Here is a 114190-nt window from a genome sequence, read left to right as displayed (position 1 = left end):
TTTTCACAAATACTAAGTAGCGGGTGTGGCGGAACTGGCAGACGCACTAGACTTAGGATCTAGCGCCGCAAGGCGTGGGGGTTCGACTCCCTTCACCCGCACCATTTTTATTTTCATACTAGCGGAAGTAGTTCAGTGGTAGAACACCACCTTGCCAAGGTGGGGGTCGCGAGTTCGAACCTCGTCTTCCGCTCCATATACTTCTTAAGTGCCGGGGTGGCGGAACTGGCAGACGCACAGGACTTAAAATCCTGCGGTAGGTGACTACCGTACCGGTTCGATTCCGGTCCTCGGCACCATTTTTCATAAAAACTGAATTTTGCGCCCGTAGCTCAATTGGATAGAGTACTTGACTACGAATCAAGCGGTTAGAGGTTCGAGTCCTCTCGGGCGCGCCATTATTTTTAATCATCGGGAAGTAGCTCAGCTTGGTAGAGCACTTGGTTTGGGACCAAGGGGTCGCAGGTTCGAATCCTGTCTTCCCGACCAGTTTTTATTTTATCCCTTTTAAGGGGCCTTAGCTCAGCTGGGAGAGCGCCTGCCTTGCACGCAGGAGGTCAGCGGTTCGATCCCGCTAGGCTCCACCAACAATTTATAAAGATCCAGGCGGCCTAGCTCAGCTGGCTAGAGCGTACGGTTCATACCCGTGAGGTCGGGGGTTCGATCCCCTCGGCCGCCATCTTTAAGGACCTTTAGCTCAGTTGGTTAGAGCAGACGGCTCATAACCGTCCGGTCGCAGGTTCGAGTCCTGCAAGGTCCACCACTTAAATATTATTCGGAGGTATACCCAAGCCCGGCTGAAGGGATCGGTCTTGAAAACCGACAGGGGAGTCAAATCCCGCGGGGGTTCGAATCCCTCTACCTCCTCCATTTTCACTAAGTGTGTGGTACAAGAAACAAATAAACACTCTACATAATTAAATCGCGAATAGAAAGATTTCACTTTCTATAAAGTAACCGCGAGGGTGGAGCAACGCAGCTGTACGAAGACAGCAAGTAACATCGAAGCAGGCGAAGCCGATGCAGATGTCCACTAAGCCATAAGCGTAGAAGCAATAGTGTCTATAACATAATATTAGCGCGGGGTGGAGCAGTGGTAGCTCGTTGGGCTCATAACCCAAAGGTCGCAGGTTCAAATCCTGCCCCCGCAACCAAATGGTCCCGTGGTGTAGCGGTTAACATGTCTGCCTGTCACGCAGAAGATCGCGGGTTCGATTCCCGTCGGGACCGCCATTTTTATTAAAGTATTTAGAATTGGAATAAGCAAAGAAGGTCGCGGAAGCAAAATGAGTGAGTAAAGGAGCGTACTAACGTACGTGACTGAACGAACGAATGAAGCTGACGAAGAGATTCGAATCTTAGTACAATTCAATTGTGGCTCAGTAGCTCAGTCGGTAGAGCAAAGGACTGAAAATCCTTGTGTCGGCGGTTCGATTCCGTCCTGAGCCACCATTTTTATGCGGGTGTAGTTTAGTGGTAAAACCTCAGCCTTCCAAGCTGATGATGAGAGTTCGATTCTCTTCACCCGCTCCATTTTATTTGTGGGCCTATAGCTCAGCTGGTTAGAGCGCACGCCTGATAAGCGTGAGGTCGATGGTTCGAGTCCATTTAGGCCCACCATTCCGAAGTAGCTCAGTGGTAGAGCAATCGACTGTTAATCGATTGGTCGTAGGTTCGAGTCCTACCTTCGGAGCCAATCTGGGGAAGTACTCAAGTGGCTGAAGAGGCGCCCCTGCTAAGGGTGTAGGTCGGGCAACCGGCGCGAGGGTTCAAATCCCTCCTTCTCCGCCAGATTATTTCGGCCCCTTGGTCAAGCGGTTAAGACACCGCCCTTTCACGGCGGTAACACGGGTTCGAATCCCGTAGGGGTCATTTAAAAAGATGCGCTATCTTCGGGATAGCGTGTTTTTTTATGGGCAAATGTCGATTTATGGCGAATTATAAGAATTAATAATTTCCTAAGGTTAGTGAATGTGAATTCCACATATTTACTAGCATTTTTCTTTTTACATAGTATGTAGCAGACAGGATCTTTTGGACTACGAAGAAGAATGCATCCAATTTTGTATTCGGTTAACCAACCAATACGAGAGGTATCTTTATCAAGCACCTGCTTTGTTCATGAATTCCTATACTAATCACAAAAAATCGCAAGTGCTCAATTGTTGGCACTTGCGATTTTTACTGTTTTATAGCAAATAACTAATCAATAATCCTAGTCCTAATAAAAAACCGAATATCGTATTCGTTAATGCAGTATCTTTCATAGCTGGCGCCACTTTTAATGGGGCTTCGTGTGCTTTAAAGGTTTCTATCGCATGAATAGGTTTTTTCACGCCTAAGATCACTAGGAGTGCCCATGGCGTTAAGAATCCTAGAACTACTAAACCAATAATCCATATATAAGAAACACTGAACAATCCTAGAAGTACATTTACTGCACGTTTTCGACCGATTAATATGGCCATTGTTTTTCGACCACTTTCTTCATCACCTACAATATCACGAATATTATTCGATAACATAATAGCTGCTACAAGTAACATACTTGGTATAGATAGTAATAGTGCCATTGTTGTAATCTCACCTGTTTGAATAAAGAAAGCAATCAAAACAATCAGCATGCCCATGAATAGTCCAGAGAATAATTCACCAAAAGGCGTATAAGCAATTGGGAATGGACCGCCTGTGTACAAATAACCGATCGCCATGGCAATTGCTCCAACTACAGCTAATAACCAAGTAGTCTCCATACAAATATAGATACCTATTAGAATGGAAATGAAATAAAGTAGCAATGCTAATTGCATAACTGTTTTTGGTTTGACACCATTTCGAACAATGGCCCCGCCAATTCCTACAGATTTTTCATTATCAAGACCTCTTGCAAAGTCATAGTACTCATTAAACATATTTGTTGCCGCTTGGATGAGTAAACTTGCAAATAACATAGCGAAAAATAGAGGCCAATGTATATTTGTAACAGATATTGCAATCATAGTGCCTAAAAATACTGGTGCAAATGCTGCTGTTAGCGTGTGGGGACGTGTTAATTTCCACCAAACACGCCAGCCTGTATCGGCTTTTAAATCGTGTGACATAATGTTTCCGCTCCTTCTTGTGTTTTCACCTCTCTTATTGTACTTCATCCGTATAATTCTGTGTAGATTGTTTGCATATCGAGTGCTGAATCGGCTAGAAAGAGGTATGATAGAATGTAGGATATTGAATGAACTTTACTTTTTGTAAGGTTCTATATACGGAGGGAAACCGGATGAATCGTAAGTACTATACATCCACTGGTTATGGAGTCGAAGAACAATCTTTGACCGCGAACTTTTATACAGAAACAATTGAAGTTAATGGATTATCTTCTATCGCTTTTTTTGAAGCAGGGGAATCATTTAAAGGTCAACGTTTTTATTGGCAAAACCGGGAAAAGACATTTACCTTAGTTGGTCTAGGACATGCACATGTTATTCATAGTGTTTCTGAAGACACTCGCTTTGAAGATGTAGATAAACAGTGGAAAAGTCTTTGTTCTCGAATCGTGAATGAAGAACATGATTTACAACCTATATTATTTGGGGGATTTTCATTTGATCCTGCCAATAAATTACCTTCCGAGTGGGACATGTTCCCTTCGGCTTACTTTACCGTGCCTTCATTTCAACTGGTAATACGTGATGATCGAGTATTCATCAGCATTCATTTAGTGACGAACGAACTGAACTCACGAACTGAATTCGACAAGCTACGTGCTCAGAGAGATGATTTAATTCATGCAGCACAAGTGAAAGAACTTAAACCGTATGCGAAGCCTGTCTTAACAAACATGAATGAACGCTTCAAGGATTTATATCTAGATGCCGTATCACATGTAACGAAATTAATACATTCAGGTGAAGCACAAAAAGTCGTAATTGCACGATCTCTAGCCCTATCATTTGCTGAGGAAGTAAGTTCTCCTTCTGCCATGTATCATGTTTCAAAAGAACAACCAGAGAGTTATCTGTTTGGTCTTGAACTTGATGAAAACTTATTCTTTGGTGCTACTCCGGAACGTTTAGTAAAAGTGGAAAATCAAAAAGCCTTGTCTACTTGTTTAGCTGGTTCAGTAAGACGCGGACACACTGCTTCAGAAGATCAGCAACTTGGTAAAGACCTATTACTCGATGCGAAAAATCGAGAAGAACATCAATACGTGGTCAATATGATTACGAATGTATTTAATCAATATTGCGAAGATGTGAAAGTGCCGAAATATCCCAAGTTGATGAAAATTCGGGATATTCAACACTTGTATACACCTGTTGATGGGTTATTAAGAACTGGAAACGGGTTATTGCAACTTGTTAAAGACTTGCATCCAACGCCTGCTTTAGGCGGTGAACCACGTGGCGATGCAATGAAAATTATCCGGATGGTAGAGCAAATGAACCGTGGTTATTATGCTGCACCGATTGGCTGGATTGATGCCGAGGGCAATGGCGAATTTGCAGTGGCGATTCGTTCTGCATTATTGACTAAAGAAAATGCTTACCTGTATGCGGGAGGTGGAATTGTGGCAGATTCCGATCCGACATCAGAGTATGCAGAAACATTAGTGAAATTTAGACCAATGCTACGAACTCTTGGAGGCAATTTAGATGGATAACCGTACAAACTTAACCGAATATGTTCATACCATTGTTCAATCATGTCTTCAAGCAGGTGTTGTAGATGTAGTCATTAGTCCGGGATCTCGTTCTACACCGCTTGCTTATGCATTTAGTCAAACTACTGCGTTCAATAAATATATGCAAATTGATGAACGTTCTGCTGGATTTTTAGCATTAGGCATTGCGAAAGCAAAGCAAAAACCAGTCGCCCTTCTTTGTACATCTGGAACTGCTGCGGCAAATTACTTTCCTGCAATAGTGGAAGCATATTATGCACGCATCCCACTCATTGTCTTGACTGCAGATCGTCCGCACGAGTTGCGAGGAGTTGGTGCACCTCAAGCGATTGATCAAATTCAGTTATATGGCAATCATGTAAAGTGGAGTGTCGATTTTCCATTAGCTGATGGTCATATGGAAACTCTTCCTTATATTGAGCGGCATATGGGAAGAGCAATTGCTACTGCCAAGACTGCACCAATGGGGCCAGTACATATAAATGTGCCTTTTAGAGAACCTCTATTGCTCGACTTTGATTATGAAATAAAACCATCGACTTACCAGCATTCCATTGTAGGTACCATTATGGCGTCTCCTTCAAGCGTGAAACTAGTGGAAGACGCAATCGTGCAATCCTCAAAAGGTTTATTGATTGTTGGTGAGATATCAGGTGAATTTTCGAAAGATGATTTTTGGGCATTTGCAAAATCAATTCAGTGGCCAGTCATTGCTGACCCACTTTCACAGTTGAGATCAGACATTCCTGAAGATTGTCGCCACTTACTGATTGATCAGTACGATGCAGTATTGAAAAGTGACCACTTCAAAAAAGCTGTGCATCCAGATGTTGTCATTCGTTTTGGAACACAACCCGTATCAAAACCGCTATCACTTTACTTGAAAGCCATTCGACCAGACATCTATATTACAGTTGATGAAGACCCAGCATATCGAGACTCTTTAGGTACGGTGACGCAGCATATTCATTCCGCCCCACAAGTGTTTTGGAACGAAATAAAAAATAGCCAACAAAACGAAACATTAAGCATTTGGACCAATGCGAATGTAATTGCCACAAAGCATATTGAATCATATATCCATACACAACAAGATGAGGGTGCATATGCAGGTATGTTGTTTCAAAAATTAACAACCGGAAGTGACTTGATTGCCAGTAGCAGTATGCCTATTCGTGATGTCGATACTTTCTTTAATCAAACAACTAAAGATATTGGAATTTATGCAAACCGTGGAACGAATGGAATTGACGGTGTCGTTTCTACCGCTTTCGGAATTCAGCTAGCCCGTAAACGACCAGCTACTTTATTAATTGGTGATATCTCATTCCTACACGATGTAAACGGCTTATTGGTCTCTCGTTTTCATGAGACAGACCTAACGATCGTGGTAATGAATAATGATGGCGGAGGCATTTTTTCCTATTTACCTCAATCAACTGAAGAGAGGTATTTCGAAACATTATTTGGTACTCCGACTGGGTTAACATTTGAGTCAATTGCAAAGATGTATAATGCGGAATATTTTCATGTGGACTCAAAAGATTCTTTTAACAATGCTTTAGAAACTACAAAACAGACAGATCTTCGAATAATTGAAGTGAAAACGAATCGTCAAGAAAATGTATTAAGTCATCGTAGTTTATGGGACGCAATCATCGAGGAGTTGGATGGACAATGGAAAAGCTGACGACTAATGTTCGAAGGGTGAAAGTTAGTTATACCATTTTCAATCCAAATGCGTCAGAGACAGTTGTATTTTTACATGGTTTCACTGGGAGCATGAAAACATGGAATCCTATAATTGAACAGATTCCTGGAACGATTAGATGTATCGCTGTTGATTTATTGGGACATGGGGAAACCGATTCACCAATTGATCCTAGTCGCTATCAAATACAACAACAGCTTTTGGATCTACACGAATTGTTTACTTCACTTCAAATGACTAAATTTACGCTAATCGGTTATTCTATGGGAGGTCGAGTTGCATGTGCATACGCCCTCGAATATTCGGACACGGTGAATCAATTAATCTTAGAGAGTGCTTCTCCAGGATTAAAAACACGTAAAGAACGACAAGATCGTATTGTAGCAGATAATAAATTAGCGAAAAGAATCGAAATAGAAGGGGTGGAATCATTTATTGATTTTTGGCAAGACATCCCGCTATTTAAGTCTCAAAAAAAGTTAACCGAGTGTAAGAAACATTCAATCAGACATGAACGAATCCAACAATCGGCTAGAGGCTTGGCAAATAGTTTAAGGGGAGTCGGTACAGGTAAACAACCTTCATATTGGTCATCCCTTGACCAACTAACAATGCCTGTACTACTGATTACAGGAGAACTTGATCAAAAGTTTAATTTAATTGCACAGCAAATGAAAAACAGCATACCAAACGCAGAACATATACAAGTTTCAGCTGTTGGTCATGCAATACATGTGGAAAATCCTGTTCAGTTTGCTACAATAATAAAGAAGCAACTGAAAGACTTTATTTTAGGAGGAAGAGTATGACACGCCAATGGGTTACAGAACGTACATATGAAGATATTAAATATGAAACATATAACGGAATCGCTAAAATCACGATTAACCGTCCGGAAGTGCGAAATGCATTTCGTCCGAAAACAGTAAAAGAATTATTAGAGGCATTTACATATGCTCGTGACGATTCTAAGGTCGGAGTTATTGTATTAACTGGAGAAGGCGAGAAAGCTTTCTGTTCAGGTGGAGACCAATCTGTTCGTGGACATGGTGGGTACGTTGGAGAAGATGAAATTCCACGTTTAAATGTATTGGACTTACAACGTTTAATTCGTGTTATTCCGAAACCAGTTGTTGCTATGGTAGCGGGTTATGCAATCGGTGGTGGACATGTCTTACACGTCGTGTGTGACTTAACCATCGCTGCAGACAATGCCATTTTCGGTCAAACAGGTCCAAGAGTTGGATCATTTGACGCTGGCTATGGTTCAGGGTATTTAGCACGTATCATCGGCCATAAAAAAGCACGTGAAATTTGGTACTTATGCCGACAATATGATGCACAAGCTGCACTTGATATGGGCCTAGTTAATACCGTCGTTCCTTATGAGCAACTTGAAGACGAAACGGTTCAATGGTGTGAAGAAATGCTATCTATGTCTCCAACAGCTCTTCGTTTCTTAAAAGCTGCAATGAATGCGGATACAGATGGTTTAGCTGGACTTCAGCAAATGGCTGGTGACGCAACACTTCTTTACTACACAACAGATGAAGCAAAAGAAGGTCGCGATGCCTTTAAGGAAAAACGTAAACCTGACTTTGGTCAGTTCCCACGTTTCCCTTGATTCATACATTTTTCAAGCTGTCCTTATTATAGGACAGCTTTTTCTAAAGGTGGTTTTTACATGTATCCAAACTGGTTAGTGCAACGTGTCAAAATGACACCAAACCGAATCGCTGTAACTTTTGAAAATAAATCTTGGACCTTTCAACAACTGTTTGATGAGGTGATGGACACAGCAGGTTCTATGAAAACAGCAGGGATCAATACTGGTGATCGAATTGCCCTCCTTTCTCCTTCAAATCCACAATTAATTGTAGGAATCCATTCTTGCTGGCAACTAGGATGTGAAATCGTCCTATTAAATGAACGATTATCAATTGAAGAACTGGGTTATCAAATTCATGATTCACAACCAGATCTTGTATTGATTGATGAAAAATATCGAGAGAGAATTTCCAATCAAAAAGTGTTGTCATGGGATGAGCTCTTGTTGAAAAACCCTAGTACAGTTGACGTAGAAGAAGAGTGGCCTTTGAATAGGACCATGTCTATTATGTATACATCTGGAACGACAGGCCGTCCCAAAGGCGTTAGACAAACGCTAGAAAATCATACAACGAATGCAACGTCCTCCGCATTTAATATGGGCGTCCATCCAAATGATGTTTGGCTATGCACCATGCCGATTTTTCATATCAGTGGATTATCAATTGTCATACGCTCTGTTTTGTATGGAATGGAAGTCAAACTATATACCAAATTTGCTTTAGATCCAATTGTGGATGACTTGGTTAGTGGTAGAGTGACACGAATGTCGGTTGTATCGGTAACATTAGAACGCATTTTACGTGAATTAGAAAAACGTGATGTCAATGTCTCTCCTAAGTTCCAAACGATGCTCGCTGGTGGCGGACCTGTCCCGAGCAATTACTTGGAAAGAGCGATGGAAAGAAATATCCCAATCTTACAAACATATGGAATGACTGAAACATCTTCACAAACTGCCACATTGTCTCCAGAAGATGCAGTGAGAAAACTAGGGTCATCAGGTAAACCATTATTTTTGAGTTTTATTCGAATCGATGGAGCGAACAACCCAAATGAAGAAGGCGAAATTTGCATTCGTGGTGGGCTCGTAACCCCGGGCTATATCGGTCAATATGCAGAAACGCCTTCGCAACATAACGGATGGCTTTATACAGGGGATATCGGATATCTTGATGACGAAGGGTATTTATTTGTCGTTGACCGTCGTTCAGATTTAATTATATCTGGTGGTGAAAACATATATCCTGCAGAAATTGAGAATGCATTAGTCCAACACCCAATGATTCGTCAAGCGGGGGTGTGTGGTTTGGATGATGAACAATGGGGTCAAATTCCTGTTGCATTTGTAGTGGTGGACGAAGAACTCTCATTAGACTCACTGAAGGTTTTTTTACAATCCAAGTTGGCATCCTATAAAGTACCAAAAGCCCTATACATCGTAGATGAATTACCAAGAAATGCATCGAACAAATTATTGAGAAGAGAGTTGAGAGAGTGGTTAACATCCAAATCAAACGAATAACGTTACATCAAGTTCGTGTGCCACTCAAAAAACCATTTATCACTCATTTGCAACATGTTATGGAAAGAGAAAGCATTCTTATTGAAGTTTTGGACGCCGATGGAACAATCGGAGTAGGGGAATGTGTGGCTTTTTCTTCGCCGTGGTATACGGAAGAAACGGTCGGAACTGCGTGGGATGCACTAGAAAAATGGATTATTCCCTCAATACTAAACAAAACATTTCAGCATCCGGATGAATTTGATGAATGTGTCAATTCTATCAAACGCCATAATATGGCGAAATCTTGTGTAAATCATGCTTTGTGGGATGTATATGCTAAAAAAATGAATGTCCCCCTATGGAAAGTAATTGGGGGAAAATCAGCATCAATAGAAGCGGGGATCGTTGTTGCCGTATCCACGGAAAAAGCGATGGAGGCAGACATCGAGTCAGCAATATCGGCAGGGTACAAGCGGGTGAAACTAAAAATATCAGAATCATCCAATCCGCAACTACTAAAAAAAATCATTGCAAAGTATCCAAATACCCTATTTTTTGCCGATGCAAATGGGGATTTTACTGAAAAGACACTGCATGTATTGAAAAGCTTTGATGACAGTGGATTTACATTAATCGAGCAACCATTTTCAGAACAACAAAATAAAATTTCTGCATGCGCTCAAAAAGCCATGCAAACTCCTTTTGCATTAGATGAAAGTATTTCAAGTTTTCAGGACGTGGAAGAAATGATGGAATCGCAATCAGGAAAAATAGTGGTAATGAAGCAAGGAAGGGTAGGTGGTTTATCACAGGCTCTTCGAATTCATCGACGTTGTCTTGAAGGGGATATCCCTGTCTGGGTTGGTGGAATGATTGAGTTTGGGGTATCCAAAGCATTTAATTTGGCGTTTGCATCATTGGAAGGTGTTAAATTCCCTGGAGACTTTAGCTCATCCAGTCACTTTTGGGAACAAGACTTAACGATTCCAACAATTGATGTACAACAAGGAGTAATTTCCCTGCCTTCAATTCCGGGTGTTGGAGTTTCTTGGAATCATGATATAATCGAGCAATTTGTCGTGCGAAAAAAACAATTTAATGAATAAAAAACCCAGGGAATATCGCACATTCCTTGGGTTAACGTTTAATTTGATGATTGTAAGGCTTTTTGTAAAGTCTTTAAATTTTGTTCCATCAATGTGAAGTAGGTTTCTTTTTGATCAATGTCTTGTTTCGTTAATACACCTAGGTTATGCATGGTTAAAGCTTGTGCACCGATTTCGTTTTGGATAACTTTCGCTAAATTAGAAGAAACATTTTGTTCAAATAGTATGGTTGTTATGTTCTTTTCTTTTGCTAGTTTCACAATATCAGTCAATTCTCTTTGTGATGGCTCGTCTTGAGAGTTCAAGCCAGCAACTGCCACTTGTTCAAGTCCGTATGTTGATGCTAAATAACCGAAGGCATCATGAGACACAAAGAATGTTTTATTATCAGAGCTGTCTGCCATTTCTTTAAATGCTTGATCCAACTCGCCCAGTTCACTTACTAGTTCTTCATAGTTTTGAGAATACGTCCCTTCGTTTTTTGGGTCTTTTTCAATTAATGATTTTTTAATGGATAAAGCCAGTTGTTGACTAATTTGTGGTGATATCCAAAGGTGTGGGTCTATTTTTCCGTGACTATGCCCTTCATGACTTTCTTCTTCATTTTCATGCTCTTCTGTATGCTCGTTTTCATTGGCTTGATTACCTGCTTCCAAAGCTTCATCAGATACAGCATCTGCGGTCGCAATCATCGTTACATTTTCACTAGCCAAGGTCTTTTTGGCACTTTCGACAAATCCCTCAAGACCCAGACCAATGTAAAAGAACAAGTCAGCATCTGCTAGTTCCATCATATTTTGTTGTGTGGGGTCGAAAGTGTGTTCATTTGAACCAGCAGGATACACGGACTCGACTTTAACCAGTTTACCGCCGATGCGTTCTGTAAAATATGTAAGAGGGTATACGGTAGTAAATACAGTTAAGCCATTCTGATTTTTGGAGGGGGTGTTTGTAGTGCTCCCACAAGCTGTTAAAAAAATCACAAGTGAGCTAACTAGAGAAAGGATTAATAGTTTTTTCATAAGGAACTCCTTTATAAATAGTAATGATTACGATTTGAAATAAGAACTTTATTAGCATACAAGAAAGAAATATAAAATACAAGGAAAAAGACACAAAAAAAGACCCTATTATAAGTCTTTTTTAAAAATGTTGAAAGTAAAAAGTTTGAGACTACCTCGACCCACGGTTCAAAGTTTTTACTCTCCTAAATTGAGGACACTGAAAAAGTTACCCATTATAGAATGCACTACGAGCCTTCCCGAGTCTTTTCGAGGAAAGGCTCGTTCTTTTAGATTGAGATGACTTTTTCAGTATCCTACTCCTTTTGATTGGGATTTTTGTGGAATAAATTGGTTGGACACGGAGAAACGAAGTTCGAACGGGTAGAAAGTGTTAATGAATAGATAGAAAAAAAGAGGGTAGTCCAGAGTGACGAAATCACCCGAGCATCCCTCGTTTTTTAGAACATGGTGTAGTAGTAAAGCGTCCAAAGCACCTGGAACTCTATAAGGTGTCAGTGAAATTATATAAGCTCTTTAGGTCATGCTGCAGCGATCAACCATCCATAGCGACCTGATAACCTGGATTTGAAAGTAATCAGTATTAGTTCTCAAATACAATAAACGACCTGATGTCATTTAGCTTGGTTTTTCTTATCTTTTTCGGGCCACACTTCTGGAACTGGGTCGTATCCGCCTTCGTCAAAAGGATGGCAACGTAAGATTCGTCTTATCGCTAGATAAAGCCCTTTAAACGCTCCGTGTTTTTCCACTGCTTCCACTCCATAATGAGAGCAGGTAGGATAAAAGCGACAACTAGGTGGCTTCAATGGAGAAATGAACTTTTGATAAAAACGAAATATGCCGATGAATAGATACTTCACTTTAAGTCACTTGGATCTTTATGTTCTGTCGGTATAGGATCGATTGTATGTTCAATCGAATAAGCTTTTTTGGTAGATAGCATGAAAAGCAAAGTTATTCCAATCATAATTAAGATTGCTACAATTATAAAAAATATAAGCATTAAGAAACTCAACTCCATTCACTAGGTTTATTGTAGGCAATTTAGTGGTAAATTGAAAGTATGGGATACAAAATAATACTTAGGAGTGTGAATATTTTATGTCAGCAGCATTAAATAAAGAGTTAAACAAACAGGTGGCTACTTGGTCGGTTATGTATACAAAATTACACAATTTTCATTGGTATGTAAAAGGACCTCAATTTTTCACTTTGCATGCAAAATTTGAAGAACTTTATAATGAAGCAACGTTACATATGGATGAAATTGCTGAGCGCTTGTTAACTCTTGGGGGTAAACCAACCGCAACGTTAAAAGAACATCTCGAATTATCTGATGTAAAAGAAGCAACGGGAGATGAAACCGCCGATCAAATGGTTGCAACGATTGTAAAAGATTTCGATAAAATAATGAAATCTTTGAAAAAAGGAATGGATGAAGCAGCAAAAGACGAAGACGATATGACAGAAGATATACTTAATGCGGTATATCAATCCATTGAAAAACATCAATGGATGCTAAATGCTTTTTTAGGTGATACAAACAACTAACAATTGTAAGCAAATTCCTCCATGGAGTTTGCTTATTTATTTTCCCTCTTTAGATTACGCATGATTCTTTTTCAGCGTGACATGCTAGTGAAAAGGGAGGTTGAAAACATGGCGAAAGTATTTGTATCAGTAATGCATCACCGTTATTACCTTCATCCAGAGGAATCGCAATGGGAGTATGAAATTGACGCAGCACCGGAAGTCTTAACAGTAATCGATCGATTGTTTGAACAAAAAGAGACATTCGAATCAAAAGCTTTTTGGCGTGCACATGTGCCGTATGTTCCTTATCATTTAGATCCAGAAAATGATGGTGTTGATTTACAGCTGAAAAAATTATATGCGGTCATTCATGAATATGGAAATGATGAAGCGAAGCAACATATTGAGACCCTGCCTTTTTATCGTTGATTGATGAGCATGCCTTCGCTACACTTAGAAAAAGGAGTGTGGCAGGCATGTTTTCTTTTACTGATTTAAACGGAATAAAAGTTACATTATCTTTCGAAAAAAATGCCATTCTTATTCCTTCAAAACATATTTTAGTGTTAGCCAATAACGAAGATAAGTGGTTACTGACGAAACACCCTAAAAGGGGAGTTGAATTTCCTGGGGGTAAAGTTGAGGACTATGAGACGTTGGAAAAAGCAGCTCTAAGAGAAACCTATGAAGAAACTGGTGTTCGAATTTCGAATGTCGAGTGGTTAGCTGAATACATAGTGCACGATCTTAAGCCTTTTTGTAAAACGGTATTCCGTGCAAAAGTTGATGATATTGAGGAAGGATTTGAAAAACATGAAACGGAAGGACCAATATGGTTCACGCTACAGGAGTTCTTCCTATCAAAAGATTTAAGTTTTCATATGAAAGACGAAGGGATGAGAAAAATAATGGAGCGGGTGATTTCAGATGAAACCAGATGGCACAATCGAACAGAAACATCCTTATCCTAGTCCTAATCCTCATGTGCGATTAACTGAGATTACTTATTGGTCATGTGGCTATCGCATAAAGGGATTATTGGCTGAACCCCTAAGGCTTGGTAACCATGAGGGAATCCTTTATCTAAGAGGAGGAATTCAAAACATTGGCATGGTTCGACCAGCTCGTATTGCACAATTTGCATCACAAGGAATGGTCGTCTTTGCTCCATACTACCGTGGAAATCGGGGAGGAGAAGGAAGAGATGAATTTGCTGGAGAGGATCGTTTTGACGCTACCATCGGAATTGATGTCTTGAAACAATTCCTGAAATCCAATCGGATTCACGTCTTTTCTTTTTCACGTGGGGGAATCATGGCTTTATGGACAGCAATCCTTCGTAAAGATATTACGTCTGTTGTGACATGGTCTGGGATATCCGATACGATATTAACCTATTTAGAACGGGAAGACATGAGACGTATGATGAAACGGGTAATTGGAGGCACTCCAACTAACTCACCTAAATTATATGAAGATCGAACCGTGTTTACTCGAATTGAGGACATTCATGCTCCGGTGTTAATTATACATGGCGAAAAAGATCAAAACGTTGGATTTGAACATGCCAAATTGTTAGAAGCGGCATTGGTTGATCAGGGAAAAGAAGTAGAAACCTGGTTCTTTAAAGATCTCACACATTATTTTCCTACTCAAATAAATATCAAAGTTCTTCGTGATTTATGTCAATGGATGAAACATCAAGGAACTGCTATATGAAACATATTCGAATTCAACTGACCACTGCAAAAACAACAGCCAAAACAAAAGTGTTTGCTCCACTAGGTATGACCTATTGGACGAAACTATGGGATACCTATACGTTTGAGTTTGCTTCTGTTGAAATACAGTGTTGGAAAGAAGAGACACAATACATTAAAGAACTTACGCCTTTGGCAGCACATTTTACAGAACAGGGTCTTATCATGTCGTTTACGATAACATTGGATGACACCAATCGAGCATATTTAAGAGGGCAATCCTTTGATCCAGAGGGTGGATTAAAATGGTTCACGTTGTTCTTTTATAAGAATGATATTCAAATGTTGGAAATAGCGCAGTATGGGTCGGAAATTGTTTTATATGGAATTAATCCACTAGAAGCGAAAGAATTTCAAAAAATATTTCCCGATACTGCCCATGCAGAATACTTTAAAGAGCATCCGATGTAAGTCAAAAAAATGACCTGCACATAAAGTGCAAGTCATTTAAAATTATTTGATTATTGGACCGCCTTTAGACACGATGTCTTCAGTAACCGAACCGAATTTCTTGAAGTTTGTACGGAATTGATCCGCTAATTCTTTTGCTTTCTTATCGTATGCGTCTTTATCAGACCATGCATCACGAGGGTTTAAGACATTTGCAGGTACGCCAGCGATTTCCACTGGCATTTCCAAACCGAAAATAGAATTAGTTTCTGTTTCCACATGGTTTAGCTTGCCTTCAAGTGCTGCACGAACCATTGTACGTGTGTAAGAAAGTTTCATACGGCTACCGACACCGTACTCGCCACCAGTCCAGCCTGTGTTCACCAAGAACACCTGCGCGTTGTGCTCATCGATTTTCTTTCCTAACATTTCTGCATAAACAGTTGCAGGAAGGGGAAGGAATGGAGAACCAAAACAAGTTGAGAACGTCACTTGCGGTGTTGTAATCCCACGTTCTGTACCAGCTAGTTTTGATGTGAATCCGCTCAAGAAGTGGTACATCGCTTGTTCTTTCGTTAACTTACTAATTGGAGGTAATACCCCAAATGCATCAGCAGTTAAGAATATAATTGTTTTCGGATGTCCCCCAACAGATGGATCAACAATATTATCTATTGCTTGTAATGGATAAGCAGCACGTGTGTTTTCAGTTAATGAAATATCGTCATAGTTTGCTTCACGAGTGTCAAGGTCAACTACTACGTTTTCTAATACTGATCCGAAACGAATTGCATCATAGATTTGTGGTTCATTTTCACGTGTTAAGTTAATTGCCTTAGCATAACATCCACCTTCGATGTTAAAGACCCCGTTATCAGACCAGCCGTGCTCATCGTCACCGATAAGTTTACGATTTGCATCAGCAGATAATGTTGTTTTTCCAGTTCCTGATAAACCGAAGAATAAAGCTACATCTCCTTCTTCACCAACGTTAGCAGAACAGTGCATTGGTAAAATACCTTGTTCAGGAAGCAAGTAATTCATAATCGAGAAGATCGATTTTTTCATTTCTCCGGCATATTCAGTTCCACCGATTAAGATAATGCGTTGTTCCATCGACACAATGATGAACGTTTCTGAAGAAGTGCCATCTACAGCGGGATCTGCTTTAAAAGTTGGTGCAGATACGATTGTAAATTGTGCTTCGTGAGATACTAATTCTTCTGCAGATGGGCGAATGAACAATTGGTGAGCAAAAAGGACATGCCAAGCATATTCATTAATAACCTGAATTGAAAGGCGAGATTCAGGTTCTGCTCCAGCAAAGCCTTTGAATACAAACAACTCTTCTTTCGTTTTTAAATAAGTGATTACTTTCTTATATAAAGAATTAAAAATTTCAGATGAGATTGGTTGGTTAACTGAACCCCAATCAATTTTGTCTTTTGAGCCATCTTCTACAACCATGTACTTATCTTTAGGAGATCGTCCAGTATATTTCCCTGTCTCCGCTTTCACAGCTCCAGTCGATGTTAAGACAGCTTCTCCGCGTGATGTTGCTTTCTCCACTAATTGTGGTACTGAAAGTTGAACATGCACGTTTTGGCCATTTAACAAGTCGTTCAGCTCGTTCACAGTGTTCACTGAATTCATGTATATGTACCTACCTTTTTTGTATATTCCCATAAAACAGGGTTATTGGCTTGATTCGTGAATAGTATAACACATTGAGCTTAATAATCTACACTAATAGACTGATTATTTATTCTGTTTTTTTGATTATATTCGACAAAAAATAAAAACATTTGACATCCAGGGTTTAGTTTATTATGATGTAAAACTGAACGGATACTCTTATCCCGAGCTGGTGGAGGGGTCAGGCCCTATGAAACCCGGCAACCTGCCATTTCTGTGAAATGAAAAGGTGCCAAACCTGTAGCAAGGTGAAAATCCTTGGTTGATAAGAGTGAAAGGTGCTTATAAAATCATACCTTTCCTCATGTATAAACGTGAGAGAAGGGTCTTTTTTGTGACATCGTCCTTTATCCTCGTGTGAAGAAGCCCGAAAAGGCGGAAGGTTTTATTCAACCGAATAAGCTTGACATGGGAAATGAGTACCGTTTGAATTTTCCGAGAGAAATCTCGCAGGATATAGGAGGAAACATCATATGACAAATCGTCGTTTGTTTACATCAGAATCAGTAACAGAAGGGCATCCGGATAAAGTTTCAGACCAAATTTCAGATGCAATATTAGATGCAATTTTAGCACAAGATCCTAACGCACGTGTTGCTTGCGAAACTACAGTAACGACTGGTCTCGTATTAGTTGCTGGGGAAATCACAACATCTGCATATGTAGATATTCAAAAAGTCGTACGTGAAACTGTTCGAGAAATTGGTTATACACGTGCAAAATACGGTTTTGACTCAGAGACTTCTGCAGTATTAACTGCAATTGATGAGCAATCTGCTGACATCGCGATGGGTGTTGACAAAGCACTCGAAGCTCGTGAAGGATCAATGACAGATGATGACATCGAAGCAATCGGAGCAGGTGACCAAGGCTTAATGTTCGGTTTTGCTTGTAATGAAACACCGGAGTTAATGCCGCTTCCTATTAGTATGGCTCATAAGTTAGCTCGTCGTTTAGCATTTGTACGTAAAGAGGAAATTCTTTCATACTTACGTCCTGATGGTAAAACACAAGTTACTGTTGAATATGATGAAAATAATAAACCATTGCGTATTGACACGATTGTTATTTCAACTCAACATCACCCTGAAGTAACAATTGAGCAAATTCAACGCAACATTAAAGAACATGTCATTAATCCAATTGTTCCAGCAGAACTAATTGATGAAAACACAAAATACTTCATTAACCCTACTGGCCGTTTCGTTATTGGTGGACCACAAGGTGATGCTGGTTTGACTGGACGTAAAATCATTGTTGATACTTACGGTGGATATGCTCGTCATGGTGGCGGTGCGTTCTCTGGTAAAGATGCTACTAAAGTTGACCGTTCAGCTGCATATGCCGCACGCTATGTTGCCAAAAATATTGTAGCAGCAGAACTAGCCGACCGTTGTGAAGTACAACTTGCATATGCAATTGGTGTAGCACAACCAGTATCAATCTCAATCGACACATTTGGAACAGGTGTTGTCAGCGAGACGAAACTTGTTGAAATGGTTCGTGAGTTATTCGACCTTCGCCCAGCGGGAATCATCAAGATGCTTGATCTTCGTCGTCCTATTTACAAGCAAACAGCTGCTTACGGACACTTCGGTCGTACAGATATTGATGTACCATGGGAAAAAACAGACAAAGCTCCTATGATGAGAGAAAAAGCAGGATTGTAATAAAAACTGTTCCGGCTACTACTAGAAATGCGCCTACGCTGATTTTGCTTAGAGATATGGATGAGATCTAATTCAGTACAGTGTATACAAATAAACAGCGAGCCTTTCCTCGATTTTTTCGAAGGAAGGCTCGCTGTATTTGTAAGTAGGTGATGTCCCGATGATTTCCAATTAATTGCGGCAGAGCAAATATACGATAAAGAACCGAATAGCTTTAACCAGCTACCAATTTAGTAATCAGTCACTTGCATGTCTTTATAAATCTGCCCTTTTTCCACGTATTCGCGCACAATACGTGCCATATCTACTCGATCTTCGTCATCTAACTCCCGTACAACTTTTGCAGGGCTGCCTAAAGCAAGCATGCCTGGAGGAATCACTTTACCTGGAGGTACTAAGCTACCAGCACCAATAAACGCACCTTCTCCAATCTCAGCACCATCTAAAATTATGGATCCCATGCCAATCAATGCCCCCTTTCGAATGGTACAACTATGCAGAGTAACCTGATGCCCTATGGTTACTTCATCTTCTATCACCAAAGGGAAGGATGGACTTTGGTGGAGACAACATAAATCTTGAATGCTCACTTTGCTACCTATTCTTGTGGGATTAACGTCGCCTCGAATCACCGTATTAAACCATATTGAGGACTCTTTTCCGATTGTCACATCACCACTAATTGTGACATAATCAGCAATATAGACGGACGGATCTATTGAAGGAGTTTTGTCTTTAAAAGGGTAAATCATTTTAATAACCTCATTTCTACTATTGATATAGTTTCATTATACAAAAGAAGTGGAACAAAAAAAGAATGACGATGTCGAATAATAAATTAGTAAAGGAGTGGTGTTCATGTGGAAATGGGAAACTGATGGACAAGCTAAAGCTGTCATAGCAATTATACATAATGCGTATGAGCATCATCGTAGATATGCTTGGTTAATTGAAAAGTTTAGGAGTTCCGGATTTCATGTAGTCATGGGGGATTTACCCGGACATGGGGAAGGTGCTCGTAATAAACGAGCACATGATGAAGATTTTCAGTCGTATCATGCGTATGTCCAACAATTAGTGAAAGCTTCATTAATATATAATTTACCTGTATTTGTAATCGGTCATGGGTTTGGTGCAACTCTTGTTATGCATGCACTACAAGAGAAATCGATTGAATGTGCCGCCGTCATCGTGACGTCACCCTGGTTGCATTTACATATCCATCCTTCCAAGTTGTCGAGTGCTCTATCAAGTATGGGGAAAATAGCTGAAAATGTAAAAAGTACGCATGACGTGACAATCAAGCAGTTGACAAGAAATTATGATGTGTATACGCAAGACAAAGATGATTTGCTTTATAACACGACCATCACATTAAAATGGTATCGTGAATTACAGCAGTTAATGAAATCAGCCTCTTCTACTCAAGAAGGCATACACAATCTTCCAATACTGATGATGACCGCAGAGAGAGATAAAATAACGGATCAAAAATACGCTAAGCATTGGATCCAAAAACAACAACTTACAGAAATTCAATATAAAGAATGGAAAGGTTGTTTTCATGATTTATTTCAAGAACCTGAAAGAGAAGATGTGTTTTTGTATACTAAATCATTTATGCACAATGTTCTTCGTTCAATTGGCTATATCGTATAGTTTTTATACTCAAACCTCACTTTACTTTATAAGTGAGGTTTTTTTGCACGCTTGCATTTACTCTAAAAATCAAAAAGAAAATTCTCATGCTCATTTCTACATTACAACTTGTACACATAGTATTTCTATAATGTGAATTTGGGGCGATGGGGGAAAAAAAATCGAACATTATATAAATCAACTAACTGAATTCTTATGGGGTCCTTGGATGATCTATGCTTGTTTTGGGGTTGGGCTTTTGTTTTCGGTCCTTACTCGATTTGTCCAAGTTAGATTAGTGAAAGATATGATTTTTCAAATGTTCAATGGTGAAAAATCGGATGCTGGCGTATCCTCCTTTCAAGCATTTGCCATCGCTTTGTCTGGGCGAGTGGGCACAGGGAATATCGCGGGAACTGCAACAGCCATAGCTTTTGGAGGGCCAGGTGCAGTTTTTTGGATGTGTGCCATCGCTTTTATTGGATCAGCCAGTGCATTTGTTGAATCAACCTTGGGACAAATTTATAAAGTAAAACAAGATGGCCAATATCGGGGGGGGCCAGCATACTACATAGAAAAAGGATTGGGCTGGAAATGGTATGCCATTTTATTTGCTGTGATAACGGTTATAGCAGCGGCTATTCTATTACCAGGAGTTCAATCTAATACCATCGCGATGGGTGTTGAAAATGCTTTTAATCTAAAACCATGGATGACAGGTGTAGCGATTGCAATTATATTGGGATTTGTCATTCTAGGTGGTGTAAAACGCATTGCCTTTGTGGCAGAACTTATTGTTCCAATCATGGCAATTTTATATATGTTTCTTTCGTTTGTTGTCATTTCCATAAATATACAGGATTTGCCCCATATACTTTCCTTAATCATCCGCAGTGCATTTTCTTTTGATTCAACATTTGGAGGGATGATGGGCTCTGCTATTGCTTGGGGAGTCAAACGTGGGATTTATACGAATGAAGCTGGTCAAGGTACTGGTGCACATGCGGCTGCGGCTGCAGAAGTATCACATCCCGTTAAACAAGGATTGGTTCAGGCATTTTCCATCTACATTGATACTCTTATTATTTGTTCTGCCACGGCAATAATGATTCTTTCAACGGGCATGTACAATGTTCAATTGGATGATGGAAAAGGTGAATTTATCGTGGAAAATTTACCGGGCATGTATGCTGGCCCAGGGTATACTCAAGCAGCAATTGACGCTGTCATTCCAGGAGCCGGGGCAGATTTTGTTGCCATTGCCATGTTCTTTTTCGGTTTCGCATCCATAATGGCATTTTATTATATTGCCGAAGTAAATGTTTCGTATCTATTAAAAGGCTCCCCATACAAACTTGCAATCATTCTTCTTAAAGTCGTTCTTGTATTCTCTACTTTCTCTGGAGCGATTCGAAATTCAAATCTTGCTTGGGCACTAGGCGATGTAGGAATTGGTGTAATGGTTTGGCTGAATCTATTCGCCATACTCATCCTATCGAAGCCAGCATTACTCGCATTAAAAGATTACGAAGCTCAAAAGAAAAAAGGGAAAGATCCTGTTTTTGATCCGGTAAAATTAGGAATCAAAAATGCGGACTTATGGACTAAAAAGAGAAAATAAGCTACTTAGTAATTGTGTTTTGTGGATTAGCTTTTATCGCACAAATGGTTTTAGAGATAAAAATATAAAGTAAGCTAAATAATAAGAACCGATTTCTGTAGTATTTTGTAGAAATCGGTTTTTTTATTGCCTAGGAAATAATATTAATTTGACATGGACAAAGTTATAGGGTTTTTCAATTTCTTATTTCTAGACTATGTTAAAGAGCTGATGATGTTGAATAAGAAACGAAGGGTGCATTTGTGGCTAGTGCAAATGAGTGATAAACAGCAGGTTTGTTTAACATTGATTAATTCTTAAGATTTTCTTCATAATTTTCCTATCTTTTCCTTAAGATTTATTCGGTATACTATATTTAAGAGAAAGGGGAGAACATACATGATACATATTCAAGATGTAACACATACATTTTCAATCGGTAAAAAAGGGAAAGAGAAACGGGTTCCTGTCCTGAAAAATGTGTCAATTGATATAAATAAAGGGGAAATCGTTTCGATTGTCGGTAAAAGTGGCTCTGGAAAGTCGACATTGTTACATGTGTTAGCTGGATTTATGAAACCCGAGTCTGGCTCCATTAAAGTATTGAATCAAGAGACAGCAAAATTATCAGAAAGTGAGCATGCAGAGTTTAGATTAAACAATTTCGGTTTTATCTTTCAAAATTTTCAATTGATGCCGGGTTTGACAGCTTTTGAAAACATTGAATTGCCATTGAAGTTAAAAGGGGTACCAAAAAGTGAACGTCGTGTAAACGTAGAAGCGTTAATACAAAAAGTTGGATTATCAGCTGTGGCTGATCATTATCCAAACGAATTATCAGGTGGCCAGCAACAAAGAGTAAGTATTGCACGGGCGCTTGTCTCAAATCCACCCATTATTTTAGCGGATGAACCGACGGGTAGTCTGGACTCTGAGACTGAAAATGAAATATTAATATTGATTCAGTCCTTAAATAAGTCCCTCGGTATTACATTTGTCATCATTACTCATGATGACGAAGTGGCGAATATTGCACATCGGAAGTATCGTCTACACGATGGTGCACTAGTAAATGGAGGTGCATTACATGTCGTTTAAAGATCAGCTGGATTTTATCAGACAGCATTTAAAGAAGAATAAGTTACGTGTATTTATGACAGTTTTAGCAGCCACTATGGGATGTGCATTTTTAATCGTTCTGGCTTCCGTTGGGTTCGGACTTCATAAAACATTGACAGATGAAATGTTAGACACTCAGCTTATTAATGAAGTGCAAATCTATGGCAAAGAAGATCAATCACCAGTTACTGCTGATGATCAACAAAAGATGCGTGAAATGGAAAATGTCAATGCAGTTGTTAGTAGATCATATTTAGAGGGCGTTACATCCATTACTATGGACGATCGTACAGGGTATGGAGACGTACAATTAACTAATTTAGAAGAAGAAGAAAAAGCAAATTTGGCATTATCTGAAGGAACAATGCCAACTAAACCAAATGAAATTGTCATTGGCTATCATTTTGCGCAAAATTTATTAACAGAAGCAGAAATGAATGCTCAGTCAGATGAAGAGGTTTCAACAGGATTCACTACTAGTATGATTGGTAAGGAAATTTCGATTGAACTGACTCCATTAAATGAGGAAAATAATGAGCCTAAGACATGGGACTTTGTGGTGACAGGAGTTGCTAAAGCGCCTTCAAAAGATTGGATGACGGATCAACGTGTACTAATCGATGAATCATACCGCACTGAATTCCAATTGTTCACACAACCAGATGTTCCTGTTGAAGAAAGTTACATCTCAGTGTATGTCTATGCTGATGGACTTCAAAGTGTCAAAGGCATTACAGAATCATTGAAAGCAGAAGGGTATCATGTGTATTCAGTAACGGAAGAAATGGAAACGATGGACTTATTCTTTACAGTATTGAAAGCAGGATTATTATTTGTCGGTACGATTGCGGTGCTTATTTCATCAATCGGGATCTTTAACACCATGACAATGGCTGTTACGGAAAGAACTCGTGAAATTGGTGTAATGAAAGCAATCGGAGCAAATCCTAAACTGATTCAACGCTTGTTTTTAATGGAAAGTATATGGATTGGTGTGATAGGGACAGCGATTGCTGTGGCGCTGTCTTATGCAATTAGCTATCTAGCTAATTGGCTTATTCCACTAATTGTCATGAACATTATGGAGGAAGATGGAATGGAAGATATGGGAATCACGATATCTAGCATTCCTTGGCAACTTGTTGTAATCGCATCCGTTATTAGTATCGGAGTTGCAATGGTTTCAGGATGGAGACCCGCAAGAAAAGCTACGAAGATTGATGTCATTCAAGCATTACGCCAAGAACTATAAAATGCTTAATGGAGGGCACTGAAAAAGTTCCGAATTATAGAGACAAACTAAGTATTCCCTTGAATATCGCTGCGGGGCTTTGTGGATGCCTCCCGCGAGAAGCCAGGTAGAAGATCACTGCAAGTCTTCTCGCTCCGGCTACCACTGGAAAGGCGCCTTCGCTAGTTCTGACTAAAGCATATTGCTGCCATCTAATTTAGTGCGGAATTTTTTATTTGTGTGTGCTGATTTACGTTTTCATTTATAAGTGCGAGTGGATTATGAGACTTTCTTTAATTTAGAATGAACGAAATACTAAAGTGACTAATTGAAAGAGAGTAGATGAAAATAAAGAAAGCGGTGGGAGATCGAAATTTCATCCTCGACCGTTTGACGGTTAAAGGAAGGCATCTATTCTGTCGTCCCAAAATCACTGTTCATATTGGGGAAACAAGGGAGCGACGGACGTACACTCGCCGCAGGATAGTCTGGAAGAAAAGGGGATGGGCGAATGACGAAGTCATTCGCCCATCCCCTTATTAATCGTTAGACCATGGTGCAGCAGTAAGGCGTCATTTTTCTAATCATAGGGTTCATTTTTTGCTATAATGGAAGAATGACTTTTTAGCTGCATTAATTTTGCGGGAAAATTAGGAGGAAATTATGGCACTTCAAGAAATAATACGTACATTGATTGTTGAAACACCATCTAAACCCGGAAACTTTGCAAAAGTTGCAACTGCAATCGGGACTGCAAGAGGGAACATAGGCGATATCAAGATCATTAAAGATGGTACACTTTCTACCATTAGAGATATAAGCGTGAAATGCGAGAGTATGGAACAATTAGAGCAAATTATTGAAAACGTCCGGGCGATTGGTCCTAATGTAAATATTCATGCTGTAACTGATGATGTATTAAAAGCACATGAAGGCGGAAAAATCCATATGAAGAGCCGAATCGATGTGCGTTCATTAGGTGATTTACAACGAATTTATACACCTGGTGTAGCGAGCGTTTGTTTAGATATTCAAAAGGATCCAGAAAAAGCCCGTTACTTTACAAGCATCGGAAACAGTGTAGCGATTGTAACTGATGGTACAGCGATTTTAGGACTTGGCAATATTGGTCCAGTTGCTGGGATGCCAGTTATGGAAGGTAAAGCTGTGTTGTTTGACCAGTTTGCTGGAATTAGTGGGGTACCAATCCTTCTTGATACAAGTGATCCGGATGAAGTCGTTGAAACGGTCAAGCATATTCATCAAGGTTTCGGTGGTATTTTGCTCGAAGATATTGGTTCTCCTCACTGCTTCGAAATCGAAGAGCGATTAAAAAAAGAACTAAATATTCCTGTCATGCATGATGATCAACATGGCACAGCTGTGGTGGCACTCGCTTCAGTATTGTCTGCTAGTCGTTCAACAGCCATTGATCCGAAAAGAGCAGTTATTGGACAAGTTGGTTTAGGTGCCGCAGGACTTGCTATTTGTCGTATGTTAATGGCTTACGGTGTAGAAGAAGTTTACGGCATTGATCGCCAACAAGAAGCAGTAGATCGACTTCAAAACTATGGTGGTCAAACACTGGAATCGTTGGAGCAATTAATGGCAACTTGTGATATCGTGCTAGCAACCACGGGAGTGGCTGGTTTAATTAAACCGGAGTTAGTTCGTCCTGGACAAATCATTTTAGCACTTTCTAATCCAAATCCTGAAATCACACCTGAAGATGCTCTAGCTGCGGGTGCAGCATTTGCGGCAGATGGTAGAATGGTAAACAATGCTGTAGGTTTCCCAGGTATTTTCCGTGGTGCATTAAATGCTGGAGTTAGTGAAATTACATATCCAATGCTAGTTGCTGCGGCACAAGCAATAGCAAATCATACAAAACCAGGTGATTTAATACCGAATCCGTTAGATCCAACTGTTCACCAAGTAGTGGCAAGAGCAGTAGAAAAAGCCGCACAAGAACAGGTATAATAATGGAACCGTCACATTCGAATATGAGTGTGGCGGTTTTTGTATTTCTACTAAAAAGGTATATAATTACTAGGGTATCAGAATAATAAAAATCTTCAGTGTGCCTATTGAAGACAAAACCAGTAAGAAAAGGGAAGTGGGAGTGCAACATGACAAAAACTTGTTTCCATAATGCCACATTTTATACAATGGAAAATCCAAGTGATTCTGTTGGAGCAGTTCTAGTAGAAGGTGGGAAGATAATAAACCTAGGTAATTTTGCAGACTTAAAAGAGCAAGCTGATGTACTGATAGATTTATTGGGTGCATTTGTCTATCCAGGTTTTGTTGATAGTCATCTACATATGATTGGACACGGTGATAAATTGCGTCATATTGACTTATCTACATATCTTTCCGCAGAAGCTATGACCGCGGATTTGCAAAAACTTCTCATGCACCATCCACATGGCGAGTGGTTTGTAGCTGAAGGATGGAATGAAAATAATTTCTCGGATAAAAAAATTCTGTCCCGTTATGATTTAGACAAGTTGTCTAGAAGTCCGATTGTATTGAAACGGGTTTGTCGTCATGCGATGATTGTAAATTCCGCAACACTTGAGTTAGCAGGTATTACGAAGAATACACCGGATCCAATAGATGGAGTGATTTCGCGAGATGAACAAGGAATCCCAACCGGGCATCTATTAGATGGTGCAATGTCATTAGTTGAGAAAAACATTCCAGAAGTATCTATATCACAACTTGTAACGTCATTAGACACTGCTGTAAATGATTTAGTGTCACTTGGTTTTACCGGAGGACATACGGAAGATATGAGTTATTATGGCGATTATTCAAGACCGCTTCAAGCCTTTAAAGAGGTATTTGGGAATTCACGTAAATTCCGTGTGAATTTGTTGCGTCACCACCTTGTCTTTGACGAAATGATGAAGGAAGCAACGTATGAAGAACCTTGGATTGAGCCCGGTGCGATGAAAATTTTTATTGATGGAGCACTCGGAGGACGTACGGCACTGCTAAGCAAACCTTATACAGATGATCCTTCAACCAGTGGAGTGGCTATTCATTCACAAACTGATTTGGAGAAACTTGTTGCGAAAGCTCGAACATATGGTGAAGCTGTTGCGGTACATGCCATTGGTGATTTAGGAATGGAAATGATTGTTGCCGCTATCGAAAAATATCCAGTACCTGCCGGGAAACGTGATCGATTAATTCATGCGAATGTGTTAAGAGCTGATTTGGTTGATCGTATTGAAAAATTGGAGGTCGTTCTAGATTTGCAGCCGAGTTTTGTGACGTCAGATTTTCCATGGGTGGAGGAAAGATTGGGGAGTGATCGTCTAAAATGGGCTTATGCATGGAAAAAGTTGATTGATCGAGATATTAAGTGCAGCGGGGGGTCGGACTCACCAATAGAAGAAGTGGATCCAAGAAGAGGTTTATATGCTGCGGTTACTCGTAAAAATCCGGGTGATCAGCACGAAGGGTACCTACCAGAAGAAAAATTAAGCCGATATGAAGCCATATCTCTTTATACCATTGGCAGTGCACAAGCGATTTGTAAAGAACATGAGCGTGGTTTGATTGCAGTGGATTTCGATGCGGATTTTACCGTTTTTGATCGAGATTTGTTCACGGGTTCAGACGAACAATTACTAGAAGCACAAGTAGTGAAAACAATCATAGCTGGGGACATTGTTTTTGAAAAATAATGTAATCAACAAAAGCGAGTCGCAACATGCTACTCGCTTTTGTAATGAGGATTTTCGGATAAATTAAACCTAGACCTATCGAGTGAAAATCAAAAAACTTCCTTGTAATCGGTTACTTCACGCAATGCTGCTTCTTCGATTGGAATTCGCACACTTAAAATAATGAAATTCAAAATGGTAAAGATAAGTGCGGTAAAATATGCTCCCAACATCAATGGAATCACAATTATTTCAAGGGTTACAACAAAGTAGTTAGGATGTCTTATGAAATGAAAAGGCCCTTTTTTCACTACTTGGGCACCTGGCAAAACAAGAATTTTCGTATTCCAGTATCGACCAAGGGAAGAAATAACCCACACCCTCATCATTTGTAACATCAGAAAAATGATAAATAACAAATACCAAAATGCCGGAACGCTACGTTCGAAAACCAGAAATTCAACAATTAGGCTAATAAAAAACCCAACATGCATAGCTACCATATATGGATAGTGCCTGGCGCCAACTTCATAACCACCTTGAGAACGAATCCATTTTTCATTATTTCGAGCTACAAAAAGTTCGATAATACGTTGAATGATAACAAAGCTTACTACACATATGAAAATCATCATGTCTATTGCCATTCTAGTAATATCAGTTCGCCACTGAAACCTGGTCCAAGTGCCGCTAATAACCCAATATCTCCAACAGAACTCTCCAATTTCATAAATGATTCCAAAACGTACAAGACAGTAGGAGAAGACATGTTTCCGTGTTTTCTTAATATTTTCCTCGAGATTTCTGTCTTTGATGAATCAAAACCTAGTGCGCTTTCGTAAGCGGACAACACTTTCTTGCCTCCAGGATGTGCAATGAAATAGTCAAGTTGATCAGGAGTCAATTGATGATCCTTTAAAAAATCTGTAACGAAAGGTTCTAGCCATTTCTCAATAATAGAAGGAATACTTTTTGAAAAGACGACATGCAATCCATCGTTTTTCATATCCCATCCCATGACATTTTCTGAGTTTGCCATGGTTTTAGAGGCAGTGGCTACGAATGTTGGGCAAGGTTTTTTTGACTGAATATCCACATCGTCACCGCAAACCAAAGCACATGCCACCCCATCAGCAAACAAAGATGCCCCAATTAAATTGCTTTTTGAATAGTCGTTTGGTTGAAAAGTTAAACTGCATAATTCAACGCACAGTACGAGTATCTTGGCCTTTGGGTAAGCTAAGCAGTAATCAAAAGCTCGACTCATCCCAGATGCACCACCAGCACAGCCTAATCCCCAAATGGGAATGCGCTTGACGTAATCAGAAAATGGAAGTTGATTGAGAATACGTGCTTCGATACTAGGTGTTGAAAAACCAGTGCTCGAAATAAAAAAAATGGCATCGATTTCAGAAGGATGTACTGACTGAACCAGAAACTCTTGGCTTTGCAAACATGCATTAATGGCCAATACCCCATAAGACGTTGCCAGTTCTATATAGAGGCGATTACGTTCTTCTAAATCATGGGTGTGTTCAAACCATTCCATCGGAACGCAAAATTGACGAGATTCAATTTCCCCATTCTCAAAAACTTTAAGCATACGCTCCAAATCAGCATAATGATCGGTAAATAAATGCTTCATTAATTTTGAAGCTTCTTCTTGCGAGTAGCTATATGGAGGCATGAATGAACTGACAGATTGAATTTTAGGCATATTATTTCTCCTTGTGACAGAATGATAGCCCTAGTTTTTCCAATTTGCATAGGATTATACAGAGAAAGGCGACTAAATTAATAGCCGCCTTCAGTCTCTTTATTGATGCTTCATTTTTTCAATCGCCAATATAAATGGTGGATGGTTTTGCTGATTAATAAATTCATATTTCAAGACATGTACATACGACTGGGGAAGACTTCGAACGTAATCGAGCAAACCATCGCGTTCACTTTCCCCGCCTTCATGACCATGGTAGACAACGAGTACAATGAGACCACCAACTTTTAACAGCTTAAGACAACCTTCAATCGCTTGAATGGTTGTTTCAGGAAGGGTGATAATTGTGTGGTCGGCACCGGGCAAGTACCCTAAATTAAATACAGCTGCTGAAATTTCAGAATGAACATGATGCAGGATTGTTTCATGTCCAGCATGAATAACAGATGTATTGTTGCGCCACTCTTCTAAACGTAAAAGTGTTGCTTCAATGGCTGTTTTTTGAACGTCAAAGGAATAAACATGGCCGTTCACACCTACCAATTGTGCAAGGAAGAGGCTATCATGACCATTTCCTGCCGTTGCATCTATCACATGATCGCCAGGTGAAACGATGCTTTTCAAAAGCGTCTTAACATAAGGAAGTACACGTTCTAATTTCATTCCAAGGTCACTTTCCCTTCAAAGTGTTTTCCTTGCCAGCTTCCCCGCGATTCCAGTTCTGCGTCAATTCCATTTAGGACATCCCATTTGTTTACACTCCACATAGGTCCAATCATTAAGTTTATTGGGCCGTCCCCAGTAATGCGCTGAATCACCATTTCAGGTGGTAATAATTCAAGCTGATCGGCAACTAACTGAATGTATGCACCTTTGTCCATAAACTCTACTATGCCCTTTTCGTATTGTTTAACCATTGGTGTACCTTTTAACAAATGAAGTAGATGGATTTTAATTCCTTGAACATCAAGTTTAGCCACTTGGCGGGCTGTCTCCATCATCATTTCGGTATCTTCAAGTGGCAACCCATTAATGATATGGGTACAAACTCGAATGCCATGTTTACGAAGTTTTTGAACGCCTTCTATATAAGAAGGGTAATCATGTGCCCGATTGATTAATTTGGCGGTGCGTTCATGTACGGTTTGTAGACCGAGTTCCACCCATAAATAGGTACGTTCATTTAACTCTGCCAAATATTCTACAACATCATCTGGGAGACAATCAGAACGTGTGGCAATGGAAATTCCGATTACTCCTTCTTGTTCAAGAGCTGCTTCAAACTTCTCTTTCAAGACAGGGAGCGGGGCGTGTGTATTTGTATAGGCTTGAAAGTAGGCAATTGCCTTGCCAACTTTCCATTTTGAATTCATTTTTTCTTTATTTTTTCAAATTGGACGTGGATTGGATCAACTCGGTCGCCAGCAAAGTCACCTGAGCCAGCGACACTGCAAAATGTACAACCGCCAAAAGCTACAGTGCCATCCCGATTCGGACAATCAAACCCTGCGTCTAATGCTACTTTAAATACTTTAGTTCCAAATTCATTTCGTAAATGTCGGTTCCATGTATAATAACGTTTTCCATCTGAAGGAAAAGGGAAATTCATGTTCGATCACTCCTCTAGTGGCTAATTTTATCATGATTTGCGAGTAAATCCCATGTCACGATAAAAGTTGAATTGTTGTATTTTTCGAGACATCTTGTCGAAATGTACAAAAAAGCATACACTTGTTTTTGGAAATGAAACAACGGAGGTAATCTATATGCCTAAAAGCGTATGGCTACTAATTATTGGGATGCTCGTGAATGTTACAGGTAACTCATTTTTATGGCCTTTAAATGCAATCTACTTGCACAATCATTTAGGGAAAAGTTTGTCTGTGGCGGGATTGGTTTTAATGGCGAATGCAGGAGCTGGCATTATTGGAAACTTGCTCGGAGGTTATTTATTTGACCGTATCGGTGGTTATAAATCAATCATGCTCGGCATTGTTGTTACAGTAATCGCATTAGTAGGCTTAACCATTTGGCACGGCTGGCCACATTACGTGTGGTTTTTAACGTTAATGGGCTTTAGTGGAGGCATTGTCTTTCCTAGTATGTACGCGATGGTCGGGACTGCATGGCCTGAAGGTGGGCGAAAAGCGTTTAATGCCATTTATTTAGCTCAAAATTTAGGGGTTGCGATTGGTCCTGCAATTGCAGGTTTTGTCGCAGAATATAGTTTTGATTATATATTCACAGCTAATTTAGCTATGTATATCGTGTTCTTTTTTATCGCATTCTTTGGCTATCGCAAGTTTAATATTGCACCTGAAATGCATACTTCTGTTATTAATGAAGGCAAAAAGATTCGAAATAAAGCACCATTTTATGCATTGCTCATCGTTACCAGTGGTTATTTAATTTGTTGGCTTGTTTATGTTCAGTGGCAGTCGACGATTGCTACATTTACACAAGATTTAGGGATTACGTTAAAACAGTATAGTTTGTTATGGTCGATTAATGGTGCACTGATTTTAGTTTTACAACCGGTTATCCAACCGATTGTCAAACGTCTTGAACACCGCATTAAAGCACAACTCGTATTAGGAATTGTCATTATGATGATTTCTTTTGTTGTTGTTGGGTACGCACAGGTCTTTTCGATGTTTGTAACGGCGATGGTGATTCTGACGATTGGAGAAATGTTTGTCTGGCCAGCCGTACCAACTCTGGCAAGTCAGCTAGCTCCAAAAGGTAGAGAAGGATTTTATCAAGGAATTGTGAATAGTACCGCGACAATCGGAAGAATGATTGGTCCATTCGCGGGAGGCGTACTGGTGGATCTATATGGGATGACCGCGATGTTCTTGATCTTAACGTCCTTTATGGCATTAGCCATCATTCCAAGTATGTTATATGATCGACCATTAAAAAGGCAGATAGCTGAATGAAAATTCATGCTCTCAGTTTTTTTGCATAATTTCATATTTTTTGAGAAGATATAATAGTAAGAGTTGCAAAGTAGCCCACGCTTCGACGAGAATCGATTTCTTTCGTAAAAGGGGGGGAGTTATACTAGCTATTGAAAGCAACACTTTTATACAAAGTTTTATTTTATTAGGAGGAAAAATCGAATGAAGGCAATTTATTCGTCTGCAGAAGAGGCTGTACAGCAAATCCAAGATGGCATGACTTTAATGGTCGGCGGTTTTGGTCTTGTTGGCATTCCTGAAAGATTGATTCTAGCATTAGTAGAAAAAGGAGTTAAAGATTTAACTGTCATTTCTAATAACTGTGGAATTGACGATTGGGGTCTTGGACTACTATTGAAAAATAAACAAATTAAAAAAATGATTGGTTCATATGTAGGTGAAAACAAAGAATTTGAACGTCAAGTGTTATCTGGCGAAATTGAAGTTGAGTTGACACCACAAGGAACTTTAGCTGAAAAAATACGTGCAGGGGGCGCAGGAATCCCGGCATTTTTCACACCAGCAGGGGTTGGCACCACTGTTGCTGATGGGAAAGAGATTCGAGAGTTTGATGGTAAAGAATATGTGCTGGAAGAGGCACTTCGAGCTGATTTTGCCCTGATTCGTGCAGCGAAAGCTGATAAGTTTGGGAATCTGATCTATAACAAAACGGCGCAAAACTTTAATCCGATGATGGCTGCTGCAGGCAAATTCACAATTGCAGAAGTAGAAGAAATTGTGGAAACAGGCGACTTGGATCCGAACACGATTCAAACACCAAGCATTTATGTGCAAGGCTTACTACAAGCATCACAAGAAAAACGGATTGAACGTTTAACGACTCGTTCATAGACTAGGAGGATACAAACCATGGGACAAGTAAATGTCAGAGAGCGAATTGCCATTCGGGCAGAACAAGAAATCGAAGACGGTAACTACGTTAACTTAGGAATAGGTATGCCAACACTAGTTGCTAACTACATATCTCCTAATAAAACAGTGGTTCTTCAATCGGAAAATGGATTACTCGGAATTGGACCATATCCTACCGAAAGTGAAGTGGATCCTGATTTAATCAATGCAGGTAAAGAAACAGTAACGACAATACCAGGTTCTGCTTTTTTCACAAGTGCTGAATCTTTCGCGATGATTCGTGGAGGTCATGTTGATGTTGCGATTCTAGGTGGTATGGAAGTTTCAGAGACTGGTGATTTAGCAAACTGGATGATTCCAGGAAAAATGATCAAAGGAATGGGTGGTGCAATGGATTTAGTTCACGGTGCCAAGAAAATCATCGTGATTATGGATCATGTTGCGAAAGACGGCTCAGCTAAGATTAAAAAACAATGTGACTTGCCATTAACGGGTAAAGGCGTGGTCAATAAAATCATAACGGAACGTGCATTGATCGAAGTAACTCCAACTGGTCTTGTGTTAAAAGAAGTCTTTGAAGGTTTCACTGTTCAAGATGTCATTGATTCAACAGAAGCCTCTTTAAACGTTGATGATGTTAAAGAAAACATCCAGTTCTAAAATGTTGGATGGTGGAAATACATACCTTTCAATAAATGTTGTGCTTTTCGAACAATTCGATTACAATGGAATACAATAGTGTAAGACAGTGAAAAGGAATAGTACATAATCTTGTGTTTCCAAGAGAGCCGACGGGTGGTGAAAGTCGGTAGCACAACTTGTCGAACTCGCCTTGGAGTCTGCAGTGGTGAAGTAGTAGTAACCGGTGCCGTTTTCCGCGTTAAGGAAACAAGTTGAGTGAATTTATGTTTGCTAATTTGGGTGGTACCGCGGGAGTATGCGTATAACTCTCGTCCCTTAGTCTTTTGACTATTGGACGAGGGTTTTTTTTATTGTTCTGGAAACACCACGAAATACTGAAATCCAGGGCAGGAAATGACATATGTGCTACTAGTATGTCTTTCTAATTAAGAGGAGGAAAAAACATGAATTTCAATCACCAACAAATCGAGAAAAAGTGGCAAGCAAACTGGGAAAAAAATCAAACCTTTAAAACAGGAGAAGATGCAACAAAACCAAAGTTTTACGCATTAGATATGTTTCCATTCCCGTCAGGAGCGGGTTTACATGTTGGACATCCAGAAGGATATACAGCCACTGATATTTTAAGTCGTTTTAAACGTAGCCAAGGATATAATGTTCTACATCCAATGGGGTGGGATGCATTTGGTTTACCAGCTGAGCAATATGCACTAGATACTGGAAACGATCCAGCCGAATTCACTGCCAAAAACATTGCGACGTTCAAACGTCAAATCCAAGAACTTGGATTTTCATACGATTGGGAACGAGAAGTGAATACAACGGATCCATCGTATTATAAATGGACACAATGGATTTTCTTGCAACTTTATAAAAAAGGCTTGGCTTATGTTGATGAAGTGGCTGTAAACTGGTGCCCGGCACTAGGGACAGTACTTGCCAATGAAGAAGTAATTGACGGTTTATCTGAACGTGGTGGTCACCCGGTCGAAAGACGCCCAATGAAACAATGGATGTTGAGAATCACGGCGTATGCAGATCGATTAGTAGAGGATCTTGATGATCTTGATTGGCCAGAAAGCATTAAAGACATGCAACGAAACTGGGTAGGTCGTTCTGAAGGTGCTGAGCTCACGTTTAAAATCGATGGCACTAATCATTCTTTCCGTGCATTTACGACTCGTCCAGATACCATTTTTGGAGCTACATATGCTGTACTTGCTCCAGAACATGCATTAGTAACTGACATCACAACTGACGAACAACGTGAAGCAATAAAGGGTTATATTGAATCAGTTAAATTGAAAAGCGATCTTGAGCGCACAGATTTAGCTAAGTCAAAAACGGGTGTGTTTACAGGAGCCTATGCACTTAATCCTGTAAATGGAGAAAAAATGCCGATTTGGATTGCCGATTATGTACTTGCAACATATGGTACTGGTGCAATTATGGCTGTACCAGCACATGACGACCGTGATTACGAGTTTGCAAAACAATTTGATCTCCCGATCGTTGAAGTAGTAGCAGGTGGCGATATTGAAAAAGAAGCTTATTCGGGTGAGGGCAAACATATCAATTCTGATTTCCTAGATGGTATGGATAAAACAGAAGCGATTGAAAAAGCAATTGCCTGGTTTGAGGAAAACGGTACGGGTGAAAAGAAAGTCACATATCGTCTACGCGACTGGTTATTTAGCCGTCAACGTTACTGGGGTGAACCGATTCCAGTCATTCACTGGGAAGATGGCACAATCACGGCGATTGATGAAGCTGAACTTCCTCTAATGCTACCGAAATCAAATGACATTAAACCAAGTGGAACGGGAGAATCACCACTGGCTAAAATCGAAGAGTGGGTAAATGTCGTAGATCCGAAAACAGGCATGAAGGGTCGCCGCGAAACGAATACAATGCCGAACTGGGCAGGTAGTTGTTGGTATTACCTTCGTTATCTTGATCCTAATAACGATCAAGCAATAGCTGATCCTGAATTAATTAAACGTTGGTTACCTGTAGATATTTATATCGGTGGAGCAGAACACGCGGTACTTCACTTACTGTACGCTCGTTTCTGGCACAAAGTATTATTCGATATTGGAGTAGTGCCAACGAAAGAGCCATTCCAAAAATTATTTAACCAAGGAATGATTTTAGGTGAAAATAATGAGAAAATGTCTAAATCTAAAGGGAATGTGGTAAATCCAGATGATATCGTAGCAAGCCATGGAGCAGATACATTGCGCCTTTATGAAATGTTCATGGGACCTCTAGATGCCTCAATCGCATGGTCAGAAAATGGACTAGATGGAGCACGTCGTTTCCTTGATCGCGTATGGCGTCTATTCGTCAATGAAGATGGGATGATCAGTTCTAAAATCGTTGATTCAAACGTCGGAACGCTTGAAAAAGTGTACCACCAAACTGTTAAAAAAGTGACAGAAGACTATGTTGGCATTCGTTTTAATACAGCGATTTCACAAATGATGGTCTTCATTAACGAAGCTTATAAAGTCCCACAAATTCCTGTTGAATACGCTAAAGGGTTTGTGCAGCTTCTTGCTCCACTTGCACCTCACGTGGCTGAAGAGCTTTGGGAAAAACTTGGAGCGAATGAAACGATTACCTACGTGGCATGGCCAATGTTTGACGAATCTAAGCTTGTAGAAAATGAAATTGAAATGGCGATCCAATTTAACGGAAAAGTACGTACAAAAATGGTCGTTAGCAAAGATTTTTCCAAAGATGAATTGGAAAAAGCAGTACTGGCAGATACTCGTGTTATTGAATTACTTGAAGGTAAAGAAGTTAAGAAATTAATTGCTATTCCAGGCAAGTTAGTGAATATAGTGGTCGGATAATGCAACCAGTTCATATTGTTATTTTGCTTGTCATAGTCGCATTTTCTTGGAAACTTTTTACGATCTTACGCACTCCGGAAATCCCGAAAAATGGGAAACGGATGGCCATTAGTATCTTCGTATTTTCTTTGATTTCATTTGCCATTGCCATATATTTTGTAGATATTAAATAAATTTAACGAATCTTAATAAAGAATGCCTATGTGCGATGACGCCATAGGTATTCTTTTTTGTGCATTTTTAGAACATCATGTATCTTCATTGATAACATAAAAACAGAAAAAATTAGAAAAAAACGGAAATAACGGTCCGGATTTGTTATGATAAACAATGAAGAAAAGGAGAGTGGAAGAAATGTCAGTCAATATGCCTCCTAGAAATCCAAACAAACTACCAACAAACATTAATATGGAACATTCTATCGGACGCATGAAAGCAGAAGACCGTGCTGTAATTCGAAGATCTTTATAAGTAAGAGAAGGTGAGAAACAATTAAGGGGTTCTCTTCAGAGGTGTAAAACTTTAAAATACAACATAAATGGACTATCAATTCGCATATGAATTGGCAGTCCATTTCTTATTGATATATAAACATTCTTGCTCTAATACCTCCATTTTCAGTTATATTTAGTAGCCTATTTGGTCGCACTACAACGAAAGTTATAATACAACTAAACATACTGCTAAATGATATGCAAAAAACACCTCCAATCTAGGTCGGTTTTTATAAACAGAAAAGTTTGTATTTTACAGGATAAATTGTAAAATGATGGTATGATAATTAAAAGAGCACTTTATTTTCTTATTGAACTAACGCAGCAGGTTAGTTAAATAAGAAGTATTAGAAAACAAATTTCTAATGAAAGAAAATTCGAACTTTATGAGTGATAATCACGTCCTAAATGATGATAACTATGACAAGAGTTTAAACGATGATAGAACACTCCTACGGGGTGTTAAATACCGAATAGAAATGTTGAGAAAGTAGAATAAAAGGAGAGAAAAAATGTTATCAAAAAATATTTTAAATTCTTATAATTTATTATTGTCTTTAGGAGCTTTTTATGTAGGTTTATCAATGTTTTTAGAAACTGGAGTTTTCGCTACGTTTCCACAAGAGTGGATAGGTAGAATGCCATTTAATAATTGGGCGAGTGTAGCTTTATTTGGAATAATTATCTTCGGGATTGGAAATGCAATTGCTTCAACTTATGGATTTATAAAGAAAGATAAAAAAATATTTATATTAACCATCACTATGGGAGCTTTGTTATTCTTTTGTACTGTTATACCGACTAATTTGTTGGGAGAATGGTACTTGCCAACAGTACAACTTTTGTTATTAAGCTTAATCCAAATATTACTTGGTTTATTTGGTTTAGTTAGAATTCATAAAAGGAAAATAGCTGAAACTTAACTAAATTATTTATAACTTCACTAACGGGGGCAAATGGTTTAATAGTGCTACCTCTTGATAGTCTTACGATAGTTTAAGAGTTAAAGATAGGAAAGAGGAATGTTTTATGAGTGAACAAGAAAAATTAAAGATTTTTGATGATAATAGAAACTTAATAGGAGTTGCTTCTCGAAGTGATGTACATAGGGTTGGATATTGGCATGAAGTTTTTCATTGTTGGTTTATTTGCAATGAACAAGGAATAGATTATATCTATTTACAAATTCGCAGTAAAAATAAAAAAGATTATCCTAACCTTTTAGATATTACTGCTGCTGGACATTTATTAGCAGATGAAACAGTAAAAGATGGTGTAAGAGAGATAAAAGAAGAAATCGGAATTGATGTGGCTTTTGAGGAGTTGAAACAGTTAGGCATAATCAATTACTCCGTTGTGAAAGAAAATTTCATTGATCAAGAATTAGCAAACGTTTTTTTATATCTAAGTGAGAATAACTTTGATGACTTTACACTTCAAGAAGAAGAAGTTTCAGGAATAGTAAGAGCTAAATTTACTGATTTTACTCAACTTTGGTATGGCGAAAGAGATGAAATAGAAATCAATGGTTTTGAAATAAATAATGATGGAAATAAGCTTATTATAAAAGAAAATATAACCAGAGTTAAATTCGTACCACATGAAATTTCTTTTTATAAAGAAGTTATTCAAAAAATACAGGAACAGATAAAGTAGAACTATCTTTGTGTCACTAACGGGTGCTTTACTTCATTTAGAAGTAAAGCTTTTTTCTATTTCAATAAAAGCAACGAATCAGTAGAATTTGAAGGGTTTTTTGGGGTGATTATGGAACTAGTTAATATGTAAAATTTTTTAAGAATGAATAAATATGTTGAAGATCTCAACTGCCCCTCAGAGGAAGCATAACATCATCGAGCAAAATTTATTAACCACAATCGTATTATCCTTTGAAGAGTCTGTAGGATATATATGTTGAATTTGAACGAGGTATAAGCTGCTAGGATTACAGTGGAAATTGCGGATTATATACAGAAGTTCTCAACTAAAATGAAGGGATTGAGCGAAATGGAAGAATCGCTTAAAGCTGCTTTGGAGATGCGCCGAGACGGAGATTTGCTAGGGTCAAACAGGCTTTTCATAGAACTTGTTTTACAGCATCCGGATCATGCGATGCTACACTATGAGTGCGCGTGCAGCTACGATATTTTGGCACAAGAAGAGGAAGCGATTCCTTTTTACGATCGAGCACTCGAACTCGGTCTGTCCGATAAGGAAGCAATAAATGCCTATACCCAGCTCGGTTCGCTGTAAAGGCTGCATGGCCGGCTCATGGAATCCGAAAACGTTTTAATGACAGGGATGAGTCGGTTTTGGGATGTCGGTCTTCTTAAAATCTTTTACGCATTTACCATGTACGACTTGGGGAAGCCAGGAGAGGCAATGCGTTGGATGACACACGCTATTCTGGATTCCGCTGTAAATGAGGAAATCTTCTTGAACCAGCGGGTAATCAGTTTTCTTGGAAGCAATCTGGATGTTCAAAATATCATGAAAGATCCTATCAAATGTATTGATACTGGAGGCAAGAGTTTAGAAGACGAGAGGAGCATTGTAGAAAAAGTGGAGGCTGTTTTGAAGGTTTTTGAACCGACGTATTTCCACGGAGCGTGGGTATTCGAGTTTGATCACTATGAACTGCATTTTACGGACCTGGACGATGAAACCCGGCGAGCGGCAGTCGCTGCTTTCGCTATTATGGTCGGTATATGGGAGACTGGGAGCGCCCATTCGTTCATGCCACAGCATGAACGAAAGTATACAGGTGACTACGATCCGAGCGAACCTCATTTCGAGTTCAATGGCTACATCAGCGCTATTTATACGAATTACAAAACCGTTCAGCTAGAGTTCCCAGTAATGACGGCATATATCGTTAGTTCTTTGGAAGCTATTGATAAAAAGAGTAAGAACGGGTTGGAACAAAAATTCCCGGAAATTGATTCAATCCTATTTAGACAATTCCGGGAAGAGATACTTCTGCCAAGTCGGCAATTAAAGAAAAAACTTCCTCCATTCGAAGATTTCCTCGAGGAAATTGGATGGAACCTTTCATACAGAGCATGGTAAGGGATTTCTCGATGAAAAAGGCACCAAATCGGAACTCTGAAGGGAATCCGAGTGGCGGTCAATGGGTTGCTTAAGTAGCAGCCCTTTTTCTTATTGAACTAACTCAGCAGTTTAGTTGAAGAAGGAATATATGTTGGAGGTGCGAAATGGAATACTGGAAGGAACTTATGCAGGATGGAAGTGTTACTTTATTTTGGAATAACAGCATCTATGAAAAAAATATTGAATCAATTAAATTAGAAGGATTTGATATATATTCCTTTGATTGCACTGAATGGGAGATGGATAATTATCATAAAGAGTTAGCCAAGACCCTAGCTTTTCCTGATTATTACGGTAGAAATTTAAATGCTTTTAATGATTGTTTATCTGATATTGTTCCTGATAATAAAGGTTTCGTCTTAGCATTTAGGAACTATGATATTTTTGCAAAGAAATATCCAGACATTGCATTTCATATTTTAGATATTATACAAATAAATTCGTGGCAATTTTTAATTGATAATAGGGTTTTATTAGGGTTAGTTCAATCTAATGATGCTGAATTGTCTTTTCCACCATTGGGAGGTATGACCGCTGATTGGAATAGTGATGAATGGCTTAATAAAAATAGGGGTTTATAAAATTATCTTGAACTAATGGGAGCTATAGTTAAAGATCATCGAGTTGCTATGAAGCCCTTTTTCTTTTTGAAGTAACGGAGCAGTTTAGTTGAATAAGAAGAAGGGGGATTTTAATGGCTGTTGGGATATTTATGATAATTTTAGGGTTTAGCCACCTAATGAAGAGTGACTATTTTTTACCCATAAAAACAAGAATTATTTTAGGCGAGGAAAAGTTTCAATCTTATCAGAAAGGATTAGTTTTTCCTTACTTATTTGTAGGAACTTTAATGATTTGTATGGGAATAGTTGAGAACATGGAAATTCTCGAAACATCAATATTTATCACTTTATATATTATCTTAGGCATTATCCCTATTATATTGTTGATTGTAAATAATAAAAAAAACACTGGTCGATATTGGTTTTGGGTAAACGACTTTAAGTAAAGTGGTAACGTAAAATTTCTCTTCTTCAACTAAAGGGTGCTTAGGGTGCTTTAGTTTAACAATAGGCTGCCTTTAAGGTAGCTTTTTCTTATTGAACTAAAATATTGATTATTAGATATAGAGATATTCCTCAATCGGGCGCTTTTCAGTAGTAAGAAATGCGCTCTTTCTTATATATATCGAGCCAGATTATTGAGCATAGATTGTCTCCATATTATAAATAGATTTATATTTCCATGCCATCTTCGATTGGATTTCCAAATAGCATAGTAACTATGCTTATTTAATAAAGAGAAGTTCTTCCAACTTATATTATTATATTTATAATAATAAAGTGTAATGCTCTTTTAAATTTATTTTGATTGCAAAATCAGACTTTAGTAGTAATACTAATCTCGTGGTTTTTGTTCCTACTGTGTTTAAATGCCAATTTTAGACTTTAGAAGCATTACTAATATCGTGTTTTTTGTTACTGTGCTGTAATCAACCGTTCATACTAGCGTAATAATTTTACACTATACTAAAACACGGAATAGTTTGGAGGGTTGATAATATAAATTATATTAGAATACTAATTGACAAGTACATAGTAAGGGAGAATTTAGGATGATAAAACGATTTAGTGCAATTTTTTTGACAGCAACGATTACCATATCTTCTTTAGTAAATCCTGCTAATGCGATGACTGGTGGAATGGAAGGGACCAATCCCTGGATGAACACCAAGCTCTCTGCTGAGGAGCGCACTGAGCTACTTCTCGATGAGATGACAATGGAACAGAAGATCCAGCAAATCGCTACTTCGCGATTTAATGAGAACGACACCGGTAAGACGGTCGTCATCAATAACCCTTATAAAGCAACCAAGTACCGAAACGGCGAATTCGCGCCCCAGGGTACCCTGCCTGGGTGTGAATTTCAGGACACTGGCCGTCAAATTCGTGGAATCGATGAGCTGGACATTCCCAATATCCGCATGACCAACAGTGGTACGGGCGTTAAGGGCGGATCGTGTGTCGATCAAGTGACGACGGGTCTACCTTCCACACTGGCAATGTCCGCGAGTTTCGACCGCGAGCTGAACTATGAGGCCGGCCGAATTCTAGGCGAGGAGGCTCGGGCATTCGCGCATCAAGTGATACTTGGACCGAGTATGAACCTCCTGCGTCACCCGTACGGTGGTCGTGCCTATGAGTACTTCAGTGAGGACCCTTACCTGACGGGTGCCCTAGGGATCGAGCAGACAAAGGGTATTCAGGACCAAGGTGTTCAGGTTCAGCTCAAGCACTTGGCTGGAAACGAGCAGGAGTTCGAACGTAATACGATGGGTGGCGAGATCCCATCAAGAGCCATGCACGAGCTGTACATGTTGCCATTCGAGATGAATGCCAAAGAAGCTGACCCAGCCTCTATGATGTGCTCGTACCCGAATGTTAACGGCACTTTTGCCTGTGAAAGTTCTGAATTACTCCAAGAAGCCTTAAGAGACAAATGGGGCTTCGACGGTTGGGTTATGAGTGACCGTCGCGCGATTCACGACACGGTCGGTGCCATCAAGGCGGGCGCGAATGTCGAGCTAGACTGGACAGCGCAGCACTACACAGAGGAAAAAATCAATGATGCCATTGATTCAGGTGAGATAACTGAGAACGACATCGACAATCTGCTTCGTGCACGATATATTAAGATGATTGAGTTCGGCCAAATGGATGAGCCTTGGGACGAGTTCAAGTGGGAGAACGTCGATCTGATGGAAAACGGCGCAAGCGCACGTGAGATTGCTGAGGAAGGGTCCGTGCTGTTGAAGAACGATAACGGCTTCCTTCCACTGGACGGAGAGCCGAAGTCGATCGCACTGATTGGCGTTGAATGGTTCGCCGGCATTGCGAAGTTGCCGGAGCACTCGCTTAAAGCTAACAATACGAACGTCCCGACTTCTTACACGGTCACACCACAACAGGGCTTGGAGAATGTCATCAAGGAGTTGGGCTACGATACTAAAGTAACGTATAACGATGGCCGAGATCCGGAGGCTGCTGCTAAGCTGGCTGCTGAGTCCGATGTCGTGCTGCTAATGATCGGTGACAACCCAGCTGAGAGCAAGGACCGCACGACTCTTGGCTTCCCAGCTATCGACCTCGACCCGACCGAAAAAGGAAAAGACATAGTGGAACAGGAGCCGCTAATCGATGCGGTTATGGAGGCTAACCCAGAAAACACTGCTGTGGTTCTGAAGACTTCTGGAACGGTACTTATGCCATGGTTAGATAAGGTACCTGCAGTACTTGAGGCGTGGAATCCAGGTATGGAGGATGGAAATGCCGTGGCCAACATACTATATGGTAAAGTTAATCCTTCTGGTAAGCTGCCAATGACGTTTGGAAATAAAGAGCGTGAAGCTGCCTTCGCGACTGAGGAGCAATACCCTGGAGCACGTAAAGACACTGGTAAGCCAGGAGGCCCGGGAGCGTACGGTGACGGTTCTCACCAGCTAATCACTCAGTACTCCGAGAATCTCGAGATGGGCTATCGCTGGTATGAAGCGAACGACGTGAAGCCGGTCTTCTCATTCGGGCACGGTCTGTCGTACACGACTTTCGAGTATGATGACCTTAAGGTGAAAAAGGTGCAGGGCAAAGGTTCAGTGTCTGGTATTGACGTGTCCTTCACAGTGAAGAACACAGGCGACGTTGCCGGCGCTGAAGCGACACAAGTCTACTTGACTCTACCGGACGAGGCTGATGAGCCAGCTAAACGTCTTGTTAACTTCGAGAAGGTTGAACTTAAGCCAGGTGAGAGCAAGAAGGTTACTATGCGAATTAACCAGTCCGACTCCAACCACCCGTTCTCTTACTTCGTTCCGGAAGATCCGGACAACCTAGCGAACTGGGCTGATGGCGAGTGGGAAACTGCTAAAGGAAAGTACCGCGTACATGTCGGTGGTTCCTCGGCAGACACTCCGTTGGAAAAAGACATCCCGTTGAACTTCAAACTTGATAAGGACAACGGCAAAGGCAACAACAAAGGCAACAACGGCAACAACGGCAACAACGGCAACAACGGCAACAACAATGGTAATAATGGCAACAATAAAGGCAACAATAAAGGCAACAACAATGGCAACAGCCAATGACAACAGAAATGGCAAGGGGGACTCTAATCGGTAGGTCCCTGGCCCTGGAATGACGTCGGCGACCCGATAGGGGGCGTTGGGGCATTCCGAAGGCGGTGAGCGCGTGCGCTCACCGCTTTTCTCGTTGCATCCATGGGCGACGAGAGGGACGAAGTGAGTCAAGGAAGGACGTGTGAAGTCTGATGAAGGGATTCGGAACAGCCGGCGAGGTCAGGCACTCCTCTTGACCGCATGCACCGTCGAGGAATCCGACGGACCGGTCGAGAGCGATGAAGCTGTGGGACCTGCACCGCCCGAACGCGGCGACTGACAGGTCCCCGGCTTACTATCTTGATATTCCACAATCGGACGCAATTGTTTAATAAGCGTCTCTTTTTTCTTCTTCAACTAACGGGTGCTTTAGTCAAAGAGGGCAACGTCCTTTAAGACGTTGCTCCTTTTCCATTTAAAAGTACTTTTGATAATACTCCTTCCTAAACCTTCCACTCAGCTGAGCGTAGATCTTGGTGGTTTCGCTCTTCTCATGACCTATAAGACTTTGTATGACTTCAATAGGAGCTCCATTATTCATCAAATGAGTTGCGTAGCTGTGTCTAAGTTGGTGTGGGTGAATCTCTTTATTAATTTCCGCACGATTGGAGATCCGCATGATGATATATCGCATTTGGGCGACGCTCATTCTATGTGGCTGCCTTGCTGTCACATAGATGGCTGGATTATGGTCATTACGGCTTTCTAAAATGCGTTTAAGCCATATGTCACAACGTGTATTAAAATATACTTCCCGTTCCTTATCGCCCTTTCCTCTCACGATCGCAGATTGATTGGACCAGTTAATATGGTTCTTTTCTAAAGAAACGATTTCTCCAATTCGACAACCTGTAGAAAACATGAATTCAAATATCGCTTTTTCCATAGCAGAATGACAGGATTCACGAAGGTGTTCAATCTCCCTTTCGGTTAAGTACTTAGGTATCCGCTTACCTACTTTTGGTTCTTTAATCTTGGAAGTTGGATTCCTACTTAGGAAACCTTCTTCATGGGACCAACGAAAAAATGACTTCAAAAAGCGGATACGATGTGCAAGACTGGCCGGTTTTAAATGCTAGCCAGATATAGCGAGATATTCTTTCAGTTGATTTGTATCCAGCAATTTCATCTCTATATCCTTAAAATAATCAATTAGTAGCAAGGACTTGTACCTGGTAGGCCGATAACGTTTGTGGTGAAAAACCCTCTATTCGCTTATCCGCTTCAAACGAAGACCACGCTTTTGACAGTAACAATTCCATTCCCCCTAAAATAGTAATGTTTAAAAGGATTATTGCCAATTTAATAGAATTATAGACATAGGGTGTATTTTTACAAACGTGGCAGGTTAGTTGAACAAGGACAGTAGAATAATCTAAATTTAATTAAGGTCAATGTTAAAAATTGTATAGAATTAATTAGATAAAAAACGAGAAGGAGCGAAGAGATGTGAATACATTTTTCAAGTTGATTATTGGTTTGTTTTTCGTCTTTTTGTTAACAGGATGTATTGGAGAAGAATATGATTTTTCTCCACCAACTGTTTTAGTGTTTACTCCAAGTGGTATTAACGAACAAGAAGATTTAACAGAAGCAAACATAGATTGGAATTATGATAAAAAATACAACAAGGAAACGAAGGATATTCAATCATTAGCAAAAAAACAAAACATAATGTACTTTAATTCTGGACAGCAAGTTCAAATATCCCTAGAAAATGGAGATTTTAACCCAAATGGAATAAGTGTTTCAGTTTGGCAAAAAGAAAACAAGATTAATTTAGAATATAAAAAAAGTGACCAATCCTTCTACTTACCAAATGAAAAAGGAGAGTATATGATTGTGATAGACATTGATGCGGATAGTGGAAATGCTCAATATGTTGGGAATGTCTTTATTCAGTAATTTGAAGGTTATTAGATTCTCTCCACTTTAACTGGACTATTTAAAATTCTTTGCAGGTTCTTTTTCTTATTCAACTAACGGGTGCTTTAGTTTAATAAGAAAAAGGCTTACTAAAAATTAGAACCAGAAAAAACACTGAGAAAATAATCAGTGTTTTTTGTATTACTTTCTGTCAGAAAATCACAAAAAAGCACAATTAAAAGCGATGCTGATATCATCTCGTTTTAAATTGCTGTTTGAGAGTCGATTTCTTGTTTTGCACCTCTAAAGAGACTCCTTATGAAACAATGCCTTCTCTTGTTTTTAGGCTAATTTTTCAAAATCCGCAAATCCTATAAGAAGAAGTTAAAAAAGAGGTGAAGGTGTGCGATGAAAGAAAAATCAGTAACAAGCTTGACACCCCCACGAAATCCCAATAAACGACCCTGCATCGCTAAAAACATTGCGTTCGCTGTCCAAAAGGAAAATGAGCACTGGTTGCGACTTCTCTCGGGAAAAACATACATTTCACACTAAATGGTGTGTGTTAATAATGAGGTGGCAGGTTTCCGGTTCGCTTTCGGATTCAACCTGTTGCAACATAACCTAGAGATCTAAACAAATGAGTTATGGCCATGACCACAACTCATTTGTTTTCATTCAGTCAATCCTGCAACGAAGTTGTCTCAATTACGCCGCTACAACACCCTGAATCAGAAAGTTGCTTTTTGGGGTAAATGAAGGAAACGTGTTTTTCCTTATAGTAAATAGCGACCGAAGATACAATTTCTGCACTTCCTGTCATTATCGGTGAAGATAAAAGGACCCCCATGACGGATTTATCGTTGAATAGAAAAGCATTTACGGATACCAGTCTTCTGATAAGGTTGAATATAGTCACTTGATTGGAAGGTGATAAAAAAAGTGCCACTTCTGAAAAACACCGTTTTCTCAAGATGTTGAGGAAACGGTGCCTTTTTGATTTAAATGGACTTTGTTAATTGCCTCTATGTGACGCCAAGTACTTTTTTGTCATTCAGATACTTCTTCTTGCTTATATACACTCTCTTTTTCTGCTTCAGTCACAGAATGTATTGGCTTTTTAATGAAGAAAGCTAAAATCAGCGCGATGAGGGCGATGAACATTGAGACAAAGAAGGAAAAGTTTATCCCTTCAAGCATCGCGGTATTCTTGATGCTCTCGGGAACTGCACCGCTTGCTGCAAGTTCTTTTGCAACCGATTCCGAGCGTGTGTTCATGATCGTGATCAGGAATGCGGAACCGATCGCACCGGCTACTTGTTGAAGCGTGTTGTTGATTGCTGTACCGTGCGGGTATGATATCATTGGCAATGTATTCAAGCCGTTTGTCATAACGGGCATCATGACCATTGCAATCCCAAACATACGAGCCGTATAGATGGCCATGATGTGCAGATAACTTGTGTCAACGGACAATTGGCTAAACATGTACGTCGTCAAAACCACAATTGCCAACCCTGGAATTGCAAGCACTCTGGCTCCGAACTTATCGAAGAGACGGCCTGTAATTGGTGACATAAAGCCCATTACAAGAGCCCCTGGCAACATCAAAAGCCCTGAATCGATTGGTGAAATTCCTTTGATGGTTTGAACATAAATCGGCATCAAAATCATGGCTGAAAACATCGACATGGATAACGTAATGGAAATCACGGATGACAATGCAAACATCGGATATTTGTATATACGAATTTCAAGCAAAGGTTTTTTCAATTTCAACTGGCGTAAAATAAAGATGACCAGTGAAACCGTTCCGATGATAATCGTTCCATAAACTACCGGATTGCTCCATCCCATTGTTCCGGCAGAACTGAAACCATACAAAATTCCACCAAACCCAAGACTTGAAAAGGCCAATGAGGCAATGTCTAGAGACAAGCCTTTGTCTTGGAAGGTTAGATTCTTTAATTTGAAAATCCCTAGAGCAAGCGGAATCAGAGCGAGTGGCAACACAATATAAAACAATACCCGCCATGAATAATGTTCAACGATGAATCCGGAGAGTGTCGGCCCAATTGCAGGTGCCACTACCATGACAAGCCCGAAGAATCCCATAGCGGATCCTCGTTTCTCCACCGGGAATGCTGCAAGCATCACATTCATTAATAACGGCATCATAAGTGCTGCACCCGAAGCTTGAATCATTCGTCCGGCAAGAAGTACACTAAAAGTTGGTGCGACAGCTGCGAGTAAGATCCCAAGTGAAAATAGAGACATGGCCAAAATGAAAATGGCACGGTTTGAATAGCGCTGGATAAAATAAGCACTTGCAGGGATGAGAATCCCGTTCACCAACATATAGCCTGTAACAAGCCATTGTGCTGTGGCAGGCTCGATATTTAGGTCTGCCATGATTTCCGGCAATGCGACGTTTAATAAAGTTTGCGTAAATATTGCGATGAACGCCCCTGAGAATAGTATGGCTATTATGCCATAAGGCGGTTTTTTCTGTTCTTTCATTCTGTTTATTCCTCCGTATGTCCTATTAAATTTCTTTGTTTTTTTCTCTATTGCATCATTCTATACTGCTTGTTCATTTTTATCAATAAAAATATAATGAGAGTTTAATAACATTGAATTATAAGGGTTTAAAAGGTATTATTAAACTATACTATCAGTATAAAGGTGAGGAAAAATGAATCCAAAGAAACAGAATATTGTCAACGCTGCCTATTCTTTGTTTATCAATAAAGGATATAATGCTTCTTCCATCCAAGACATTTTGGACGAAGCAGGCGTTTCAAAAGGCACTTTTTATAAGTATTTCACATCTAAAACAGAATGCCTAATTGCCATTATGGAATCAGTTGGCAGTGAAATTCGCCAAAAACGGATGTCTGCTGCTGTCGGGAAATCTGTAGACGATCCACAAATTTTGGCCGAGCAGCTGTGCATTCGAATAAGGCTTAATCGGGAAAAAAACCTATTCGCTTTATATGAAAGCATTTTTTATGCACAGGAGGAAGTACTGAAGAAGTTTGCACGAGATACATACGTGAAAGAATTGGATTGGTTATCATCGCGTATCATTGATGTATTCGGTAAAGAAGCGGAACCGTATGCTATGGAAAATGCGGCAATCGTCCACGGCTCCATCCAGCAATTAACACATATGTGGAAACTTACTTCAAAAGATGATTTGCCGACAGAGGAACTCTCAGCTTTTGTTATTAGACGATTGAAAGCGGCAATCACACTGCAAGTCGAAACAGGTGATCGATTTATTCAAGAAATGAAAATTTCTGAGGTGAAGCCTTTGGAGAAAATTTCTCTCCAAGAGTTAGGCAATAGATTGAAAACGGCCTCCAAAACATTTCTCGAAGAGGAAGATGAAGACACGAAACATCTCTTTGACTTTTTAGGGGAAGAATTGGCTGCTACCAAACCACGGAAAATATTAATTGAAAGCGTCCTATCGTCATTAGCAAATCATCATTCTTTTGAACCGAATATCGTGACATTGCTCGAACAAGCATGGGGGGAAATTTCAAAGTAGTGGTGATGTTTGTTGAAAACTATTCGATTCGAGCCCTTTAACAAATGTAACTTACAGCAAAAAGGGGGAATTCACTTATATAAAGTGAATTCCCCCTTTTTTCATTTTTCATTCATATTTAACATGTTCATAAGGAATCGTTTTAGCAAAACGGGCAGCACTCATGCCAGCAATTTTTCCTGTTACTAAGGCAGAGGTAATATTATAGCCACCTGTATAGCCATGGATATCTAATATCTCGCCACAGAAATATAAACCAGGTTTTTTCTTGGAAGCCATTGTTTTTGGTTCAATTTCTTTAATAGAAACGCCGCCACCCGTGACAAAAGCTTTTTCAATTGGCTGTGTGCCATTTACTTTCATTGTAAATGATTTTAATAGAGCAACTATTCCACGGACTTTTTCGTTTGATAAATTAGCTCCGATTTCGTTTGAATCTATGCCTGCTCGATTCAACAAGAATAATAACCATCGTTCAGGAACGACACTCTTCCAAACGTTTTTAACCGATTTTTTCGGGTCGTCCTTCATCAGCTTCACAAGCATTTGAAACGCAGATTCATTATTTTCACTTGGCAAGGAATCAATCACCATATCAACAGGTTGCTCACCATTTTTCATGCGTTCTTTCACCACAAATTGACTGCAACGTAAAATGGCAGGTCCACTTAATCCGAAGTGAGTGAAGAGCATGTCCATTTGGTGAGTAATGAGTATCTTACCTTTTTTATTTAATACCGAAACGGCTACATCACGGAGTGCCAACCCTTGCAGTTCTTTGGATTTGATAAAACGTTCATCAGACAACAAAGGAACTTCGGTTGGATATAAAGTAGTGACGGTGTGGCCAGCACGCTGTGCCCAAGGATAGCCATCGCCTGTTGATCCGGTTTGGGGAACAGCTTTACCACCTACGGCAAGGACGACCGATTTACTTAAGAATTCTTCTCCATTTTTTAATCGAACACCTTGAATCTTTTCATCATTCATCAACAGTTTCGAAACGGGACGTTCAAAAAGAACCTCAACTTGTAACTTTTCTAGTTGTCGGATCAAGGTATCCACTACATCTTGGGCACGATTTGAAACGGGAAACATTCGACCGTGATCTTCCTCTTTCAACGGAACGCCTAAGCCTTCAAAAAATGTAATGATGTCTTCGTTGTTAAATACAGAGAATGGACTATATAAAAATCGTCCATTACCCGGAATATGTTTGACGATCTCTTCTTGAGATAAACGATTGGTTACGTTGCATCGTCCACCACCGGATATTGCTAGTTTTTTACCGAGTTTTGTACCCTTTTCAAGTAGTAATACTTTTTTACCTATTTCTCCTGCAGCGATTGCTGCCATCAATCCTGATGGCCCGCCGCCAACAATTATTACATCATACATGTATAAACACACTTTCTCTTTTTTCTCTATTATAAACTATTTGTGGTTTTCATGTCTGAGGGGTAGAATATCCTGTAGGTCAAAATTTTAGAAGTCAGGAAGTTATTTATGTCAAATAATTTATTTAAAGGTACCGCAATTTTAACACTAGGTCTTTTTTTGTCAAAAGTACTTGGCGTATTATATATAATTCCGTTTTATTCAATGGTAGGAGAAGAAAATATTGGACTTTATCAGTATGCGTATATTCCATATAATTTAATGTTATCATTGGCCATTTCAGGAGCTCCTATAGCATTCTCGAAATTTGTTTCAAAGTATAACACATTAGGTGACTACCAAACCGGACGTGATTTGTTGAAATCTGGCTTAGTCACAATGATGATTACCGGTGTTATTTCATTTTTAATTCTCTATTTTTTCGCAGAACCTTTAGCCAAAATCACAATTGATCCAAAGGAAGATATTTATTCTTTAACGGATGTCAAAGAGTCTATCCAATGGGTAAGTTTTGCATTAATTGTTGTACCGTTTATGAGTTTATTAAGAGGTTTCTTCCAAGGGTATAGCTATATGATGCCAACAGCGGTTTCTCAACTCGTGGAACAGATTGTCCGTATTATCTTCCTTTTAGGTGGAGCATTTGTAGTTATTAATATAATGAATGGTTCCCCTAAATTAGCCATCCAACTAGCCGTGCTATCCGCATTTGTCGGGGCACTTGGTGGGCTAGTTGTTCTCTATTACTATTGGAAGCAAAAAAAACCAGAATACGATCAGTTGTTGTTGGCTTCAACTTCCTCGTATGATGTTGGATTAAAGGATATGTACAAAGAGATTGTCGTATATGCCATTCCTGTTGTGTTCCTAGGAATTGCTAACCCGTTATTTCAGTTTGTCGACTTATTGACGTTTAATCGAGCGATGAACGTTTCGGATGACATTGACTATTTAGGGATATTGAATCTTACGGCTCACAAATTAGTAATGATTCCAGTAATGCTTGCTACTGGTTTTTCAATGGCATTAATCCCTTTAATCACAAGATATTTTACGACCAATGAGCATAATCAATTGGCTCGAACTTTAGATAATACGTTCCAAGTTTTGTACTTTTTAACTCTCCCTGCTGTAGTAGGGATGACCGTCTTAGCAAATGAGTTATATCATTTGTTCTATCAACAAAGCGAAGTCGGTTCAGATATCCTTGCGCACTATTTACCGGTGGCCATCTTGTTCAGTTTATTCCCAGTAACGGCTTCAATTTTACAAGGAATTAATCAACAAAAGTGGATTATCCTTAATTTATTGGTTGGATTACTCATTAAATTAGCCTTAAATATCCCTTTCATTGGGTTATGGGAAACAAACGGGGCAATTGCTGCAACGATTATTGGATACAGTGTAGCGATCTTCATGAACTTGGCGGTTTTAGTGGTTACACAAAATTACCGATCAAAATTACTAGTACGAAGAATCGCGCTGATTTCAATCATGAATGTCATCATGCTTATTGTAGTTGTGATTGCTCGACTATTGCTCGTTCATTTTATGCCTGCTGAATCTAAACTTGGAGCTCTAGTCATTATTCTGATAGTGGGTGCAATTGGTGGAGCGGTTTATGGCTATATCGGGCTACGCTTAGGAATCGCGCAAAAGTTATTCGGCGAGCGATTAACGAAATATACGAAGAAATTCGGTTTTTAAGGTGGTTCTTTCATGAGATTAGACAAATTGCTTTCGAATATGGGATATGGTTCAAGGAAAGAAATAAAGATTTTATTGAAATCAAAAGCTGTTGAGGTAAATGGGGATTTTGCGAAAGATGTGTCCATGCATGTGGATACAGAAAAGGATCGAATTATTGTGTTTGGTGAGCAAGTCATATACACGGAATTCATTTATTTAATGATGAATAAACCGCCTGGCGTCATTTCTGCAACGGAAGATAAAAAAGACAAAACGGTGGTCGATTTACTTGACCCGTTAGCTCAGCACTTCAAGCCTTTTCCAGTTGGTCGTTTAGATAAAGATACTGAAGGACTTTTAATTCTGACGAATGATGGACATTTAACACATCAATTACTGTCACCCAAAAAACATGTTCCTAAACTATATTTTGCAGTTATTGAGGGTCGTGTCACTGAGGAAGATGTGAAGAAATTCAAAGAAGGTGTCACACTTGAGGATGGGTATTTTACTAAACCTGGTGAATTATCGATTCTGAAAAGTGGTGAGATGTCTGAAATTGAGTTGACCATTATGGAAGGTAAGTTTCATCAAGTGAAAAGAATGTTTGAAGCTGTTGGGAAAAAAGTGACATACTTAAAACGCATGTCTATGGGTTCACTTCAGTTAGATGAAACGTTAGAGCTTGGAGATTATCGTCCGTTAACAGAAGAGGAATTGAATGCATTACAACAAAAAGAATGACCGAAACTTTTCGGTCATTCTTTTTGTTGCATTGAACGCTGTTCTAAGATGTCATTTTTACACGTTTGTTCGTCGTAGTCCAACTGCCTCGGCATGGACTGCTTACCAAATCATTAAAGGCTAACACATTCAAATCTCTTTGAATGGTGCGAGGAGTGATGCCGAATTCATCGACTAAGTCTTGTGTCGTTACAATTCCGTGATCGTGGATGAACATATACACATCTTTAATTCGATTGAGCATCCGATCAGTAGTTGGTTTCATTGTTGAACCACTCCTTCATCTTATGTTCTCATGGCAAAAGACTAGCGGACGACTATGAGTTATTGATAGACTCAAATGTGTGAATAAAGTGCCGTAGACAGCTCCTTTTTTAATTGTTGGCCAGAACGTTAAAGTCTGACAATTAAATTATAAAATATTCTGTCCTTATTTTCTAGTATATTTTCTTATTTTTACAGAGGTTTAATATAATTGTAACATTTAAAGGCGAATGAATACTAAGGTAATAGATGGTAATGTTCGCTTTTATGTTAGTGTTTGGTTACCACTATGATTTTTCAATGAATGGTGTAGAATATCTTTATGAATGTGGCAGGAGGAATGTAGACATGATTAATTGGTTGACAGAAGCAAAGATAAGACAATCAGAGTTACTCTCAGAATTACAGCAATTAATTCAAATTCCAAGTGTTTTAGATGAATCATTATCGTCTAGTGCACAGCCGTTTGGACCAGAGCCACTTAGAGCCTTAGAATGGATGCTCCAAAAAGGGCAAGAAGCAGGCATGACTATTAAAAATGTCGATCAAATGGCTGGTCACATTGAAATGGGTGAAGGTGAAGAACTTCTTGGGATTTTAGGGCATGTTGATGTTGTACCAGCTGGTAAAGGCTGGACGTACCCGCCATTTGAAGGTCACATTGAAAATGACCGTCTTTATGGGAGAGGGGCGATTGACGACAAAGGTCCAACAATGGCAGCATGGATGGCTATGAAGATGGTAAAAGATGCAGGCATCCCATTAAATAAACGAGTGAGACTAATTATTGGAACAGATGAAGAAAGTGGTTTCCGTTGTGTAAAGCGGTACTTCGAAAAAGAAGAAATGCCACATATCGGATTTGCACCAGACGCAGATTTCCCGATTATTAATGCAGAAAAAGGAATAGCAACTTTGCGGTTTTCAACAACAAATCTTGAAAGTAAGGAACAGCTACAATCATTCCAAGCTGGAACAAGAACGAACATGGTTCCTGATGTAGCGACTGCGGTGATCCGAATTAATAATGACTCAATTGAATCTGAGTTTGAGTTATTTAAACAACAACATAAATTAAAAGGTGAAGCAGAAGTTCGTCACTCTGAAGTGCATCTTACACTCGAAGGAAAATCAGCACATGCGATGGAACCGAACGATGGACTAAACGCAGGCGTTTATTTAGCTAAGTTTTTAGTGGATTTCGTCACTACTTCAGGATCGAAAAGCTTTATTGATTTTGTTTCATCATCTTTCTACGACGATTCAAGAGGGCGTTCTTTAGGGATGCAGTTTTCCGATGACGTATCAGGAGACACGACCTTAAATGCAGGGATTCTCGCATTCACCCCATTGTCTGGCGGTACCGTAGACGTAAGTTTACGTTATTCGGTATCGTATTCATTTGACATGAAACTAACTGAATGCCAGTCTATTTGTAATGTAAAAGGATTCTCAGTAGATGTCTTGTCTAATTCTAAGCCACACTATGTGGAGGAGTCAGATGAACTTATTCAAAGTTTGTCACGCGTATATGAAAGACAAACTGGAGAAAAAGCGACCTTGCTAGCTATTGGTGGAGGGACATATGCACGTGTGCTTCAAAAAGGCGTAGCATTCGGCATGCTGTTCCCAGGTGAAAAAGATGTTGCCCATCAAGTAGACGAATTTATAGATATCCCGAATTTAATCAAAGCGGTGGCGATTTATGCAGATGCAATTTGTGAACTCGCTTCCAAAAAATAATCTTAGAAAGAAGGATTAGCCAAATGACATGGGTTTTATGGAATGATCGACTAGTAAAAGATGAAGAGATTCGCTTGTCTAAAGAAGACCGTGGTTACCAATTCGGTGATGGAATTTACGAGGTTATTCGTGTGTATGATAGCAATATGTTTACAGCCAAAGAACATATTGATCGGTTGTATGAAAGTGCTGACAAAATTAAGATCGTTATTCCGTATACAAAAGACGTTTTTCATAAAATGATGTACGATTTGATTGAAGCAAATGAAGTCAAAACTGGACAAGTATATGTCCAAATTACGCGAGGATCAGCTCCTAGAACACATCAATTCCCAGCAACAGTGAGCGAGCCTGTCATAACTGCCAGTACAAAAGAGGTGGAACGTCCTGTCTCACAAATGGCAAATGGAGTAGCAGCTAAAACAGTGGAAGATATTAGATGGTTGCGTTGTGATATTAAGAGTCTCAACTTATTAGGCAATGTTTTGGCGAAACAAGAAGCACATGAATCGGGGTGCTTCGAAGCACTGTTACATAGAGGAGATACGATCACTGAAGGATCTTCTTCCAATATGTACGGCATAAAGGATGGCGTATTATATACGCATCCTGCAACAAATTTAATCTTAAATGGAATAACTAGACGGGTTATTTTGAGTTGCTGTGAAGAAATCGGTTTACCCGTAGTGGAACAACCGATGTCGTTATCCGATGTATATTCAAATGACGAATTCTTTATGTCCTCCACAACCGCCGAGATTATGCCGATCGTTATGATTAATGGCGAGAAAGTTGGCTCAGGCATACGTGGAGAGTGGACAACAAAACTACAAGTTGCCTTTGAAGCAAAAATAAACCAAACAATTAATGTATAATAAATTTGCCCTCTACTTCGGTAGTGGGTATTTTTTCGACTTTTTCTGCTGTAAACTGTTGTAAATAAATCGGGTGGTGACAATTTTGGTACAACATTATTTCATTGGCTTTAAAATTCCTGAAAAAGAAGCACAACAATTGGATCACGTACGCAGTACATGGAATTTACAAGCAACACATAAAGTGATCCCACATTCTAGTGACCTACACATCACACTTCTGTATTTAGGTGCAGTGGAGGATGAAACCATGCAGAGATTAAGTGAACGATTAACTGATCTTCAGGAAACATGTACTTCGTTTGATTTAACTATAAATGGGATTGCTTCTTTTGGAAGTCACAGAAATCCACGTGTAGTCTATGTATCCGTAGAAGAAGAATCTAAATTAAAGCTGTTACAAACAAATGTAAAGATGATTGCCGAGTCTTTAAACTTTAAAGTAGATCAAAAACCTTTCGTTCCTCATATCACTTTGGCAAAGAAATGGATTGGCAAGGAAGACTTGAATATGGAAGATAAACAAGTTGATCAAATGAATTTTATGATTAAACAATTTTCGATTTATTCGATACATCCTCAAAAAATCCCTTCCTATCATGCGATTAAAACAATTGAATTGAAGGATCAATAATGATGGATATTACCATAATAGTGAATCCAGCTGCTGGAAACGGCAAAGCACTCAAACGGTGGGAAGCGTTTAAAAAAGACTTGGATTTCTCATATAATCTTAAAATCACCTCACATCCAAAGCAAGCGACCGAATTAACCAAGGAATGTATCCAAACGGATAATCATCATCTTGTGATTGCGTTTGGTGGAGATGGAACGGCTCATGAAGTAATTGAGGGTGCTTTAGGATGTCAGAAATGTATTGTAGGCGTCATTGGAGCGGGTTCTGGCAATGACTTCGGGCGTGGATATCATTCGTTTAAAACAGCGAATGAACTCAATCATTATGTGCGTTCTTTTCCTAAAAACAAAGCGATGGATGCAGGACTTTTACAAGCTGATGAAAGTGATTATTTTTTTGTCAATAATGCGGGGATTGGCTTTGATGCTTATATCGCTTTTCAGGTCAATAAATCATCGATAAAAAAATATCTAAATAAGTTTGGATTAGGCAAACTCTCTTATACATATTATCTCATTTCATCACTTGTAACATTTAAGCGATTTCAACTCACAGTGGAAACGACTGAGCAATTTTTCTCTTTTCAAAATGTATGGTTTGCTACTGTCAGTAATCAATCTTATTTTGGTGGAGGAATGAAAATATCACCTACTTCCAATACGACGGACGGCTTGATTGAAGTGACCATCGTTCACAATTTATCGCGTTTAAAGCTATTATTGGTGTTTGTGACCGTATTCTTTGGCAAGCATACAAAGTTTAAAGAAGTCCATCAATTTAAAGCGAAAAATTATATCCTTACCACCGACAGAAAAGTTTTTCGTCATACAGATGGTGAATTTGCCGGTCAGACGATACCTAACACTGAAAATCAATTTACTGTACAGGAAGGAATTTGGCGTATTACGAATCTAGATCCTCTTGACGTTTCTTCTATCATCAATGATAATAAATACGCGAAAAGAGAGAATGAAAGTAGGATAAAATAAATGAGATTACGTAACAAACCATGGGCTGAAGATTATATTACAGCTCATCCACATATTGTGATACCTAATCCTGAAGATCATAAAGGGAAATGGAATCTTGTCTTTCATAATGACAATCCCCTTCATATTGAGGTAGGAACAGGTCGAGGTAAATTTATTACAGGGATGGCAAAGGCAAATCCTAATATTAACTACATGGGAATCGAGTTATATGATAGTGTCATCGTGTCTGCTCTTGAAAATGCGATAGAAGCTGGTTCTTTGCCCAATTTAAAACTATTAAAAGTAGATGGTGCACATTTACTGAAATTTTTCGAAAAGAATGATGTTAGTCGCGTATATTTAAATTTTTCAGATCCGTGGCCAAAAATTCGTCATGCCAAAAGACGATTGTCTCATGAGAACTTCTTGAAACTATATGAATCGATTCTAATTGATCATGGTGAAGTCCATTTTAAAACAGATAATCGTGGACTCTTTGAGTTTTCATTAATGAGCATGTCCGAATATGGGATGCTGTTAAAATATGTCTCGCTTGATTTGCATTCTAACATGCCTGAAGACAATATCATGACAGAATATGAAGAAAAATTTTCTGCAAAAGGGCAACCAATCTATCGATTGGAATCTCAGTTTATTAAGAAAAAAGAATAAGTAGATTTTTGCATTAAAACAAATTAAAAACGAATTTGAAACGTCACTCAATCAAGAGATTGTTGTGACGTTTTTTGTTAAACTAAACTTACAATAAAGGGAGGGAAATAAATGGATCAATATAAATTTCATGATATGACATTAACATGGTTAAAAGGTGGCTTTACATTATTAGACGGTGGAGCGATGTTTGGCGTTGTGCCTAAGGCTTTGTGGTCAAAAAGATACCCAGCCGATGAATTAAATCGTATTGAATTGAGCACTGACCCGATTCTCATTCAGTTTGAAGGAAAGAATTTATTAATAGATTCAGGTGTAGGAAATAGAATGAATGAGAAACAACTACGAAATAACGGGGTAATCCAACAATCTCATCTAGAAGATTCATTAGCGATGGTAGGGTTGCTGACTGAGGACATAGACTTTGTTCTAATGACACATATGCATGCAGATCATGCTAGTGGATTAACAAAGGTGGAGAATGAAGAGTTTGTTTCTACTTTTCCGAATGCGAAGATTTTCGTTTCCGCAATTGAATGGGCTGAAATGAGAAATCCAAACATACGCTCAAGAAATACATATTGGAAAGAGAATTGGGAGTCAATTCAACCGCAAGTCGAAACATTTGAAGAAGAGTTGGAAGTGATTCCGGGAATCCGTATGGTCCATACAGGTGGTCATAGCAATGGACATAGCGTTATTAAGTTACAACAAAACGGAGAAACGATTGTCCATATGGCGGATATCATGCCAACTCATGCTCACCAAAATCCACTATGGGTGTTAGCATATGATGATTACCCAATGGATTCAATTTTTGCAAAGGAAAAACTCGTAAGTGAAGCCTTAAAAGAGGGACATGCGTTTATTTTTTATCACGATGCTTACTATCGTTTAGTTAAATGGGACGAAACTGGTAAACAAGTGGTGGAGAAATTAGAGCGTACAAGAGAAGAAAGTCTCTCATAATAATTAAGCTCAATGTGAGATATAGTATAAAATTCATTCCAAAAACCGAGACCACTGAAAAAGTTTACCATTATAGACCGGACTTATCCTATAATCACGCTTCTGCGCTTTGTGGATGGATCCAGCGAGAAGCCAGTCAGAAAATCACTGCCATTCTTCCAGCTCCGACTACCACTTGAAAGGCGCATACGCTAGTTTTGTCTAGTCATTTTGATACCATCTAAATTCAGCACAGTGTTTACAAATACCTAACGAGCCTTCCCTCGATTTTATAGAGGAAAGACTCGTTTTTTAATTAAAAGGACTTTTCGTTGGTTTCCAAAAACCTTGGGATCGCTTCAACTTTATATTTTTATTAAATCGACGACAGTTCCTGTTCGTGCGTCTGCGAAAAACTCAAATTGTTCAATTTGTCCTTCACGCACACGCGAAATTCCACCTCTGTAGACATCTGTTGAAATTGATTGACGCTTAAAAGGTTCGGTTTTCATATAAATCCATGATCCGTCAATCGGTCCTTCAGCTTTAAACGATTGTTTGATGCCATGTAAAATAAGTTCAGCAGGTTTGGTTGGGTCAATACGATGTGCCACTTCGCGTACTAACAACCCTGCTGCAATCCCCGTCGAAAATCCTAAGAGTAAATCTCTCTTTCTCATAAATGAACCCTCCTATTGCATCAGTTTAGTACAGTTTAACATATGTAGCACCGATGGTTAGTGTGAAATAAATACGTCAAATAATTCGCTAGTCGAAAGAGAAAAGGTGGAAATGTTCTGATAAATCGACTACAATATTTAAGAATGTACGTACATAGGGGGATTTGACATTGAATTCAGAAACACTTCAATTATTTAAAACATTAACTGAACTTCCAGGTGCACCAGGTAATGAACATGCTATCAGAAAATTCATGAAAACCGAACTAGAGAAATACTCAGATGAACTAGTTCAAGACAATTTAGGTGGCATTTTTGGATTGAAAAAAGGGGACGAACAAGGTCCTACGATCTTAGTTGCAGGACATATGGATGAAGTTGGATTTATGGTAACTCAAATCACGTCCAATGGTATGTTGCGTTTCCAACCTCTAGGTGGTTGGTGGAGTCAAGTTTTACTTGCACAACGTGTTGAGATTATTACAGACAATGGACCTGTTGTGGGCGTAATCGGTTCAATTCCTCCCCATTTATTAAGTGATGAAGTACGTAACAAGCCAATGGATATTAAAAATATGTTAATTGACATTGGAGCAGATGATTTAGAAGATGCTAAAAGAATCGGCATTCGACCAGGGCAGCAAATTGTTCCGATTTGCCCATTCACTCCAATGGCCAATAACAAAAAAATATTAGCGAAAGCATGGGATAACCGCTATGGTTGTGGACTTGCAATTGAATTACTAAAAGAACTAAAAGATGAAAAATTACCAAACACACTGTATTCAGGTGCCAATGTCATGGAAGAAGTCGGCTTAAGAGGTGCTTCAGCATCAGCGAATTTAATCAAACCGGACTTGTTCTTCGCATTAGACGCAAGCCCTGCAAATGATATGTCGGGTTCAAAAACTGAATTTGGTCAACTTGGAAAAGGAACGTTATTACGTATTTTTGACCGTTCAATGATTACACATCGTGGAATGCGTGAATTTGTTTTAGATACAGCTGAAACACATAATATTCCATACCAATATTTCATTTCACAAGGTGGAACAGATGCTGGTCGCGTACACACAGCAAATGATGGCGTACCAAGTGCGGTTGTTGGTATTTGTTCACGCTACATTCATACATCGGGTTCTATAATTCATACGGATGATTACGCAGCAGCGAAAGAATTGATTGTCAAACTCGTTCGTTCAGCTGATAAAACTACACTTGAAACGATTCATCAAAATGTATAAAAAAGTGCCTGAAAAGGCACTTTTTTTGTACCATAATCTTAGGAGGAAGAAATGAAAATCGCGATAGGAACAAAAAACACGGCAAAAGTTAAAGCTGTTCAAAATAGATGTAACTCGTTATTAGATAATGTGGAATTTATCATGTTCGATGTACCCTCACTTGTATCTGCTCAACCTTTTGGGGACGCGGAAACATTACAAGGTGCAAAGAATCGTGCTATACAAGCTTGTAAGGAACAAAATAGTGACATGGCCTTTGGTCTTGAAGGCGGTGTAAAGGAGCTTGATGGTCAATTATATATGTGTAATTGGGGTGCATTACAGACACGATCAGGGCAACAATACATAGCAGGTGGGGCGCAAATTCCATTGCCGGAAGAAATTGCTAATTCCTTACGAACAGGTGGAGAACTTGGACCACTTATGGATGTCTATACAAATCAAATAGGGATTCGTTATCATGAAGGTGCAATCGGGGTATTTACACATGGAATCGTCAAGCGTGCAGAGATGTTTGAACATGTAGTCAATCTACTAATAGGTCAATACCTAAGAGCACACTCAAACTCATAAGGTCCATAGGTTGCAACGAATTCAGAACCATATTAAAATAAAAGATAGTGCTTTCATGGAATGGGGGAAAATACATGAGCCGAAAATGGATGCGAATTGTGATCGCACCTTTCTTAATAGTAAGTTTAGCTGCGTGTTCTTCGTCTGCTGAAGAACAGACAAAAGAAGGTTTAAAAGCAGCAAAAGAGATATTTCACGGTGATATAGTTGAATCAAACGAACAAATTGATCATGTTGAATTGTTTGTTCCGAGTGGTTTTACAATACAAGAAAATTCGGATGAAACGAATATTGTATTGATGAACAACAGTGATTCTTACGTATTATTTATTAATCCAAATGAAAAACAGAACAGTAATTTGTTTTATGATTTATTACAAGCTGAGAAGAAAGAGACAATTATTGTTCAACAAACATTTGAACAGAATGGTCGATTTGGTTTCGTTGCTGTTTATCCATCAGGTGAGGACAAGTATGAAATCATATCTAGTATTGGTGGCGTGAAACTAACGACAATTTCTGATGAAGCAAATATTGCTACAAATATGGAAAAAATGATGAAAATGGTTCGTTCGGTAAAAGTAGAAGCATAAAGGAGCGATTAATTTGAGAGATTTACAATCTGTTGAAGAATTTCAAGCTTTAAAAGTAACGGAAAACGTTGTGTTTTTATTCACGGCTGGTTGGTGTTCAGACTGTCATTTCATTGATCCATTTATGCCTGAAATAGAAGAGAAATATAATTTCTTTACTTTCATTTCAGTAAATCGCGATCAATTTTTAGATACATGTATCGAACATGATATCTTCGGAATTCCAAGTTTTCTTGTATATAAAAATGGATTAGAAGCAGGTCGTTTTGTTAGTAAAGACCGTAAAACAAAAGAAGAAATCGAACAATTTTTAGAAGAACTTTTATAGTTTAAGGTGTTTTGACATGAGTTCCATAAATCGGTTCTTACTAAGCTCGTACCTAAACTTTTAGTTGTAAGTAATTGAATAAAAAGAGCGGTTCCGCCCTATTGGTGAGAACCGTTTCCTTTTGTAAAGGACGTGAAATTATGAAACCAGAGCAGCTTTTCGAACGATTAAAACAAAAGCTTCCAAACCCAGCATTCACCTGGAATCATGATCAAAAAACGGATCGCGTGAGACTTCATCATACAAAACTAAATAAAGGGATGGAAATATCACTACCCGAAATTTTATCGAAATATGAAGTGAAAAAAGATAATGCGATTAACGAAATCGTGTATACGATTAGCCAAACATTTGAAGCAATGGAACAAGAGACACAAGGCTTAGAACGATCAATGTCTCATATATATCCAGTTATTCGGTCTACTTCATTCCCTGTAAAATCAAATGAAGGACACGATTTTGTAGTAACGGACCATACTGCGGAAACACGTATTTTTTATGCATTAGACCTAGGAAACACGTATCGATTACTTGATGTAAATATGTTGGATCAGTTAAAAATTACTGATTCAGAAGTAAAAGAAGCCGCTAGATTTCAGGTTCGTAAACTTTCAACAGAACTGAAAGAAGACCATGTTGCGGGTAATGTTTTTTACTTTGTAAATGCAAATGATGGATATGATGCAAGTCGAATCTTAAATGAACAATTCTTAACTGAGATGCAAGCTAAAATTGAAGGGGATATGACGTTATCTGTTCCTCACCAAGATGTTTTAATTGTAGGTGATATTCGAAATGAAACGGGCTATGATGTGCTTGCTCAATTAACAATGCATTTCTTTACTGTGGGCAAAGTTCCAATTACCTCATTATCTTTTATCTATGAAGATGGAGAACTTGAACCCATATTTATCTTGGCGAAAAATCGTGTGCAAAAGGAGAATAAAAACAAATGAATATTTTTTATAACACAAAAGGTGTAGGTGACGTACTTTTAGTCCAACTTACAAGCAATACATTTGAAGAAGTAACAACTGAAACAAAAGGAGATATTACCCTGATCAAGGACTTGAAAACAGGGGAAGTAGGAGCATTCAATATTTTTAATGCTAGCAAATATCTTCAATTGACGGACCAATCGTCTATTTTGGTAACGGAAGAATTAGTTGATACTCTTCAAAAATTAGTATATAAAAACGATTTAGACCTTCAATTAGACGTAGACTTTTCACCTAAATTTGTCGTGGGTTATGTAATTTCAAAAGAAGAACACCCAAATGCAGATAAATTAAACGTTTGCCAAGTGGACGTTGGACAGGAAACATTGCAAATTGTATGCGGTGCGCCAAACGTCGACGCAGGTCAAAAGGTTGTTGTAGCTAAGGTTGGTGCGGTTATGCCAAGTGGTTTAGTAATAAAAGATGCAGAACTTCGGGGAGTTGCATCTAGCGGGATGATTTGTTCGGCAAAAGAATTGGCATTACCCGATGCACCAGCTGAAAAAGGGATTTTAGTATTAGATGAATCTGCGGAAATAGGATTAGCTTTCCAAGCATAAACTAGGTAAAACTCTGTGTACTCAAGAATTGGCATACACAGGGTTTTTTCTAGACGTTTGATTTGACTAGTAAACCTGCTAAAATGGAAACATTGATATGAAAAGAGGGTTTGCATTGAATTGGTTGACCAAAGCATTTAAAAAAGTATTTTCAGATGAACTACAGGACAAAGAAGATTATATAGATGAAAATGAAATTCCTACATATAAACAGTCCAAAATACCTTTCCGTTTCCCCCTTTTAAGCGATGTTGAAAAAGATCGTTTTATAAATGGGGAAGAACTAAAGGATGAACAAGAAGAAGAGCCACAGCCACTATATATGCATAAGCAATGGCAAAAACAACGCCAAAATACAATTGTTCACCAATCAACAAAATCAAGTACAGAACAATTTGTAAAACCTATCAAAACTGATAGTGAACAAGAAGTGAAGCCCAGAATTACGAAGGTACCGGTTCAATCCAAAATATTTACACCAACAGATGTTCCATCACCCGTTCATGGTTTCAATCAACGAAAATTGACCCCGATTAAGGAGTTATTGGTTCGAAAAAACCAGGATGAAGTGGTGGCAACTACAAACGTTGTTTCACCAAAACCAAACACGGTGGTATCTCGCACGGTCGTCTTGCAAGAACAAGAAGTGGCAGTAAGTCAAGTAATGGATTCACCACAAGAACAAGAAGTGGCAGTAACTCAAGAAATGGTTTCACCACCAGACCAAGAAGTGACAGTAACTCAAGAAATGGTTTCCCCACAAGAACAAGAAGTGGCAGTAACTCAAGAAATGGTTTCCCCACCAGAGCAAGAAGTGGCAGTAACTCAAGTAATGGATTCACCACAAGAACAAGAAGTGGCAGTGAGTCAAGAAATGGTTTCCCCACCTGAGCAAGAAGTGACAGTAACTCAAGTAATGGATTCACCACCAGGACAAGAAATAGCAGCCACTACAGTGATTCCTTTACCAAAACCTAGTGTGATTGTCACTGACAAACCTGCACTAGTGATTGATCAAGTAGATACTCAAGAAATTCGAAATATTTCAGATGTTATTGAAATGCCTCTTAACTCAAGCCAAAGTTCAGATGAAGAAAATCGGTTATCATCCGTGCAAGCTGAAGATCGCATAGTTACAGAAAAGAAAAAGAAATCACTTCCATTTAATGTTTTAATGTTGAATTCAGATAAAGAAAAATATCAGCAAAAGAAAGTTCAGGTACCTACGTTCAAAAAAGATAATCCTTCAAAGTCAATTGAGAGCCCACATTATCAACCAACACCCGTAGCGCCACCAACGGTTCAAAGTGCTGAAGTTGTACAAGAGAAAGTGGAGGAGATCGAAGGGTATGTCTTCCCAAATGAGAATTACTTAGTGCCACCTGAACAAAAGACGCAAGACTATGATTGGATGCAAATGCAAGCAGATCGATTAATAGAATCGTTATCTTACTTCCAGGTCAAAGCTGAAATTGTGCAAATGGTTCAAGGTCCTGCAGTGACCCAGTTTGAAATCACAGTCGGACAAGGAACAAAAGTAAGTAAAATTCGTAATCTAGCAGATGATTTAAAACTAGCTTTGGCAGCAAAAGACATACGGATTCAGGCACCGATTCCAGGGAAGAGTTCCATCGGAATCGAAATACCGAATCGAGTTTCTAGACCTGTGCGCATATCAGAAGTGGTTGGCAGTTCTACATTTACTGAATCGGATTCTCCGCTAGAGGCAGCTCTGGGATTAGACCTAACGGGTAAACCAGTGACGATTGATTTACGTAAAATGCCACACGGTTTAATTGCAGGAGCAACGGGTTCGGGGAAATCAGTGTGTATTAATTCAATATTAGTCAGTCTATTATATAAAGCGACGCCAAAAGAATTAAATTTATTATTAATTGATCCAAAAATGGTGGAATTAGCACCTTTTAATCATATTCCTCATCTTGTTAGTCCAGTAATTACAGATGTGAAAGCAGCTACGGCAGCTCTTAAATGGGCTGTTGAAGAAATGGAACGCAGATATCAACTTTTTGCCCATACAGGTGTCCGCGACATCACTCGTTACAATACAATGGCTGATGAAAAAAGACAATTTGCTCAGAAATTGCCCTATTTATTAATTGTCATAGATGAATTGGCAGATTTAATGATGATGGCACCAACAGAAGTGGAAGAGTCTATTTGTCGTATCGCTCAGAAAGCTCGAGCATGTGGCATTCATTTAGTAGTGGCAACCCAACGTCCATCTGTGGATGTTATTACAGGATTGATCAAGGCGAATATTCCGACTCGAATCGCGTTCTCTGTATCGTCTCAAATTGATTCTCGTACAATTCTAGACGTACAAGGAGCGGAAAGATTATTAGGACGAGGGGATATGCTGTATCTTGGAAACGGGATGTCTGCACCTACTCGCTTACAAGGAACATATGTCACCGACGAAGAGATGGAAAAAATAATCGACCATGCACGGAGCCAAGGAGAACCATCTTATTTATTTGAACAAGAAGAATTAGTTCGTCGTCTTGAAGTTGCGGAAGATCAGGATGAATTATTTGAAGAGGCCTGCCGATTTATATTAGAACAGGGTTCTGCGTCAACTTCATTATTGCAGCGAAAATATCATATCGGATACAATCGTGCGGCAAGACTCGTGGACTTGATGGAACAACACGGATATGTTTCGGAGCAAAGAGGAAGTAAGGCACGAGAAGTTTTTATTACAGAAAATGATTTAATTCTACTTTTTGGGGAATAACACCGAAAGGCAGAACATGTCGTAAAGATCCAATGGTCAGGCTAGTGGAGCTAGAAAAAATGAAAGACTGAAAGTTCATATACAATTGTGGGAAAAATCGTTCATTTCGAGTGAGGAATAAATGATGATATAATGGATAAATGAAATTGATAAAAGTACGGGCACCTTTCCCAGGAGGTTAAAATAATGACAGTTTTTCATTTTACAGGAATTAAAGGGTCTGGCATGAGTTCACTTGCACAGATATTACATGATGCAGGGAATCAAGTTCAAGGCTCAGATATAGATAAACATTTTTTCACTGAAGATCCTTTACGTGAACGCGCCATTACAATCTTGCCGTTTGATGCTAATAATATTCAAGAAGGCATGACAGTCATTGCTGGCAATGCGTACCGAGATGATCATGAGGAATTGATACGAGCAAATGAATTAAACGTTGAAGTGATACGTTATCATACGTTTTTAGGTAACTTAATGGGACAGTATACATCAGTGGGGATTACAGGATCTCACGGTAAAACATCTACTACAGGATTGATGTCGCATGTGTTAAGTGGCCATGCACCAACTTCATTCTTGATTGGTGATGGTACCGGACATGGTGAATCACAGGCTGAGTATTTTGCATTCGAGGCATGCGAATATCGTAGACACTTTTTAGCTTATCACCCGGATTATATGATAATGACAAATATTGATTTTGATCACCCCGACTATTTCGGTGGCATAGAGGATGTAGTTGAAGCTTTCCAATCGATGGCACTTCAAGTAAACAAAGCGATTATTGCATGCGGTGATGACGAACATCTGCAAAAACTTCATGCGAATGTTCCAGTCGTATTTTACGGCTTCGGTGCTGAAAATGATTTTGAAGCGCGTAATGTTACAAAAACAACGACTGGTTCGACATTTGATGTATTTGTACGAAATGAATTTTACAGTTCATTTGAAATCCCGATGTTTGGTGATCATGCTGTTCTGAATTCACTGGCAGTCATATCCTTGTGTAATTATGAAGGTATTTCTGCTGAAATTATCAATCAACAATTACTTTCTTTTGGCGGAGTTAAACGTCGTTTTTCTGAAAGTAGAAAAGGTGATTGCATTATCATCGATGATTATGCGCATCATCCAACAGAAATCAAAGCAACGATTCAGTCCGCACGTCAAAAACATCCAGATCGTGAAATTATCGCGATTTTCCAACCACATACGTTTACGAGAACGCGTACATTTTTAAATGAATTTGCTGACAGCTTAAAAACTGCAGATGCAGTTTATCTATGTGATATCTTTGGCTCTGCTCGTGAAAATGCAGGGGATCTAACGATTAAAGATTTATCTGATTTAATTGAGGATTGTACGATATTAAAAACGGAAGAAATTGAAATTCTTCTCCAACATAAAAATGCAGTTTATTTATTTATGGGTGCAGGAGACGTTCAAAAATTCCAAGCAGCATTTGAAAAAAAAATATAAAACATGGTAAACTCTAGTTGCATAGTACTAGAGTTTTTCTTTTGGGCAGGAAAATGAACATTTTTGTGGAATATACATCAGTAGACGTTTATTTCCACCTGCGTAAGGGAAGATAGGTAGTATGAACAAATTGAAGGAGGTAATAGAATGGAAATCATATTATACATAGCAGCTTTAGTTGCAGCTATTGGTTTTCTTGTTTTATGTGTAGGTCTGGCAATGACGTTAAAGTCACTAAAGAATACTTTAAACGAAGTATCAAAAACAATGGCAGGCTTAGAAGGCCAATTGCAAGGTGTTACGAGGGAAACAACAGATTTGTTGCATAAAACAAATAGCTTAGCTGCAGATATACAAAATAAGTCTGAAAAGCTGAACAGTGTAGTAGATGCAGTGAAAAATGTTGGGGAATCAGTAAATGGTCTTAATACTTCAGTACGTCGTATCACTACTTCTATATCAACTGAAGTCGAGAAAAATGAAGAAAAAATCGCACAAGTAGTTCAATGGGGGAATGTTGCATTAGGCATTCGCGATAAATGGAGAGAACGAAAAGCGATTGAAGAAGCAAGATCAGGATACACGATTTATGAAAATGAACCTGTTGGATCATACACTGAAACTAAAAAATAAGGAGGAAATAAAATGACACAACAAAAACCAAACTATAATGACGAAAAGTATAATCAAGAATTCTATACGAATAATTCAACTCAAACGGAAGCGTATCTGCCACAGCCATACGAATATTTAAATGGTCATCCACGTGATCCGATTTATACGAATGATGAAGTAAATTCAAAAGATTTTCTAATTGGTGCTTTAGTTGGTGGCATCATTGGTGCTGCAGCCGCTTTATTCCTTGCGCCGAAATCTGGTGCAGAACTCCGTGGGGATGTATCAATTCAAGCCTTACAATTAAAAGACAAAACGGTGGATTTATCATCAACTGCTAGAGAAAAAACGGCTCAATTATCTACACAAATCAAAGAAAAGTCAGGTCCAATTGTCGATAAAGTAAAATCGATAAAATCCAAGACCCCATCATTAATGGATGATGGTACTGTATCCTCTGAAGGTGAAGAACCTATCGACTTTTTAGAGACAGTATCAAACACATTAGATGAAGTAACGAATGATGAAACGACATCAACAGCTGAAGCTTTAAAAGAAGCTGTAGCGGATATTAAAAATTAAGTAAGTCCGACACCTACATGTAAATGTGGGTGTTTTTCTCTGAAATTAGAGAAAAATGTCTCATTTTTACTTTCGTGCGTTGAAGCGTTAAAACTTTAACGTGACTTTCTGTATTTTTCGTACTATAATAATCAAATACCATAAAAAGTTACATACTTATTACGTTTACAGAAAGTAATTCGGTATGAATGAGAGAGGAGATCGAGGTATGAGCCATCAAGGATTAGAAAGCTTACGCACAAAAGTAGACGAATTGAATCTTGAGATTCTTCGTTTAGTCAATGAGCGAGCTGAAGTCGTCACTGAAATTGGGAAAGTAAAAGAAAAACAAGGTGTCAACCGATATGATCCTCTTCGTGAACGCCATATGTTGAACTTAATTAAAGAAAATAATTTAGGTCCACTTCCACAAGCGACCGTTGACCATATTTTCAAAGAAATCTTTAAGACAGCTTTAGAGTTACAAGAAGACGATCAACGTAAAGCACTTCTTGTTTCACGTAAAAAGAAAGCAGAAGATACAATCGTAGTAGTTAATGGAGAACGTATCGGAGAAGGCAAACCATCATTTGTGTTTGGCCCATGTGCAGTTGAATCGCTTGAACAGGTAGCTACAGTAGCAAATGCTATTAAAGCAAAAGGATTAAGAATGATTCGTGGGGGAGCTTATAAACCTCGTACGTCACCATATGATTTCCAAGGACTTGGACTTGAGGGATTGAAAATCCTTAAACAAGTTTCGCAACAATATAATTTAGCTGTTGTCTCTGAAATTGTTACACCTTCTCATCTTGAAGAAGCGTTAGATTATATCGATGTGGTTCAAATTGGTGCACGAAACATGCAAAACTTCGAATTATTAAAAGCTGCAGGTTCAATTAACAAACCAATCTTATTAAAACGTGGGATGGCTGCAACCATTGATGAATTTATCCATGCTGCAGAATATATCATATCTCAAGGGAATGACCAAATCATTTTATGTGAGCGTGGTATTCGAACGTATGAGAAAGCAACACGTAACACATTAGATATTTCAGCCGTACCAATCTTAAAACAAGAAACACATTTACCTGTATTTGTTGATGTAACACATTCTACAGGACGTCGTGATTTACTGTTGCCAGCGGCGAAAGCAGCCATCGCAATTGGAGCGGATGGAGTCATGGCAGAAGTTCACCCAGATCCAGCTGTTGCTTTGTCAGATGCGGCACAACAAATGAATTTACAACAATTTGATGAGTTTTATGATTCAATTCAAAAGTTCATGAAATCTTATGCAATTCACGAATAATAAACTTGCCGGTTCAGTTATTGAACCGGCATTTTTCCTTCTTTAGCTGTATTAATGGAAAATAACAGAAATGTGTTATATGATGATAGAAGATGAGGACCTGCAAGGAGTGTATACATATGACAATTACAATATATGACGTCGCGCGAGAAGCCAATGTATCTATGGCCACTGTATCTCGTGTAGTCAATGGGAACCCTAATGTAAAACCAGCAACACGGAAAAAAGTATTGGATGTAATTGATCGGTTGGAATATCGTCCAAACGCTGTTGCAAGGGGTCTTGCTAGTAAAAAAACAACCACTGTTGGTGTTATTATACCGGATATCTCAAATGTTTTTTACGCTGAGCTTGCTCGTGGAATAGAAGATATTGCAACAATGTACAGCTACAATATTCTTCTATCCAATTCGGATCAACGTGAGGATAAAGAACTGCAACTACTTGAAACGATGTTTGGAAAACAAGTTGATGGCATTGTGTTTATGAGTGAACATGTTTCAACTGAGCTACTTAACACGATGGAACGATCTCCTGTTCCTATTGTCTTGGCAGGAACAATTGATGCTTCAGGAAAAATGCCCTCCGTTAACATTGATTACCATCAAGCTGCTTATGAGGCGGTAAATCGACTTCTTCAAAATAACCATCAAAGAATCGCTTATGTTTCAGGATCACTGTCATCTACGATTAATCGTGCATTTAAATTCACTGGATATGAGAAAGCATTAGCTGTTGCAGATATTCAGCTAGATCAGGAATTAGTTGCGGAAAGTGAAGCGACATACGAAGAAGGTAAGGCTGCTTTTGTCAAAATGAATGGTATAAATGTTGCACCGACTGCCTATTTTGCAGGAAATGATGAGCTTGCTATAGGCTTAATTCATGGTGCACAGGATGCAGGTCTACATGTGCCAAATGACATTGAAGTCATTAGTTTTGAAAACTCAAAACTGGCAAGAATGGTACGACCTGAATTAACGAGTGTCGTGCTCCCACTTTATGATATCGGAGCAGTTTCGATGCGACTTTTGACCAAGTATATGAACAAAGAAAAGATTGATGAAAAAACGGTCATCTTACCTCATCGTATTGAAGAAAGAGACTCAGTGAAATGATAAAAAGGAGTGAACTACAATTTTGTGTAGTTCGCTCCTTTTTGAAATATTAGGAAGTTTAAAATTTGATACTGCCAGAACCCAGTGTTCAAAGCTCTTCCAACACTAAATAGTGTTCTGAAAAAGTTCATCATTATAGATTGGACTAAGTATTCCCTATAATTCCCGCTTCGGCGCTTTGTGGATACCTCCCGCGAGAAAGACGCCTACGCTGGTTCTGCCCAGGCATTATTTCTACCATCTAATTCATTGTAGTACTTTTATATTGTGTAATAGTTTTCATCTATAAGTGCGAGTGGATCATGGGATTTCCTTAAAGGTAGAACGATGAAGAAAATACTGAAGTGACATTTTAACAGAGGTTTGATGAAAATAAAGAAAGTAGTGGGAGGTTGAAATTTCATCTTAGACAGATTGTCCGTTAAAGGAAGGCATCTATTCTTTCGTTACCAAAATCAAAGTCACTGTTCACATTATGGAAACAAGGGAGCGACGGACGTACACCCGCTGTAGGATGGTCTGGAAGAAAAGAGGATGGGCGAAATGACGAAGTCATTCGCCCATCCTCTATTTTAATCATTAGACCATGGTGCAGCAGTAAGGCGTCCAAAGCTCCCTACAACCCATCATGATTCAGTGATGACCTCCATAATAAATTACTAAAAGACCGAACGCACTTTGACCGATTTTTCTTAATTATTTCGTATGCTATACAATGCTTTATCAAGTACTTGTTTGTTTTTCTCTGTTATCTCTGCTTTTCTGGGAATCGCTTCATAGAGATTATCTGGGTCCATCCAAGTAGGAATTAAGGGGACAGGTGATTCTTTTTCCCATTGTTCTAGCCATTCTGAAGGTAGCGAATCTTGTGGAAGTTCCATATCATTCATTTCCATCCATAGTAGTGACCATGCTCTAGGCACTACTCTCCAAATGTCATATCCACCGCCACCAACCGCGATCCATTTCCCATCACAAAATTCATGTGCAAGCTGATGTGCAAGTTTTGGAATCTCTTTATAGATTTTCATTGTTCCATACAAATGAGTAAGTGGATCAAAATAATGCGCATCTGCACCATTTTGGCTGATAATCACATCCGGCTTGAAAAAGGCAGCAATTTCTCGAAAGGCTGTTGTATATAGTTCTAAAAATGAGTCGTCTTCCGTAAATGCATCAATTGGCAAATTAAATGAAGTACCATATCCTTGGCCTGACCCTCGTTCCGACACATTTCCAGTCCCGGGAAATAAATAACGCCCGGTTTCATGAATCGAAATGGTACAGACATTGGGATCTTCATAAAAACTCCACTGAACACCATCGCCGTGGTGTGCATCCGTATCTATGTAGAGTACACGCGCATTATATTTATCCTGTATGTATTTTATGGCAACTGAACTATCATTGTAGACACAAAAACCGGAAGCACGCCCACGAAAGCCATGATGAAGACCTCCACCGAGATTAAGAGCATGTGATGCTTTGTTCTCCATCACATATTCGACAGCAGTCAACGTGCCGCCTACCAGGCGGGCGCTTGCTTCATGCATATTTGGAAAGATTGGAGTATCGTCAGTACCGATTCCAAAACTTTCGGTTTGTGATGCTGTGACTAAACCTTTGCTAGCTTTTTTTACCATATCAATATACCTTGCATCATGTGCAAGGTATAGTTCCTCATCAGTTGCAATACGTGGTGGAACAATGTCGCCATCTGAAAGCGCATTCATTTTACGTAATAAATCAGTCGTTAATGTGAGTCGTTTCTGGTTGAATGGATGAGTATCTGAAAATTTGTACCCAAGTTGATCTTCGGAGTACACATAAACTGCATGTTTTTTTATGTTGTCATTCCCGGCATGTTTGGCCATAGCACATCGAAACCTTCTTTACGGATATCTTCAATTATTTCGAGTGGATTCATCGTATGTACTCGAAACACTAAGATCTTGTTAGACTCATGCTGCAGGTCTGGATAAACAAGTACGCTCAAGACATTCGCATGGTGATCATGAAAAACTTTGGATACTTCGAATAATATTCCGGCTTTGTTAGGAACACGAACTTCAATTTGAGATCCAGGTTGGTGTGCTCCTGTTAATTCAATATATTTATATAATAAGTCAGTTTCTGTCACGATGCCAACTAGTTTACCACCACTAATAATTGGTAAACAACCAATTTGTTGATCATAAAAAATAGTGGCTACTTCTTCTACGAAGTCAAGTGGATGTCCAATAACTGGATTCTTAGTCATAATTTCTTCCAAAGGTGTTTCTAATAATTCATGATTTTGTCCATCAGTTAAATTGGATGGAGTTGCCTCTTTTATATCACGATCTGTAACAACACCGACTACTTTACCCTGTTCATTGACGATAGGTATATGCCTAATTTTATTCTCGCGTAATAATGTGATGGCTTCTTTAATCGTATTAGACGGAAGAAAGGTCAGAACATTTTTATTCATCATTTGTTCTACAATCATTTATCATATACTCCTTTCCTCGGTTAATACATAAAGCGATTCATAAAGCGTAATTGATCAAAACGTTGAATCGATTCATTATCTATCCGGTCACCAATCTTTGCCATTAAACAATTCGCAGGATGTGAACTAATTTCGGGATCATCGGTTGCAAAATATTCTAATCCACCAGCGTTCATCATTTTTTCCATGACTTTGCGGTATTCCCAAACATTTAGCCCAGTTCCTTTTAAATCCCAGTGCCAATAATATTCAGTCGTAATAGTGATATAGTCTTCCATCCCATCATCCATCATTGATACACGGAGAAGACTTTTTCCAACACCCGTCCCTCGATATTTTGGAATAACCTCGATTGCTCCAAGCTCGATTAGATTTTCCATTTTCCCTTTTGACCAGCGTTCAAGAGGATCCGGATATAAATAGGTGACGTATCCGACAATGGTCATATGGTCTCGCGCAATTAAGATTCGACCTTCTGGTAACTTTGCAATTTCAACAACTGCTTTATGTTGCTGAGCAGGGGGGCGAAATGCCACCAAGTCCTCATGAAAATCATACCTTGCAAGATCAACTGAAGAAATAGGTCCTTCGATAATTAAATTGCCATGTTTCGTTTTGATTTCCATAGCATTATAGATTTTCTTATGTTCCATGTGTACACCACCTGTAAATAATTACAATTAGTATTATTATACATTAGAAAAACACGGCATGCACCCACAATGGTGCGTGCTGATGTCTTTTCTTATACTGATATCCGAAAAACGTTTTATATCTTATCAGTGCTAGAAAAACACGGCATGCACCCACAATGGTGCGTGCCGATGTCTTTTCTTATACTGATATCAGAAATCTTTATTTTATCAATTCTGAGTGAATAAAACCGAAGAAAAACAAATTCACCAATTTCTAAAAAAAATGTATTCAAAAAAGTTATATTATTCGCCATTAACTTGCAATTTAATGTAAACTAGTACTTGTATCGTATTTTGAGAGGGTGGTAGACATGAAACTTGAAGCACTTCCTGTCGTTCAAGGAGATTATTTACTCCAAAGTTACGACGAAAAAGCAGCCAACTTTGATTGGTCTGAAGTAGAAAAAGAATTTAGTTGGTATGAAACGGGGCGAATGAATGCGGCACATGAAGCCATCGACCGTCATGCAAATTCAGATCGGAAAAACAAAGTAGCACTTTATTATAAAGATGCGAACCGTCAAGAATCCTATACGTTCCATGAAATGAAAAAATGGACGAATAAAGCTGCAAATGTATTGAAAACGCATACAAACCTAGAAAAAGGAGACCGTTTATTCATTTTTATGCCACGATCTCCAGAATTATATTTTGCACTCATTGGTGCATTAAAGATGGGTGTCATTGTTGGTCCACTATTTGAAGCGTTTATGGAAGGTGCAGTATACGATCGTTTAGATGATAGTGAAGCTAAAGTGATTGTGACGACACCAGAACTATTAAATCGTATTCCAGTAGATAAATTACCGCATTTAGAAACGGTTATTTTAGTCGGAGAAAATATCGTGGAAAATAACAACACAATAGATTTTATGAAACATGTTGAAAGTGCATCTCCTTATTTCCAAGTCGAATGGCTTGATAAAGAAGATGGATTAGTTCTTCATTATACATCGGGTTCAACGGGCAAACCTAAAGGGGTTCTGCACGTACAAGAAGCCATGCTACAACACTATCAAACAGCTAAATGGGTTCTTGATTTAAAAGAACAAGATATTTATTGGTGTACTGCTGACCCGGGTTGGGTAACTGGAACATCTTATGGGATCTTTGGGCCTTGGTTAACTGGAACAACAATGGTTGTATTAGGCGGTCGTTTTTCTCCCGATACTTGGTATAAAACAATAGAAGATTTTGGTGTAACTATTTGGTATAGTGCACCCACTGCTTTCCGTATGTTAATGGGGGCTGGAGATGCCTTAGTGAAAGACTATGACTTGTCTTCACTGAGACATATCCTATCTGTTGGAGAACCTTTAAATCCCGAAGTAATTCGGTGGGGAGCAGAAGTGTTCCATCATCGTATTCATGACACATGGTGGATGACAGAAACAGGGGCTCAGATGATTTGTAACTATGCGTGCCTCCCGATCCGTCCTGGTTCTATGGGTAAACCAATTCCCGGCGTAACGGCAGCAATCGTGGACGATCGTGGAGTCGAGCTTCCTCCATATTCGATGGGGAACTTGGCACTGAAAAAAGGATGGCCATCAATGATGCGTCAAATTTGGAACAACCCTGAAAAGTATCAATCTTATTTCCTTAACGATGAATGGTATGTCTCCGGTGATTCTGCTTACATGGATGAAGATGGTTATTTCTGGTTCCAAGGGCGAGTGGATGATGTCATCATGACATCAGGAGAACGTGTTGGTCCATTTGAAGTCGAAAGCAAGCTTCTCGAACATCCAGCTATCGTTGAAGCTGGCGTAATCGGAAAACCAGATCCAGTTCGTGGAGAAATTATTAAAGCTTTTGTTGCCTTACATGATGGTTACGAACCATCAGAGGAATTAATCCAAGATATCAAGCAATTTGTGAAAAAAGGGTTGGCTGCACATGCTGCTCCTCGTGAAATTGAATTTAAAGACAAACTTCCGAAAACACGTAGTGGAAAAATCATGCGACGCGTCTTAAAAGCGTGGGAGCTGGATTTACCAACGGGCGATTTATCAACAATGGAAGATTAATTTTAAAATAGCAATGTGAATCGAATTTTTTGATTTTCGTAAATTTACGTTAGCTGCACTTTGTATATGCATAAACAGCATTCTATAACATAGCAAAAAATAAAAGCTGTGGAACTTATCATTTGATAAGTTCCACAGCTTTTTTGTATATAAAATATTCAACATGTCCACTTTCAGGCATTGGAGTCTATTAGTCTTTTCCATTCCCAGGTGGTGGTGTTGGATCTGGTTTCGGGTCTGGTTTTGGATCTGGTTTTGGATCTGGTTTCGGGTCTGGTTTTGGGTCTGGTTTCGGATCTGGTTTTGGATCTGGTTTCGGATCCGGTTTCGGGTCTGGTTTTGGATCCGGTTTTGGGTCTGGTTTTGGATCTGGTTTCGGATCTGGTTTTGGCTCTGGCGTTGGGTCAGGCGTTGGTGTTTCGATTTTTGCCATATTAGAGACAGAAGATTGATTCCCTGTAATATCGACTGCTACTACGTAGTACTCACCAGGTCCATTGACTTGGTAAGAATTGTTACTTGCTTCTTTAATAGAAGCTAAAAGTGTATTGCCTCCGCTAGATCGACGGAATACACGGTATCCAACGACATCATTAGATGCAGAATCTGACCAAGTGAGTGTATTACCTGTTAATGTAGCGTTAACAGTGCTAGGTGCTGCACCGTCAGCTTCAAATGTATCTTCCGAGACAACACGGTTTGCAAAACTAGAATTCTGCGGGAAGAGCTTGCTGGCATCACCACCAAATGCTCCTAACATTCGATTGATAAATTCTTTATTTACTCCAACTCCACCTTGGACTAAAAATTCAGAAGGAGTCGTAGGGAGGGCACGGTAACGTTTTTCTTTAATCATTACATAGGAAGAAGAAACAAAGCTATCATCAGGTTTATTTGGAACAAAAACATTTTCATTAAATAAATCAGAAGTCACAAGCCCTGCATTTGAACATTCGTTAGAAGGTGATAAACCTGAAATAGCACAGAACGAACGTGTAACAACTCCTTTAGGAACCTTGAATTCAATATTGGGATCGATTAATTCTGGATTTACATCATACGAGCTATTCATTATTCTTGCCCATAACGTATTGACGCGTCCTGCTGGTAACCCATAGGTTCCATTCGATCTGTTTAAATTGGTTGGTGTATCATAGCCCAACCACACACCCAAGGTGATGGATGGATTATATCCCATAAACCAAACATCATGTGCATCATTTGTAGTTCCAGATTTTGCAGCGAAATCAGATCTGAACTTCAATTCACTATTCGCTTTAGTTCCAGTTCCCATGCTCATAACATCACGTAACATATCCGTCACAATATAGGATGTTTGTGGAGTATATACCGGAACAGCCTCTGACTGATGTTGGAAGAGAGTCTTACCTTCCGCATCTTCTATTTTTTCAATCATATAAGATTCAATATATTGGCCACCATTTGCTAATGTTGAGTAGGCATTCGTGTTTTCTAGAACCGAAACCTCAACTGTTCCAAGGACGGTTGAACGTTTTAAATGTGTGTTCTCTTCAACATGAGAAAAATTCATTTTCTCTAAGTATGATGTAGGTTTTCGGTCTTTAATTGTATCGTAAAGGCGTACAGCCGCTAAGTTTTGAGATGTTGCAAGAGCTTGTCGTGCAGGAATCACACCCAACTCTTGGTTACTGTTAAAGTTTCTTGGATCCCATAGTTTTCCGTTATCATGAAAATTATCCAATTTGATATCGACGACAGGACTTCCTGCACCAATTACACCGTATTCAATCGCCGGCCCATACCCGACAAGGGGTTTCATTGTGGATCCATTTTGACGATATCTTATCGTTGCATGGTTTGATGCTTCGATATGATAGTCACGACCACCAATAAAACTTAGTACCCGTCCCGTGCTATTTTCCATCATGACACTGCCGACTTGTACAGGTTCATCAACCCATTCATTTGCTTGAGTCTCAGCATTGTATTTTTCAACTTTGATAGTAGGACCAAAGTTTTTAAACTCATCTTTTACTTTCTGATGGGCATCATAAAGGTTTTTATCAATAGTTGAATGAATGCGGTATCCATTCGTTCGTAATGCACGATCTGCTAATATTTCATATTTCTCTTCTAATTTTTTTTCTTCTTTCAATCGATTTGGATCGATATTGTCTTTTTTGGCAAACATTTCGGCAATAATTTGTTTCGCTTGGCGTTCTAGCTCATAAGTTAAGAAAGGATATCTTTCTTGTGGCAGTTTTTCAGGTTTACGGAAATCTTTTTTAATATCATATGCAATCGCTGAATTGTATTCAGTTTCTGTGATGTAGCCAGTTTCTTTCATTCGATAAAGGACTGTTAACATACGATCAATACCAGGTTTCAATCCTGCTTTGTCTTTCATTTTGCCTTTATTAGTGAAAGGGGTGTGAGCAAAAGGTGCTTGAGGAATACCGGCAATAAATGCTGCCTGTGGTAAATTCAAATCTTTCGCCTTGACATTAAAAATTCCTTCTGCTGCTGTCTCGATACCGGCAATCGGATTACCTGAAGCATTTCGGCCGTAAGGAATAATATTTAAATAAGCCTCTAAAATTTCATCTTTGTCCATGAATTTTTCAATACGCATAGCTAAGAGAATCTCTTTTGCTTTACGTTCATATGAAACTTCGTTCGTTAAGATTTGATTTTTTATTATTTGTTGCGTAAGTGTGGATCCACCTGTTTGGTTATCAGAATTGGTCACATCTTGAAGTAATCCTCGAATAATAGCTTTTGGTACAATGCCGTCATGAACTGTGAAATATTCATCCTCAGTCGCATAAACGGCATCTAACACATAAGGAGAAACAGCATCAAGTTTCGTCTCTCGACGATCTAAATCTGTTCTCAACTTTCCTAAATAGACGTTGTCAGCAAAATAGACTTCCGATGTTTCTTCATAACTAAAGATGGATGCACGCATATCTTTTTCTTCCAATAATGGTTCTTGATCGACTAGAGAGGCAAAATAGCCAGCCCCAACTGATCCGACGAAAACTCCGCCAGTAATCAAAATAATAAATAAGATGATTCCCAGATTCCAAATTACACCTGAAGTGATGCGGACTCCTTTTGCCAATCCTGTGCTAGTCCATCTATTCCAAGTTTTATTTAATGGTTTTTTTCCTTTAAGCCAATAATCTTTTATTTGTTTGACCCACTTTTTTACTTGATCATTCAATAGAATCGACCTCCTAAAATCTTGTCCTATTATATCACAGAAAGGTTGAATTCAAATATATTTATTGACAACGAAAATTTAAGGCGTAAAATGAAAAAATATATAGTGATTTGAGTGATGAAGAGTCCGAAGTAATGAATGCAAGAGCTGTTTAGAGAGCCAACGGGTGGTGCAAGTTGGTCAGTGTGCATACATGAATTACAGGCTGGGAGCTCAAACGTCAACACAACGATACTGTGTCTGAAGAGCGGAAGGGATTTCCCTTCAAGCTGGGTGGTACCGCGCAAATGAAAGTTAGCGTCCCTGCATGATTTTAATTAATCGTGCAGGGACTTTTTTATTGTTCAACTGCACGATTGTATGACAGATGGAAGCATATAATTTTCAAGGAGGAACAGAAGATGACAAACGAACTGATTGAAGACTTGAAATGGAGAGGTCTAGCCTACCAATTGACAGATGAGAAAGGTATGGTGGATCTTTTAAATAATGAATCGATTTCATTATACTGCGGTGTTGATCCAACAGCAGATAGTATGCATATTGGACATATCGTTCCACTATTAACATTACGTCGTTTTCAATTACAAGGTCACCAACCAATCCTATTGATTGGTGGGGCAACAGGTATGATTGGCGATCCTTCTGGTCGAAGTGAAGAACGTCAACTTCAGACAACTGAGCAAATTGATCAAAATGTTAAGGGACTAAAAATTCAAATGGAGCGTATCTTTGATTTTAGTTCTGATAATGGTGCGGTTTTGGTTAACAATCGGGACTGGATTGGGTCTATGGACGTGATTGAATTTTTACGTGACTACGGGAAATATATCGGAGTTAACTACATGTTAGCGAAAGATACAGTAGCTTCTCGATTGGATGGAGGGATATCCTTTACTGAATTCTCCTACATGTTAATACAAGCGATAGATTACAATCACTTATACAATTCACATAATTGCCGTATTCAAGTGGGTGGATCAGATCAGTGGGGGAATATCACAACTGGACTGGAAATGATTCGTAAAACTCATACAGAAGAGTCAAAAGCTTTCGGTATGACAATTCCATTAGTGACTAAAGCTGATGGAACGAAATTTGGTAAATCTGCATCAGGTGCTGTGTGGTTGGATCCTGAAAAGACATCTCCATATGAGTTCTACCAATTTTGGGTAAACACAGCGGATGCGGATGTTGTGAAATACATGAAAATCTTTACATTCTTAACGCGTGAAGAAATCGAAGCATTTGAAGTGACCGTTGCAGAAGAGCCGCATTTACGAAAAGCACAAAAAGCTCTTGCTGAAGAAATGACACGAATGATTCACGGTCAAGATGCATTGGATAATGCTATCCGCATCACTCAAGCACTATTTAGTGGGGATATCAAAGCATTATCTGCTAGCGAAGTGAAAGAAGTGTTCAAAGACGTTCCAACTATTGAAGTGGCAAAAGAAGACAAAAATATCGTGGACCTATTAGTGGAAGCGGGTGTTTCTCCTTCTAAGCGTCAGGCACGTGAAGACGTAGCGAATGGAGCCATCACTATAAACGGTGAAAAATTAACTGCTGTGGATCACATTATGGGATCTGCCGACCGATTGGATGATTCATTTGCGATTGTACGTCGCGGGAAGAAAAAGTATCACATGGTGAAATTCGTATAATAAAAAGAAGCTGACTTGTTGACCTTTTTAGTGGTCAAGTCAGCTTTTTTCTATTTATCACTTATTTGTTTACCAAGATCCATTTCGGTAACTCTAAATCTCCATAAACATCTGGGTGTAAGATATTTGCCAACTTAAAAGCACCTTCTAGTAAGCGTGGGGAAGGTCGACAATACAATTCTTCCTCCATTATATAGAGTTGATTTTTCTGTAAATCCGTTAGCTCATCAAATCTAGGACGTTTTTCGACCACTTTCGTATTCACTTTGGCCCGCCTAACACCAACCCAAGCTAAAAAAATATAATCCGGGTTGCGACGCAATACATCTTCCCAATCCGTTTGAATACTCGCTAGTTCGACATCCCGAAAAACATTCCGTCCACCTGCAATTTCACTGACTTCTGTTAGCCAATTAATTTTACCTGGGGTAAAGATCGGTTTTGGCCACCATTCCCAGTAAAGTTCAGGAAGGGATAAAACACGGGAAGCACAATCTTTCATATCGTATACAAACTTTCTATATTCGGATACCACTAGCTCCGAGTGTTCAGAAATTCCACATGCATCACCAACAGACAATAAATCGGTAGCGATATCTTCTAAACTTTGAGGGTCCAATACTAGATGTGGAATTCCACGTGACACTAATTCGTTCACATTCTTCTCCATACCGGGAACACTAAGAGAAGCTAACACTAAATCTGGTTTTAACTCTTCAAGTGCATCGATATCGATTGATAAGTCCGGACCTAATCGAGGTAAATGTTGAACCGAAGCTGGCCAATCAGAAAAATCATCGAGTGCGACTAAGTATTTTGTCAAACTTAAGTAAGCCAGCAATTCAGTATTACTGGGACAAAGTGAGATTAAACGCATTTTAGACTCCTCCACTTTTTTAATAGTTTACCATATACCTGAAAATAATAACGAAAGTACTCAAGTAGTAAAACTCAAATAAAATTCATTCTGAAGTCACATCTTCAAGAAGTACTAGGTGGACGTTTTGGAGAAATGAGAACCATGATACAATATTCTTTTCAAAGTGCAAACTTTCGTGGAAAAGCAAAACCGTATCGCGATTTAATCCGGGGAATATTTCTCGAAGGTGCCTAGCTTACCTGAAGTGCCAAATGAACACAGTCCTGGACTATCAGATTTGAATGCGTAAAAGCAATAAAAAAAGCGGCTTTTCCACAAAGGAGAAGTCGCTTTTTCTTGTGAAAATAACTCAAATTCAGCCCCACTTGCGTCTATGTTTTGACTAAACATTGCAACTGATTCATTCTTCAATTCCTTCCCGATATGTCCTATATATCTCATAAATCATTATGGAGTTATACCTTAATCTTTCAGCAATAATTTTTAAGTTAGAGCCACCATATGAAAGAATATTGGTAGGGACTAGGACTAGGTAATAGGTTTAAGTATTAAAATTTTAAAAATATGGTTGACTATTTGAATTATTTTGATTATTCTAACGTAGAGTAAATTGTATACAGTCGACGAAAAATGAAAAGAGGCGAGAATCATAGAATCCGTAATAAAAAAAAGGGCAACTTTAAAAACTCAAGTGTATGACTACTTAAAGGAACAGATCCTTTTGGGGCGTTTGAAGCCTGGTGAGAGGTTGATAGAAGAAAAGATTGCCGAGGAGCTGCAGGTGAGCCGTAGCCCGATTCGTGAATCCATCCGTATGCTTGAAAAAGATGGTCTGCTCTTTGTGAATGGTTCAGCAGGGGTGACAGTTGTCGAACCATCAATCGAAGATTATCAGTATCTGTATGAGTGCCGGGTTGAAATGGAACCGCTAGCCGCTTTTTATTCTGCTGAACGCAGGACTAATGAACAGCTTGAGACAATTCGCACTTCTTTATTGCAGATGGGCAAAATTTCAGAAACGAATAGCCTGAAAAAAGCCCATGATGCGAATGTTAATTTCCATGAAGCCATTATTATGGCTACAGGAAACAAGTTTCTCGTTACCATGCTGACGGCTCTTCGCGGGGTCAATAGTTTCTACCGCAAATCGATTCTTGAAGAATATCCGCTCCATATGGAACATGCCATTATAGAGCACCAACGGATATTCCAAGCGATAGTGGACCAGGATGCTGAAGCAGCCAAACGTTTAATGAAAGCTCATATTGAAAGCGATTACATTCTGTTCATGGAATTTTGCTCGAAAGTCTAGGAGGGAAAGAAATGATGAAAAAGCTGCCTCTTGAAGGCATAAGAATTTTAGAATTAGGTAACTTGGTCGCAGCTCCATTTGCAGGGAAAATCTTATCGGAATTTGGCGCTGAAGTGATAAAAGTGGAGGAGCCGACAAAAGGGGACCCCCTAAGAAACTGGCGTGTGATGCACAATGACACTTCCGTTTGGTGGTATGTTCAATCCCGAAACAAAAAATCGATTACTGTCAATATGCGGGAACCGGAAGGGCAGGAAATCATTCGCCAGCTATCGGAGAAAGTGGATGTGGTGCTCGAGAACTTCAAACCAGGCACATTGGAGCGATGGGGACTTGGATTGGAGGATCTGAGGAAAGTAAATCCTTCAATCATCATGACAAGAGTTTCAGGCTACGGCCAAACTGGACCTTACCGGGAAAAGCCAGGGTTTGGAAGTGTTGCAGAGGCAATCGGAGGTCTAAGATATCTAACCGGATACCCTGACTTGCCACCTGTTAGGGTGGGTATTGCAATCGGAGATCTGGTTGCTGGCCTTTATGCCGTTATCGGAACTTTGATAGCCTTGCGTGCAAGGGAGGAAGACCCCAAGAAAAAAGGGCAGCTTGTCGATGTTGCACTCTATGAATCTGTTTTTAGTTTACTAGAAGGTATTTTGCCAGAATATGATTTGACAGGGCAAGTAAGGGAACGTACAGGAAGTACATTGCCTGGCATCGCACCTTCAAATACATATGAATGTGCTGATGGAAATCACTTAGTCATCGGAGGGAATGGGGATAAGATCTTCCAACGCCTCATGACTGCAATCGGTCGGGAGGACATAGCAAATGATGCAATCTATTCAACAAACCAAGGGCGTGCTGACAACGTAAAGTTCATTGATTCGACGATTGAAGCATGGACAAGGCAACATCCCCTGAAAGAAGCCCAGCGGATCTTGGACGAAGTTTCAGTACCGGTAGGACCTATTTACGGGATAAAGGAAATCGTGGAAGACGAGCAATACATTGCCCGGGAAATGCTTCAGGAAATCGAATTGCCTGACGGGAAGAAAGTTCTGGTGCCAGGAATCGTGCCGAAGCTCTCTGAAACACCGGGGGAAATCAAGTGGAGTGGGCCAAGTCTTGGCCAGCACAATGAAGAAATCTATACCGACTTTATGAATTTCTCTTTCGATGAGTTCAAAAAACTGAAGGAACAAGGAGTCATATAAATGGCGGATGTAAAAATTATCGATGTCAGTCCTCGCGATGGACTGCAAAATGATTCAAAGCTTATCTCCACAGAGGAAAAAGTAAATCTAGTAAAACACTTAATGGAAGCTGGATTGTCATCTGTGGAAGTAACGTCATTTGTCCATCCTGCAAAAGTGCCGCAAATGGCTGATGCCTCAGCTGTATTGGAAGCGGTCTCAGAATTCAATGATTTGAAAGCCATCGCACTTGTCCCGAATCTAATAGGTTACGAACGCGCAAAAGAGCATGTGCTATCGGAGGTCAACTGGGTAAGTTCAGCAACTGAAACGTTCAACCAGAAAAATATCGGCTTGACCATTGATGAGAATTTCAGTCAATTTGTAAGGCTTGTGGAACAAGCAAAACAAGATGGCATCAAAACTTGCTTTTCGATAGCGGTGAGCTTTGGGTGCCCATATGAAGGGGAAGTTTCAGAAGAGCAGGTGCTCAGTCTCGTCAAACGCGTAAAAGAAGCTGGCGCGGACCGGATCGGGATTGCGGATACAATTGGAATTGCTGTTCCACAGCAAGTAGAGAGCTTGATGAAGAAGGTTTTGGAAGTTGCAGGAGAAACGCCTGTCACCATCCATTTGCATGATACAAGGGGGTTGGGATCTGCAAATGCGTACGCTGCCTACCAAGCAGGAGTACGAATCTTTGAAACATCGGTATCGGGAATAGGGGGTTGTCCATTTGCACCTGGAGCAGCGGGCAACTTAGCAACGGAGGATTTGGTTTATTTATTTCACCGCATGAATATCGACACAGGGTTGGACTTTGGAAAATTGCTTGATGCGGCGGATTACGCAGCTAGCCTTTCTTCTAAAAATCCACTGGGTCGTATCAGACATGTAGAAAGATAAAAACAAAGGGGATATTAACATGAAAAAGTGGATGAAGGCAATCACGTTCTTAATGATATCAATGTTCTTATTGGCAGCATGCAACACCGAAGAACCTGAAACAAAAGCAGTGAATGCAAGTGGGGACGGGTACGAAGAAACGACTATCAGATTAGCATATAACTTGCCGGCAGATCACCACATTGCCAAAGGTCTTGAAAAATTCGTGAAAGATGTCACTGATAAATCCAATGGCGCAGTAAAAATGCAAGTATATCCAGCAGGTCAATTATTAAATGATAAGGACATGAACCAGTCCATTCTCACTGGCGGCGTTGAAATGGGCGTCAATTCTTCAACACTTTGGGCAAGCACTGTGCCTGCAATGGGAATATTTGATGTTCCCTATGTATTTTCGGACTATGAAAAAGCAGGAGAAGCGTTGAATGGAGAATTCGGAGATAAATTGCGTACAGCGATGGAAGATAAAGGCGCGAAGGTTTTGATGTTCGCTGACTATGGCTACGCACAATTTGCAAACAATAAGCGTCCTTTGGAATCACCTGAAGACTTTGAAGGATTGAAAATCCGCAGTATCGGTGACATTCCTTCTGAAATGATTAAAGCATATGGAGCTTCACCAGTATTCATGGGTGGTGGTGAAGTATACATGGCTCTTAAACTAAAAACAGTTGACGGTGCAACATCAGGAACTACGGCAATGGTCCAAAGAAAGTATGATGAGGTAGCAAAATATTTAACTATCAATAATTATGCGTATCTCGAGTTCTTACTATCAATTAATAAAGACTTCTGGGATAAACTTCCTGAAAAAACTCAGGCTTTATTGACTGAAACTGCCAAAGAAACAGAAGATTGGATTCGTGCACAAGCACAGTCTGAAGATGAAAAGACCGCGAAACAGTTGGAAGAAAAAGGCATGGAAGTTTATGTAGTCCCTGAAGAGGATTTACCGAAATGGAAAGAAGCTGCAAAACCGGCTTGGGATGCATTCACTAAAAACTCTGGAGATCTAGGGAAAGAACTGCTTGATATGGTAGATGAGCAGTAAGGAGGAATAAAATTATGAAATCGCTGTATAAATTTTCCGACCTGCTCATTAAACTCGGTGCTTATGCATCAGGATTTTTCATTATGGTGACAACCTTCATGATTTTTTTTGAAGTCGTTTCTAGATGGATTTTCAACAAACCGACGATTTGGGCAACGGAACTGTCTATTTATGCAATCATTGCAAGCTGTTATTTAGGAAGTGCATATGCGGTACGGACCTATGCTCATATAACAGTAGATTTACTGATAAACAATGTTAACGATCGTATAAAAACACTACTTGCGTATTTATCCAATGCAATGGGTTTAGTTTTCAGTATCATCTTCACCTACTATGGCTTTCATCATGTGATGAATACGATGGAACTGGACATTACTTCCGCATCATTGCTCCGTGTTCCGATGTATTTGCCGGAAATGGTCCTTCCGGTAGGGGGCGTACTATTATGCATGGCATTCATTATGCAAATCATCGACGGCGGGATCCATAAGGGAGGTGAGCACATATGAATATTTTCTTTGTAGGCGGTTTAGGAACTCTCTTATTGCTCGGACTGCCGGTAGCGTTTGCTCTCGCTATGCTTGCAGTAGCTGGTATGTTCTTCTTTAATGGCGGAAGCGATGCTTTTATGCAAGTGCCGATCATTGCCTATAAGGCTCTTGATGACTTTTCTTTAACAGCATTACCAATGTATGTTTTGATGAGCCAGGTTTTATTAGTCAGTGGTGTAGGCCGGGATCTTTACGAAATGGCTAGCCGGTGGTTCCGTCATTTCCCAGGGGGTCTGGCTATCGCCACACTTTTCTGCTGTGCCATATTTGCCGCGATATCCGGATCGAGTGTAGCTACTGCCATAACTATTGGTTCGGTTGCTTTGCCTGAGATGGTCAAACGTGGATATAATAAAAGACATGTATTAGGTCTGCTTGCAGCGGGTGGTACACTAGGGATCTTGATTCCGCCAAGCGTTCCAATGATTATTTATGGCTCAGTGACCGGAGAATCAATTGGAAAGCTGTTCATCGCCGGAATCGTACCAGGTATTATCATGACACTTTCATTCATGGTATTTGCTTCTTATCAAGCGCGCCACATTAAAGATGCACCTGCGACTTGGAAAGAGAGAATGGAAGCGACCAAAACTGCAATTTGGGGATTGATGTTGCCTGTAATCGTTATCGGAGGAATTTACACGGGCATCTTCACACCAACTGAAGCAGCTGCAGTAGGTGTAGTAGTGAGCTTTGCGATTGCTGCATTCTTCTACCGCAATTTGAACTTGGAAAACTTCAAGAAAATCATTATTGCTACCGTTAAAACTAACGCGATGATTTTGTTCATCATTATCGGAGCAATGCTGCTTGGCTATATCATGACAATCTTGCAGATTCCACAAACTATTACTAATTATGCAACTGAACTGGACGTCAACCCTTGGGTTATCTTTATCTTGATCAATATCGTACTGTTAATCTTGGGGATGTTCCTGGAAACAATTTCGATTTTGGTTATCACGTTACCGATTCTATACCCGATCATAATTGCATTAGGATTCGACCCAATCTGGTTCGCCATCATTATGGTAATCAATATGGAGCTGGCTTTGATTTCTCCTCCAGTAGGTCTGAACTTGTTCGTACTGAAAGGGATCGATCGGACAAATACCATCGACGAAATTGTAAAAGGTGTTATTCCATACGCCATCATCATGTTATTATTAATGGTCGTGCTCTCCATATTCCCTGAGATTGCTACATTCCTGATCAAGGACGTCCACTAACAAATAAAAAGTCGTCACTGTGGTGTAAACCAAGTGACGACTTTTTTAAATGGTATAGCTATTAATCAAACAAGAAAAGAAACGGAGCTCTTTACACTTATCGTTGGTTCGTCAAGAACAAGGACTCGAAGAATCATTTGAGTATTTTTATGAGGAACAAAGAAGAAGCCTTAGTATGGAGTTCTCCGATAAAGTCGCGGCCTTATCTTGTATTATCAAATAAAAAGAAAAAGCCCCGAAATCTTGTTTTAACAAGATTTCAGGGCTTTCAAAACTACAACTTACAGAGATCAAGATTAACGTGAGTAGTACTCAACGATTAATGCTTCATTGATTTCAGCAGATAATTCGCCACGCTCTGGAAGGCGTACAAATGTACCAACTTTTTTGTCTGCATCGAAAGATAAGTATTCAGGAACGAAGTTGTTTACTTCCATAGACTCATTTACGATATCAAGGTTTTGAGATTTTTCACGAAGAGAAATTTCTTGACCTGCTTTTAGACGGTAAGATGGAATGTCAACGCGTTTACCATCAACCATAACGTGGCCGTGGTTTACTAATTGACGAGCTCCACGACGAGTGCGAGCAAGACCTAAACGGTAAACGATGTTATCAAGGCGAGTATCAAGAAGGATCATGAAGTTCTCACCAGATTTACCAGGCATTTTAGCAGCTTTATCGAATAGAGTACGGAATTGGCGTTCATTTACACCATACATATGACGAAGCTTTTGCTTCTCTTGTAATTGTAAACCGTATTCAGAGATTTTTTTACGTTGGTTTGGACCGTGTTGTCCAGGAGCGTAAGGACGTTTTTCTAATTCTTTACCAGTGCCGCTTAGTGATAGACCAAGGCGACGAGACAGTTTCCATGCAGGACCTGTATAACGAGACATGTGAATGTCCTCCTTTTAGTGGTTTTATTTTGTTGTAAAATAAGACCAGATGTATCAATCAAACTGCCATTTTATTTTCATGTACCTTCGCCCTCGCAGCCAAGGGTTACACGATACCCCATCCATATACATGGAGGAATAAAATGAAACGAATAAGACCATACAACTGCTGCTTTTATTTTACACAACTTTCATAGTATCAATTATTAGCATGCTTGTCAATATGTTTCCAAAAGATTAATTTAAAAGACTTAGGCGTTTGACCTTTTCAATAATTAACGAATCTAGTAAGATGGAAGTGCATGGAATGAAAGCGTTTACATTGAAAAGGGGTGCTTAGCATGGGAAATAAATTCATTCAAAAAGAAACAGCCATTATACACACGGGGTATGACTCATTGCAACATCATGATAGCTTATCAATTCCCTTATATCAAACATCTACCTTCGTATTTCCTTCAGCTGAACAAGGGGAACGACGATTTGTTGGGGAAGAACAAGGGAATATTTATTCGAGACTTGGAAATCCGACGGTCCGTATTTTGGAAGAACGAATAGCGGAACTTGAAAATGGGAGTAGTGCTTTAGCATTTGGGTCGGGGATGGCCGCTGTAAGTGCAGCACTTATTCACGTAACGAAAACCGGTGATCACGTACTTTGTTCAAGGGGGATATACGGCTGCACATTTGGTTTACTAAACATGTTGCAGGAAAAATACAACATATCGCACAGTTTTAACGCAATGTCGACCGAACAAGAAATAGAAGAAAGCATTAAACCCGAGACAGTGTGTTTATATGTTGAAACACCAATAAATCCAACAATGGAAATCGTGGATCTGGAACTTGTTTGTAGGGTTGCCAGTAGACACGGTTTAAAAGTGATTGTAGATAACACATTTTCATCACCATACTTACAAAATCCATTGGACTTCGGTGCTGACTACGTGTTACACAGTGCCACAAAGTATATTAATGGCCACGGCGATGTCATTGCCGGATTACTAATAGGAAAAGATGCAGAGGATATGATGAATCTGCGGTTGACAGTTCAAAAAGACATTGGTGGCATCATCTCACCATTCGATGCTTGGTTAATTTTGAGAGGATTAAAAACATTGCATGTACGAATGGATCGCCATTCTGAAAATGCTCAAAATCTAGTAGCATTTTTACAATCATCACCACTCGTTGATCAAATTTATTACCCATTTGATCCAGCACATCCTCAATATGCAATTGCCAAGAAACAAATGAAATCTGGTGGAGGTTTAATCTCTTTTACCATTCATGGCGGGAAAGAAGTGGCACAATTTTTAATGAATTCGTTAGAAATGATTAAAATTGCCGTTAGCTTGGGAGATGCGGAGACGCTTATTCAACATCCCGCAACAATGACTCATTCTGTTATTCCAGAAACTGAACGGGAACAGATGGGGATTTCAAATTCCCTCTTACGCGTCTCGGTTGGGCTTGAGCATGTAGATGATATTAGAGCGGATTTGGAACAAGCTTTTACTAAAGTGGAAAATCATCTAGCGGAAACTGTACAAAATTAATAAATGACGAGGTGATCTATTATCACCTCGTCATTTTAAATATGTTTGATTAAGATCGAAACGAATAACTCAAGACCTTGTTGATCTTCTTCGTGGAAACGGTCTTTTTCGGGACTATCAATATCAAGAACACCGATTACTTCACCGTTTTTAATAAGAGGCACGACAATTTCGGATTGAGATGCGGCATCACACGCAATATGACCAGGGAATGCATGCACATCAGGTACAAGCATCGTTTCTTTTTTTGCTACAGTAGTTCCACAAACCCCACGACCTACAGGAATTCGTACACAAGCAGGTAAACCTTGGAAAGGTCCTAAAACAAGTTCTCCATCTTCCATCAAGTAAAAACCAACCCAGTTAATCCGATCGAAAAATTGATTCAATAACGCCGAAGCATTACTTAGATTAGCTATTGCATTTGATTCGCCCGTTAATAGAGCGTCTAGTTGTTTTGAAAGCATTGTATATTGTTCTTGAGTGTTTCCGGAATATGTTGATTTAGCAAACATGAACTTCACCTCTTTATTCTTCTATTCCACCCGAAAAAAATGAATGGAAACATTACTTTGATTGAGTATAAACTTTCTCATATTGCTGATGCAAGTCTTGTACATTATGAGCATCTGATCCAAAAACAAGAGGAACACCTTTTTCTCTTGCTGATGATATGTAACGTTGTGGGGGATAGGATTCTAAACAATATGGCTTAGCTAGACTAGCACTATTCACATCAAGTTCATAGTGGTAATCCCTCATCAATTCCACCGTGTTTTGAATCATCTCCTCCTCATGTATCAGTTCGCGATGAAAATGCTGAAACTTATCAATTAATGTAGGAAGCCCAATTCTTTTAGGATTGAATGACCCAAGTGGGGCTAATATTGAATCTTGCACGGTTTTATAGTAGAAGGAAGTAAACGTTTTCTACTGAACCAAGTTGCTCTTAGAAATTCATGAATGATTCAGGTGAATAATTGATAGTGGTGAATCCAAAAAACTATCACGATTAGGAACGGGATCAATAAAATCATTTGGAGAAGGGGCATGTTCCGTGAAAGAAATATCCGTAAATCCATTTCATAGGGGTTTTTCTATGTATGATTCAAATGCATCCTTCGTTCCATGGGGACAATCGGGACTGTGAATATGAGCATCTTGTTTCATAATCAATAGATACCTATAAAGACAATTAAGAAATTTTACATCAATTCAACAAAATTCTTCTAATTTCGTCAACATAATCGTTTGTTTCATGGTAAGATTACAAGTATGAAATGGCATAGACCGTGATTTGGGAACAGGGGGCTTACGATGAAGTTTATCATTATTGCAATCATCGTACTAATTGCACTACTCGTAGTAGGATTTACAATCCGCCGTAAACACAATATAGAGGTTGAAAGACTTGAGCATGCAAAACATCAAATTCAAAACAAACCTATATTAGAAGAGATGACGAAAGTCAAACAGCTTAATATGAATGGGCAAACAGAAGAAATGTTTGAGAATTGGCGTAATATATGGTCCGAAGTCATGGATAGTCAAATGCCGAAAATTGATTCATTACTATTTGATGCAGAAGAAAGCGTGGATAAATTTCGATTCAAACGTGCAACATTGATTGAAAAAGAAATCGACAAACGTATTCAGCAAAGTGATGAACAAATGACACTTATTTTAACGGAACTAGAACAATTGATTGGCAGCGATGAGAAAAATCGCGTCGAAATGAATCAAATAAGTGAACAATATCGTGCAGCTCGTAAGACATTGCTTGCACATCAACATTCTTTTGGTGCAGCAGCTGTTCCATTAGAGAAAAAGCTGGAACAATTCAAGCCTAAATTTGATGAGTATGACAATCTAACCGAAAACGGAAACTATCTACAAGCACGCGAAATCGTGATTGGTCTAGATGAGGAATCACGAAATATTTTTGCCCTACTACAAGATATTCCGACATTGTTGACTGAGATTCAAAATAAAATCCCTGCCAGCATTCACGAACTTCGTAATGGACAACGTGAAATGGAAGAGAAGTCGTATTATTTAGAGCATCTTGAAATGACCCAGCAATTAAATAAAATGGATGAAGAATTAATACAACTAAAAGAATCCATAGTTCAACTTGAAATTACAGACGTGAAAATACGTGTGGAACAGATAAAAGATGAAATTGAAGGATTTTACGATATGCTTGAAAAAGAAGTAATGGCTAAACTTTATGTAGATCAACATCGACAACCTACGGAACTTCGATTGGCAGAGGTAACTTCCATTACTCGCCAAACAAGTAATGAAGCGGCTTATGTACAACAAAGCTACCGAATATCTGAAAAAGATGCTGAAATTCCACTTGTTTGCTTGAAACAAATTGAAGCATTACAAAAACGCTACGATTTAGTGGCGCAACGTGCCAATGAAGACCAATTAGCCTATTCAAGCTTGCAAGATGAGCTAACGTACATTTCAGCTGATTTAGAAAGTCTATATGAAGAACAAGATCGATTCTCAAATAGTTTGAAGAATTTACGCATAGATGAAAATCGTGCTCGAACTAATTTAAATGAACTGAAAAGATTGTTGCACGAAACTGATCGGTTGGTACATAAAGCGAATATGCCAGGAATTCCCGAAGAAATGGATGTTCGCTTAGAAGAAGCAGAAGAGCATATTTACTTAGTTATGCAGAGCTTACAAGAAGTGCCGCTAAACATGAAGCTCGTTGATAGTTATCTGGCACAGGCTGATAAATGTATTAATGAAGTACATGCCAAAGCGAAAGAAATGCTTGAAAATGTCTTGCTGATTGAACGAATTATTCAATACGGAAATCGCTACCGTGCGAGTCATCCGATTATGAACCAACGTTTATTAGAAGCTGAGGCAGCATTCCGACAACTTCGTTATACAAAAGCACTTGAAGAAGCCGCTACAGCTGTTGAAGAGGTAGAACCAGGTGCAATGAAACGAATCGAAGTGCTTGTCAAAGAAGACGCTTGGCGTTCATAATTAGAGAAAAGCGTAAGCGCCACACTAGCTCGACACCAGCACTGGAAAAAAGAAAGGCGAATACTTCGCCATTCTGATCTCATGAAGTGACCCGCGAGCTGGCGCTTGAAGCTAGACATAGGCAATAAAAACCACCACACATCACGTGCTGGTGGTTTTCCATTGAAAAGGAGTACAACCCGTGTATTATTTTGATCATAGTGCCACAACAAAGCCTCATAAAGAAGTATTGGATACGTTTGTTAAAGTGAACGAATCGTTTTTTGCAAACCCTGCATCTTTACATGAAATGGGTGTAGACGCACATACGCTTTTATCGCGCGCCAGAAAACAAGTGGCCGATATGCTTGGAACTGAAGATAATAAAGTGATTTTCACGTCGGGAGGAACTGAATCAAATCATTTCGCGATTCATGGTCTTGCCAAAAAAGTACAATCCCGAGGAAAACACATCATCACTTCTTCCATTGAACATCCATCTGTCATTGAATCGATGAAACAACTAGAGCTACAAGGATTTGAAGTAGAGTATTTGCCGGTTGATAAAAAAGGGATCATATCAATAGAAGAACTACAGGCAAGATTGCGTAAAGATACGATTCTGGTCAGTATTATGCATATAAACAATGAATTAGGTAGCATACAGCCAATTGAGGAAATTTCGCGATTGGTTCACCAAAACAGCCGTGCAATTGTGCATGTGGATGCTGTTCAAAGCTTTGGTAAATATCCGGTGTCATTTCCCTTACTTGGGGCTGATGTGCTGACATTAACCGGGCATAAGTTTAATGGCTTAAAAGGTACAGGAATTGTTGCGTGGAAAGACCATGTATCTTTTGAACCAACGATAGTTGGTGGTGGGCAAGAATTCGGATTACGAAGTGGAACTGTACCTGTTGCCCAAGCTGTGGCTTTTGCGAAAGCAATGAGACTGGCATTCGAAAATCAACCGATTATGCTAAATAAATATGAACAATGGAACACACGTCTACGTCAGATGATGAGTCAGCTAAGAGATGTTCAAGTCTTATCTGATTTTGGAGCAGCATCACATATTCTGACAATCAGTGTACGGAATTTAAAAGGTGAAGTACTCGTAAATGCGTTACAATCTAAAGATATTATTGTGTCAACTTCGAGTGCATGTTCTTCTAAACAAACAAAAATCAGTCATGTCATACAAGCCATCGGAGTTTCAGATGACTATAAAAAAGGCGTAATTCGTATTAGTTTAGGAACCAGTAATGACGATCAACAAATTGATTATTTCATTGAACATTTTTCAGCAATCATTATGCGAATTAAAGGAGAATAAATACCCTATGGAATGGAAAGAAATATTAATACGCTATGGAGAATTATCTACAAAAGGAAGAAATCGCCATGCATTTACTGGTCGACTCAGAGACAATATCCGGTATGCATTTGCCGATTTACCAAAGTTTCAAATTGTCACTGAAAGGGATCGTATGTTTATTCGACCAAATGATCAAGAAACAATGGATCAATTAATCAAAAGACTTCCAAGCATATTTGGCATTCAATCATTTAGTCCTGTAGCTTCGTGTAGTCAAGATCTTGAAGATATTAAACAAACGGCAATCAAAGTCATAGAATCACTTGATCGTGAAAACAAAACGTTTAAAGTAACAGTAAAACGTTCTTATAAGCCTTTTGAGATGGAAACAAATGAACTTCAACAATATGTTGGTTCAAATGTTCTTCGTGCGTTCTCGGAGCTTCAAGTACAAATGAAGAAACCAGATATTAATCTGCATGTAGAAGTACGTAGAGAAGCAGTATATATGATGGCTCAAGTAATCCCAGGTGCTGGTGGGTTACCAATAGGCTCGAATGGTAAATCCCTATTAATGTTATCTGGTGGAATCGATAGTCCTGTAGCGGGTTACCAAATGCTGAAACGCGGCGTTCGACTAGATGCTATACATTTTTACAGCCCTCCTTATACAAGTGAACGGTCAAAAGAAAAAGTAATGGATTTAGCCGAAAAACTTAGCCGTTTTGGTGCTTCTGTAAAATTGCATATCATTCCGTTTACAGCCATTCAAGAACAGATTCAAAAGCAGATACCGGAGAATGTATCCATGACGACAACACGCCGAATGATGTTGAAAATTGCGGATTTAGTTCGAGAAGAAACGGGAGCTCTTGCAATAATTACCGGGGAAAGTCTTGGTCAAGTCGCTAGTCAGACATTGGAAAGTTTAACAGCTATTAATGCTGTAACAAACACGCCAATCCTACGTCCACTCATTTCATTTGATAAACAAGATATTATCGGGATTGCTCAGGAAATTGATACCTATGAAGTGTCAATTCGTCCGTATGAAGATTGCTGTACAATCTTTACACCTGCTAGTCCAAAAACCAAACCAAAACTCGAAAAAGTGGAGTATTATGAAAGCTTTAAATCATTTGAAGAAATGATTGAAGAGGCTGTAAGTGATAGAGAAATTATGGTGTTTCCGAAAAAGAAACAACAAGATAAATTCTCAGATCTTCTATAAGGCATTAGGCAAAAAACGTCTAGCATCATATTGCTAACAAATTTCCCATGAATTACTACTTCTTGTGAATGCATGAATTGGTCAATCCGACACATTCTATCTTCACAAGGAGGTGACACAGACATGTCAAACAACAATTCAGGTAACTCTAATCAACTTTTAGTACCAGGCGTAGCACAAGCTTTGGATCAAATGAAATATGAAATTGCACAAGAATTCGGTGTAAACCTTGGTCCAGATGCAACATCGCGTGCTAACGGTTCCGTTGGCGGAGAAATTACTAAGCGATTAGTGCAAATGGCAGAAAGACAAATGGGCGGTAACCAACAATAATAATTGAATATAGATCGGTAGCATATGCTACCGGTCTTTTTATATGTAAAAATCAATAAGTGTAAATAATTGGATCACTTTATCCATTGCTGCTAAACTGAAAATAAAAGTATTTTTGAAAAATCAGAATTGTATTAGTATAATAATTATAGAATTAAAATAGGCATCTAGGGGGATACGTACTTATGCAACGTAAAGATTTATTAGCACCACCAAATTATAACTTGGTCCAAGAATTTGAAAAATATTCAGATGACCCTAAACGGTTAGCGATTGTATGGAAAAATGACAAAGAAGAGTCCAAATCAATTACATATAAAAATTTAATCGAACTTTCAAATCAAGCAGCAAATGTCTTTACTAATGCCGGTTTAAATAAAGGTGATGTAGTATTAGTTATGGTGCCACGTTTAATTGAATCGTATATTACATATATCGGAGCTTTAAAAGCAGGTTTAGTCGTCATTCCAAGTTCTGAAATGTTACGCTCAAAAGATATTGATTATCGGTTAGAACACAGTGAGGCAAAAGCAGTGATAGCGTATGAACCATATATTAGTCAATTTGAACAAGTGAAAAACTTGAATGGCATTAAACAGTTTGTGATTGGGCGAGCAAATGATGATTCATGGACGTCGTTAACTGAAGAAATTATGAAGTCTTCCAAGGACTATGTAAATGCTGATACGAAAAATACTGACATGGCATTCTTATCGTATACAAGCGGAACGACAGGAAATCCGAAAGGTGTTGTACATACACATGGTTGGGCGTATGCACATTTACGTACATCAGCTGAACATTGGCTAGGTATCCAACAAGGAGACGTAGTATGGGCAACCGCAAGTCCTGGATGGCAAAAATGGATATGGAGTCCTTTCGTAGCAACGCTAGGCAGTGGAGCTACAGGTTTCGTTTATCATGGCAAATTTGAACCGAAAACATATTTGAAATTACTTGAACAATATCAAGTAAATGTATTATGTTGTACACCAACAGAATACCGCATTATGGCAAAGGTTGAAGACTTATCTGTATATAATCTGTCAGAACTCCACAGTGCAGTGTCAGCGGGAGAACCTTTAAATCGCGAAGTGATTGAAACGTTTAGAAGAGAATTCGACGTAGAAGTGCGTGACGGTTATGGTCAAACAGAAAACACCTTATTAGTTGGGACGATGAAAGGCATGGAAGCGCGTCCGGGTTCAATGGGTAAACCTACACCTGGAAATCAAGTGGAAGTAATTAATGAGTTCGGTGAAATTTGTAAGGCTGGGGAAGTAGGCGATATTGCGGTCCATGTAGATACACCTGCGTTATTTAAATCGTATCTAAAAGATCCAGAACGTACCAGCATGCAGTTCAGAGGAAATTACTATGTTACTGGAGATAAAGCTTCTAAAGATGAGGAAGGATACTTCTGGTTTGAAGGGCGCAGTGATGACATCATCATAAGCTCTGGTTATACCATTGGACCGTTTGAAGTAGAAGATGCTTTAGTAAAACACCCAGCAGTACAAGAATGTGCAGTAGTTGGTAGTCCTGATGAAGTTCGTGGACATATTGTGAAAGCATATGTTGTATTAACTGATGCTGCAAACGCTTCACCGGAACTTGTAAAAGAACTACAAGAACATGTGAAAGCATTAACAGCACCATATAAATATCCACGTGACATAACGTTTATCGATGAGTTGCCAAAAACAGCTTCTGGTAAAATACGTCGTATTGAACTTCGGATGCAGGAAATAACTAAATAGTATGGCAATTAAATAGTCTTATAGACTTGTAAAAAGTTTTATAAGAATAGTTTTGGTCGTTTACATTCCCTCATTAGGCCTCTATAATAAACTATATTTCGAGTGTCAAAATAAATGAGGTGAAGATATGTTGGAAGAACGAAAAGGAATTATTTGGGCAGTTGGTGCCTATGTAATTTGGGGTGTATTACCGATCTACTGGAAATGGTTAGATCATGTTTCCAGTGATGAAATATTAACAAGCCGTATTGTGTGGGCGTTTGTATTTACATTGTTATTTGTCGTTTTCATGAGAAATAGTAAACTATTAATAGCGGATATTCGAACACTGTGGAAGAATCAAAAAGCATTTTGGAGTTTGTTTGCTGCATCAATCATGATTTCCGCAAATTGGTTTTTATATATATGGGCAGTAAATAACAATCATATGGTTGAAACAAGCTTGGGTTATTATATTAATCCATTGGTTTCGGTTGTGCTCGGAATTATATTCTTAAAGGAAAAATTAACGACAGCCCAAAAGCTGGCGTTTATGCTAGCAACAATTGGCGTTATTATTCTAACCATATCTTACGGCCGGTTCCCGTGGATGGCGTTCACATTAGCAATTAGCTTTGCCATATATGGATTGATGAAAAAAACAATTCCACTAGATGCACTCAGAGGATTAGCAATTGAAACTTTATTTATTCTACCGTTTGCAATGATTTATTATATCTATTTAATTTTCACAGACCGTGCTGTCATATTCGATAGTTCACTTCAAACTGTTATCCTGCTTATTTTAACTGGAGCTGCAACAGCTATCCCATTATTGCTTTTTGCAAAAGGTGCACAAAAACTCCCGTTATATTTAGTCGGCTTCTTACAATATATAGCACCAACGTGCATGTTGTTTTTAGGTGTCGTTATTTATGAGGAGACATTTAAACCGATTGATTTATTATCATTCTCGCTAATTTGGATATCTCTGATTATTTTTACTGTGTCAAAGGTATTCGGATCACGTGAAAAAAAACGAAGGCTAGTAGAACTTTAAAAAGCAGACGAGGACGAAAACTCGTCTGCTTTTTATATCTAATTCATGAGCAATAATTCCCTGTAAAACAACATATAGGTGGGTTGAATTCGAATTTATCCTGTAAAATAAAGAATGGCTAATTGCTAATGCTTTATATTCTGGATACATTAAAGAATGCTGTTGAAAGTGAAGTGAAAAAGGAAGAGTGCATTTGCAGATAGCACGGCTTTTCTACGACCAACGCAAATGTACGATAAATAACAGGTTAGATTAACATTACTTATATTTAAAGTGTATTAAAACATGGCAACATGCTAATCTTATTACGTTAAGAATTAAAAGAGGAGGAAATACATAATGAATGCAAAACGTTGGATTGCTTTGGGTGCAGCTGCCCTTTTGTTTGGCTTGTCAATTGTAGTAAATATAGCTTCATTTGTGTTCAGCAGTAACTGGACATCAAGTTTTGAAGAACTTTTATCTTTGCCAGAGAGTGGCTATACCGAGACTGTTCTTGAGGTCGGTGATATGTCTGAACGAATCGCTGTGTTAACTGTAGATGGTGTAATTCAAGATACTGGTGGAGCGAGTTCGTTTTTTGGTGATGCAGGTTATAATCACCAATTTTTCATGGATCAATTAGAAATGATCAAAGAAGACGATTCCATTGAGGCTGTTGTGCTTCAAGTGAATTCACCAGGTGGGGGAGTAGTGGAATCAGCGCAGATTTATGACAAAATCAAAGAAGTTCAAGATGAAGTTGGCGTACCTTTCTATGTATCAATGGGAAGTATGGCCGCATCTGGTGGGTACTATATTTCAGCACCAGCAGATAAAATTTTCGTGAATAAAGAAACACTGACAGGTTCAATTGGTGTCATTATGGAAAGTGTTAACTATGGAAAATTAGCAGAAAAATATGGTGTTGATTTCGTTACCATTAAAACGGGTCCGTATAAAGATATCATGAGTCCAACTCGTGAGATGACTAAAGATGAGCTCGCAATGTTGCAAGAGATGATTAATGAGTCGTATGAAACGTTTGTAGATATAATCGAAGAAGGTCGTGGCATGACTGAAGCAGAAGTGAAAGCAGTAGCTGACGGCCGAATTATGAATGGTCGACAAGCAATTGATGCAGGTCTCGCAGATGAATATGGATACTTAGAAGATGTTATTGCGGCAGTTCGCAAGGACTTTAAGTTAGAAGATGCTGAAGTTATTGAATATGGCTACACACAAGACTTTACAAGTTTGTTTTCAATGAAAACGCAATCGCTATTTGGTGGAGATGTGGAAACTCAACTAATTGGCCGTTTACTTTCAGATTATAACGCACCGCGTATGATGTACTTATACGGTGAGAAGTGAGGAGAGAACGTAGATGACCGATCAATTTGATAGAACTGAACCTGTAGAAACGGTTGAAACGGAAATCCAAACCGCTCCTAACAAGCTCAATTACACAGTACAAACAACTGATGAATTCAACCATAAACCAGCTGGATTTTGGATTCGATTATGGGCTTATTTAATTGATTTAGTTGTTATTTCATCACTAACTTCAATTGTGATTTATCCCTTATTCCGTATTTTCAACTGGGATGTGCAAGGAACGACTTGGTATGCTCCAATCGGTTTCTTAACAGGATTCATTTTTTATGTCTATTTCGTCCTCATGACGAAGTTCTTTAAACAAACGGTGGGCAAAATGATTTTTGGTTTACGTGTCATTGCATTGGAAAGCGAAGACCTCTCATGGTTGACAATTATATTTCGTGAGTGGATTGGCCGGTTTTTCTCAGCAACGATTTGGCCGTTGTATTGGATTATCGGGTTTACACCTAAAAAACAAGGTCTCCACGATTTTATAGCGGATACAATGGTTATTCATGAACAATCATTTGAAAAAAAAGTTATCACGAGTTATCAAGCTATTTCTGAATCGAGTGAGTTGCAACATCCGAACACGCTTTAGTAAAATAATAAGAATAGCGGAAGTACGAGCTGGACACTGGAAGTAAAAACTATTCTCTACAAATGTTATACTAATTCTAAGGAGGCGTTATTATGGTACAAATCACTTTTAAGAAAAATCCAGTTACCTTATTGGGCAAAGAAGTAAAAGTAGGTGACAAGGCACCAGATTTCACAGTATTAGCAAATGATCTTAGTGCGGTTACTCTTGAAGATTCAAAAGGCAAAACAAGATTATTTAGTGTCGTTCCTTCTTTAGATACAGGTGTTTGTGACGCGCAAACTCGTAAGTTCAATGAAAGTGCTGCTGAACTAGGCGAGGACGTAGTAATTATTACAGTCTCTAATGATTTACCATTTGCTCAAAAACGTTGGTGTGCAGCTGCTGGAATTGACTCAGTAAAAACAGTATCCGATCACCGAGACTTATCTTTTGGTGAGGCTTACGGGGTAGCCATTCAAGAATTACGTTTACTGGCACGTGCGATTTTCGTTGTGGATAGTCATGATAAAGTTACATATGTTGAATATGTACCAGAAGCAACAGATCACCCAAATTATGAAAAAGCAATTGCCGCTGTCAAAGAAGCAAAATCAGTAAAAAAATAAGTCTTAGAAACCCACTCGATTTTTGAGTGGGTTTCCCAGTTAAAATGAGTGTTCAAAAGCAGCGACTTTTCGAGCAATCTATTAAAGGAGTATATTAATGAACAGTTCTATGGAACAACTATTTACATTTATCGATGAGAACGCAAAGAAAATTCAAACAGAAGAAGATTTAACTTATATCGAAGGGGTATTGGAAACAACTGAAATGTGGCTTGATGGGGACATAATGCCAGACATCAAAAACGTTCAGAAAGAAGATATTCGTAAAGCCATACAACTGGCCATATTAAAAGGCATGAAAGAACATGTCCAAGCTCATCATCAAATGACACCAGATTCGTTGGGTCTCCTTGTTGGTTATTTCGTCGAACAGTTAACAAAAGACAAACAGCAAGTAACCATCTTGGATCCCGCTGTTGGAACAGGAAACTTGTTGTTTACGGTTTTAAACTTTTTACAAGATAAGGCCTCATCTTCAGCAGTTGAAATTGACGATATGCTAATCCGCTTAGCAGCATCTACGGGTGATTTACTACAACAACCTGTCACGCTTTATCGACAAGATGCTTTGCAACCATTACTAATTGATCCAGTTGATGTTGTTATAAGTGATTTGCCGGTTGGTTACTACCCTGATGATAAGACAGCTTCTGGATTCGAGTTGAAAGCGAAAGAAGGCATGTCGTTTGCTCATCATTTAATGATTGAACAATCACTTCGTCACACCGTTGATGGGGGATATTTAGTATTCCTAGTGCCGCAGGGGATCTTTGAATCACCCCAAGCAAAAGATTTACACGCTTTTTTTGCAAACCACGCATGGATTCATGCAGTAATTCAATTGCCGGTTAACTTATTTAAAAATGAAGCACACGCTAAAAGCTTACTTGTCCTTCAAAAGAAATCAAGCGAAATTAAACAACCAAAAGAAGTATTGCTTGCAAAAGTTCCAAATATGTCTAATAAAGAAGCTATGTCATTGTTCTTTGAAAAAGTTAATATTTGGAGACAAGAGAATACACAAAGTTAATTATTGCAAATTCATATGTCCAACAAAAAATGGGGCTGTCCCAAAAGTCATAGAAAATGGCTTTTAAGGGCAGCCCTCTTTTCATATAAAAATGACGCTATCGATTGCTGTTGCAGGCGGACGCTTTCCACTACAATCTATAAAGTGTTAATAAAACAACGAAGATTCGCGATAACTTCAAACCTCGCATGGATAAATATAGACAACAACATGAAATTACTTAAAGAAACTAGCAGCGTCAAGTTTACCAATCCCGAAAACGGTGATCGCCGATACGGGTTATGGAAGATTAGGGACTTATTAAACAGCCTTTTTTTGGCTAATTTAAATAATGCTGATGATTTTGAAATGAATATAAAAGCGTGCTATTGCACCTAAATGCCGCAAAAGCATGAAGAATGAGATCCAAGTATGTGATTCTCATCATTGTTGCCTCATTCGGCTAGTGCAAATGTACGATAAACATTAGGATAGATTATCAGAGCATTTTTATTTAGAATTAAAAGATATATTCGCACCTCTTTCTAAAGTGAGCTCATTTTAGAAAAAACGTTGTAATAATAGTCCTGATAATTGTGTTGGAGGAGAAAAAATTGAAAAAAATTTGTTTGCTCTTATTAAGTATTTTATTATTTACGGCTGTACTGCCTAATCAAGTCGGGGTAGCACAGTTTAAAGATGTACCTCGAGATCACTGGGCCCATGATGAAATTCGGTTTTTAACTGATAAACAAGTGATAAAAGGTTACGCTGGTGGTACGTTTCAACCCCTCAAAATATTAACGCGTAAAGATGCTGCAATCATGATTGTTCGTGCGTTGAAATGGTCTTCTCCAGTAAAACCTACTGTAAAGCCTTCAGATATGAAGCCGACAATGGGCGGCTACAATGAAATCATGGCCGCTGTCAATAATGGGTTATTTACATTGTCCGGAAATAAATTCAATCCAAATGAAGCACTAAGCCGGAAGGAAATGGCTCGAGTCATTTCAGTTGCCTACAGTTACACAGGGGAAGGGGAATCTACTTTTAAAGATGTGCCCAAAAGCAATGGTTACTATAAATATATCGACGCAATTGCTGCAAATGATATTACCTCGGGCTATAAGGATGGGACATTTAAGCCGGAAGTTAACGTAAATCGTGCACAGTTTTCAACATTTTTAGCACGGATTTATGGGGAACCACTACAATATGCGGTAAAAAAAGATGGGAAAACCATTTCAGTTCATCGAGAGGAAATGGATGCGATTAACAAAGCGGTTAAAACAGTTGGTTCAACCGTACATCCGGTCAATAATTCACTGATTACATACGCGCAGCAACCTCAGCCCATGACAAAATCAGGAATCAAAAACGGGGTAATTATCTATAATGGGGCAGAATCTGAAATATCATTCAGCGCTGATTTTTTTAAGCCTTACTTAGCGTATAAACAAAATGATCAATATACTGGCAAGATGTTTGATTCATTTTTGATTGTCGGGCGTAAATACAGCAACGATGGTGAATTTGCAGAAACAACTAAAAATAAGGCGAATTACAATGAGTTTATATGGTATGCGGATATTACCTTTGCCAAAGACGGTGTACTTCACGTATTGAATCAAGATGCAAAAGAGCTTGGCAAAAAACCAAATGTTTATATTTCGATTCCTTATCCCAAACGCAGTGAAGCAATCATCCTGCCAAACGGACAAAAGGTGAAAAATACATTAGCGGAACGCAAAAAACTCATTGATTGGTATCGACTGCAAGTCGAAAGCAAATGGAAATCAGCAGGGTACACGAACTTAAACTTTAAAGGATACTATTGGCTGAATGAGACAGTCATTTCTCTAGAAGATGAACAGCTTGTTGAACAAACCGCAGATGCCATTCACAAGATAGGCAAAACCTTTATTTACTCACCCCATTCCACTTCAACAAATTTTGAAAAATGGAAAACATACGGGTTTGATGCAGCTTATTTGCAACCGAATACGTTTCGGTTGGGACTGACAGACAGAGATGCACGTTTACACAAAGCGTTTTTACGAGCGCAAGTTTATGGCAGCGGAATTAATATTGAAATTGATTCGTATGCACCACATCAAATTGCAGCAGGTGCTGTAAACTTCAGAGCTTATTTAGAAATGGCCAACGTATACAGACTAACTGGACAAAGCTTGATTATGTATCAAGGAACGGACATCGTGAACCGGATGGCAACTTACAAAAATGAAACATACAATCAGTTATACAAAGAGCTTTATGAAATTTTGAACTAAGTAAAAGCAACATCACCTAAAGAAAACCCGCTCAATGGTGTTTGCCAATTGAACGGGTTTTTTGTTGTTGATAAAATTTATGGATGGTTCTTTGTTACTTACTCATGTTCTTCTGTTCGAACAACAAGTACGTCACACTTTGCAGCACGCACGATATGTCCTGATACGCTACCTATTAAGAAACGTTCAACCGTACTCAAACCAGTAGCACCACAAATAATTAAATCTGCTTCCGTTTTTGTAGCCAAATCTTTAGGGATTATCGATTTTGGAGAACCGTATTCAACGATCACATTTACTTTTGTTAAGCCTGCAGCTTCCGCTTCTTTCTTATAGCGACCAAGTAAATCTTCTGCAAAAGCCTGTGCACGATTTGCGATTGACCGATCATAGGCTTCGATGGCGGCAAATGAGCGTGTGTCAATAATGTTCACGAGATTCAATGTCGCATCATTTCTTAAAGCAACTCCAATTGATTTTTTAAATGCCCACTCAGCTTCTTTAGAACCGTCAACTGCAACTAGTATATGGTTGTATGAAAGTGTCATATAAATTCCTCCTTCAATTTTGTCTCTTGTTAGTATAATTCGGTATAGACACGATAAGTCCTGCCTATTTCCTATATATCTTCGACAAAATTCGTCTACTTTGTGACATATCCTTTTTTGTAACAGGTAAAAAATTTGAACTGGACATGAATATCATTATCCCAGGTGAAAATTCTGTTGTTGGGAAACAACTTAGGATGACACCGATCGAACCGAAAACTAGAGCACTTTTAATTCTTCCTTAAATTGACCAAGTGTTAAGCAAACTAAAGCAACCAGTTTACACAAATGTGATTTCTTTTCTGAATTCAAGCCTTTTTGTTTTTCTCATCATTCAAATGTCAAAGTAATCTATTGAATATTTTTGTTGAATATTTTTAAAGCCATTTTCAATTTTTTCTGATAGAATGGATTTGCTTTGAACAATTCTACAAATGTCCGTTCATCTGATTAAATTACATACTATATTCCACTTAGGAGGGTTTTTCAATGAAAATTGGAGTGCCAAGAGAAATTAAAAACAATGAAAACAGAGTTGCTATGACTCCAGCTGGCGTCGTGAGTTTATCACTATTTGGTCATGAAGTATTTATCGAAACTGGGGCAGGTCTTGGTTCTGGTTTCACAGATGAAGATTATGCAACAGCAGGTGCAGTAATAGTTGAGACAGCTACTGAAGCATGGGCTCAAGATATGGTGATGAAAGTCAAAGAACCAATTTCTTCAGAATATGGATATTTCCGTGAAGGATTGATCTTGTTTACTTATTTACATTTAGCTCCAGAACCAGAGTTAACAAAAGCACTTGTGGAGAATAAAGTGGTTGGACTTGCATACGAAACAGTTCAACTTCCAAACAATTCACTCCCATTACTAACACCGATGAGTGAAGTAGCTGGTCGTATGTCTACTCAAATTGGTGCACAATTCCTAGAAAAAATCCATGGTGGTATGGGGATTTTACTTGGAGGCGTACCTGGAGTATCACGTGGTAAAGTTACCATTGTTGGTGGTGGTATCGCTGGAACAAACGCTGCACGTGTAGCAATAGGTATGGGAGCTGATGTGACAGTCATCGATTTAAGTGCTGATCGTCTGCGTCAATTAGAGGATTTATTTGGACGCGATGTACAAACTTTAATTTCAAATCCATTCAACATTGCTGAGTCAGTTAAAGATTCCGATTTAGTTATTGGAGCAGTGCTTATTCCTGGAGCGAAGGCACCAAAACTAATCACTGAAGATATGATCAAATCAATGAAACCGGGTTCAGTTGTCGTAGATATCGCCATCGATCAAGGCGGAATTTTCGAGAGCTCAGATACGATTACAACACATGATAATCCAACATACGTTAAACACGGTGTGGTTCATTACGCTGTAGCAAACATGCCTGGCGCAGTACCACGTACATCGACAATGGCATTAACAAATGCAACAGTTCCATATGCGGTGCAAATTGCTAATAAAGGCTACGTACAAGCTTGTCTAGATAATATGGCCCTTCAAAAAGGTCTCAACACATTACAAGGTCACGTCACTTTTAAAGCAGTTGCTGAAGCGCAAGGACTTGAATACGTACCAGCTGAACAACTATTATCTTAATTATTTTCGACTCCTTTTTGCCATTTTGGTGAGAAGGGGTTTTTTGTTTGCAATTTAAAGTGCATCAATGGAATAGGCTGGGTGAAACGGATTAAAATACGGTAAATGCCGATTAAACAACAATTTATTAGGATTAACGCAAAAAAAGGATATCCTCCGTAGAGAATACCCCTTTTCAAATTAAACTGTAGGAACGATAATCAATTCTTTCGGGTATTTAGTCAACACTTCAACACCATCTTTTGTTACTACCACGTCGTCCTCAATGCGTACGCCCGTAATACTTGGATCATAAATTCCTGGTTCAATCGTAAAGACCATACCTTCACTTAATTCCATTTCATTGGTCCCTGTTACAGAAGGGAATTCATGAACTGAAATCCCAAGACCGTGACCTAATCGATGCGTAAAGAATTCACCGTATCCCGCCTCTGTAATCACGTCACGTGCAATTTTGTCTAAATCCATGGCGCGAACACCAGGTTTTACAGCATCAACAGCAGCTTGTTCTGCTTTACGAACCGTTTCGTATACTTCTTTTTGTACATCAGATGGCTCTCCAAATGATACAGTGCGAGTTATATCAGAACAGTATCCTTCGTATATAACACCTAAATCGAATAACACAAAATCACCTTTTTGTATTTTACGATCGCCTGGTTTACCATGTGGGGATGCCGTCTTCGGACCACTTAGTACCATTGTGTCAAACGACATATGCGAGATTCCTTTTTTCTTCATAGCAAGTTCAATTGCAGTCAATATTTCTAGTTCGGTTTTGCCTTCTGCAATCTCACTCACGCCAACTTCAATCGCATAATCTGCATATGATGCCGCTTTACGAAGGATGTCCAGTTCACGTCCATCTTTTACAACCCGCATCGCATTTAACTGGTCATCAAGACGTGTAAATGATGATTGAGGGAACAGTTCTTGAAGAGCTTCCAATCGTTCAACCGTCATATGTGATTTTTCAATCGCTAGTTGACCAATTTGAATTCCTTTTTCTTCAATGGCTTGTTTTAATAAATGCCATGGGTTATCTGTATCTTGATGACCTACAATATCAGATGACCATCCAGTCGATTTTACATCCGGGACTTCCATTTTAGGGCAGATTAAAAGGGGTGTTGCATCCTGAAAGATGACGACGCCGAGTAAACGCTCATGGGGATTGCTTCGGAATCCTGAAACATAAAACACATTGTCTGGAGTTGTAATAAACGCTGCATCCAAATTGTGTTCTTTTAAATACGTAGAGATTTGATTGATTTTACTCATAAAAACACTCCTTTTCTAACTTTCACTTATATAGCATATCAAAAAACAGGAGAATCGACATTGTTATCGAATAAGAAAATGTAAGGAGGGGATAAATATGTATGTTTCATTTCATGGTCATTCAGTTGTTAAAATTAAAACCAATAACTATACCATCTTGATTGACCCATTTATTAATGGAAATAAATTAACTGATTTAGTAGTAGAGAACGAAAAACCGGATGTGATCTTGTTAACTCATGGACATAATGATCATGTTGGCGACACGGTCGAGATTGCGAAGGCTTGTGATGCACTCGTCATCGCACCGTTCGAACTGGCCAACTTAATTGGGGGACAAGGCGTTAGAACACATCCAATGCATATTGGTGGTGCAAGACAATTTGAATTTGGTAGAGTCAAATTCACGCAAGCGTTTCATGGTTCTTCTTTTGAGACCAAAGACAATGAAATAATTTACACAGGGATGCCAGCAGGAATTTTATTTACAGCAGAAGGAAAAACCATTTATCATGCCGGGGATACTGCCCTGTTTGGTGACATGAAGTTAATCGGGGAACGTCATCCAATCGATCTGGCTTTCCTACCTATTGGTGATAATTTTACAATGGGCATTGAAGACGCCGCTTATGCAGTCGAACTTTTGAAACCGCAAGCGGTCGTCCCGGTTCATTTCAATACTTTCCCGCCGATCGAAAAAGATCCACTAGATTTCAAGGATTTAGTTACTGGGACAACAGTTCATGTATTAAAAGCGGGCGAAGGGCTTGAAATCTAAACTAACAATAAAACACACGGAATGTCCATGACTTTCCGTGTGTTTTATTGTTAGTAGAAGAAAAGTTTATGATACACTTAGAATAGAACGATTGTTTGGGAAATAGGTGATCATTTGGCTACAAAACACGAGCAAATTTTACTATATATTGAGTCTTTACCGGTTGGTGATAAGATATCTGTACGAAGAATTGCAAAGGAATTGCAAGTCAGCGAAGGGACAGCGTATCGGGCAATAAAAGAAGCTGAGTCACAGCGATATGTAAGCACCATTGAGCGTGTTGGAACCATACGTATCGAAAAGAAAAAAAGGAAAATATCGAAAGGTTAACTTTTGCAGAAGTTGTAAATATTGTGGATGGTCAAGTTCTTGGTGGAAAAAGTGGACTTCATAAAACATTAACCAAATTCGTGATTGGCGCTATGCAATTGGATGATATGATGCGCTATACGGATGCAGGTAGTTTATTGATCGTTGGAAATCGATCGAAAGCCCATCTTACGGCGTTAAAAGCGGGAGCTGCAGTTTTGATAACCGGTGGATTCGAAACTTCTGAGTCTCTAAAAAAAGTGGCTGATGAATTAGAACTACCGATTATTTCTACAAGCTATGACACATTCACGGTTGCAACGATGATTAACCGAGCGATTTATGATCAACTAATCAAGAAAGAAATCCTATTTATTGAGGACATTTATGTACCTTTTCAAGATACTGATTTTTTACTTACTCATGAGAGCGTAAAAGCGTATCATGAAAAAAATGCCCAGACGACGCATGGGGCTTTTCCGGTAATTGATGCTAACCAAAAAATTGCAGGAATTGTTACGGCAAGAGATGTCATTGGCAAAGAACATAGTGACTCAATTGAAAAGGTCATGACTAAGAATCCAATCACTGTCACAATGAAAACAAGTGTAGCAACTGCAGGTCACCGTATGATCTGGGAAGGCATTGATTTGATGCCAGTTGTCAATGATCATGGAATTCTTAAAGGAATCATCAGTCGTCAAGATGTCTTAAAAGCATTACAATTAGCTCAAAGGCAGCCTCAACATGGGGAAACAATTGATGATATTGTCAAAAACCAGATGAAAGTATTGCATGAAGATGAACTAGCGGTGGAATTCACAGTAACGCCTCAAATGACGAATCAATTTGGTGCCATCTCATATGGAGCGTTTACCACGCTTTTAACTGAAGCGGGAAATTACGCAATGAAAAGCCGAAAACGTGGAGATAGTGTAGCTGAAAATATGACCATTTACTTTATTAAACCTGTTCAAATGGACAGTGTGTTGACAGTGCGACCCCGTATTTTAGACATGAGCCGGAAGTTCGTCAAAATGGAGTTTGATGTGTTTCATGGGACAACATTAGTTGGCAAAGCCTTGATTATGTTCCAGTTGTTAGAACGCTAAAGAAAAATCCGGGTAATTTTTACTGATGATTTTCACTCAATGTTGCATCGCTGTTTCGTTAGAAAGTGGGGCAGTTTTGAAGAATATGTAAAATAGGATTTAACATTGCAAAAAATAAAAAAATGATGCCCGGAAGCATCACTTTTGGTTTAAATGGAATTCTTCTTCAACAAATTGACCATAATGTTTGGCTACACGGAAGTAAGTGATCATTGTGATTAATCCAAGAACAATAAACAATCCTGAAACAACATATGTCAATGTTGATTGGAATAGCGATATTTGGTTTAGACCGAAGAAAAACAATAAACAACCAAGTGCTACTAAAGCACGGTTCGCATACCATTTCTTAGCGATTGGCAAATCATTTCGAAATTGTTTGGTTTTAAAATAAAAATAAAACACGAACGATACTACTATTAATAAAACTAATACTGCATTTATCATCGTAAACCTCCTGTTAAAAAGTGACACTGTCATTATTGTATCGACATTTTTACAGAATTGCGAATAGTAATCATTAAAGGTAGGAGGAAATATCATGAAACGACAAATCATTGACATAATATCCGCGTACGAAACAATTATAATTCATCGACATGTACGACCAGATCCAGATGCCTACGGGTCTGCCATCGGTTTAAAAGAAATACTCCAAGAAAACTATCCCGATAAACAAATTTTCGCAATCGGTGAACATGATGAGACATTAACCTTTTTAGCTCAACCGGATACAGTTCGAGATGAACAATTTAAAGGTGCACTTGTCATCGTGACAGATACAGCAAATACAGATCGTATAGACGATCAACGTTATAAGTCAGGCGCTTTTTTAATTAAGATTGATCATCACCCGAATGATGATGCATATGGAGATTTAACATGGGTAAATACAGAGGCAAGTTCTACAAGTGAAATGATTTATGAATTGTTCGAAGAAGGCAAATTGAGTGCCAACTGGCAAATGTCTGACGCGGCTGCACGTCTTTTATTTGCGGGCATAGTAGGAGATACTGGGCGGTTCATGTTCCAAAGTACAAGTCAAAAAACATTTGATACGGCTGGAGATCTAATTAAATATGATTTCAATCGTACAGAATTATTTAATGGCATGTATGAAGTCGAACGCAATTTATTGAATTTACAAGGCCATATCTATCAACAGTTCGTCATAGATGAAAATGGTGCTGCATATGTGAAATTACCATTAGCAGTATTGAGGGAATATGGTGTAACTGCAAGCGAAACTTCTCTATTAGTTGGTTCTCTTGGAAATGTAAAGGGAATACAAGCATGGATTTTCTTCATTGAAGAAGAGGACCAAATTCGGGTAAGATTACGCTCAAAAGGACCGATCATAAATGAATTAGCC

Annotated in this window: 99 protein-coding genes, 17 tRNA genes, 4 pseudogenes, 1 riboswitch and 2 other annotated features (1 of these 123 running past the window's edge); of the genes and pseudogenes, 94 read left to right on the top strand and 26 right to left on the bottom strand. The window is 39.0% G+C overall.

Annotated features, from left to right (window positions below):
- The first annotated feature begins 19 nt into the window (after positions 1-19).
- The 17 genes from GY23_RS15790 (at position 20) to GY23_RS15710 (ending at position 1872) form a co-directional block, all read left to right on the top strand.
- Positions 20-104 (top strand) — tRNA-Leu (locus tag GY23_RS15790).
- A gap of 17 nt (positions 105-121) precedes the next feature.
- A tRNA-Gly gene (locus GY23_RS15785) sits at positions 122-196 on the top strand.
- Between the two features lie 14 nt (positions 197-210).
- Positions 211-299, top strand: a tRNA-Leu gene (locus tag GY23_RS15780).
- Positions 300-321: 22 nt separating this feature from the next.
- Positions 322-398, top strand: a tRNA-Arg gene (locus tag GY23_RS15775).
- A gap of 14 nt (positions 399-412) precedes the next feature.
- Positions 413-489 (top strand) — tRNA-Pro (locus tag GY23_RS15770).
- 22 nt (positions 490-511) lie between these two features.
- Positions 512-587: transfer RNA gene (locus GY23_RS15765), tRNA-Ala, on the top strand.
- 18 nt (positions 588-605) lie between these two features.
- Positions 606-679: transfer RNA gene (locus GY23_RS15760), tRNA-Met, on the top strand.
- A 7-nt stretch (positions 680-686) separates the two neighbouring features.
- Positions 687-763, top strand: a tRNA-Ile gene (locus tag GY23_RS15755).
- 14 nt (positions 764-777) lie between these two features.
- Positions 778-870: transfer RNA gene (locus GY23_RS15750), tRNA-Ser, on the top strand.
- Positions 871-1079: 209 nt separating this feature from the next.
- Positions 1080-1154: transfer RNA gene (locus GY23_RS15745), tRNA-Met, on the top strand.
- A gap of 3 nt (positions 1155-1157) precedes the next feature.
- Positions 1158-1233 (top strand) — tRNA-Asp (locus GY23_RS15740).
- Between the two features lie 143 nt (positions 1234-1376).
- Positions 1377-1452, top strand: a tRNA-Phe gene (locus tag GY23_RS15735).
- 7 nt (positions 1453-1459) lie between these two features.
- Positions 1460-1533: transfer RNA gene (locus GY23_RS15730), tRNA-Gly, on the top strand.
- Between the two features lie 10 nt (positions 1534-1543).
- A tRNA-Ile gene (locus tag GY23_RS15725) sits at positions 1544-1620 on the top strand.
- Position 1621: 1 nt separating this feature from the next.
- Positions 1622-1696: transfer RNA gene (locus tag GY23_RS15720), tRNA-Asn, on the top strand.
- Positions 1697-1700: 4 nt separating this feature from the next.
- A tRNA-Ser gene (locus tag GY23_RS15715) sits at positions 1701-1791 on the top strand.
- 9 nt (positions 1792-1800) lie between these two features.
- Positions 1801-1872, top strand: a tRNA-Glu gene (locus GY23_RS15710).
- 317 nt (positions 1873-2189) lie between these two features.
- On the opposite strand, the gene GY23_RS15705 is transcribed toward GY23_RS15710, so the two are convergent.
- Positions 2190-3101, bottom strand: a complete 912-nt coding sequence (locus GY23_RS15705; protein ID WP_075620150.1) for a 1,4-dihydroxy-2-naphthoate polyprenyltransferase — start codon at positions 3099-3101, stop codon at positions 2190-2192.
- 173 nt (positions 3102-3274) lie between these two features.
- Between GY23_RS15705 and GY23_RS15700 the strand changes: the two genes are divergently transcribed.
- From GY23_RS15700 to menC, 6 genes are read left to right on the top strand one after another with little or no spacing between them, the layout of a single operon-like run.
- A complete protein-coding gene (locus tag GY23_RS15700; RefSeq protein ID WP_075620149.1) occupies positions 3275-4657 on the top strand; it encodes an isochorismate synthase in 1383 nt (460 codons plus the stop codon).
- Entirely contained in the window at positions 4650-6368 is a 1719-nt protein-coding gene (gene menD, locus GY23_RS15695) for a 2-succinyl-5-enolpyruvyl-6-hydroxy-3-cyclohexene-1-carboxylic-acid synthase (protein ID WP_075620148.1), read from the top strand. Before GY23_RS15700 ends, menD begins: the two co-directional genes overlap by 8 nt.
- A complete protein-coding gene (gene menH, locus GY23_RS15690; protein ID WP_075620147.1) occupies positions 6356-7198 on the top strand; it encodes a 2-succinyl-6-hydroxy-2,4-cyclohexadiene-1-carboxylate synthase in 843 nt (280 codons plus the stop codon). The genes menD and menH overlap by 13 nt, the downstream gene beginning before the upstream one ends.
- Positions 7195-8013, top strand: coding sequence for a 1,4-dihydroxy-2-naphthoyl-CoA synthase (gene menB, locus GY23_RS15685; RefSeq protein ID WP_075620146.1), 819 nt, complete (start codon positions 7195-7197; stop codon positions 8011-8013). Before menH ends, menB begins: the two co-directional genes overlap by 4 nt.
- Before the next feature lie 60 nt (positions 8014-8073).
- Entirely contained in the window at positions 8074-9522 is a 1449-nt protein-coding gene (locus GY23_RS15680; RefSeq protein ID WP_075620145.1) for an o-succinylbenzoate--CoA ligase, read from the top strand.
- Positions 9495-10610: an o-succinylbenzoate synthase gene (gene menC / locus GY23_RS15675; RefSeq protein WP_075620144.1), complete on the top strand. Its 1116-nt coding sequence runs from the start codon at positions 9495-9497 to the stop codon at positions 10608-10610. Before GY23_RS15680 ends, menC begins: the two co-directional genes overlap by 28 nt.
- Positions 10611-10648: 38 nt before the next feature.
- Here menC and GY23_RS15670 read toward each other — a convergent pair whose 3' ends face one another.
- The 3 genes from GY23_RS15670 to ytzI all read right to left on the bottom strand — a co-directional run bounded on the left by GY23_RS15670 (position 10649) and on the right by ytzI (position 12638).
- Positions 10649-11632, bottom strand: a complete 984-nt coding sequence (locus GY23_RS15670) for a metal ABC transporter solute-binding protein, Zn/Mn family (RefSeq protein ID WP_075620143.1) — start codon at positions 11630-11632, stop codon at positions 10649-10651.
- Positions 11633-12246: 614 nt separating this feature from the next.
- Positions 12247-12495 (bottom strand): membrane protein insertion efficiency factor YidD, encoded by a 249-nt coding sequence (yidD, locus tag GY23_RS15665; protein WP_075620142.1) that lies wholly within the window; start codon positions 12493-12495, stop codon positions 12247-12249.
- A complete protein-coding gene (ytzI, locus tag GY23_RS18090) occupies positions 12492-12638 on the bottom strand; it encodes a YtzI protein (RefSeq protein WP_161487619.1) in 147 nt (48 codons plus the stop codon). Before ytzI ends, yidD begins: the two co-directional genes overlap by 4 nt.
- A gap of 98 nt (positions 12639-12736) precedes the next feature.
- Between ytzI and GY23_RS15660 the strand changes: the two genes are divergently transcribed.
- From GY23_RS15660 to GY23_RS15640, 5 genes are all read left to right on the top strand, one after another.
- A complete protein-coding gene (locus GY23_RS15660; protein WP_075620141.1) occupies positions 12737-13186 on the top strand; it encodes a Dps family protein in 450 nt (149 codons plus the stop codon).
- A 108-nt stretch (positions 13187-13294) separates the two neighbouring features.
- On the top strand, positions 13295-13597 hold the full coding sequence (locus GY23_RS15655) for a transposase (protein ID WP_075620140.1): 303 nt from the start codon (positions 13295-13297) through the stop codon (positions 13595-13597).
- A 47-nt stretch (positions 13598-13644) separates the two neighbouring features.
- A complete protein-coding gene (locus GY23_RS15650; protein ID WP_075620139.1) occupies positions 13645-14139 on the top strand; it encodes an NUDIX domain-containing protein in 495 nt (164 codons plus the stop codon).
- On the top strand, positions 14096-14887 hold the full coding sequence (locus tag GY23_RS15645; protein ID WP_075620138.1) for an alpha/beta hydrolase family protein: 792 nt from the start codon (positions 14096-14098) through the stop codon (positions 14885-14887). Before GY23_RS15650 ends, GY23_RS15645 begins: the two co-directional genes overlap by 44 nt.
- Positions 14884-15339 carry a hypothetical protein gene (locus GY23_RS15640; RefSeq protein ID WP_075620137.1) on the top strand — a complete coding sequence of 152 codons (456 nt, stop codon included), beginning with the start codon at positions 14884-14886 and terminating at the stop codon, positions 15337-15339. The genes GY23_RS15645 and GY23_RS15640 overlap by 4 nt, the downstream gene beginning before the upstream one ends.
- 42 nt (positions 15340-15381) lie before the next feature.
- Here GY23_RS15640 and pckA read toward each other — a convergent pair whose 3' ends face one another.
- Positions 15382-16971: a phosphoenolpyruvate carboxykinase (ATP) gene (gene pckA / locus GY23_RS15635; RefSeq protein ID WP_075620136.1), complete on the bottom strand. Its 1590-nt coding sequence runs from the start codon at positions 16969-16971 to the stop codon at positions 15382-15384.
- A gap of 198 nt (positions 16972-17169) precedes the next feature.
- Positions 17170-17285: riboswitch (SAM riboswitch) on the top strand.
- A gap of 201 nt (positions 17286-17486) precedes the next feature.
- Between pckA and metK the strand changes: the two genes are divergently transcribed.
- A complete protein-coding gene (metK, locus tag GY23_RS15630; protein ID WP_075620135.1) occupies positions 17487-18683 on the top strand; it encodes a methionine adenosyltransferase in 1197 nt (398 codons plus the stop codon).
- A 230-nt stretch (positions 18684-18913) separates the two neighbouring features.
- Here the strand turns inward: metK and GY23_RS15625 are convergent, their stop codons facing one another.
- Positions 18914-19435 (bottom strand): gamma carbonic anhydrase, encoded by a 522-nt coding sequence (locus tag GY23_RS15625; protein ID WP_075620134.1) that lies wholly within the window; start codon positions 19433-19435, stop codon positions 18914-18916.
- Positions 19436-19541: 106 nt separating this feature from the next.
- Here GY23_RS15625 and GY23_RS15620 point away from each other — a divergent pair, with 106 nt between their 5' ends.
- From GY23_RS15620 to GY23_RS15595, 6 genes are all read left to right on the top strand, one after another.
- Positions 19542-20342 carry an alpha/beta hydrolase gene (locus GY23_RS15620; protein ID WP_075620133.1) on the top strand — a complete coding sequence of 267 codons (801 nt, stop codon included), beginning with the start codon at positions 19542-19544 and terminating at the stop codon, positions 20340-20342.
- Between the two features lie 160 nt (positions 20343-20502).
- The gene (locus GY23_RS15615) at positions 20503-21942 is read left to right on the top strand and encodes an alanine/glycine:cation symporter family protein (protein WP_075620132.1); all 1440 of its coding nucleotides are present in this window, start codon (positions 20503-20505) and stop codon (positions 21940-21942) included.
- 378 nt (positions 21943-22320) lie between these two features.
- Positions 22321-23019 carry an ABC transporter ATP-binding protein gene (locus GY23_RS15610; protein ID WP_075620131.1) on the top strand — a complete coding sequence of 233 codons (699 nt, stop codon included), beginning with the start codon at positions 22321-22323 and terminating at the stop codon, positions 23017-23019.
- Entirely contained in the window at positions 23009-24292 is a 1284-nt protein-coding gene (locus tag GY23_RS15605; protein WP_075620130.1) for an ABC transporter permease, read from the top strand. The genes GY23_RS15610 and GY23_RS15605 overlap by 11 nt, the downstream gene beginning before the upstream one ends.
- A gap of 642 nt (positions 24293-24934) precedes the next feature.
- A complete protein-coding gene (locus GY23_RS15600; protein WP_075620129.1) occupies positions 24935-26251 on the top strand; it encodes an NAD-dependent malic enzyme in 1317 nt (438 codons plus the stop codon).
- 149 nt (positions 26252-26400) lie between these two features.
- Entirely contained in the window at positions 26401-27969 is a 1569-nt protein-coding gene (locus tag GY23_RS15595; RefSeq protein ID WP_075620128.1) for an amidohydrolase, read from the top strand.
- An 89-nt stretch (positions 27970-28058) separates the two neighbouring features.
- Here the strand turns inward: GY23_RS15595 and GY23_RS15590 are convergent, their stop codons facing one another.
- From GY23_RS15590 to mnmL, 4 genes and pseudogenes are all read right to left on the bottom strand, one after another.
- Positions 28059-28580: an isoprenylcysteine carboxyl methyltransferase family protein gene (locus tag GY23_RS15590; protein WP_075620159.1), complete on the bottom strand. Its 522-nt coding sequence runs from the start codon at positions 28578-28580 to the stop codon at positions 28059-28061.
- A 5-nt stretch (positions 28581-28585) separates the two neighbouring features.
- Positions 28586-29665: a type III polyketide synthase gene (locus GY23_RS15585; protein WP_075620127.1), complete on the bottom strand. Its 1080-nt coding sequence runs from the start codon at positions 29663-29665 to the stop codon at positions 28586-28588.
- Positions 29666-29764: 99 nt separating this feature from the next.
- Positions 29765-30328, bottom strand: a complete 564-nt coding sequence (gene mnmM / locus GY23_RS15580; protein ID WP_075620126.1) for a tRNA 5-(aminomethyl)-2-thiouridylate-methyltransferase MnmM — start codon at positions 30326-30328, stop codon at positions 29765-29767.
- A pseudogene (gene mnmL / locus GY23_RS15575) lies at positions 30325-31274 on the bottom strand (tRNA modification radical SAM protein MnmL/YtqA). Before mnmL ends, mnmM begins: the two are co-directional and overlap by 4 nt.
- Positions 31275-31431: 157 nt before the next feature.
- Between mnmL and GY23_RS15570 the strand changes: the two are divergent.
- The 12 genes from GY23_RS15570 to GY23_RS15520 all read left to right on the top strand — a co-directional run bounded on the left by GY23_RS15570 (position 31432) and on the right by GY23_RS15520 (position 44744).
- Complete coding sequence (locus tag GY23_RS15570; RefSeq protein ID WP_075620125.1) at positions 31432-32604, top strand: MDR family MFS transporter; 1173 nt, start codon at positions 31432-31434, stop codon at positions 32602-32604.
- A gap of 183 nt (positions 32605-32787) precedes the next feature.
- Positions 32788-33477, top strand: a complete 690-nt coding sequence (locus GY23_RS15565) for a CoA transferase subunit A (RefSeq protein WP_075620124.1) — start codon at positions 32788-32790, stop codon at positions 33475-33477.
- An 18-nt stretch (positions 33478-33495) separates the two neighbouring features.
- Positions 33496-34158: a 3-oxoacid CoA-transferase subunit B gene (locus GY23_RS15560; protein ID WP_075620123.1), complete on the top strand. Its 663-nt coding sequence runs from the start codon at positions 33496-33498 to the stop codon at positions 34156-34158.
- 79 nt (positions 34159-34237) lie between these two features.
- Positions 34238-34459: a binding site (T-box leader), on the top strand.
- A gap of 124 nt (positions 34460-34583) precedes the next feature.
- Positions 34584-36998 (top strand): leucine--tRNA ligase, encoded by a 2415-nt coding sequence (gene leuS / locus GY23_RS15555; RefSeq protein WP_075620122.1) that lies wholly within the window; start codon positions 34584-34586, stop codon positions 36996-36998.
- Positions 36998-37171 (top strand): hypothetical protein, encoded by a 174-nt coding sequence (locus tag GY23_RS18520; protein ID WP_169834572.1) that lies wholly within the window; start codon positions 36998-37000, stop codon positions 37169-37171. Before leuS ends, GY23_RS18520 begins: the two co-directional genes overlap by 1 nt.
- Before the next feature lie 833 nt (positions 37172-38004).
- Positions 38005-38415 (top strand): hypothetical protein, encoded by a 411-nt coding sequence (locus GY23_RS15550; RefSeq protein WP_075620121.1) that lies wholly within the window; start codon positions 38005-38007, stop codon positions 38413-38415.
- Positions 38416-38521: 106 nt separating this feature from the next.
- On the top strand, positions 38522-39148 hold the full coding sequence (locus GY23_RS15545; protein ID WP_075620120.1) for an NUDIX hydrolase: 627 nt from the start codon (positions 38522-38524) through the stop codon (positions 39146-39148).
- A 333-nt stretch (positions 39149-39481) separates the two neighbouring features.
- Entirely contained in the window at positions 39482-39745 is a 264-nt protein-coding gene (locus GY23_RS15540; protein ID WP_139311135.1) for a tetratricopeptide repeat protein, read from the top strand.
- Between the two features lie 18 nt (positions 39746-39763).
- Positions 39764-40561 carry a hypothetical protein gene (locus tag GY23_RS15535; RefSeq protein WP_075620118.1) on the top strand — a complete coding sequence of 266 codons (798 nt, stop codon included), beginning with the start codon at positions 39764-39766 and terminating at the stop codon, positions 40559-40561.
- Between the two features lie 146 nt (positions 40562-40707).
- Positions 40708-41184 (top strand): barstar family protein, encoded by a 477-nt coding sequence (locus GY23_RS15530; protein WP_075620117.1) that lies wholly within the window; start codon positions 40708-40710, stop codon positions 41182-41184.
- Positions 41185-41297: 113 nt separating this feature from the next.
- Positions 41298-41612 (top strand): hypothetical protein, encoded by a 315-nt coding sequence (locus GY23_RS15525; RefSeq protein WP_075620116.1) that lies wholly within the window; start codon positions 41298-41300, stop codon positions 41610-41612.
- Between the two features lie 606 nt (positions 41613-42218).
- Entirely contained in the window at positions 42219-44744 is a 2526-nt protein-coding gene (locus tag GY23_RS15520; protein WP_075620115.1) for a beta-glucosidase, read from the top strand.
- A 445-nt stretch (positions 44745-45189) separates the two neighbouring features.
- On the opposite strand, the pseudogene GY23_RS15515 reads toward GY23_RS15520, so the two are convergent.
- Positions 45190-46030: pseudogene (locus GY23_RS15515) on the bottom strand (tyrosine-type recombinase/integrase).
- Between the two features lie 193 nt (positions 46031-46223).
- Between GY23_RS15515 and GY23_RS15510 the strand changes: the two are divergent.
- Complete coding sequence (locus GY23_RS15510; protein ID WP_075620114.1) at positions 46224-46679, top strand: hypothetical protein; 456 nt, start codon at positions 46224-46226, stop codon at positions 46677-46679.
- A 1011-nt stretch (positions 46680-47690) separates the two neighbouring features.
- Here GY23_RS15510 and GY23_RS15505 read toward each other — a convergent pair.
- Positions 47691-49160, bottom strand: a complete 1470-nt coding sequence (locus GY23_RS15505; protein WP_075620113.1) for an MDR family MFS transporter — start codon at positions 49158-49160, stop codon at positions 47691-47693.
- A 175-nt stretch (positions 49161-49335) separates the two neighbouring features.
- Between GY23_RS15505 and GY23_RS15500 the strand changes: the two genes are divergently transcribed.
- Positions 49336-50196: a TetR/AcrR family transcriptional regulator gene (locus GY23_RS15500; RefSeq protein WP_075620112.1), complete on the top strand. Its 861-nt coding sequence runs from the start codon at positions 49336-49338 to the stop codon at positions 50194-50196.
- Positions 50197-50304: 108 nt separating this feature from the next.
- Here GY23_RS15500 and GY23_RS15495 read toward each other — a convergent pair whose 3' ends face one another.
- Positions 50305-51594 (bottom strand): BaiN/RdsA family NAD(P)/FAD-dependent oxidoreductase, encoded by a 1290-nt coding sequence (locus GY23_RS15495; protein WP_075620111.1) that lies wholly within the window; start codon positions 51592-51594, stop codon positions 50305-50307.
- A gap of 108 nt (positions 51595-51702) precedes the next feature.
- On the opposite strand from GY23_RS15495, the gene GY23_RS15490 reads away from it, so the two are divergent.
- Together GY23_RS15490 and GY23_RS15485 are read left to right on the top strand one after the other, a co-directional pair.
- Positions 51703-53301, top strand: coding sequence for a putative polysaccharide biosynthesis protein (locus GY23_RS15490; protein WP_075620110.1), 1599 nt, complete (start codon positions 51703-51705; stop codon positions 53299-53301).
- 12 nt (positions 53302-53313) lie between these two features.
- The gene (locus GY23_RS15485) at positions 53314-54027 is read left to right on the top strand and encodes a pseudouridine synthase (RefSeq protein ID WP_075620109.1); all 714 of its coding nucleotides are present in this window, start codon (positions 53314-53316) and stop codon (positions 54025-54027) included.
- Between the two features lie 43 nt (positions 54028-54070).
- On the opposite strand, the gene GY23_RS15480 is transcribed toward GY23_RS15485, so the two are convergent.
- Positions 54071-54292 (bottom strand): DeoR family transcriptional regulator, encoded by a 222-nt coding sequence (locus tag GY23_RS15480; RefSeq protein ID WP_075620108.1) that lies wholly within the window; start codon positions 54290-54292, stop codon positions 54071-54073.
- 347 nt (positions 54293-54639) lie between these two features.
- On the opposite strand from GY23_RS15480, the gene pepV reads away from it, so the two are divergent.
- The 6 genes from pepV to GY23_RS15450 all read left to right on the top strand — a co-directional run bounded on the left by pepV (position 54640) and on the right by GY23_RS15450 (position 60158).
- Positions 54640-56034 carry a dipeptidase PepV gene (gene pepV, locus GY23_RS15475; RefSeq protein ID WP_211270692.1) on the top strand — a complete coding sequence of 465 codons (1395 nt, stop codon included), beginning with the start codon at positions 54640-54642 and terminating at the stop codon, positions 56032-56034.
- Between the two features lie 23 nt (positions 56035-56057).
- Positions 56058-56909 (top strand): D-amino-acid transaminase, encoded by an 852-nt coding sequence (gene dat / locus GY23_RS15470; RefSeq protein WP_075620107.1) that lies wholly within the window; start codon positions 56058-56060, stop codon positions 56907-56909.
- Positions 56910-56994: 85 nt separating this feature from the next.
- Positions 56995-57543 (top strand): RNA 2',3'-cyclic phosphodiesterase, encoded by a 549-nt coding sequence (gene thpR / locus GY23_RS15465; RefSeq protein ID WP_075620106.1) that lies wholly within the window; start codon positions 56995-56997, stop codon positions 57541-57543.
- Positions 57543-58535, top strand: coding sequence for a diacylglycerol/lipid kinase family protein (locus tag GY23_RS15460; RefSeq protein ID WP_075620105.1), 993 nt, complete (start codon positions 57543-57545; stop codon positions 58533-58535). The genes thpR and GY23_RS15460 overlap by 1 nt, the downstream gene beginning before the upstream one ends.
- Entirely contained in the window at positions 58536-59189 is a 654-nt protein-coding gene (gene trmB / locus GY23_RS15455; protein ID WP_075620104.1) for a tRNA (guanosine(46)-N7)-methyltransferase TrmB, read from the top strand.
- Between the two features lie 111 nt (positions 59190-59300).
- Positions 59301-60158 carry a YtnP family quorum-quenching lactonase gene (locus GY23_RS15450; RefSeq protein ID WP_075620103.1) on the top strand — a complete coding sequence of 286 codons (858 nt, stop codon included), beginning with the start codon at positions 59301-59303 and terminating at the stop codon, positions 60156-60158.
- 344 nt (positions 60159-60502) lie between these two features.
- On the opposite strand, the gene GY23_RS15445 is transcribed toward GY23_RS15450, so the two are convergent.
- Complete coding sequence (locus tag GY23_RS15445) at positions 60503-60817, bottom strand: peptidase M4 (RefSeq protein WP_075620102.1); 315 nt, start codon at positions 60815-60817, stop codon at positions 60503-60505.
- Positions 60818-60987: 170 nt separating this feature from the next.
- Between GY23_RS15445 and GY23_RS15440 the strand changes: the two genes are divergently transcribed.
- The 12 genes from GY23_RS15440 to ccpA all read left to right on the top strand — a co-directional run bounded on the left by GY23_RS15440 (position 60988) and on the right by ccpA (position 72962).
- Positions 60988-62061 (top strand): M42 family metallopeptidase, encoded by a 1074-nt coding sequence (locus GY23_RS15440; protein WP_075620101.1) that lies wholly within the window; start codon positions 60988-60990, stop codon positions 62059-62061.
- A gap of 51 nt (positions 62062-62112) precedes the next feature.
- Positions 62113-62634: a DUF84 family protein gene (locus GY23_RS15435; RefSeq protein WP_075620100.1), complete on the top strand. Its 522-nt coding sequence runs from the start codon at positions 62113-62115 to the stop codon at positions 62632-62634.
- 74 nt (positions 62635-62708) lie between these two features.
- Positions 62709-63227, top strand: a complete 519-nt coding sequence (locus GY23_RS15430) for a hypothetical protein (protein WP_075620099.1) — start codon at positions 62709-62711, stop codon at positions 63225-63227.
- A gap of 13 nt (positions 63228-63240) precedes the next feature.
- Positions 63241-63555, top strand: coding sequence for a thioredoxin family protein (locus GY23_RS15425; RefSeq protein WP_075620098.1), 315 nt, complete (start codon positions 63241-63243; stop codon positions 63553-63555).
- 140 nt (positions 63556-63695) lie between these two features.
- Complete coding sequence (locus GY23_RS15420; protein ID WP_075620097.1) at positions 63696-64511, top strand: DUF1444 family protein; 816 nt, start codon at positions 63696-63698, stop codon at positions 64509-64511.
- The gene (gene ytpR / locus GY23_RS15415) at positions 64508-65113 is read left to right on the top strand and encodes a YtpR family tRNA-binding protein (RefSeq protein WP_075620096.1); all 606 of its coding nucleotides are present in this window, start codon (positions 64508-64510) and stop codon (positions 65111-65113) included. The genes GY23_RS15420 and ytpR overlap by 4 nt, the downstream gene beginning before the upstream one ends.
- A 115-nt stretch (positions 65114-65228) precedes the next feature.
- Positions 65229-67871, top strand: a complete 2643-nt coding sequence (locus tag GY23_RS15410; protein ID WP_075620095.1) for a DNA translocase FtsK — start codon at positions 65229-65231, stop codon at positions 67869-67871.
- A 186-nt stretch (positions 67872-68057) separates the two neighbouring features.
- Entirely contained in the window at positions 68058-69353 is a 1296-nt protein-coding gene (gene murC / locus GY23_RS15405) for a UDP-N-acetylmuramate--L-alanine ligase (RefSeq protein WP_075620094.1), read from the top strand.
- A 147-nt stretch (positions 69354-69500) separates the two neighbouring features.
- The gene (locus GY23_RS15400; RefSeq protein WP_075620093.1) at positions 69501-69986 is read left to right on the top strand and encodes a DUF948 domain-containing protein; all 486 of its coding nucleotides are present in this window, start codon (positions 69501-69503) and stop codon (positions 69984-69986) included.
- A gap of 12 nt (positions 69987-69998) precedes the next feature.
- On the top strand, positions 69999-70550 hold the full coding sequence (locus GY23_RS15395) for a YtxH domain-containing protein (protein ID WP_075620092.1): 552 nt from the start codon (positions 69999-70001) through the stop codon (positions 70548-70550).
- Between the two features lie 208 nt (positions 70551-70758).
- A complete protein-coding gene (locus GY23_RS15390; protein ID WP_075620091.1) occupies positions 70759-71844 on the top strand; it encodes a bifunctional 3-deoxy-7-phosphoheptulonate synthase/chorismate mutase in 1086 nt (361 codons plus the stop codon).
- Between the two features lie 119 nt (positions 71845-71963).
- Entirely contained in the window at positions 71964-72962 is a 999-nt protein-coding gene (gene ccpA, locus GY23_RS15385; RefSeq protein ID WP_075620090.1) for a catabolite control protein A, read from the top strand.
- Between the two features lie 692 nt (positions 72963-73654).
- Here ccpA and GY23_RS15380 read toward each other — a convergent pair.
- The 3 genes from GY23_RS15380 to GY23_RS15370 are packed head-to-tail and all read right to left on the bottom strand — an operon-like array spanning position 73655 to position 76109.
- Positions 73655-74836, bottom strand: coding sequence for an acetoin utilization protein AcuC (locus GY23_RS15380; protein WP_075620089.1), 1182 nt, complete (start codon positions 74834-74836; stop codon positions 73655-73657).
- Positions 74806-75453, bottom strand: a complete 648-nt coding sequence (locus GY23_RS15375) for an acetoin utilization AcuB family protein (RefSeq protein ID WP_075620088.1) — start codon at positions 75451-75453, stop codon at positions 74806-74808. The genes GY23_RS15380 and GY23_RS15375 overlap by 31 nt, the downstream gene beginning before the upstream one ends.
- 23 nt (positions 75454-75476) lie before the next feature.
- A complete protein-coding gene (locus GY23_RS15370; RefSeq protein WP_075620087.1) occupies positions 75477-76109 on the bottom strand; it encodes a GNAT family N-acetyltransferase in 633 nt (210 codons plus the stop codon).
- A 353-nt stretch (positions 76110-76462) separates the two neighbouring features.
- On the opposite strand from GY23_RS15370, the gene acsA reads away from it, so the two are divergent.
- Positions 76463-78181, top strand: coding sequence for an acetate--CoA ligase (gene acsA, locus GY23_RS15365; RefSeq protein ID WP_075620086.1), 1719 nt, complete (start codon positions 76463-76465; stop codon positions 78179-78181).
- A 190-nt stretch (positions 78182-78371) separates the two neighbouring features.
- Here acsA and GY23_RS15360 read toward each other — a convergent pair whose 3' ends face one another.
- A complete protein-coding gene (locus GY23_RS15360; RefSeq protein WP_084544158.1) occupies positions 78372-81389 on the bottom strand; it encodes a transglycosylase domain-containing protein in 3018 nt (1005 codons plus the stop codon).
- A 108-nt stretch (positions 81390-81497) separates the two neighbouring features.
- Positions 81498-81697 (top strand) — a binding site (T-box leader).
- Between the two features lie 93 nt (positions 81698-81790).
- Between GY23_RS15360 and tyrS the strand changes: the two genes are divergently transcribed.
- Positions 81791-83056, top strand: a complete 1266-nt coding sequence (tyrS, locus tag GY23_RS15355; RefSeq protein WP_075620085.1) for a tyrosine--tRNA ligase — start codon at positions 81791-81793, stop codon at positions 83054-83056.
- 61 nt (positions 83057-83117) lie between these two features.
- Here tyrS and GY23_RS15350 read toward each other — a convergent pair whose 3' ends face one another.
- Positions 83118-83933: a cobalamin-binding protein gene (locus GY23_RS15350; protein ID WP_075620084.1), complete on the bottom strand. Its 816-nt coding sequence runs from the start codon at positions 83931-83933 to the stop codon at positions 83118-83120.
- A 102-nt stretch (positions 83934-84035) separates the two neighbouring features.
- Here GY23_RS15350 and GY23_RS18845 point away from each other — a divergent pair.
- From GY23_RS18845 to GY23_RS15315, 7 genes and pseudogenes are all read left to right on the top strand, one after another.
- Positions 84036-84161, top strand: a pseudogene (locus tag GY23_RS18845) (manganese catalase family protein); the annotation flags it as partial.
- A 496-nt stretch (positions 84162-84657) separates the two neighbouring features.
- Positions 84658-85248 carry a GntR family transcriptional regulator gene (locus GY23_RS15340; protein ID WP_245827679.1) on the top strand — a complete coding sequence of 197 codons (591 nt, stop codon included), beginning with the start codon at positions 84658-84660 and terminating at the stop codon, positions 85246-85248.
- 11 nt (positions 85249-85259) lie between these two features.
- On the top strand, positions 85260-86462 hold the full coding sequence (locus GY23_RS15335; protein WP_075620082.1) for a CaiB/BaiF CoA transferase family protein: 1203 nt from the start codon (positions 85260-85262) through the stop codon (positions 86460-86462).
- Positions 86463-87347 (top strand): hydroxymethylglutaryl-CoA lyase, encoded by an 885-nt coding sequence (locus tag GY23_RS15330; protein ID WP_075620081.1) that lies wholly within the window; start codon positions 86463-86465, stop codon positions 87345-87347. It abuts the gene before it with no gap.
- 19 nt (positions 87348-87366) lie between these two features.
- Positions 87367-88398, top strand: a complete 1032-nt coding sequence (locus tag GY23_RS15325) for a TRAP transporter substrate-binding protein (protein ID WP_075620080.1) — start codon at positions 87367-87369, stop codon at positions 88396-88398.
- Between the two features lie 14 nt (positions 88399-88412).
- Entirely contained in the window at positions 88413-88910 is a 498-nt protein-coding gene (locus GY23_RS15320) for a TRAP transporter small permease (protein ID WP_075620079.1), read from the top strand.
- Positions 88907-90181 (top strand): TRAP transporter large permease, encoded by a 1275-nt coding sequence (locus GY23_RS15315; protein ID WP_075620078.1) that lies wholly within the window; start codon positions 88907-88909, stop codon positions 90179-90181. Before GY23_RS15320 ends, GY23_RS15315 begins: the two co-directional genes overlap by 4 nt.
- 296 nt (positions 90182-90477) lie before the next feature.
- Here the strand turns inward: GY23_RS15315 and rpsD are convergent, their stop codons facing one another.
- Entirely contained in the window at positions 90478-91080 is a 603-nt protein-coding gene (gene rpsD, locus GY23_RS15310) for a 30S ribosomal protein S4 (RefSeq protein ID WP_075620077.1), read from the bottom strand.
- Positions 91081-91421: 341 nt separating this feature from the next.
- On the opposite strand from rpsD, the gene megL reads away from it, so the two are divergent.
- On the top strand, positions 91422-92639 hold the full coding sequence (megL, locus tag GY23_RS15305; protein ID WP_075620076.1) for a methionine gamma-lyase: 1218 nt from the start codon (positions 91422-91424) through the stop codon (positions 92637-92639).
- Positions 92640-92674: 35 nt separating this feature from the next.
- Here the strand turns inward: megL and GY23_RS15300 are convergent, their stop codons facing one another.
- Positions 92675-93154, bottom strand: a complete 480-nt coding sequence (locus GY23_RS15300) for a GAF domain-containing protein (protein ID WP_075620075.1) — start codon at positions 93152-93154, stop codon at positions 92675-92677.
- A gap of 52 nt (positions 93155-93206) precedes the next feature.
- Entirely contained in the window at positions 93207-93539 is a 333-nt protein-coding gene (locus GY23_RS18840) for a PHP domain-containing protein (protein ID WP_245827678.1), read from the bottom strand.
- A 417-nt stretch (positions 93540-93956) separates the two neighbouring features.
- On the opposite strand from GY23_RS18840, the gene ezrA reads away from it, so the two are divergent.
- The 11 genes from ezrA (at position 93957) to GY23_RS15240 (ending at position 107185) form a co-directional block, all read left to right on the top strand.
- Entirely contained in the window at positions 93957-95657 is a 1701-nt protein-coding gene (gene ezrA, locus GY23_RS15290; RefSeq protein ID WP_075620074.1) for a septation ring formation regulator EzrA, read from the top strand.
- A gap of 181 nt (positions 95658-95838) precedes the next feature.
- A complete protein-coding gene (locus GY23_RS15285; RefSeq protein WP_075620073.1) occupies positions 95839-96972 on the top strand; it encodes a cysteine desulfurase family protein in 1134 nt (377 codons plus the stop codon).
- A 7-nt stretch (positions 96973-96979) separates the two neighbouring features.
- Positions 96980-98185, top strand: a complete 1206-nt coding sequence (gene thiI / locus GY23_RS15280) for a tRNA uracil 4-sulfurtransferase ThiI (RefSeq protein ID WP_075620072.1) — start codon at positions 96980-96982, stop codon at positions 98183-98185.
- A 123-nt stretch (positions 98186-98308) separates the two neighbouring features.
- On the top strand, positions 98309-98518 hold the full coding sequence (locus GY23_RS15275; protein WP_075620071.1) for an alpha/beta-type small acid-soluble spore protein: 210 nt from the start codon (positions 98309-98311) through the stop codon (positions 98516-98518).
- Positions 98519-98703: 185 nt separating this feature from the next.
- Positions 98704-100278: an acyl-CoA synthetase MbcS gene (mbcS, locus tag GY23_RS15270; RefSeq protein WP_075620070.1), complete on the top strand. Its 1575-nt coding sequence runs from the start codon at positions 98704-98706 to the stop codon at positions 100276-100278.
- 127 nt (positions 100279-100405) lie between these two features.
- The gene (gene rarD / locus GY23_RS15265; protein WP_075620069.1) at positions 100406-101317 is read left to right on the top strand and encodes an EamA family transporter RarD; all 912 of its coding nucleotides are present in this window, start codon (positions 100406-100408) and stop codon (positions 101315-101317) included.
- A 339-nt stretch (positions 101318-101656) separates the two neighbouring features.
- Positions 101657-102670, top strand: coding sequence for a signal peptide peptidase SppA (sppA, locus tag GY23_RS15260; RefSeq protein WP_075620068.1), 1014 nt, complete (start codon positions 101657-101659; stop codon positions 102668-102670).
- A gap of 13 nt (positions 102671-102683) precedes the next feature.
- Positions 102684-103277 carry an RDD family protein gene (locus tag GY23_RS15255; RefSeq protein ID WP_075620067.1) on the top strand — a complete coding sequence of 198 codons (594 nt, stop codon included), beginning with the start codon at positions 102684-102686 and terminating at the stop codon, positions 103275-103277.
- A 92-nt stretch (positions 103278-103369) separates the two neighbouring features.
- Positions 103370-103885, top strand: coding sequence for a thiol peroxidase (gene tpx, locus GY23_RS15250; RefSeq protein WP_075620066.1), 516 nt, complete (start codon positions 103370-103372; stop codon positions 103883-103885).
- 97 nt (positions 103886-103982) lie between these two features.
- A complete protein-coding gene (locus GY23_RS15245) occupies positions 103983-104915 on the top strand; it encodes a class I SAM-dependent methyltransferase (RefSeq protein WP_075620065.1) in 933 nt (310 codons plus the stop codon).
- A gap of 593 nt (positions 104916-105508) precedes the next feature.
- Positions 105509-107185, top strand: coding sequence for a DUF4855 domain-containing protein (locus GY23_RS15240; protein ID WP_075620064.1), 1677 nt, complete (start codon positions 105509-105511; stop codon positions 107183-107185).
- 98 nt (positions 107186-107283) lie between these two features.
- Here GY23_RS15240 and GY23_RS15235 read toward each other — a convergent pair whose 3' ends face one another.
- Positions 107284-107733: a universal stress protein gene (locus GY23_RS15235; protein WP_075620063.1), complete on the bottom strand. Its 450-nt coding sequence runs from the start codon at positions 107731-107733 to the stop codon at positions 107284-107286.
- A 489-nt stretch (positions 107734-108222) separates the two neighbouring features.
- On the opposite strand from GY23_RS15235, the gene ald reads away from it, so the two are divergent.
- Positions 108223-109338, top strand: a complete 1116-nt coding sequence (gene ald / locus GY23_RS15230; RefSeq protein ID WP_075620062.1) for an alanine dehydrogenase — start codon at positions 108223-108225, stop codon at positions 109336-109338.
- A gap of 180 nt (positions 109339-109518) precedes the next feature.
- On the opposite strand, the gene GY23_RS15225 is transcribed toward ald, so the two are convergent.
- A complete protein-coding gene (locus tag GY23_RS15225; RefSeq protein WP_075620061.1) occupies positions 109519-110619 on the bottom strand; it encodes a M24 family metallopeptidase in 1101 nt (366 codons plus the stop codon).
- A gap of 97 nt (positions 110620-110716) precedes the next feature.
- Between GY23_RS15225 and GY23_RS15220 the strand changes: the two genes are divergently transcribed.
- A complete protein-coding gene (locus GY23_RS15220) occupies positions 110717-111397 on the top strand; it encodes a metal-dependent hydrolase (RefSeq protein ID WP_075620060.1) in 681 nt (226 codons plus the stop codon).
- 114 nt (positions 111398-111511) lie between these two features.
- Positions 111512-112818, top strand: a pseudogene (locus GY23_RS15215) (DRTGG domain-containing protein).
- A 138-nt stretch (positions 112819-112956) separates the two neighbouring features.
- Here the strand turns inward: GY23_RS15215 and GY23_RS15210 are convergent.
- Complete coding sequence (locus GY23_RS15210) at positions 112957-113265, bottom strand: YtpI family protein (RefSeq protein ID WP_075620059.1); 309 nt, start codon at positions 113263-113265, stop codon at positions 112957-112959.
- 94 nt (positions 113266-113359) lie between these two features.
- Here GY23_RS15210 and GY23_RS15205 point away from each other — a divergent pair, with 94 nt between their 5' ends.
- On the top strand, positions 113360-114190 hold the 5' portion of the coding sequence (locus GY23_RS15205; protein ID WP_075620058.1) for a DHH family phosphoesterase. 105 nt of this gene lie beyond the right edge of the window; only the first 831 of its 936 coding nucleotides appear in the window; the start codon lies at positions 113360-113362; its stop codon lies beyond the right edge, outside the window.

This window comes from Paenisporosarcina indica, from assembly GCF_001939075.1.
Taxonomy (GTDB): Bacteria; Bacillota; Bacilli; order Bacillales_A; family Planococcaceae; genus Paenisporosarcina; species Paenisporosarcina indica.
Note: the sequence above shows the minus strand (reverse complement) of the source record. Positions and strands in the feature narration are given on the sequence as shown.

Coding starts and splice junctions, on each gene's coding strand:
- GY23_RS15660 (WP_075620141.1), top strand. CDS start 12,737: ATGTCAGCAGCATTAAATAAAGAGTTAAACAAACAGGTGGCTACTTGG.
- GY23_RS15525 (WP_075620116.1), top strand. CDS start 41,298: ATGGCTGTTGGGATATTTATGATAATTTTAGGGTTTAGCCACCTAATG.
- GY23_RS15390 (WP_075620091.1), top strand. CDS start 70,759: ATGAGCCATCAAGGATTAGAAAGCTTACGCACAAAAGTAGACGAATTG.
- GY23_RS15325 (WP_075620080.1), top strand. CDS start 87,367: ATGAAAAAGTGGATGAAGGCAATCACGTTCTTAATGATATCAATGTTC.
- GY23_RS15700 (WP_075620149.1), top strand. CDS start 3,275: ATGAATCGTAAGTACTATACATCCACTGGTTATGGAGTCGAAGAACAA.
- GY23_RS15585 (WP_075620127.1), bottom strand. CDS start 29,665: ATGCCTAAAATTCAATCTGTCAGTTCATTCATGCCTCCATATAGCTAC.
- GY23_RS15705 (WP_075620150.1), bottom strand. CDS start 3,101: ATGTCACACGATTTAAAAGCCGATACAGGCTGGCGTGTTTGGTGGAAA.
- tyrS (WP_075620085.1), top strand. CDS start 81,791: ATGACAAACGAACTGATTGAAGACTTGAAATGGAGAGGTCTAGCCTAC.
- GY23_RS15605 (WP_075620130.1), top strand. CDS start 23,009: ATGTCGTTTAAAGATCAGCTGGATTTTATCAGACAGCATTTAAAGAAG.
- ezrA (WP_075620074.1), top strand. CDS start 93,957: ATGAAGTTTATCATTATTGCAATCATCGTACTAATTGCACTACTCGTA.
- GY23_RS15485 (WP_075620109.1), top strand. CDS start 53,314: ATGAGATTAGACAAATTGCTTTCGAATATGGGATATGGTTCAAGGAAA.
- GY23_RS15375 (WP_075620088.1), bottom strand. CDS start 75,453: ATGATTGTAGAACAAATGATGAATAAAAATGTTCTGACCTTTCTTCCG.
- GY23_RS15535 (WP_075620118.1), top strand. CDS start 39,764: ATGGAATCCGAAAACGTTTTAATGACAGGGATGAGTCGGTTTTGGGAT.
- tpx (WP_075620066.1), top strand. CDS start 103,370: ATGGTACAAATCACTTTTAAGAAAAATCCAGTTACCTTATTGGGCAAA.
- GY23_RS15245 (WP_075620065.1), top strand. CDS start 103,983: ATGAACAGTTCTATGGAACAACTATTTACATTTATCGATGAGAACGCA.
- GY23_RS15495 (WP_075620111.1), bottom strand. CDS start 51,594: ATGTATGATGTAATAATTGTTGGCGGCGGGCCATCAGGATTGATGGCA.
- GY23_RS15560 (WP_075620123.1), top strand. CDS start 33,496: ATGGGACAAGTAAATGTCAGAGAGCGAATTGCCATTCGGGCAGAACAA.
- GY23_RS15530 (WP_075620117.1), top strand. CDS start 40,708: ATGGAATACTGGAAGGAACTTATGCAGGATGGAAGTGTTACTTTATTT.
- GY23_RS15610 (WP_075620131.1), top strand. CDS start 22,321: ATGATACATATTCAAGATGTAACACATACATTTTCAATCGGTAAAAAA.
- menH (WP_075620147.1), top strand. CDS start 6,356: ATGGAAAAGCTGACGACTAATGTTCGAAGGGTGAAAGTTAGTTATACC.
- GY23_RS15460 (WP_075620105.1), top strand. CDS start 57,543: ATGATGGATATTACCATAATAGTGAATCCAGCTGCTGGAAACGGCAAA.
- GY23_RS15645 (WP_075620138.1), top strand. CDS start 14,096: ATGAAACCAGATGGCACAATCGAACAGAAACATCCTTATCCTAGTCCT.
- megL (WP_075620076.1), top strand. CDS start 91,422: ATGGGAAATAAATTCATTCAAAAAGAAACAGCCATTATACACACGGGG.
- GY23_RS15430 (WP_075620099.1), top strand. CDS start 62,709: ATGAGCCGAAAATGGATGCGAATTGTGATCGCACCTTTCTTAATAGTA.
- murC (WP_075620094.1), top strand. CDS start 68,058: ATGACAGTTTTTCATTTTACAGGAATTAAAGGGTCTGGCATGAGTTCA.
- menB (WP_075620146.1), top strand. CDS start 7,195: ATGACACGCCAATGGGTTACAGAACGTACATATGAAGATATTAAATAT.
- GY23_RS15235 (WP_075620063.1), bottom strand. CDS start 107,733: ATGACACTTTCATACAACCATATACTAGTTGCAGTTGACGGTTCTAAA.
- GY23_RS15350 (WP_075620084.1), bottom strand. CDS start 83,933: ATGCGTTTAATCTCACTTTGTCCCAGTAATACTGAATTGCTGGCTTAC.
- GY23_RS15275 (WP_075620071.1), top strand. CDS start 98,309: ATGTCAAACAACAATTCAGGTAACTCTAATCAACTTTTAGTACCAGGC.
- GY23_RS15380 (WP_075620089.1), bottom strand. CDS start 74,836: ATGGCCAAACATGCCGGGAATGACAACATAAAAAAACATGCAGTTTAT.
- GY23_RS15315 (WP_075620078.1), top strand. CDS start 88,907: ATGAATATTTTCTTTGTAGGCGGTTTAGGAACTCTCTTATTGCTCGGA.
- leuS (WP_075620122.1), top strand. CDS start 34,584: ATGAATTTCAATCACCAACAAATCGAGAAAAAGTGGCAAGCAAACTGG.
- ytzI (WP_161487619.1), bottom strand. CDS start 12,638: ATGCTTATATTTTTTATAATTGTAGCAATCTTAATTATGATTGGAATA.
- GY23_RS15505 (WP_075620113.1), bottom strand. CDS start 49,160: ATGAAAGAACAGAAAAAACCGCCTTATGGCATAATAGCCATACTATTC.
- trmB (WP_075620104.1), top strand. CDS start 58,536: ATGAGATTACGTAACAAACCATGGGCTGAAGATTATATTACAGCTCAT.
- mbcS (WP_075620070.1), top strand. CDS start 98,704: ATGCAACGTAAAGATTTATTAGCACCACCAAATTATAACTTGGTCCAA.
- GY23_RS15435 (WP_075620100.1), top strand. CDS start 62,113: ATGAAAATCGCGATAGGAACAAAAAACACGGCAAAAGTTAAAGCTGTT.
- GY23_RS15395 (WP_075620092.1), top strand. CDS start 69,999: ATGACACAACAAAAACCAAACTATAATGACGAAAAGTATAATCAAGAA.
- GY23_RS15500 (WP_075620112.1), top strand. CDS start 49,336: ATGAATCCAAAGAAACAGAATATTGTCAACGCTGCCTATTCTTTGTTT.
- GY23_RS15595 (WP_075620128.1), top strand. CDS start 26,401: ATGACAAAAACTTGTTTCCATAATGCCACATTTTATACAATGGAAAAT.
- mnmM (WP_075620126.1), bottom strand. CDS start 30,328: ATGAAATTAGAACGTGTACTTCCTTATGTTAAGACGCTTTTGAAAAGC.
- GY23_RS15220 (WP_075620060.1), top strand. CDS start 110,717: ATGTATGTTTCATTTCATGGTCATTCAGTTGTTAAAATTAAAACCAAT.
- GY23_RS15640 (WP_075620137.1), top strand. CDS start 14,884: ATGAAACATATTCGAATTCAACTGACCACTGCAAAAACAACAGCCAAA.
- GY23_RS15450 (WP_075620103.1), top strand. CDS start 59,301: ATGGATCAATATAAATTTCATGATATGACATTAACATGGTTAAAAGGT.
- acsA (WP_075620086.1), top strand. CDS start 76,463: ATGAAACTTGAAGCACTTCCTGTCGTTCAAGGAGATTATTTACTCCAA.
- rarD (WP_075620069.1), top strand. CDS start 100,406: ATGTTGGAAGAACGAAAAGGAATTATTTGGGCAGTTGGTGCCTATGTA.
- GY23_RS15625 (WP_075620134.1), bottom strand. CDS start 19,435: ATGATTTACCCTTTTAAAGACAAAACTCCTTCAATAGATCCGTCCGTC.
- GY23_RS15490 (WP_075620110.1), top strand. CDS start 51,703: ATGTCAAATAATTTATTTAAAGGTACCGCAATTTTAACACTAGGTCTT.
- GY23_RS18520 (WP_169834572.1), top strand. CDS start 36,998: ATGCAACCAGTTCATATTGTTATTTTGCTTGTCATAGTCGCATTTTCT.
- GY23_RS15225 (WP_075620061.1), bottom strand. CDS start 110,619: ATGAGTAAAATCAATCAAATCTCTACGTATTTAAAAGAACACAATTTG.
- thiI (WP_075620072.1), top strand. CDS start 96,980: ATGGAATGGAAAGAAATATTAATACGCTATGGAGAATTATCTACAAAA.
- GY23_RS15300 (WP_075620075.1), bottom strand. CDS start 93,154: ATGTTTGCTAAATCAACATATTCCGGAAACACTCAAGAACAATATACA.
- sppA (WP_075620068.1), top strand. CDS start 101,657: ATGAATGCAAAACGTTGGATTGCTTTGGGTGCAGCTGCCCTTTTGTTT.
- pckA (WP_075620136.1), bottom strand. CDS start 16,971: ATGAATTCAGTGAACACTGTGAACGAGCTGAACGACTTGTTAAATGGC.
- GY23_RS15600 (WP_075620129.1), top strand. CDS start 24,935: ATGGCACTTCAAGAAATAATACGTACATTGATTGTTGAAACACCATCT.
- GY23_RS15540 (WP_139311135.1), top strand. CDS start 39,482: ATGAAGGGATTGAGCGAAATGGAAGAATCGCTTAAAGCTGCTTTGGAG.
- pepV (WP_211270692.1), top strand. CDS start 54,640: ATGATTAATTGGTTGACAGAAGCAAAGATAAGACAATCAGAGTTACTC.
- GY23_RS15680 (WP_075620145.1), top strand. CDS start 8,074: ATGTATCCAAACTGGTTAGTGCAACGTGTCAAAATGACACCAAACCGA.
- GY23_RS15480 (WP_075620108.1), bottom strand. CDS start 54,292: ATGAAACCAACTACTGATCGGATGCTCAATCGAATTAAAGATGTGTAT.
- GY23_RS15520 (WP_075620115.1), top strand. CDS start 42,219: ATGATAAAACGATTTAGTGCAATTTTTTTGACAGCAACGATTACCATA.
- GY23_RS15370 (WP_075620087.1), bottom strand. CDS start 76,109: ATGGAACATAAGAAAATCTATAATGCTATGGAAATCAAAACGAAACAT.
- GY23_RS15620 (WP_075620133.1), top strand. CDS start 19,542: ATGTGGAAATGGGAAACTGATGGACAAGCTAAAGCTGTCATAGCAATT.
- GY23_RS15590 (WP_075620159.1), bottom strand. CDS start 28,580: ATGATTTTCATATGTGTAGTAAGCTTTGTTATCATTCAACGTATTATC.
- ald (WP_075620062.1), top strand. CDS start 108,223: ATGAAAATTGGAGTGCCAAGAGAAATTAAAAACAATGAAAACAGAGTT.
- GY23_RS15255 (WP_075620067.1), top strand. CDS start 102,684: ATGACCGATCAATTTGATAGAACTGAACCTGTAGAAACGGTTGAAACG.
- GY23_RS15545 (WP_075620120.1), top strand. CDS start 38,522: ATGAGTGAACAAGAAAAATTAAAGATTTTTGATGATAATAGAAACTTA.
- metK (WP_075620135.1), top strand. CDS start 17,487: ATGACAAATCGTCGTTTGTTTACATCAGAATCAGTAACAGAAGGGCAT.
- GY23_RS15445 (WP_075620102.1), bottom strand. CDS start 60,817: ATGAGAAAGAGAGATTTACTCTTAGGATTTTCGACGGGGATTGCAGCA.
- GY23_RS15570 (WP_075620125.1), top strand. CDS start 31,432: ATGCCTAAAAGCGTATGGCTACTAATTATTGGGATGCTCGTGAATGTT.
- GY23_RS15565 (WP_075620124.1), top strand. CDS start 32,788: ATGAAGGCAATTTATTCGTCTGCAGAAGAGGCTGTACAGCAAATCCAA.
- GY23_RS15335 (WP_075620082.1), top strand. CDS start 85,260: ATGATGAAAAAGCTGCCTCTTGAAGGCATAAGAATTTTAGAATTAGGT.
- ccpA (WP_075620090.1), top strand. CDS start 71,964: ATGACAATTACAATATATGACGTCGCGCGAGAAGCCAATGTATCTATG.
- dat (WP_075620107.1), top strand. CDS start 56,058: ATGACATGGGTTTTATGGAATGATCGACTAGTAAAAGATGAAGAGATT.
- GY23_RS15210 (WP_075620059.1), bottom strand. CDS start 113,265: ATGATAAATGCAGTATTAGTTTTATTAATAGTAGTATCGTTCGTGTTT.
- rpsD (WP_075620077.1), bottom strand. CDS start 91,080: ATGTCTCGTTATACAGGTCCTGCATGGAAACTGTCTCGTCGCCTTGGT.
- ytpR (WP_075620096.1), top strand. CDS start 64,508: ATGAATATTTTTTATAACACAAAAGGTGTAGGTGACGTACTTTTAGTC.
- GY23_RS15650 (WP_075620139.1), top strand. CDS start 13,645: ATGTTTTCTTTTACTGATTTAAACGGAATAAAAGTTACATTATCTTTC.
- GY23_RS15330 (WP_075620081.1), top strand. CDS start 86,463: ATGGCGGATGTAAAAATTATCGATGTCAGTCCTCGCGATGGACTGCAA.
- menD (WP_075620148.1), top strand. CDS start 4,650: ATGGATAACCGTACAAACTTAACCGAATATGTTCATACCATTGTTCAA.
- GY23_RS15550 (WP_075620121.1), top strand. CDS start 38,005: ATGTTATCAAAAAATATTTTAAATTCTTATAATTTATTATTGTCTTTA.
- GY23_RS15655 (WP_075620140.1), top strand. CDS start 13,295: ATGGCGAAAGTATTTGTATCAGTAATGCATCACCGTTATTACCTTCAT.
- GY23_RS15320 (WP_075620079.1), top strand. CDS start 88,413: ATGAAATCGCTGTATAAATTTTCCGACCTGCTCATTAAACTCGGTGCT.
- GY23_RS15400 (WP_075620093.1), top strand. CDS start 69,501: ATGGAAATCATATTATACATAGCAGCTTTAGTTGCAGCTATTGGTTTT.
- GY23_RS15420 (WP_075620097.1), top strand. CDS start 63,696: ATGAAACCAGAGCAGCTTTTCGAACGATTAAAACAAAAGCTTCCAAAC.
- GY23_RS15670 (WP_075620143.1), bottom strand. CDS start 11,632: ATGAAAAAACTATTAATCCTTTCTCTAGTTAGCTCACTTGTGATTTTT.